The 114,463-nt window shown below is 72.7% G+C and carries 98 protein-coding genes, 2 tRNA genes and 2 pseudogenes (2 of these 102 only partly in view); 66 read left to right on the forward strand and 36 right to left on the reverse strand.

The window, feature by feature from the left end; all coding sequences use genetic code 11:
• Nucleotides 1-175 carry the 5' portion of a dihydropteroate synthase gene (gene folP, locus IO29_RS11605; RefSeq protein WP_030381027.1) on the reverse strand. 686 nt of this gene lie to the left of the window's left edge, so the window shows 175 of its 861 coding nt (coding positions 1-175); it begins with the start codon at nt 173-175; its stop codon lies off the left edge, out of view.
• A 172-nt stretch (nt 176-347) separates the two neighbouring features.
• Between folP and IO29_RS11610 the strand changes: the two genes are divergently transcribed.
• Both IO29_RS11610 and IO29_RS11615 read left to right on the forward strand, forming a co-directional pair.
• Entirely contained in the window at nt 348-698 is a 351-nt protein-coding gene (locus IO29_RS11610) for a DivIVA domain-containing protein (protein WP_030381026.1), read from the forward strand.
• Nucleotides 695-1,276, forward strand: coding sequence for a DNA-3-methyladenine glycosylase I (locus tag IO29_RS11615; protein WP_030381025.1), 582 nt, complete (start codon nt 695-697; stop codon nt 1,274-1,276). The genes IO29_RS11610 and IO29_RS11615 overlap by 4 nt, the downstream gene beginning before the upstream one ends.
• A gap of 99 nt (nt 1,277-1,375) precedes the next feature.
• Here the strand turns inward: IO29_RS11615 and IO29_RS11620 are convergent, their stop codons facing one another.
• Complete coding sequence (locus IO29_RS11620) at nt 1,376-2,179, reverse strand: 2-cyclohexenylcarbonyl CoA isomerase (protein ID WP_030381024.1); 804 nt, start codon at nt 2,177-2,179, stop codon at nt 1,376-1,378.
• A 406-nt stretch (nt 2,180-2,585) separates the two neighbouring features.
• On the opposite strand from IO29_RS11620, the gene IO29_RS36510 reads away from it, so the two are divergent.
• Entirely contained in the window at nt 2,586-2,753 is a 168-nt protein-coding gene (locus IO29_RS36510) for a DUF3117 domain-containing protein (protein ID WP_003966491.1), read from the forward strand.
• Between the two features lie 100 nt (nt 2,754-2,853).
• On the opposite strand, the pseudogene IO29_RS36515 reads toward IO29_RS36510, so the two are convergent.
• Nucleotides 2,854-3,413: pseudogene (locus IO29_RS36515) on the reverse strand (O-methyltransferase); the annotation flags it as partial.
• A gap of 228 nt (nt 3,414-3,641) precedes the next feature.
• Here IO29_RS36515 and sigE point away from each other — a divergent pair.
• From sigE to IO29_RS11645, 5 genes are all read left to right on the forward strand, one after another.
• Complete coding sequence (gene sigE, locus IO29_RS11625; protein ID WP_199806879.1) at nt 3,642-4,418, forward strand: RNA polymerase sigma factor SigE; 777 nt, start codon at nt 3,642-3,644, stop codon at nt 4,416-4,418.
• A complete protein-coding gene (locus IO29_RS11630) occupies nt 4,415-5,347 on the forward strand; it encodes an anti-sigma factor family protein (protein WP_030381022.1) in 933 nt (310 codons plus the stop codon). Before sigE ends, IO29_RS11630 begins: the two co-directional genes overlap by 4 nt.
• A 68-nt stretch (nt 5,348-5,415) precedes the next feature.
• Nucleotides 5,416-6,381 (forward strand): S1C family serine protease, encoded by a 966-nt coding sequence (locus IO29_RS11635; protein WP_078853530.1) that lies wholly within the window; start codon nt 5,416-5,418, stop codon nt 6,379-6,381.
• 232 nt (nt 6,382-6,613) lie between these two features.
• On the forward strand, nt 6,614-7,057 hold the full coding sequence (locus IO29_RS11640) for a sec-independent translocase (RefSeq protein ID WP_030382409.1): 444 nt from the start codon (nt 6,614-6,616) through the stop codon (nt 7,055-7,057).
• A gap of 277 nt (nt 7,058-7,334) precedes the next feature.
• Nucleotides 7,335-7,991 carry a hypothetical protein gene (locus tag IO29_RS11645; RefSeq protein ID WP_030382410.1) on the forward strand — a complete coding sequence of 219 codons (657 nt, stop codon included), beginning with the start codon at nt 7,335-7,337 and terminating at the stop codon, nt 7,989-7,991.
• Nucleotides 7,992-8,185: 194 nt separating this feature from the next.
• Here IO29_RS11645 and IO29_RS11650 read toward each other — a convergent pair whose 3' ends face one another.
• Genes IO29_RS11650 through IO29_RS11660 form a run of 3 tightly spaced genes read right to left on the reverse strand, consistent with a single transcriptional unit; the run spans nt 8,186 to nt 11,271 of the window.
• Nucleotides 8,186-9,319: an Mrp/NBP35 family ATP-binding protein gene (locus IO29_RS11650; RefSeq protein ID WP_030382411.1), complete on the reverse strand. Its 1,134-nt coding sequence runs from the start codon at nt 9,317-9,319 to the stop codon at nt 8,186-8,188.
• Between the two features lie 43 nt (nt 9,320-9,362).
• On the reverse strand, nt 9,363-10,001 hold the full coding sequence (locus IO29_RS11655) for a DUF1003 domain-containing protein (RefSeq protein WP_030382412.1): 639 nt from the start codon (nt 9,999-10,001) through the stop codon (nt 9,363-9,365).
• Complete coding sequence (locus IO29_RS11660) at nt 9,991-11,271, reverse strand: magnesium transporter MgtE N-terminal domain-containing protein (RefSeq protein ID WP_030382413.1); 1,281 nt, start codon at nt 11,269-11,271, stop codon at nt 9,991-9,993. Before IO29_RS11660 ends, IO29_RS11655 begins: the two co-directional genes overlap by 11 nt.
• Before the next feature lie 233 nt (nt 11,272-11,504).
• Between IO29_RS11660 and IO29_RS11665 the strand changes: the two genes are divergently transcribed.
• Nucleotides 11,505-12,257 (forward strand): hypothetical protein, encoded by a 753-nt coding sequence (locus tag IO29_RS11665; RefSeq protein WP_030382414.1) that lies wholly within the window; start codon nt 11,505-11,507, stop codon nt 12,255-12,257.
• Nucleotides 12,258-12,820: 563 nt separating this feature from the next.
• On the opposite strand, the gene IO29_RS11670 is transcribed toward IO29_RS11665, so the two are convergent.
• Together IO29_RS11670 and IO29_RS11675 are read right to left on the reverse strand one after the other, a co-directional pair.
• Nucleotides 12,821-13,375, reverse strand: a complete 555-nt coding sequence (locus IO29_RS11670) for a hypothetical protein (protein ID WP_030382415.1) — start codon at nt 13,373-13,375, stop codon at nt 12,821-12,823.
• A 22-nt stretch (nt 13,376-13,397) separates the two neighbouring features.
• Entirely contained in the window at nt 13,398-14,513 is a 1,116-nt protein-coding gene (locus tag IO29_RS11675) for a magnesium and cobalt transport protein CorA (protein ID WP_030382416.1), read from the reverse strand.
• A gap of 564 nt (nt 14,514-15,077) precedes the next feature.
• Here IO29_RS11675 and IO29_RS11680 point away from each other — a divergent pair.
• The gene (locus IO29_RS11680) at nt 15,078-15,662 is read left to right on the forward strand and encodes a suppressor of fused domain protein (protein ID WP_030382417.1); all 585 of its coding nucleotides are present in this window, start codon (nt 15,078-15,080) and stop codon (nt 15,660-15,662) included.
• A gap of 30 nt (nt 15,663-15,692) precedes the next feature.
• Here the strand turns inward: IO29_RS11680 and IO29_RS11685 are convergent, their stop codons facing one another.
• The gene (locus IO29_RS11685) at nt 15,693-16,946 is read right to left on the reverse strand and encodes an MFS transporter (RefSeq protein ID WP_030382418.1); all 1,254 of its coding nucleotides are present in this window, start codon (nt 16,944-16,946) and stop codon (nt 15,693-15,695) included.
• A 210-nt stretch (nt 16,947-17,156) separates the two neighbouring features.
• Between IO29_RS11685 and IO29_RS11690 the strand changes: the two genes are divergently transcribed.
• From IO29_RS11690 to IO29_RS11700, 3 genes are all read left to right on the forward strand, one after another.
• Nucleotides 17,157-17,798, forward strand: a complete 642-nt coding sequence (locus IO29_RS11690; RefSeq protein WP_030382419.1) for a DUF6758 family protein — start codon at nt 17,157-17,159, stop codon at nt 17,796-17,798.
• Between the two features lie 330 nt (nt 17,799-18,128).
• Nucleotides 18,129-18,986 carry a PHP domain-containing protein gene (locus IO29_RS11695; protein WP_030382420.1) on the forward strand — a complete coding sequence of 286 codons (858 nt, stop codon included), beginning with the start codon at nt 18,129-18,131 and terminating at the stop codon, nt 18,984-18,986.
• Nucleotides 18,987-20,048: 1,062 nt separating this feature from the next.
• Complete coding sequence (locus IO29_RS11700; protein ID WP_030382421.1) at nt 20,049-20,654, forward strand: MarC family protein; 606 nt, start codon at nt 20,049-20,051, stop codon at nt 20,652-20,654.
• Nucleotides 20,655-20,737: 83 nt separating this feature from the next.
• On the opposite strand, the gene IO29_RS38880 is transcribed toward IO29_RS11700, so the two are convergent.
• Nucleotides 20,738-20,890, reverse strand: a complete 153-nt coding sequence (locus IO29_RS38880; protein ID WP_199806878.1) for a hypothetical protein — start codon at nt 20,888-20,890, stop codon at nt 20,738-20,740.
• 269 nt (nt 20,891-21,159) lie between these two features.
• Between IO29_RS38880 and IO29_RS11705 the strand changes: the two genes are divergently transcribed.
• Complete coding sequence (locus IO29_RS11705; RefSeq protein ID WP_030382422.1) at nt 21,160-22,059, forward strand: NYN domain-containing protein; 900 nt, start codon at nt 21,160-21,162, stop codon at nt 22,057-22,059.
• Between the two features lie 37 nt (nt 22,060-22,096).
• Here IO29_RS11705 and IO29_RS11710 read toward each other — a convergent pair whose 3' ends face one another.
• Together IO29_RS11710 and IO29_RS11715 are read right to left on the reverse strand one after the other, a co-directional pair.
• Complete coding sequence (locus IO29_RS11710; protein WP_030382423.1) at nt 22,097-22,993, reverse strand: alpha/beta fold hydrolase; 897 nt, start codon at nt 22,991-22,993, stop codon at nt 22,097-22,099.
• A 662-nt stretch (nt 22,994-23,655) separates the two neighbouring features.
• Nucleotides 23,656-26,001, reverse strand: a complete 2,346-nt coding sequence (locus IO29_RS11715; protein WP_030382424.1) for a DEAD/DEAH box helicase — start codon at nt 25,999-26,001, stop codon at nt 23,656-23,658.
• 506 nt (nt 26,002-26,507) lie between these two features.
• Here IO29_RS11715 and IO29_RS11720 point away from each other — a divergent pair.
• Entirely contained in the window at nt 26,508-27,266 is a 759-nt protein-coding gene (locus IO29_RS11720) for a ferritin-like fold-containing protein (protein WP_030382425.1), read from the forward strand.
• A 149-nt stretch (nt 27,267-27,415) separates the two neighbouring features.
• On the opposite strand, the gene IO29_RS11725 is transcribed toward IO29_RS11720, so the two are convergent.
• From IO29_RS11725 to IO29_RS11740, 4 genes are all read right to left on the reverse strand, one after another.
• Nucleotides 27,416-27,691 carry a hypothetical protein gene (locus IO29_RS11725; protein WP_030382426.1) on the reverse strand — a complete coding sequence of 92 codons (276 nt, stop codon included), beginning with the start codon at nt 27,689-27,691 and terminating at the stop codon, nt 27,416-27,418.
• A gap of 177 nt (nt 27,692-27,868) precedes the next feature.
• Nucleotides 27,869-28,096: a DUF3107 domain-containing protein gene (locus IO29_RS11730; RefSeq protein WP_030382427.1), complete on the reverse strand. Its 228-nt coding sequence runs from the start codon at nt 28,094-28,096 to the stop codon at nt 27,869-27,871.
• Nucleotides 28,097-28,247: 151 nt separating this feature from the next.
• A complete protein-coding gene (locus IO29_RS11735; protein WP_051707534.1) occupies nt 28,248-28,928 on the reverse strand; it encodes a TetR/AcrR family transcriptional regulator in 681 nt (226 codons plus the stop codon).
• Nucleotides 28,929-29,220: 292 nt separating this feature from the next.
• Nucleotides 29,221-29,448, reverse strand: a complete 228-nt coding sequence (locus IO29_RS11740) for a hypothetical protein (protein ID WP_030382429.1) — start codon at nt 29,446-29,448, stop codon at nt 29,221-29,223.
• Between the two features lie 115 nt (nt 29,449-29,563).
• Between IO29_RS11740 and IO29_RS11745 the strand changes: the two genes are divergently transcribed.
• The 12 genes from IO29_RS11745 to moeZ all read left to right on the forward strand — a co-directional run bounded on the left by IO29_RS11745 (nt 29,564) and on the right by moeZ (nt 44,981).
• A complete protein-coding gene (locus IO29_RS11745) occupies nt 29,564-30,601 on the forward strand; it encodes an alpha/beta fold hydrolase (protein WP_030382430.1) in 1,038 nt (345 codons plus the stop codon).
• 8 nt (nt 30,602-30,609) lie between these two features.
• Nucleotides 30,610-32,340, forward strand: coding sequence for a DUF3152 domain-containing protein (locus tag IO29_RS40345; RefSeq protein ID WP_078618489.1), 1,731 nt, complete (start codon nt 30,610-30,612; stop codon nt 32,338-32,340).
• 91 nt (nt 32,341-32,431) lie between these two features.
• On the forward strand, nt 32,432-32,524 hold the full coding sequence (locus tag IO29_RS40200) for an Ms4533A family Cys-rich leader peptide (protein ID WP_310592027.1): 93 nt from the start codon (nt 32,432-32,434) through the stop codon (nt 32,522-32,524).
• Between the two features lie 247 nt (nt 32,525-32,771).
• Entirely contained in the window at nt 32,772-34,502 is a 1,731-nt protein-coding gene (locus IO29_RS11755) for an ABC transporter substrate-binding protein (protein WP_030382432.1), read from the forward strand.
• Between the two features lie 172 nt (nt 34,503-34,674).
• Nucleotides 34,675-35,673, forward strand: a complete 999-nt coding sequence (locus IO29_RS11760; RefSeq protein ID WP_420705365.1) for an ABC transporter permease — start codon at nt 34,675-34,677, stop codon at nt 35,671-35,673.
• Nucleotides 35,670-36,668, forward strand: a complete 999-nt coding sequence (locus tag IO29_RS11765) for an ABC transporter permease (RefSeq protein WP_030382434.1) — start codon at nt 35,670-35,672, stop codon at nt 36,666-36,668. Before IO29_RS11760 ends, IO29_RS11765 begins: the two co-directional genes overlap by 4 nt.
• Before the next feature lie 131 nt (nt 36,669-36,799).
• Nucleotides 36,800-38,629 carry a dipeptide ABC transporter ATP-binding protein gene (locus IO29_RS11770; protein WP_051707538.1) on the forward strand — a complete coding sequence of 610 codons (1,830 nt, stop codon included), beginning with the start codon at nt 36,800-36,802 and terminating at the stop codon, nt 38,627-38,629.
• Between the two features lie 188 nt (nt 38,630-38,817).
• Entirely contained in the window at nt 38,818-40,752 is a 1,935-nt protein-coding gene (locus tag IO29_RS11775) for a DUF3492 domain-containing protein (RefSeq protein ID WP_063738126.1), read from the forward strand.
• Nucleotides 40,753-40,869: 117 nt separating this feature from the next.
• The gene (locus IO29_RS11780) at nt 40,870-41,901 is read left to right on the forward strand and encodes a hypothetical protein (RefSeq protein WP_037840537.1); all 1,032 of its coding nucleotides are present in this window, start codon (nt 40,870-40,872) and stop codon (nt 41,899-41,901) included.
• Nucleotides 41,902-42,042: 141 nt separating this feature from the next.
• Nucleotides 42,043-43,002 carry an NAD-dependent epimerase/dehydratase family protein gene (locus IO29_RS11785; RefSeq protein ID WP_030379325.1) on the forward strand — a complete coding sequence of 320 codons (960 nt, stop codon included), beginning with the start codon at nt 42,043-42,045 and terminating at the stop codon, nt 43,000-43,002.
• Nucleotides 42,990-43,739, forward strand: a complete 750-nt coding sequence (locus IO29_RS11790) for a spherulation-specific family 4 protein (RefSeq protein WP_030379326.1) — start codon at nt 42,990-42,992, stop codon at nt 43,737-43,739. Before IO29_RS11785 ends, IO29_RS11790 begins: the two co-directional genes overlap by 13 nt.
• A gap of 63 nt (nt 43,740-43,802) precedes the next feature.
• Nucleotides 43,803-44,981 (forward strand): adenylyltransferase/sulfurtransferase MoeZ, encoded by a 1,179-nt coding sequence (moeZ, locus tag IO29_RS11795; protein WP_030379327.1) that lies wholly within the window; start codon nt 43,803-43,805, stop codon nt 44,979-44,981.
• A gap of 98 nt (nt 44,982-45,079) precedes the next feature.
• Here the strand turns inward: moeZ and IO29_RS11800 are convergent, their stop codons facing one another.
• The gene (locus IO29_RS11800; protein WP_030379328.1) at nt 45,080-46,615 is read right to left on the reverse strand and encodes an alpha/beta fold hydrolase; all 1,536 of its coding nucleotides are present in this window, start codon (nt 46,613-46,615) and stop codon (nt 45,080-45,082) included.
• Between the two features lie 159 nt (nt 46,616-46,774).
• The gene (locus IO29_RS11805; protein WP_030379329.1) at nt 46,775-49,576 is read right to left on the reverse strand and encodes a lysylphosphatidylglycerol synthase transmembrane domain-containing protein; all 2,802 of its coding nucleotides are present in this window, start codon (nt 49,574-49,576) and stop codon (nt 46,775-46,777) included.
• Between the two features lie 185 nt (nt 49,577-49,761).
• On the opposite strand from IO29_RS11805, the gene IO29_RS11810 reads away from it, so the two are divergent.
• From IO29_RS11810 to nudC, 5 genes are all read left to right on the forward strand, one after another.
• Nucleotides 49,762-50,127 carry an MGMT family protein gene (locus tag IO29_RS11810; RefSeq protein WP_030379330.1) on the forward strand — a complete coding sequence of 122 codons (366 nt, stop codon included), beginning with the start codon at nt 49,762-49,764 and terminating at the stop codon, nt 50,125-50,127.
• A gap of 266 nt (nt 50,128-50,393) precedes the next feature.
• Nucleotides 50,394-53,741, forward strand: coding sequence for an ATP-dependent helicase (locus tag IO29_RS11815; protein ID WP_078618226.1), 3,348 nt, complete (start codon nt 50,394-50,396; stop codon nt 53,739-53,741).
• 111 nt (nt 53,742-53,852) lie between these two features.
• The gene (locus IO29_RS11820) at nt 53,853-57,554 is read left to right on the forward strand and encodes an ATP-dependent helicase (RefSeq protein ID WP_030379332.1); all 3,702 of its coding nucleotides are present in this window, start codon (nt 53,853-53,855) and stop codon (nt 57,552-57,554) included.
• A 10-nt stretch (nt 57,555-57,564) separates the two neighbouring features.
• A complete protein-coding gene (locus IO29_RS11825) occupies nt 57,565-58,968 on the forward strand; it encodes a dipeptidase (protein WP_030379333.1) in 1,404 nt (467 codons plus the stop codon).
• A gap of 164 nt (nt 58,969-59,132) precedes the next feature.
• Nucleotides 59,133-60,080 carry an NAD(+) diphosphatase gene (gene nudC, locus IO29_RS11830; protein WP_030379334.1) on the forward strand — a complete coding sequence of 316 codons (948 nt, stop codon included), beginning with the start codon at nt 59,133-59,135 and terminating at the stop codon, nt 60,078-60,080.
• An 80-nt stretch (nt 60,081-60,160) separates the two neighbouring features.
• Here nudC and IO29_RS11835 read toward each other — a convergent pair whose 3' ends face one another.
• Nucleotides 60,161-60,415, reverse strand: coding sequence for a mycoredoxin (locus IO29_RS11835; protein ID WP_030379335.1), 255 nt, complete (start codon nt 60,413-60,415; stop codon nt 60,161-60,163).
• A gap of 199 nt (nt 60,416-60,614) precedes the next feature.
• Between IO29_RS11835 and IO29_RS11840 the strand changes: the two genes are divergently transcribed.
• The 4 genes from IO29_RS11840 (at nt 60,615) to IO29_RS11850 (ending at nt 64,182) form a co-directional block, all read left to right on the forward strand.
• The gene (locus tag IO29_RS11840; protein WP_078618233.1) at nt 60,615-62,834 is read left to right on the forward strand and encodes an ATP-dependent DNA helicase UvrD2; all 2,220 of its coding nucleotides are present in this window, start codon (nt 60,615-60,617) and stop codon (nt 62,832-62,834) included.
• Between the two features lie 166 nt (nt 62,835-63,000).
• The gene (locus IO29_RS36525; RefSeq protein ID WP_078618228.1) at nt 63,001-63,321 is read left to right on the forward strand and encodes a hypothetical protein; all 321 of its coding nucleotides are present in this window, start codon (nt 63,001-63,003) and stop codon (nt 63,319-63,321) included.
• Nucleotides 63,322-63,493: 172 nt separating this feature from the next.
• Nucleotides 63,494-63,862 (forward strand): WhiB family transcriptional regulator, encoded by a 369-nt coding sequence (locus IO29_RS11845; RefSeq protein WP_030379337.1) that lies wholly within the window; start codon nt 63,494-63,496, stop codon nt 63,860-63,862.
• Nucleotides 63,859-64,182, forward strand: a complete 324-nt coding sequence (locus IO29_RS11850; RefSeq protein ID WP_030379338.1) for a hypothetical protein — start codon at nt 63,859-63,861, stop codon at nt 64,180-64,182. Before IO29_RS11845 ends, IO29_RS11850 begins: the two co-directional genes overlap by 4 nt.
• A 173-nt stretch (nt 64,183-64,355) precedes the next feature.
• Here the strand turns inward: IO29_RS11850 and IO29_RS11855 are convergent, their stop codons facing one another.
• Both IO29_RS11855 and IO29_RS11860 read right to left on the reverse strand, forming a co-directional pair.
• A complete protein-coding gene (locus tag IO29_RS11855) occupies nt 64,356-65,879 on the reverse strand; it encodes an ABC1 kinase family protein (RefSeq protein WP_051707536.1) in 1,524 nt (507 codons plus the stop codon).
• Nucleotides 65,872-67,116, reverse strand: coding sequence for a TOMM precursor leader peptide-binding protein (locus IO29_RS11860; protein ID WP_030379340.1), 1,245 nt, complete (start codon nt 67,114-67,116; stop codon nt 65,872-65,874). The genes IO29_RS11855 and IO29_RS11860 overlap by 8 nt, the downstream gene beginning before the upstream one ends.
• 210 nt (nt 67,117-67,326) lie before the next feature.
• On the opposite strand from IO29_RS11860, the gene IO29_RS11865 reads away from it, so the two are divergent.
• From IO29_RS11865 to IO29_RS11880, 4 genes are all read left to right on the forward strand, one after another.
• On the forward strand, nt 67,327-67,923 hold the full coding sequence (locus IO29_RS11865; RefSeq protein WP_030379341.1) for a M48 metallopeptidase family protein: 597 nt from the start codon (nt 67,327-67,329) through the stop codon (nt 67,921-67,923).
• A 148-nt stretch (nt 67,924-68,071) separates the two neighbouring features.
• Nucleotides 68,072-69,820 (forward strand): TerD family protein, encoded by a 1,749-nt coding sequence (locus IO29_RS11870; protein ID WP_030379342.1) that lies wholly within the window; start codon nt 68,072-68,074, stop codon nt 69,818-69,820.
• An 11-nt stretch (nt 69,821-69,831) separates the two neighbouring features.
• Nucleotides 69,832-70,512 (forward strand): AIM24 family protein, encoded by a 681-nt coding sequence (locus IO29_RS11875; protein WP_030379343.1) that lies wholly within the window; start codon nt 69,832-69,834, stop codon nt 70,510-70,512.
• Between the two features lie 18 nt (nt 70,513-70,530).
• Nucleotides 70,531-71,286 carry an AIM24 family protein gene (locus IO29_RS11880; RefSeq protein ID WP_030379344.1) on the forward strand — a complete coding sequence of 252 codons (756 nt, stop codon included), beginning with the start codon at nt 70,531-70,533 and terminating at the stop codon, nt 71,284-71,286.
• 88 nt (nt 71,287-71,374) lie between these two features.
• Here IO29_RS11880 and IO29_RS11885 read toward each other — a convergent pair whose 3' ends face one another.
• Together IO29_RS11885 and IO29_RS11890 are read right to left on the reverse strand one after the other, a co-directional pair.
• On the reverse strand, nt 71,375-71,902 hold the full coding sequence (locus IO29_RS11885) for an NUDIX hydrolase (RefSeq protein WP_030379345.1): 528 nt from the start codon (nt 71,900-71,902) through the stop codon (nt 71,375-71,377).
• On the reverse strand, nt 71,899-73,395 hold the full coding sequence (locus tag IO29_RS11890) for a zinc-dependent metalloprotease (RefSeq protein WP_030379346.1): 1,497 nt from the start codon (nt 73,393-73,395) through the stop codon (nt 71,899-71,901). Before IO29_RS11890 ends, IO29_RS11885 begins: the two co-directional genes overlap by 4 nt.
• A gap of 207 nt (nt 73,396-73,602) precedes the next feature.
• Here IO29_RS11890 and IO29_RS11895 point away from each other — a divergent pair, with 207 nt between their 5' ends.
• The 4 genes from IO29_RS11895 (at nt 73,603) to IO29_RS11905 (ending at nt 76,878) form a co-directional block, all read left to right on the forward strand.
• Nucleotides 73,603-74,712 (forward strand): SDR family oxidoreductase, encoded by a 1,110-nt coding sequence (locus tag IO29_RS11895; RefSeq protein ID WP_030379347.1) that lies wholly within the window; start codon nt 73,603-73,605, stop codon nt 74,710-74,712.
• Between the two features lie 137 nt (nt 74,713-74,849).
• Complete coding sequence (locus IO29_RS11900) at nt 74,850-75,317, forward strand: molybdenum cofactor biosynthesis protein MoaE (RefSeq protein WP_030379348.1); 468 nt, start codon at nt 74,850-74,852, stop codon at nt 75,315-75,317.
• A 154-nt stretch (nt 75,318-75,471) separates the two neighbouring features.
• Nucleotides 75,472-75,636 carry a hypothetical protein gene (locus tag IO29_RS38885; protein WP_199806872.1) on the forward strand — a complete coding sequence of 55 codons (165 nt, stop codon included), beginning with the start codon at nt 75,472-75,474 and terminating at the stop codon, nt 75,634-75,636.
• A 144-nt stretch (nt 75,637-75,780) separates the two neighbouring features.
• Complete coding sequence (locus IO29_RS11905) at nt 75,781-76,878, forward strand: YlbL family protein (protein WP_030379349.1); 1,098 nt, start codon at nt 75,781-75,783, stop codon at nt 76,876-76,878.
• A 79-nt stretch (nt 76,879-76,957) separates the two neighbouring features.
• Here the strand turns inward: IO29_RS11905 and IO29_RS11910 are convergent, their stop codons facing one another.
• The gene (locus tag IO29_RS11910) at nt 76,958-77,503 is read right to left on the reverse strand and encodes a PPA1309 family protein (RefSeq protein WP_030379350.1); all 546 of its coding nucleotides are present in this window, start codon (nt 77,501-77,503) and stop codon (nt 76,958-76,960) included.
• 184 nt (nt 77,504-77,687) lie between these two features.
• Between IO29_RS11910 and IO29_RS11915 the strand changes: the two genes are divergently transcribed.
• The 4 genes from IO29_RS11915 to IO29_RS11930 all read left to right on the forward strand — a co-directional run bounded on the left by IO29_RS11915 (nt 77,688) and on the right by IO29_RS11930 (nt 83,229).
• Nucleotides 77,688-80,711: a UPF0182 family membrane protein gene (locus tag IO29_RS11915; protein WP_078618229.1), complete on the forward strand. Its 3,024-nt coding sequence runs from the start codon at nt 77,688-77,690 to the stop codon at nt 80,709-80,711.
• A 41-nt stretch (nt 80,712-80,752) separates the two neighbouring features.
• Nucleotides 80,753-80,826 (forward strand) — tRNA-Met (locus tag IO29_RS11920).
• 295 nt (nt 80,827-81,121) lie between these two features.
• Nucleotides 81,122-83,065, forward strand: coding sequence for a tetratricopeptide repeat protein (locus IO29_RS11925; RefSeq protein WP_030379352.1), 1,944 nt, complete (start codon nt 81,122-81,124; stop codon nt 83,063-83,065).
• A gap of 90 nt (nt 83,066-83,155) precedes the next feature.
• Nucleotides 83,156-83,229, forward strand: a tRNA-Met gene (locus IO29_RS11930).
• Nucleotides 83,230-83,387: 158 nt separating this feature from the next.
• On the opposite strand, the gene IO29_RS11935 is transcribed toward IO29_RS11930, so the two are convergent.
• Nucleotides 83,388-83,807: a Fur family transcriptional regulator gene (locus tag IO29_RS11935; protein WP_030379353.1), complete on the reverse strand. Its 420-nt coding sequence runs from the start codon at nt 83,805-83,807 to the stop codon at nt 83,388-83,390.
• Nucleotides 83,808-83,976: 169 nt separating this feature from the next.
• Between IO29_RS11935 and IO29_RS11940 the strand changes: the two genes are divergently transcribed.
• Nucleotides 83,977-85,428 (forward strand): catalase, encoded by a 1,452-nt coding sequence (locus IO29_RS11940; protein ID WP_030379354.1) that lies wholly within the window; start codon nt 83,977-83,979, stop codon nt 85,426-85,428.
• 54 nt (nt 85,429-85,482) lie between these two features.
• Here IO29_RS11940 and IO29_RS11945 read toward each other — a convergent pair whose 3' ends face one another.
• Both IO29_RS11945 and hisN read right to left on the reverse strand, forming a co-directional pair.
• Nucleotides 85,483-85,878 (reverse strand): CBS domain-containing protein, encoded by a 396-nt coding sequence (locus IO29_RS11945; protein WP_030379355.1) that lies wholly within the window; start codon nt 85,876-85,878, stop codon nt 85,483-85,485.
• 227 nt (nt 85,879-86,105) lie between these two features.
• Nucleotides 86,106-86,906, reverse strand: coding sequence for a histidinol-phosphatase (hisN, locus tag IO29_RS11950; protein WP_030379356.1), 801 nt, complete (start codon nt 86,904-86,906; stop codon nt 86,106-86,108).
• A 191-nt stretch (nt 86,907-87,097) separates the two neighbouring features.
• Here hisN and IO29_RS11955 point away from each other — a divergent pair, with 191 nt between their 5' ends.
• Nucleotides 87,098-87,733 carry a TetR/AcrR family transcriptional regulator gene (locus IO29_RS11955; protein WP_030379357.1) on the forward strand — a complete coding sequence of 212 codons (636 nt, stop codon included), beginning with the start codon at nt 87,098-87,100 and terminating at the stop codon, nt 87,731-87,733.
• A gap of 48 nt (nt 87,734-87,781) precedes the next feature.
• Here the strand turns inward: IO29_RS11955 and IO29_RS11960 are convergent, their stop codons facing one another.
• From IO29_RS11960 to IO29_RS11975, 4 genes are all read right to left on the reverse strand, one after another.
• Nucleotides 87,782-88,105, reverse strand: a complete 324-nt coding sequence (locus tag IO29_RS11960) for a DMT family transporter (RefSeq protein ID WP_030379358.1) — start codon at nt 88,103-88,105, stop codon at nt 87,782-87,784.
• A gap of 198 nt (nt 88,106-88,303) precedes the next feature.
• Nucleotides 88,304-89,314, reverse strand: coding sequence for a ribosome small subunit-dependent GTPase A (gene rsgA / locus IO29_RS11965; RefSeq protein WP_030379359.1), 1,011 nt, complete (start codon nt 89,312-89,314; stop codon nt 88,304-88,306).
• Between the two features lie 16 nt (nt 89,315-89,330).
• Entirely contained in the window at nt 89,331-90,701 is a 1,371-nt protein-coding gene (aroA, locus tag IO29_RS11970) for a 3-phosphoshikimate 1-carboxyvinyltransferase (protein ID WP_030379360.1), read from the reverse strand.
• An 89-nt stretch (nt 90,702-90,790) separates the two neighbouring features.
• Complete coding sequence (locus IO29_RS11975; protein ID WP_030379361.1) at nt 90,791-91,513, reverse strand: M50 family metallopeptidase; 723 nt, start codon at nt 91,511-91,513, stop codon at nt 90,791-90,793.
• Between the two features lie 93 nt (nt 91,514-91,606).
• Between IO29_RS11975 and IO29_RS11980 the strand changes: the two genes are divergently transcribed.
• From IO29_RS11980 to IO29_RS12015, 8 genes are all read left to right on the forward strand, one after another.
• Nucleotides 91,607-92,494, forward strand: a complete 888-nt coding sequence (locus tag IO29_RS11980) for an SOS response-associated peptidase (RefSeq protein ID WP_030379362.1) — start codon at nt 91,607-91,609, stop codon at nt 92,492-92,494.
• A gap of 99 nt (nt 92,495-92,593) precedes the next feature.
• Nucleotides 92,594-93,253, forward strand: a complete 660-nt coding sequence (locus tag IO29_RS11985) for an alpha/beta hydrolase family protein (RefSeq protein WP_030379363.1) — start codon at nt 92,594-92,596, stop codon at nt 93,251-93,253.
• A 328-nt stretch (nt 93,254-93,581) separates the two neighbouring features.
• Complete coding sequence (gene sigR, locus IO29_RS11990) at nt 93,582-94,289, forward strand: RNA polymerase sigma factor SigR (protein WP_030379364.1); 708 nt, start codon at nt 93,582-93,584, stop codon at nt 94,287-94,289.
• Nucleotides 94,286-94,588 carry a mycothiol system anti-sigma-R factor gene (gene rsrA / locus IO29_RS11995; protein ID WP_030379365.1) on the forward strand — a complete coding sequence of 101 codons (303 nt, stop codon included), beginning with the start codon at nt 94,286-94,288 and terminating at the stop codon, nt 94,586-94,588. The genes sigR and rsrA overlap by 4 nt, the downstream gene beginning before the upstream one ends.
• Nucleotides 94,589-94,950: 362 nt before the next feature.
• A complete protein-coding gene (locus IO29_RS12000; protein WP_030379366.1) occupies nt 94,951-95,931 on the forward strand; it encodes a tetratricopeptide repeat protein in 981 nt (326 codons plus the stop codon).
• A 204-nt stretch (nt 95,932-96,135) separates the two neighbouring features.
• Nucleotides 96,136-96,786: a peptide deformylase gene (gene def / locus IO29_RS12005; protein ID WP_030379367.1), complete on the forward strand. Its 651-nt coding sequence runs from the start codon at nt 96,136-96,138 to the stop codon at nt 96,784-96,786.
• Between the two features lie 327 nt (nt 96,787-97,113).
• Nucleotides 97,114-98,199, forward strand: coding sequence for an epi-isozizaene synthase (gene cyc1 / locus IO29_RS12010; RefSeq protein WP_030379368.1), 1,086 nt, complete (start codon nt 97,114-97,116; stop codon nt 98,197-98,199).
• On the forward strand, nt 98,196-99,578 hold the full coding sequence (locus IO29_RS12015) for a bifunctional albaflavenone monooxygenase/terpene synthase (RefSeq protein ID WP_030379369.1): 1,383 nt from the start codon (nt 98,196-98,198) through the stop codon (nt 99,576-99,578). Before cyc1 ends, IO29_RS12015 begins: the two co-directional genes overlap by 4 nt.
• Nucleotides 99,579-99,660: 82 nt before the next feature.
• Here the strand turns inward: IO29_RS12015 and IO29_RS12020 are convergent, their stop codons facing one another.
• The 5 genes and pseudogenes from IO29_RS12020 to IO29_RS12040 form a co-directional block, all read right to left on the reverse strand.
• Nucleotides 99,661-100,680, reverse strand: coding sequence for a helix-turn-helix domain-containing protein (locus IO29_RS12020; protein ID WP_030379370.1), 1,020 nt, complete (start codon nt 100,678-100,680; stop codon nt 99,661-99,663).
• Nucleotides 100,681-100,935: 255 nt separating this feature from the next.
• Nucleotides 100,936-101,040 (reverse strand): annotated as a pseudogene (locus tag IO29_RS40205) (ribonucleoside-diphosphate reductase); the annotation flags it as partial.
• 288 nt (nt 101,041-101,328) lie between these two features.
• Nucleotides 101,329-102,939 carry a monocarboxylate uptake permease MctP gene (gene mctP / locus IO29_RS12030; protein ID WP_030379372.1) on the reverse strand — a complete coding sequence of 537 codons (1,611 nt, stop codon included), beginning with the start codon at nt 102,937-102,939 and terminating at the stop codon, nt 101,329-101,331.
• Nucleotides 102,936-103,229, reverse strand: a complete 294-nt coding sequence (locus tag IO29_RS12035) for a DUF3311 domain-containing protein (protein WP_030379373.1) — start codon at nt 103,227-103,229, stop codon at nt 102,936-102,938. The genes mctP and IO29_RS12035 overlap by 4 nt, the downstream gene beginning before the upstream one ends.
• A gap of 157 nt (nt 103,230-103,386) precedes the next feature.
• Nucleotides 103,387-104,151: a GntR family transcriptional regulator gene (locus IO29_RS12040; RefSeq protein ID WP_030379374.1), complete on the reverse strand. Its 765-nt coding sequence runs from the start codon at nt 104,149-104,151 to the stop codon at nt 103,387-103,389.
• Nucleotides 104,152-104,635: 484 nt separating this feature from the next.
• Here IO29_RS12040 and IO29_RS12045 point away from each other — a divergent pair, with 484 nt between their 5' ends.
• The 8 genes from IO29_RS12045 to IO29_RS12080 form a co-directional block, all read left to right on the forward strand.
• The gene (locus IO29_RS12045) at nt 104,636-105,916 is read left to right on the forward strand and encodes an extracellular solute-binding protein (RefSeq protein ID WP_030379375.1); all 1,281 of its coding nucleotides are present in this window, start codon (nt 104,636-104,638) and stop codon (nt 105,914-105,916) included.
• Nucleotides 105,917-106,337: 421 nt separating this feature from the next.
• Nucleotides 106,338-107,327, forward strand: coding sequence for a carbohydrate ABC transporter permease (locus tag IO29_RS12050; RefSeq protein WP_030379376.1), 990 nt, complete (start codon nt 106,338-106,340; stop codon nt 107,325-107,327).
• Nucleotides 107,324-108,232, forward strand: a complete 909-nt coding sequence (locus IO29_RS12055) for a carbohydrate ABC transporter permease (RefSeq protein ID WP_030379377.1) — start codon at nt 107,324-107,326, stop codon at nt 108,230-108,232. The genes IO29_RS12050 and IO29_RS12055 overlap by 4 nt, the downstream gene beginning before the upstream one ends.
• Before the next feature lie 9 nt (nt 108,233-108,241).
• A complete protein-coding gene (locus tag IO29_RS12060) occupies nt 108,242-109,732 on the forward strand; it encodes a glycoside hydrolase family 3 protein (protein ID WP_030379378.1) in 1,491 nt (496 codons plus the stop codon).
• A 277-nt stretch (nt 109,733-110,009) separates the two neighbouring features.
• The gene (locus IO29_RS12065) at nt 110,010-110,939 is read left to right on the forward strand and encodes a sugar phosphate isomerase/epimerase family protein (protein WP_234307490.1); all 930 of its coding nucleotides are present in this window, start codon (nt 110,010-110,012) and stop codon (nt 110,937-110,939) included.
• Nucleotides 110,940-111,135: 196 nt separating this feature from the next.
• Complete coding sequence (locus tag IO29_RS12070; RefSeq protein ID WP_030379380.1) at nt 111,136-112,842, forward strand: dihydroxyacetone kinase family protein; 1,707 nt, start codon at nt 111,136-111,138, stop codon at nt 112,840-112,842.
• Nucleotides 112,843-112,949: 107 nt separating this feature from the next.
• Nucleotides 112,950-113,477, forward strand: coding sequence for a ribose-5-phosphate isomerase (locus IO29_RS12075; RefSeq protein ID WP_030379381.1), 528 nt, complete (start codon nt 112,950-112,952; stop codon nt 113,475-113,477).
• Between the two features lie 271 nt (nt 113,478-113,748).
• Nucleotides 113,749-114,463: the 5' portion of a GntT/GntP/DsdX family permease gene (locus tag IO29_RS12080; protein ID WP_030379382.1), read on the forward strand. Its footprint extends 668 nt past the window's final position; 715 of the gene's 1,383 nt are visible here — the first part of the coding sequence; the start codon lies at nt 113,749-113,751; its stop codon lies beyond the right edge, outside the window.

Genomic DNA, 114,463 nt, shown 5'->3' on the forward strand with positions numbered 1-114,463 from the left:
CCCCGCCGATGTCGACGATGGCGGCGCCCTCCGACACCGCCTGCTCCACGCGCGCGAGGGCCGGCTCGTCGCGGAACGTCGCTCCCTGGTCGTAGAAGGAGTCCGGGGTCCGGTTGACGATCGCCATGATCACCGGCTCGTGCTCGCCGAATTCACGCCCGCCCAGCCTGAGCATCCCCTGTGACCTCTTCCCGTACGTCCGCTTTGTTGACCGCCTGCGACCCTAACTGTCGGACCCGCATGGCACGATCGGACGCGAGCAGTTCCCAGACCCTCGGGACAGCAGTTCTCGGACCTTCGAGACAGCAGTTCCCAGACCTCACGAACCGAGAGCGTGGACCCCGGCGATGTTGATGTTTCTGTTCCTGGTCGTCGCGCTCGCCGTCGTGGTCGCCGCGGTGACACTGGCCGTGGTGGGCGGCGGCGAGAGCGCGGCCCTGCCCGAGGCGGCGCCGGAGCGGCTGATGGACCCGCTGCCCCCGGACCGGCCGGTGAACAGGGCGGACGTGGAGGGCCTGCGCTTCCCGCTCGCCGCCCGCGGCTACCGCATGGCCGACGTCGACGACGCGCTCGGCCGCCTCGGCGCCGAGCTCGCCGAGCGGGACGCCCGCATCGCCGACCTGGAGTCCGCGCTGGCCGGTGCGCGTACGGCCGGTCCGGTGCCGCTGGACAAGCCCGACGAGGAGGGCCGGCGGTGACCGCCGGCGAGGCCCTGGCGGGCGCGGACGGCCGCTTGCGCTGCCCGTGGGCGCTGTCCACCGAGGACTACGTGAAGTACCACGACGAGGAATGGGGCCGGCCCGTCCACGGCGACGACGCGCTGTACGAGCGGCTCAGCCTGGAGGCGTTCCAGTCGGGGCTGTCCTGGATCACGATCCTGCGCCGCCGCGAGGGGTTCCGGGCGGCGTTCGCCGACTTCAAGATCGCGGCGGTGGCGGAGTTCACGGAGGCGGACGCGGAGCGGCTGCTGGGGGATGCGGGGATCATCCGGAACCGGCTGAAGATCGATGCGACGCTCGCGAACGCGCGGGTGCTGGCGGAATGGGCGCCGGGGGAGCTGGACGGGCTGATCTGGTCGTACGCGCCGCGGGGGGAGGGACGGGCGGTGCCGGAGACGCTCGCCGACGTGCCGGCGGTGACACCGGAGTCGACGGCGCTGTCGAAGGCGTTGAAGAAGCGGGGGCTGCGGTTCGTGGGCCCCACGACGGCGTACGCGCTGATGCAGGCGTGCGGCCTGGTCAACGACCACCTGGCCCGGTGCGCGTCCCGCGGGTGACCCCGCGTCCCCCCAGGGGCGCGGGGCCGAGCCGCATGAAGGGGCGGGAAGGGCAAGCGCGGCGGGGGCGAGAAGAAACCCGGGGGAGCCCCCCTCTCCTCACCGCCCCATGAACTTCGGCTCGCGCTTCGCCGTGAACGCCCGGACCGCCGCCGCATGGTCCTCCGACGAGCCCGCCCGGGTCTGGAGTTCGTCCTCCTTCTCCAGTGCCTCCGACAGCGAGTGCGACAACCCGAACGCCACCGACTCCTTCAGCGCCGCGTACGCCAGCGTCGGCCCCTCGGCCAGCCCCCGCGCCACCGCCGCCGCCTCCGCCCGCAGCTCCGCCCCCGGCACCACCCGGTTCGCGATCCCCAGCTCGTACGCCTCCTGCGCCCGCACCTTCCGCGGGAACATCAGCAGGTCCATCGCCCGCCCGGGCCCCACCACCCGCGGCAGCGTCCAGGAGATCCCGGAGTCCGCGGTCAGCGCGACCGCCGCGAACGACGTGTTGAACGACGCCGTGTCCGCCACGATCCGGTAGTCCGCCGCCAGCGCGAACCCGAAGCCCGCCCCCGCCGCGACCCCGTTCACCGCGGCGACCACCGGCTTCGGCGCCCCCGCGAGCGCCCGCACGATCGGGTTGTAGTGCTCCCGCACGGTGGACATCGTCCGGTCGTCCCCGCTCTCCCGGTCCGCGGCGAGGAGGTCCTCGTGCTCCTTGAGGTCCTGGCCCACGCAGAACGCCCGCTCCCCGGCCGCGGTGAGCAGAATCGCCCGGACGGCCGAGTCCGCGGCCGCCGAGCGCGCCGCGTCCCGCAGTGCCTCCTTGGCGACGACGTTCAGCGCGTTCATCGCCTCCGGGCGGTTCAGCACGATCGTCGCGAGCCCGTCGTTCACCTCGTACAGCACGGTGTCGGCCATGGCGTCCCCTCGATGCAGGTCGTAGTGCGGTCCGGTGCGGCAGCACGACGTACCCGCCGGTATGTCCGGCCCGTACGTCCGCTCCGAAGGACAGCATGGCGGAGTTCTCCCGCGTCCGACCGGCGGGCGCATGTGACCTGCGTCAAAGAACCGGGCGGCGGGTCCGGCACCGAAACGGGCCGCCGGGCGGCGAAGTATCGCAGCAGCATCGCCGAATTGAGTGGTTTTGCTCGCGCGCGTTGCCCAAGCGATGCCGACTGATGTTGGTCATCGGGTCCTGAGATGCGGGATAATGGCCAGGAAGCAATGTGTTCGATGCCGGTGTCGTGTGTCCTTCGAGGGACCGCGTGCCCTTTCGCGGGGGCCGTCGGCTGACGATGACCTGGTTTCAGGAAGGGGTACGAGCATGGCGGCCATGAAGCCGCGGACGGGTGATGGCCCGCTCGAGGTGACCAAGGAGGGGCGGGGCATCGTCATGCGCGTTCCGCTCGAAGGCGGCGGCCGGCTCGTCGTCGAGCTGACCCCGGACGAGGCCGACGCGCTCGGCGACGCCCTCAAGAAGGTCGTCGGCTGACGCGCGAGCGGCCCTTATCCCCTTCAGCGGCCCAGGCATCGACACGACGACGCCTGGGTCGCTCCCTTTCCCCGTCCCGCTCCCGGTTCCTTTCCGGGCCGGCTGCGGGCAGGCCGTCGCCCACCGGCAGCAGCGACGGCACCAGGTCCTGGCTCTCCCGCACCGCCCGCAGCAGCTCCCGCAGCCGGACCACCTCGGCCGGCTGCGGACCGGAGTCGATGGTGCGGCCGTCGGCGAAGACGCCCTCGAAGACGACGAGCCCGCCGGGCCGCAGCAGGCGCAACGATTCAGCGAGAGCCGGGGCAGCACGTCCAGGGCGCGGCCGGGGATGAACCGGGCCCGGTTGCTGGCGAAGCCGGCCGCGCGGAAGGCCTGCCGGGCGAACTGCTGGCGCTCCGGCTCCGGGTCCACCGTGGTCAGCACGCCGTCCGGGCGCATGCCGTGCAGCAGATGGATGCCCGACACGCCGGTGCCGGTGCCGATCTCCGCCACGGCCTTGGCGTCCACGGTGGCCGCGAGCAACCGCAGGGCCGCACCCGCGCCGGGCGACACCGAGCGCAGCCCTGCCTCCCGGGCCCGCTCCCGGGCCCAGTGCAGCGCGTCGTCCTCGGCGACAAAGGCGTCGGCGAACGCCCAGCTCGTCTGCCGGTTGGCGGTAATGACCCTCTCCTGTCCCCGTTGTTGCCTCGGCGTGACTGTATCCGTTGGCGTCGGGAACCCGCAGATGGGACCGGGCGTTAAAAGGGGCGAGGAAGACGACGGGGGAGTGAGCGGGGGCAGGAGATGACGAAGTGCGCCGAGCAAGTGCTGACGCAGCCGTATGAGCCGGATCAGCGCGTATCAAATTCTCGTAAAACCGCTTATCCGGAGCTAACGGGCGGGGTGGCTATGGTAGGGGCTCCACTGGACACCACCAGAGCCGACAGGGGAGGTGCGGCCGCGCCCGAGGAACGGGGAGGAGCGTTTCGACGACTCCTCGGCTCGGCGGGCAGGCCGAAATCCGTGACCAACACCGCTGACCGCATCCAGGCTGCCGACTCCGCTCAGACAGCGACCTTCTCCTCTGAAGCGGACTCGCAGGCGTGGACTCCGCCCACCTGGGAGGAGATCGTCAGCACGCACAGTGGCCGTGTCTACCGGCTCGCCTACCGCCTGACGGGCAACCAGCACGACGCCGAGGACCTCACCCAGGAGGTCTTCGTCCGCGTCTTCCGCTCCCTGTCGACATACACGCCCGGCACCTTCGAGGGCTGGCTGCACCGCATCACCACCAACCTGTTCCTCGACATGGTCCGCCGCAAGCAGCGCATCCGCTTCGACGCCCTCGGGGACGACGCGGCCGAGCGGCTGCCCAGCCGCGAGCCCACCCCCCAGCAGGTCTTCAACGACGCGCACTTCGACGCGGACGTGCAGCAGGCGCTCGACACCCTCGCGCCCGAGTTCCGCGCGGCCGTCGTCCTGTGCGACATCGAGGGCCTCTCCTACGAGGAGATCGCCGCCACGCTCGGCGTCAAGCTCGGCACGGTCCGCTCCCGGATCCACCGCGGCCGCTCCCAGCTGCGCAAGGCGCTCGCCCACCGGTCGCCGGAGGCGCGTGCCGAGAAGCGACGCGGGTTCGCCTTCCCGGGAGTGCCCGCGCTGGGAGGAGGGGGCGCGACCGCGTGAGTGGATCACGTCGTCCCACACCGGCCGAGCAGCATCTGGGCGACCGGCTCTCCGCCCTGGTGGACGGAGAGCTCGGTCATGAGTCGCGTGAGCGCGTCCTGGCGCACCTCGCCACCTGTGCGAAGTGCAAGGCCGAGGCGGACGCCCAGCGGCAGCTGAAGAGCGTCTTCGCGCAGGCCGCGCCGCCGCCGCCCTCCGAGAGCTTCCTGGCCCGCCTCCAGGGCCTGCCCGCCGGGGGCGACCCCGGCGACGGCGGCTCGCCGTTCGGCGCCACGGGTCCCGGCGGGGCCGGGGGCGCGCGCGGTAGCCGTCCGGGGCGGGTCTCCCCGGAGACCGGGCTGTTCGGCGTCTCCGCCGACCCTTTCCGCTACGTCCCCTCGGGCGCCCACGCGACCGCGCTGTCCCCCTCCGAGGGCCACGCGCTGTCCGGGGACCCCGGCGGTGACCGCGGCTTCCGCATCGCCCATGTGGGCCGGCCCGAGGAGCGGCCGGCCTCGCGCGGGCTGCGGTTCGCGTTCGTCGCGGCCGGGGCGGTGTCGCTGGCCGCGATCGCCCTCGGCGGGGTGACCGCGGGGAGTCCCGCGGACACGGCGTCGGAGGCGCGGGGCGGGGCGGGAGCCGGCAGCAACGTCAGCCCCGCGCAAACGGCGGGTGCGACGGCGGCGACGTCCGAGGGGCGCCGGCGGCGCACCGGGCCGCTGCTCGCGCAGGGCAGGCGGATGCCGGAGGGGTCGGCTGCGGTGTCCGTGGACGCGCCGTTGTTGCCGGGAGCCGGGGGCGCTCAGGCGCAGGGGGTGTCCCAGGTGCTGACGGCGCCGGTGGAGGCGGTCGCCGTTTCCCCGCTGATCCGTCCCCTGGCGGCGACGCCGCCGTTTCCGCTCGGGACCTGGCCCACGACGCCGGTCCTGACGCCACCGCCGCTGCCCTGACGGGGGTGAGGAAAGGTTCGGAGGGCGACCCTGGTTGAATCCGGTCGCGCCCTTCGATGGAGGACACCATGAACCAGGACGGCGACCTCGAACCGGACCTCCCCCAGCCGGCCGTCACCACCACCCCCGCCCCACAGCCCTGGCACCGCTACGACCCCTGGTCCCCCACCCCCTTCCAGCACGCCCCCGCACCCCCGCCCAGCCGCCCGCAGCCACAACGCCGCACACTCGTCGCCACCACCCTCGCCGTCCTCCTCCTCTCCGGCACCGCCGGCCTCGCCACCGGCGCCTACCTGGAGCACGAGAACCTCCGCGCCACGCTCCCGGAGACCGGAGGGGACACCCCGGCCCGCCCCGCCCGCAGCGTCACCGACATCGCCGCCCACGCCCTCCCCGGCGTCGTCACCCTCCACGTCAGCGGCGTCGGCGAACAGGACACCGGCACCGGCTTCGTCTTCGACACCCACGGCCGCATCCTGACCAACAACCACGTCGTCGCCCCCGGCGACTCCGACGGCGGCGAGATATCCGTGACGTTCACCGACGGCCGCACCGCCCGCGCCACCGTCGTCGGCCGGGACGCCCACTCCGACCTGGCCGTCGTCGAGGTCGAGAACGCCCAGGGCCTCACCCCGCTCGCCCTCGGCGACTCCGACGACGTCCGCGTCGGCGACCCGGTCGTGGCGATCGGCGCCCCCTTCGACCTGCCGGGCACCGTCACCTCCGGCATCGTCAGCGCCACGAAGCGCTCCGTCACGGCGGACGGCGAGAAGGGCGAGGACGCCGACGTGTCGTACACCGACGCGCTTCAGACCGACGCCCCGATCAACCCCGGCAACTCCGGCGGCCCCCTCCTCGACGGCCGCGCCCGCGTCATCGGCATCAACTCCGCCATCCGCGCCGCCGACGGCGACTCGGGCGCCGAGGAGGGCCGCAGCGGCTCGATAGGGCTCGGCTTCGCCATTCCCGTCAACCACGCCCGGCAGGTCGCCGAGAAACTGATCGCCGAGGACCGCGCCGGGGGCGCCGGCTGAGCGCCGCCGAAACCGCACAGGACGCGCAGAACGCACAGGAACGGGGCGAATGCCCCGCCCCACAAGGGGCACAGCAGGGCGAACGCGGCGTGTACATGCGGTACAGCGGCCCGGGCAGTACCGGTGTCCGGGTGTCGCCGGGTACCGTGGACCCGGCCCGGACCACGGAGGACGCGACCAGAAGGCCGCTGACGGACTGCCCGAGGGCCGCGGACATCGCGAGGAGCTTCAGGTGTTCAATGACATAGGACCGTTCGAGCTGGTGACGATCGTCGTCCTTGCTGTGCTCGTCTTCGGTCCGGACAAGCTCCCGAAGGTCATCCAGGACACGATGCGGACGATCCGCAAGATCCGCGAGTTCTCGGAGAGCGCCAAGCAGGACATCCGCAACGAGCTCGGCCCGGAGTTCAAGGACTTCGAGTTCGAGGACCTCAACCCCAAGACGTTCATCCGCAAGCAGCTGGAGAACGACGAGCTGGGGCTGAAGGAGATCCGCAACGGCTTCGACCTGAAGAAGGAGATGGCCGAGGTCGCGGACGCCGTGCACAGCGAGCCCGAGGCGGCGGGCGCCGGCGCGGGGGCCTCCGGTGGCAGCGTCGACATGCGGAAGAAGCCGGAGCTCACGAAGAAGGCCACGCCGGAGGAACGGCCGCCCTTCGACGCGGACGCGACCTGACGGCGGTCCGGCCGTCGCCGGTGACCATGGCGCGGCCGGCGTGTCCGTCGCCCGGCCCGCGTACGCCGTGCGCCCCGCGTGCGCCCCGGCCCGCGTGTCGGGCCCCCGGCCGGCGCCCGTACGACGTGCACGAGGCCGTACGCGCCGGGTGTTTCCCGGCCGCCCGGAGAGCTGTGGCTATGCTGCCCAGTTGTTGTGCGGACCAGAAATGAGCGAGGACGCCCGTGGGGGGCGGGCCGCTCGGGTCCCGCCAGGAACTGAGGAGGCGTCCGGGTACATGGAGACGACGAGTCGGGTGGGCGCGCAGGCGCCGGCCGCGGAGGACGGACAACAGGTCCCCTCCGCCCGGCGTACGGTCGACGGCTACCTGCGCGCGCCCTTCCCTTGGTACGGCCTCGACGAGGCGTTCACGGGCCCGCGCTGGCTGATGCAGGTGGGTACCGCCGCGGACGGCGCGGTGGAGCACGGTTCGATCGGGCACGGCGACGAGCCGTCCATCCGTCATGAGACGACGGAGGACGAGAAGGAACGGTTCGCGGTCGTGGTGACGGTCGCCGCGCACCCGGGCCGGCGCAGCCCGGACGGCACCGGGCAGCTGGAGGCCACGTCCGTGTCCTCCGCGGCCTGGCTCGCGGGCGCGGGGCTGCTGACCTGCACCTGGCCCGGACAGCTGGACCACACGCTGCGGGACGACTGGCTGGAGCAGCAGACCGAGACGGCGTGGATCCTCGCGGACGATCTCGACGGGCCTGAGTGGTCCTCGCTGTCCCTGCCGGTGGACGGCGTGCCGACGCCGTTCCACTACCGGGAGTCCGAGTACGGCTGGGTGCTGGCCGGCTCCACGGAGCAGGGGGTGCACGTGGGGGCGTACGGGCGCGGGATGAGCGCGTACGGGTTGGGCTTCGCCGTCGCGGACATCGGCGCGTACGCCTAGCGGTGAGATGCGGCGGTAGCGGGGACGCGCCCTCCCGCCGTGGGGGCTGTGCGGCAGTGCGCCTGCGGGCCGGATTGGGTCGCTCGCGCAGTTCCCCGCGCCCCTTTGGGGCGCGGGTGTCGCCGCATGGGATCAGCGCGCCCCCTGGCGCAGTCGCCGTAAGGCGCGCAAGGGGGCTTGCCCTCTGCTGAGCCCTAGAACTTGTTCTTCGGGGTGATGCCCAGCGTCATGCCGGCCAGGCCGCGCTGGCGGCCGCCCAGCTTGCCGGCGATGGCGCGGAGCGCGGCGCCGGCGGGGGAGTCGGGGTCGCTGAGGACCACCGGCCTGCCCTCGTCGCCGCCCTCGCGCAGGCGGACGTCGATCGGGATGGAGCCGAGGACGGGGACCGTGGCGCCGGTGGTGCGGGTGAGGCCGTCGGCGACCGTCTGGCCGCCGCCCGTGCCGAACACGTCGACCATCTCGCCGCAGTGCGGGCACGGCAGGCCCGACATGTTCTCGACCACGCCGACGATCTTCTGATGGGTCTGCACGGCGATGGAACCGGCCCGCTCGGCCACCTCCGCCGCCGCCTGCTGGGGCGTCGTCACGACGAGGATCTCGGCGTTCGGCACCAGCTGGGCCACGGAGATGGCGATGTCGCCGGTGCCGGGCGGGAGGTCGAGCAGGAGGACGTCCAGGTCGCCCCAGTAGACGTCCGCCAGGAACTGCTGGAGGGCGCGGTGCAGCATCGGGCCGCGCCAGACGACGGGGGCGTTGCCCGGGGTGAACATGCCGATGGAGATGACCTTCACGCCGTTGGCGGAGGGCGGCATGATCATGTTCTCGACCTGGGTGGGACGGCCGTCCGCGCCCAGCATGCGCGGCACGCTGTGGCCGTAGATGTCGGCGTCGACGACGCCCACCTTCAGCCCGTCGGCCGCCATGGCCGCCGCCAGGTTGACCGTGACGGAGGACTTGCCGACGCCGCCCTTGCCGGAGGCCACCGCGTAGACGCGGGTGAGGGAGCCGGGCTTGGCGAAGGGGACCTCGCGCTCGGCCTGGCCGCCGCGCAGGGCGGACGCCAGCTCCTTGCGCTGCTCGTCGCTCATCACGTCCAGCGTGACGTCGACCCGGGTGACGCCCTCCACGCGGGAGACCGCCTCGGTCACGCCCCGGGTGATCGTGTCGCGCATCGGACAGCCGGAGACCGTCAGGTACACGGTCACGGCGACCGCGCCGTCCGCGCCGATCTCCACCGATTTGACCATCCCCAGCTCGGTGATGGGGCGATGGATCTCGGGGTCGTTCACCGTCGCCAGTGCCTCGCGCACCGCGTCTTCCGTAACCATGTCCACGATGGTACGGCGCCGTACGGGGCCCTCGGGCGGTGCGTCAGCGGTCTTCTGCGTCACGTCCGCGCCCGGGGGCGGGCGGGAGCCGGTCAGGCGCCTGCGGGAGGCCCCGGTGACCGCCTGCGGGGCCCTCGGCGTGGTGCGCCGGATGGCCGTCGCGGCGGTCCTCCAGTTCCTTGACGAGGTCCTGGAGTTCGGAGCGGATCCAGTCGCGGGTCGCCACCTCGCCGAGCCCGATGCGCAGCGCGGCGATCTCGCGCGTCAGGTACTCGGTGTCGGCGATCGAGCGCTCGTTCTGCTTGCGGTCCTGTTCGAGATTGACCCGGTCGCGGTCGTCCTGCCGGTTCTGCGCGAGCAGGATCAGCGGGGCGGCGTACGAGGCTTGGAGGGACAGCGCCAGGGTCAGGAAGATGAACGGATACTCGTCGAACCGCAGGGAGGTGGGCGCGGCGACGTTCCAGACCACCCACAGGATGATGACGACCGTCATCCAGACGATGAACCGCCCGGTGCCCAGAAAGCGCGCGATGCGTTCGGACAGGCGTCCGAACGCATCCGGGTCCCATTCCGGCAGCAGCCGGCGGCGCGGCGGGCGCGGCTGGTCCAGCCGGTTGCGCGGACGGGTGCTCGCGGTGGCGCCCACGGGAGTGCGCTCACGTGCCTCGCGGTCAGGAGTCACCGGGCGCCCCCTCCCCGAGGTGGAACTCCGTCTCGCGCCAGTCCTCGGGCAGCATGTGGTCCAGGACGTCGTCCACCGTCACCGCGCCGAGGAGCGAGCCGGACTCGTCGACGACGGGCGCGGCCACCATGTCGTACGCGGCGAAGAACCCGGCGACCACGGGCAGCGCGTCGTCCGGGGCAAGCGACTGGAGATCGTCGTCGATGATCGAACTGACGAGCGTGTACGGGGGGTCGCGCAGCAGCCGCTGGAAGTGGACGGTGCCGAGGTACTTGCCGGTCGGGGTGTCGTCCGGCGGCCGGCATACGTACACCTGTGCGGCGAGTGCGGGGGAGAGGTCCCGGTTCCGGACCCGGGCGAGCGCGTCGGCGACGGTGTCGTCGGGCCTCAGAATGATCGGCTCCGTCGTCATCAGACCGCCGGCCGTGTGCTCCTCGTATGACATCAGCCGGCGCATGTCGGCCGCGTCTCCGGGCGCCATCAGGCTCAGCAGCCGCTCCTGGTCGTCCTCGGGAAGCTCGGCGAGCAGGTCGGCGGCGTCGTCGGGGTCCATCGCCTCCAGGACGTCCGCGGCGCGCTCCTCCTTCAGCTTGCCGAGGATCTCGATCTGGTCGTCCTCGGGCAGCTCCTCCAGGACGTCGGCGAGGCGGTCGTCGTCCAGGGCGGCGGCGACCTCGGCGCGGCGCTTGGCGGAGAGGTGGTGCAGGACGTTGGCGAGGTCGGCGGGGCGCAGCTGTTCGAAGGTGGCGAGCAGGTTCTCGGCGCCCTGCCCGTGCTCCTCAAGGGAGAACCCGGTGACGGCGGACCACTCGACGGTGAGGGTCTCGCCCCGGTTGCGGCGGAAGGCGCCGCTCCGGCCGCGCTTGCGGACGAAGACACGGTCGATCTCCCAGTCCCGGCGGGCGGGGAGCTGCTGCACCGACAGGTCCAGGACGGTGACGTCCTCGCCGCCCTCGACCAGCGTCACCCGGCGGTCGAGCAACTCGCCGAAGACCAGCCGCTCGGTGGGGCGCTGTTCGAAACGGCGCACGTTGAGCACGCCGGTGGAGATGACCTGACCGGACTCGATGCTCGTCACACGGGTCATGGGCAGGAAGATACGGCGCCGGGTCGACAGCTCGACGACCAGCCCGAGCAGCCGCGGGGGGAGCCGGCCGACCCGGAACATGACGACCAGATCGCGGACGCGGCCCACCTGGTCACCGGTCGGGTCGAAGACGGCGACGCCGGCGAGGTGCGAGACGAAGATCCGGGGGGCGCTTGCCGCCATTCGCGCGCCTCCTTCTCGTGCTGTGCGTCCTGTGCGTGCCGTGTGCGCCGTGCGCACTGTGCGCTTCTCGGCCTGTCCTGTTCCCGACTGCCCGCTGAGACCGGGTTCAGGCTAGCCGGTACCGGTACGGAACGCCCTGGTGAGGGGTCCGGACGGACTGGCTCCGGTACGGGCCCGGCGCACCGGTACGCTGCGGTACGCCGATGGCGGATCACACGAGAGGCACCCCACCTGTGACTGCAACTCCCCTGGGCCGTAACCGCAGAACCGCGCTCGCGGGCGCGCTGTGTGCCGGACTGGTGGTGACGGGGACGGGGCTCACGGGGTGCAGCGAGGACCCGGACGCGGGCACCAACGGGGTGGGCAAGCTGCCGGCGGAGCAGATCCACAAGCGGACGCTCGCGGCGGCGGAGGCGGCGGACACGGTGCGGCTGTCGGGCGCGGTGGTGAGCGGGAAGACGACGTACAAGCTCGACATAAAGCTGTCGGACGACGGTGCCTCGGGGGCCGTGACGGCCGAGAACGCGACGTTCCAGTTGCTGCGGGTGGGGGAGCAGCTCTATCTGAAGGCCGACGCGGCGTTCTGGGAGCAGGAGGACGGCGGGAGCAAGGGCTCGACGGGGACGGCGGCGGAGAAGCTGGAGGGCAAGTACGTGAAGGTGCCGGACGAGGACCCGGCGTACAAGCGGTTCAGTGGGTTCACCGACAAGGACACGCTGCTGACGGGGCTGCTCGCGTTGCACGGGGGGTTGTCCACGGACGGGCGGCACGAGGTGGACGGGGTACGGACGGTGCGGGTCGCCGGGGGCGACGGGTCCGGGGGTGCGCTGGACGTCTCCCTCGAAGGCAAGCCGTACCCTCTCCGGCTCTCCCGCGCCGGGAACGCGGGCGCGCTCACCCTCACCGACTGGAACAAACCCTTCACCCCCAAACCACCCCCCACCGACGAAACCGTCGACTACGGCACCGACCTCCCCACGACGTAAGCACCCGGCTGCCTCTTCTGCGCGGCTCCGCCGGGGGGCGCCCCGTAAGGGGCGCGGGGCTGTGTTGTCTGCGCGGCTGCGCCGCGGGTGCGCGGGCAACTGTGCGCCTCGCAAGGGGCGCGGGGAACTGCGCGCCCAGCCCCCTCGCACTCGCACCCGCCCCACACCCCCCACCCCACGAGCTCTTGGGCGCTCAGCCCCCGGGGTCGAAGGGGCGGAGCCCCTGGGGGACGGGAATGGGTAGGGGCGGCGGGGGCGAAACAACTGAACCGTCAGCCGACCGCGGACCGCACCCCGGGCCAAAGCTCTCAACTTCGTTCGAGCAGGGGGGACCCCCGTCGCCCACCCGTGCCGCCCCTAGCGGCACGCATGCCCGCAGCTGGGCGTGCCCCGCAGCGAACCGTCGGCGGCCCGAGCCGCCCACGGCGAGCCGCGCCCGACACCGAACCGCAGCCCGGGCGAACCGCCCGCAGGCTGGGCGTGCCGCGCGGCGAGCCGCAAGCCGGGCGAGCCGCAAGCCGGGCGAGCCGCCCGCAGCGTCGCGCGCCGGGCGAGCCGGCTGCTCAGCGGATGCGGCCGGCGCGGCGTCGGCGCCGCAGGAGCCGGGGGAGCGCCGCCGGCATCGGCATGCGCGTCGTCACCGGCGCCTCCACCGGCACCGCCGCCAGCGACCCCGACGGCAACCCCCCGGGCTCACCCGCCGGCTCCAGCCGCAGCACCCGGCACTCCCGCGCCCACCTGCCCGGCATCGCTTCCCCGTCCACCGCGTTCAGCCGCTTCCCCTTGAGCTCCGCCACCGCGGCCTCCCACGCCGCGGACCCCGCCGCCAGCTCCACCACCCGCGCCGGCCAGCTCACAAGCCGCCCGCCCTTGTCCTTGCTGCGCACCGTCACCACCGCGTCGCCCCCGTCGACGAGCCCCGGCAGCGGCTGCTCCCCGGGCCCGTCGCCGACGACGCACACCGCGCCCTCGTGCCAGACGTGCCACAGCGCACGCGTCGGACCGGGCACCGCCTCGTCCCCGCCGTCCGCCGCGAGCACACCGCCGCGCACCCAGATCAGCCCGGACTTCTTCGTGGCCTCCTCTACGAGGGCCCGCGCGAGCAGCTCATTCGTCATGCGCTTAGGGTATAGCGGCCGTTCACAGCCACCCGTTCCGCTTCAGCGTGCGGTGGATGGTCAGACACAGGGCGACCGTGACGCACATGACGACCGGGTAGCCGTAGCGCCAGTGCAGTTCGGGCATGTGCTTGAAGTTCATGCCGTACACCCCGCAGACCATCGTCGGCACGGCGATGATCGCCGCCCAGGACGTGATCTTGCGCATGTCCTCGTTCTGCGCGACGGACGCCTGCGCGAGGTTGGCCTGGAGGATGGAGTTCAGCAGCTCGTCGAAGCCGACGACCTGCTCGTGCACCCGGGCCAGGTGGTCGGCGACGTCACGGAAGTACTTCTGGATGTCCGGGTCGATCAGCCGCATCGGCCGCTCGCTGAGCAGCTGCATCGGCCGCAGCAGCGGCGAGACCGCCCGCTTGAACTCCAGCACCTCGCGCTTGAGCTGGTAGATGCGCCCGGCGTCGGTGCCCCGCGGGGTGCCCTTGCGGCCCGGCGAGAAGACCTCCGTCTCCACCTCGTCGATGTCGTCCTGCATGGCGTCCGCGACCGCGATGTAGCCGTCGACGACGTGGTCGGCGATCGAGTGCAGCACCGCCGAGGGGCCCTTGGCGAGCAGCTCCGGGTCGTGCTGGAGCCGGTTGCGCAGCGCCCGCAGCGAGCCCTGCCCGCCGTGCCGGACGGTGATGAAGAAGTCCCGGCCGGTGAAGCACATGACCTCGCCGGTCTCCACGACCTCGCTGTTGGCGGTGAGCCGGTCGTGCTCGACGTAGTGGATGGTCTTGAAGACGGTGAACAGCGTGTCGTCGTACCGCTCCAGCTTGGGCCGCTGGTGGGCGGTGACCGCGTCCTCCACGGCCAGCGGGTGCAGCCCGAACTCGCTCGCGAGCGCGGCGAATTCGGCGCCGGTCGGCTCGTGCAGACCGATCCACGCGAAGCCGCCGTCACGCCGTACGAGGCGCATCGCCTCCTGCGGGGTCAGCCGGCCCGGCGTCTCGACACGGGCGCCGTCGCGGTAGACGGCGCAGTCGACGACGGCGGACGGCGTGGCGGGGTCGCGGGTGGTGTCGTAGGTGCCGTTGTCCTTACGGCCGGCCGGGCGGGACGGGCGGACCACGGCACGCAGGTCACGGATCATCGACATGGCAGGCTCCTTCGCGGGGCGGGCAACGAAAGGCCGCTACGAGGGGTGGAACTGCCCGGAATGAGGACGTTCTGACGTGAGGGGTTTCGGCACGTCCACAAAGCGGGGAGCACCGCGCCGTCGCGGTGGCGAGCTTCGCTGCTGATACAGGTCAGATGCGATCAGGCAAACCAGGCAGACCAGGCAGACCAGGCAGATCGGGCAGGTCCGACAGATCAAGCAGGGCGAAACGCACGTGCTCTTCCGTGGTGCGCGCAGCGTCGAGGTGACAGCCGGCCGCGAGAATGTGGAGTGGCCGGGAGGACCGCGTCAGCGGCGGGAAGAGCGGGTGGTACTGCACGGTCGACTTCGGTCCATGCCAGCCCCACCTCCTCCGGCCGGTCCCCCGTGGGGGACGATCCATTTCCCTTGTTTAAGGGTGCCCCGTGTAGGGGAGTTTCATGGGCGTCGGGGCCTGAGCGCCACGCTTCTGCGTGCTGCCCCGAACGACCGGCTCAGCGTATCAGCCGACCGGCATGTCAAGGCGCCGCTTTGCCCTGTACTGGCGAGTTCTATGCTCGCCGCATGGCAGATGTTCTCCCTCTGGTCGAGGCCCGGCTGCACACCGCGCTGGGCGAACCGGACGCGCGCGCCGCGGTCACCTTCCTCGGCACGGACCGCGTCGAGGTGCTGCGTTTCACCGACGGGGACGTCGTCCGCTACGCCACGCTCGGCATGTCCGCGCAGCCGATGAGCGACCCCACCGCGGCCCTCGCCGACCCGGTGAAGGGACCGCGCGCGGAGCTGGTCCTCTCCGTCCGCGCCGGGCGGGCCGACACCGACAAGGCGCTCCGCCCGCTCGCCGTACTGGCGGCGTCCCCGCAGGTGGAGGGCGTGGTGGTGGCCCCCGGCGGCTCGCTCGACGTGGGCGAGCCGCTGTGGCCGGGCGCGCCCTTCACCTCCGTACTGGTCGCGGAGCCGGGCGGGCTGGTCGAGGATTTGGAGCTGGACGAGCCGCTGGACCCCGTACGGTTCCTGCCGCTGCTGCCCATGACGCCGAACGAGGCCGCGTGGAAGCGCGTGCACGGAGCGGGCGCCCTCCAGGAACGCTGGCTGACGCACGGGACGGACCTGCGGGACCCCGCCCGCGGGTCCGTCCCGCTCACGTGACCGATCTCACCAACGGTCCGGCCGCACCGCTCAGTTGGCGAAAACGGTGACCCCGTCCTCGGTGGCGTGCCGCGGCTCCAGCTCCTCCGCTTCGTGGGACAGTGCTCGACGCCGTACGACGACGACCAGCGCGCCCACCACGGCCGTGACGGCGGCGACGACGAAGGGGACGTGGACGTCGGTCCACTCCTCGATCTTCGGCGCGAAGTAGGGCGCGGCCGCCGCGGCGAACCAGCGCACGAAGTTGTACCCGGCGCTCGCCACCGGGCGCGGCGCGTCCGACACGCCCAGCGCCAGCTCGGTGTAGACGGTGTTGTTCACGCCGATGAAGGCACCGGACAGGATCGTGCACACGACGGCCGTGGTGTGGTCGCCGTAGCCGAGGACCAGGACGTCGGCCGCGAGCAGCACCAGGGAACCCCCGAGCACCTTCAGCGAGCCGAACCGCTTCTGCATGCGCGGCGCCACGATCACCGAGAAGACGGCGAGCAGCACGCCCCAGGCGAAGAACACGGCACCGGACTTGTACGGCGTCATGTTCAGCACGAACGGGGTGAAGGCCAGCACGGTGAAGAACGTGTAGTTGTAGAAGAACGCCGAGACGGCCGCCGACGCCAGACCGCCGTGCCCGAGCGCCTTGAGCGGGTCGAGCAGTGAGGTCCTGCGGGCCGGCTTGGGCTGCTCCTTCAGGAACGCCGTGATGCACAGGAAGCCCACCGCCATCAGGAAGGCGGTGCCGAAGAAGGGGTAGCGCCAGCTGGCGTCGCCGAGCAGCGCGCCGAGGAGGGGGCCGCAGGCCATGCCGAGACCGAGGGCGGACTCGTAGAGCAGGATCGCCGCCGCACTGCCGCCGGCCGCGGCGCCGACGATGACGGCGAGCGCCGTCGACACGAACAGGGCATTGCCGAGCCCCCACCCGGCCCGGAAACCGACCAGCTCCCCGACCGAGCCCGAGGTGCCGGCGAGCCCGGCGAAGACGATCACGAACGCCAGTCCGACGAGCAGCGTCCGGCGCCCGCCGATCCGGCTGGAGACGAACCCGGTCACCAGCATCGCCACGGCGGTGATCAGGAAGTAGGAGGTGAACAGGAGCGAGACCTGGCTCGCCGTGGCGTCCAGGCCCTTGGCGATGGACGGCAGGATCGGGTCGACGAGTCCGATGCCCATGAAGGCGACGACGGAGGCGCCGGCCGTCGCCCAGACGGCCTTCGGCTGCCGCAGGAGGCCACCGGCTCCCGCGTCGAACGGGTCCTCCTGGGCGGGACCCCGGGTACTGCTGCGCATGCGCTGCGCTCCTTCCCGACGTGGGACGACGACCGGGGCGGGGACCCCGGAACGGGCCGAACAGATGGTTGGCAATTACACACAATAACTTAGCTGTGCTAATTAGTGCAATATGCATCTAGTCACGCCCGTCGAGGGCGGCCCTTCCGTGCCGCCCGGACGGGTGATCGTCCTTGACGCGGCGCGGCACGGGGAGGACCGTTGGGCCTTATGAGGGGCGAACCCAGTTGCCCGAAGTGCGGTGGCCGGGTCAGGGCTCCCGGACTCTTCGCCGACTCCTGGCAGTGCGACGTGCACGGGACGGTGCATCCGCTTCAGCCCGTGATACCGCCCAGCGTCGAGGCCCTCGGTGTCGTGGTGCACCGGGCCCGGGTCCCGGTGTGGATGCCGTGGCCGCTGCCGGTCGGCTGGCTGTTCACGGGCGTCGCCTGCGCCGGCGACGACCGCAGCGGCGGCCGCGCGACGGCCGTGGCGTGCTCCGGACCCGGACCACTGGGCGGAGTCGGCGAGATGATCCTGGTCGCCGAGGAACTCGGCGTCGGCCTCGGCGCGCGCTACGCGGGCATCGACGGCCCCGACCCCGGCCCCTATCTGAACGTGGAGAAACCCCCGCAGGCCAAGGTCCTGGCGGCGGGCCGCCCCACCCCCCTCTGGCATGTCACCGGCACCCCCGAAGACCGCGCGGTCTTCGCGGGCGAGGCGCGCGGACTGTGGCTCTGGGCGGTCGTCTGGCCCGAGCAGACGGGGCTGCTCATGTACGACGAGCTGGTCCTGACGGACCTGCGCGACGCGGGCGCGGAGGTCGACCTGCTGCCGTGCGGGGCGCTGTCGCCGCGGCTGCTGGAGCCGTAGGGGGCGCGAGCGGGGCCGCGCCCCGGGGCTGTGGGGCGCCGGGCCCCGCGTGGCGAGAGGGCGCCCGTCCGGGGCCGCGTGCGGTGGGGGCGGTCTGTGGTGGGGTCGGGCCGGTGGCGGGGACGGCTTGTGGCGGGGACGGCTTGTGGCGGGGTCGGTCTGCGGTGGGGACGGTCTGCGGTGGGGGTGCCCTGTGGCGGGACGGCTAGTGGTGGGGACGGCCTGCGGTGGCGTCGGCCTGCGGTGGGGACGGCTCCCCCGGAGGGGAGGTGGTCCCGTCCCGTTATCCTTGAGCGTCCCAGCCGTCCCGTCCGCCCGGAGCAGCACCTCGTGCGCATCGACCTGCACACCCACTCCACCGCCTCCGACGGCACGGACACCCCCGCCGCACTCGTCCGCAACGCGGCCGCCGCCGGACTGGACGTCGTCGCACTCACCGACCACGACACCACCCGCGGCCACGCCGAGGCGCTCGCCGCCCTGCCGAGCGGCCTCACCCTCGTGACTGGCGCGGAGCTCTCCTGCCGCCTCGGCGGCGTCAGCATGCACATGCTGGCCTACCTCTTCGACCCGGAGGAGCCCGCGCTGCTCGCCGAGCGCGAACTCGTGCGCGACGACCGTGTCCCCCGCGCCAAGGCCATGGTCGCCAGGCTCAACGACCTCGGTGTCCCCGTCACCTGGGACCAGGTCGCCCGCATCGCCGGCGACGGCTCCGTCGGCCGCCCCCACCTCGCCTCCGCGCTCGTCGAACTCGGCGTCGTCCCGACCGTCGATGACGCGTTCACCCAGGACTGGCTGGCCGACGGCGGCCGCGCCCACGTGGAGAAGCACGAGACCGACCCCTTCGAGGCGATCCGCCTCGTCAAGGCGGCCGGCGGCGTCACCGTCTTCGCGCACCCGGCCGCGAGCAAGCGCGGGCGCACCGTCCCGGAGTCCGCGATCGCGGAGATGGCCGCGGCGGGACTGGACGGCATCGAGGTCGACCACATGGACCACGACCCCGACACCCGCGCCCGGCTGCGCGGCCTGGCCAAGGAGCTGGGCCTGCTGTGCACGGGGTCCAGCGACTACCACGGCACCCGCAAGACCGTCGCCCTCGGGGAGTACGCGACGGATCCCGAGGTCTACGGCGAGATCACCCGCCGCGCCACGGGGGCGTTCCCCGTCCCGGGCGCGGGCGGATCGTGACACGCCGGGATCCGCGCCGGGGGCTCGTGCTTCGGTAGCCGACCGGCTCCGGCCGGTCGGGGCCGCGCCCCGACCCGACGGCGTCGGCCCCGGGGCCGGGTTGCGGAGACCGGGGCCGGTTCCGTTCCGGCCGGGGGCGTCTCCGCTCCGACCGGGACCGGCCCTTTCGGCCGGGGGTTGCTCCGTTCCGACGGGGGCCGGTCGCGTTCCGACCGGGCTCGGCTCCGTTCAGATCGCGGTCGGATCGGGTTCCGACCAGGACTGGACCGGTTCGGCCGAGGTGGGATCGGTTCCGGCGGGGGCCATACCGGTTCCGGCCGGGCCGGGTCGTGACTTGAACCCGGTCGAGCCCGAGCCCTGATTCCCGGCCCGCGCCCGCGCCCGCGTCCGCGTCTCGATTCGGCCCTGGTTCACGTCGCGTCTTGGCGGGGGTCTGGCTCACGTCGTGGCTTGGCTTGGGACTGGCTCGCGTTGCGGCCTGGTTCGGGCTCGGCCTCGGCCCGCGATCTGGTCCGCGTTCCGGCTCGGGTCCGGTCGCGTGTCCTGATCGGGGCTCCGGTTGTGTCCGCTCCCGCAGCGGGGTCGGTCACCCGGGTGGCGACGTGGATCCGGCTCGTTGCCGAGCCAGCGTGCGCGGTCCCGCGTCAACGCGCTCGGCCGGGGGCCCCAACGTGGGTTCGACCGGCGGCCGGGCGCGCCCTGCGCGGTGCGCTCGATTCGGGTTCCCGCGTGGTCCGGGGCCGTTCCGGGCCGCGCCGGGCACCGGGTCGCGACGTGAGCCCTCCGGTTCGGTGCGGACCGGGCTCGGCGCGAGCCGACTGCGGACCGGCTCCCGGGCCCGGAACCCGGCGCGGGCCGGGTCCCACGCACCGACCGGCGGGCCGGGAACCGGTGCAGCCCCGATAGTCCACCCCGCCGCGCGGCCACCGCGCGGGCCCCACCCCGCCGAACCCACGTCACTCCGACAGGCCCCGGCGGCCGGCCGCCACCACTCCGCACTCACCACCCACCCACTGCTCCATCCACCCACCCAGTTCCTCACTCACTGCAAGGCCTATCCCCATGTTCGACCTCGCCGTCTTCGGCTCCCTCTTTCTGACCCTCTTCGTCATCATGGATCCCCCGGGGATCACCCCGATCTTCCTCGCTCTCACCGCGGGCCGACCCGGCAAGGTGCAGCGCCGGATGGCGTTCCAGGCCGTGTGCGTGGCCGGCGGCGTCATCGCCGTGTTCGGCGTGCTGGGCCACCAGATCCTCGACTACCTGCACGTCTCCGTCCCGGCGCTGATGATCGCCGGCGGTCTGCTGCTGCTCCTCATCGCGCTGGACCTGCTCACCGGCAAGACCGACGAGCCGAAGCAGACGAAGGACGTCAACGTCGCCCTCGTCCCGCTCGGGATGCCGCTGCTGGCGGGGCCCGGCGCGATCGTGTCGGTGATCCTCGCCGTGCAGCGCGCCGACGGCGTGAGCGCGCAGGTGTCGGTGTGGGCGGCGATCCTCGCGATCCACGTCGTGCTGTGGCTGGTGATGCGCTACTCGCTGCTGATCATCAGGGTGATCAAGGACGGCGGCGTCGTCCTGGTGACCCGCCTGGCCGGGATGATGCTCTCCGCGATCGCCGTCCAGCAGATCATCAACGGCGTCACACAGGTGATCAAGGGAGCCTGACACCGACTCCACTCGGCGCACGACAAAGCCCCTGTACGGCATCGTGCCGTACAGGGGCTGCATACGTTGTGTCGGGTACGTCGTTACGAGGCGGGCGTGTCGGCCGGGCGGATCCACAGGCGCTGCCCAATCGCGGCGGCCTGTTGCACGATCTGATTGACGGAGGCGGCGTCCACGACGGTGGTGTCCACGGGCCTGCCGTCGACGTCGTCGAGGTGCATGATTTCGAAGCGCAAGGGCTTCTCCCTTCGTCTGGTCATCCTCCAGGGGAGAACTACTGGTGAGTGTGAGGGGCGGGGCGACGGTGCGTCCCGTCCGCGTATCTATGCAACGGCATGCTTCCAACAAACATTCCCTACGCTAAAGAAAATTTTCGAGCGTCTAATTACCAGCGGGTACAGGGGCGGCTGGGACTGCCCTCATGGGCGTATCGTCCGATCATTTCCTCGCACAACTCATCGGGACCGGTTGTGTTCGCTGCGTGACGGCCGGGACAATGGACGCGATGAACGACGACGACCTCACGGCGCTCGGCGCCCGCATCGACCGTACGAACGAGCTGCTTCAGCGCATGCTCGCCGAGGTGGCGAAGACGCCCTCGACCCACGCGATCTTCGTCGACGCCGGCTACCTCTACGCGGCGGCGGGGCGACTGGTCGCCGGCACCGAGGACCGGCGGTCGTTCGACGTCGACGCCGAGGGACTGATCGAGGCGCTCATCGACAAGGCCCGCACGATCTTCGCCGACAGCCGGCTGCTCCGCGTCTACTGGTACGACGGAGCCCGGCGCCGCATCCACACCGCCGAGCAGCAGTCCATCGCCGAGCTGCCCGACGTGAAGGTCAGGCTGGGCAACCTCAACGCCAACAACCAGCAGAAGGGCGTCGACTCCCTCATCAGATCCGACCTGGAGTCCCTCGCCCGGCACCGCGCCATCAGCGACGCGGCACTGCTCGGCGGCGACGAGGACCTGGTCTCGGCGGTCGAGGCCGCGCAGGGCTACGGCGCCCGGGTCCATCTGTGGGGTATCGAGGCACCGGAGGGCCGCAACCAGGCCGAGCCCCTGCTCTGGGAGGTCGACAGTCAGCGCACGCTCGACCTGGACTTCTTCAAGCCGTACGTGTCCCGGCGGACCGCGGCGACGTACGAGGCGTCGCCCGCGGTCCGGCCCACGCGGGAGGACGTGCGGTTCGTGGGGGCGCAGATCGCGGCGAAGTGGCTGGCGGCGCGGGGCCGCGACTCACTGCGGGAGCTGCTGCCCGGCCACCCCTATCTGCCGGGCTCGGTCGACCAGGACCTGCTGGTGGAGGCGGAGGGGCTGCTCCAGTACTCGCTGCGCGGCCAGGCGGACCTGCGCCGGGCGCTGCGGGAGGGCTTCTGGGAGCACTTGCAGGCGCAGTACTGAGCCGGGCGCCCCTTTTCCTTCCTCCGGTCTCCCCTCTTCAGCTGATCGTGCCGTCCCAGAAGTCGACGAGCGCGCGGGCGGTTTCCAGGGGGCGGTCGGTGTTGGGGGAGTGGTCGGCGTCGGCGACGATCGTGCGGCGGGCGTCGAGCCGGACGGCCATCTCGTCCAGCAGCGGGACGGGCCAGGCGTCGTCGTGGTCGCCGGAGACGACGTGCTTGGGCAGCGGGACGGCGGCGAGTTCGGCGACGCGGTCGGGTTCGGTGCACAGTTGCCGGCCGGTGGCGAGGAGCTGGGCCGGGCTGCCGGCGAGCCAGCGGCGGCGGAGGTCGTCACGGTCGTCGGGTCCGGAGTCGAGGGCGCCGGTGTCCGGGTGCTCGGGGCCCCTGGGGTGCTCGCGGTCCTCGGGGGTCTCCATCAGCTGGATGGCGTTCCACACCTGGGCCATGTCCATCACCGAGAGCGCGTCGCGCAGCAGCTTGACGCGCTGCTGCTGGGACGCGGAGATCTGTGCGGGGCCGGAGGACATAAGGGTGAGCGAACGGAACGGGGTCGGGTCGAGCAGGACGGCGGCGCGGGCGATCTGGCCGCCGAGGGAATGGCCGAGGAGATGGACGGGGCCGGTGGCGCCCAGGGCGGTGGCCTGGGCGAGGACGTCGCGGGCCAACTCGCTCTGGGCGTACGGGGCTTCGTCGTCCCGGGGGCCGGGGGTGCCGTACTGGCCGCGGCCGTCCACGGCGACGGCGCGGTAGCCGGCGGTGGTGAGGTGGGGAAGGAGGTCGATGAAGTCCTCCTTGCTGCCGGTGAAGCCGGGGAGGAGGAGGGCGGTGCCGTGGGCGGGGGTGCCGGCGTCGAGGACGGCGAAGGGGCCGCGAGGAGTGGGGAGGAGGTGGGAGCGGGTACCGGGGGGCGGGACGAAGCTCGACGGACGGCTCATGCGCCCGAGGCTATCGCCCCTCACCCCCGGCCCACCCCGGCCACCCAGGCGCGCGGGAACCGCGCGACCAACCACAGCCGCACCCGCACCGCTGCCCCCGCTCCGTCCGCGTCCGAGCTGCCCGCGTCCGAGGGCTCGCCTCCAGCCCTCCGGCCCACCCCGGCCACCCCAGGGGCGCGGGGAACTGCGCGAGCAACCACGACCCCACCCGCACCCGCCAACGCACCGCCGCCCCCGCTCCGTCCGCGTCCGAGCCGTCCGCGTCCGGGGGCTGGCCTCCAGCCCTCCGGCCCACCCCGGCCAACCCAGGGGCGCGGGGAACTGCGCGAGCAACCACGACCCCACCCGCACCCGCCAACGCACCGCCGCCCCCGAGCCGTCCGCGTCCGGGAGCTGGCCTCCAGCCCTCCGGCTCACCCCGGCCACCCCAGGGGCGCGGGGAACTGCGCGAGCAACCACAGCCGCACCCGCACTCGCCGACGCACCCGTCCGCGTCCGAGCCGTCCGCGTCCGGGGGCTCGCCTCCAGCCCTCCGGCTCACCCCGGCCACCCCAGGGGCGCGGGGAACTGCGCGAGCAACCACAGCCGCACCCGCACTCGCCGACGTCACGATCACGCGATCATGAACCGGGCCGACTTCTGGCCATGGGTGCCGCGGGGGCTCAGCCCTCCGCCGACTCCGTGGACGCCGCCGCCTTCTTCCGCGTACGGCGCGGCTTCACCGGCTCCTCGGCAGCCTGGGCCGGGATGTCCGGCTCGGCAGCCGCGGCCTTGCGCGTACGCCGACGCGGCTTGGCCCCTGCGGCCTCGGCCTCGGCCTCGGCCTCGGCCGCGACCTCGGGCTCGCCCACGTCCGAAGCCGCGACGGCCTTCTTCCGCGTCCGGCGAGGCTTGACCTCGCCGCCCTCCACGGCCGCCACCGCCTTGCGCGTCCGCCGTGCCTTCGGCGCCTCGGCCGACTCCGTCGCCTCGGCGGTCCCGACGGCCGCCTCCGCGGCCTTACGGGTCCGTCGGCGCGGTTTCTCCGCCGGCTCCGACTCCTCCGCGGCCTGCGCGGGAATCACCGCGGCCTCGGCGGTCCCGACCGCCGCTTCCGCCGTCTTCCGCGTCGTCCGCCGACGGGGCTTCGCCTCGACGGCCTCCGCCGTGTCCAGTGCCGTCTCCGCGGCCTCCGCCGACGCCGCGGCCTTGCGCGTACGGCGACGGGGCGCGGCCGGAGCCTCGGTGCCCGCCTCCGGGGCGGCCTCCGCGGCCTCGGCGGTCCCGACCGCCGCTTCCGCAGCCTTCCGCGTCGTCCGCCGGCGCGGCTTCGCCTCGACGGCCTCGGCCGTGTCGACCGCCGCCTCGGCCGCCTCGGCCTGCTTCCGCGTCCGCCGACGACGCGGCGCCGTCACGGCATCCGCGTCCGCCGACGGAGCCGTCACCTCGGCCGCCTCGACAACGACAGGCGCCTCAGCAACGACGGGCGCCTCGACAACCGGCGCCTCGGTGACCTCGGTCACCGCCTCCGGCACCACCGCTTCCGCCGACGCCCCGGACCGCGTCCGCCGGCGCCGCCGCGGCGCACGCCCGGCGACGGCAGGCTCCGCCCGCTCCGTGCCCTCCGCGCTGCCCGCACCGTCCGCGCTGCCCGCACCGTCCGTCGGCGCAACCGTCCGCTGCGCCGCCTCCGCGTCGAGCGGCGCACCACCGCGCGTACGCCGGCGCCGACGCGGCGTCCGCGCCGAGCTCTCGCGCTCGCGGTCACGCTCCCGCTCCCGCTCCACCGTGTCACGCCCCCCGCGCGCGCCCCGGCCGCCGCGCGCCCCGCGGCCGCCGGTCTCGCCCAGGTCCTCGATCTCCTCCGCCGCCAGCCCGGCGCGCGTGCGCTCCGAGCGCGGCAGCACACCCTTCGTGCCCTCGGGGATGGAGAGGTCGGAGAAGAGGTGCGGGGACGTCGAGTACGTCTCCACCGGGTCGTGGTAGTCCAGACCCAGCGCCTTGTTGATCAGCTGCCAGCGCGGGATGTCGTCCCAGTCGACGAACGTGATCGCCGTACCCGACGCGCCCGCGCGGCCCGTACGGCCGGTGCGGTGCAGATACGTCTTCTCGTCCTCGGGGGACTGGTAGTTGATGACGTGCGTGACGCCCTCGACGTCGATGCCGCGCGCGGCCACGTCCGTGCAGACCAGCACGTCGACCTTGCCGTTGCGGAACGCGCGCAGCGCCTGCTCGCGCGCGCCCTGGCCGAGGTCGCCGTGGACCGCGCCGGAGGCGAACCCGCGGTGCTGGAGCTGCTCGGCGATGTCGGCGGCCGTCCGCTTGGTCCGGCAGAAGATCATCGCGAGCCTGCGGCCCTCGGCCTGCAGTATCCGCGCGACCATCTCCGGCTTGTCCATGGAGTGCGCGCGGTAGACGAACTGCTTGATGTTGGCCAGCGTCACGCCCTCGTCGTCCGGCGCGGCGGCGCGGATGTGCGTGGGCTGCGACATGTACCGGCGGGCCAGGCCGATGACCGCGCCGGGCATGGTCGCGGAGAACAGCATGGTCTGCCGGCGCTGCGGCAGCATGGCGATGATCTTCTCGACGTCGGGCAGGAAGCCGAGGTCGAGCATCTCGTCGGCCTCGTCGAGGACGAGACACTTGACGTGCTTGAGGTTCAGCTTCTTCTGGCCGGCCAGGTCGAGCAGCCGCCCGGGCGTGCCGACGACCACGTCGACGCCCTTCTTCAGGGCCTCGACCTGCGGCTCGTAGGCGCGCCCGCCGTAGATCGCGGTGACGCGCACATTGCGCACCTTGCCGGCGGTCAACAGGTCGTTGGTGACCTGGACGCACAGCTCGCGGGTGGGCACCACGACAAGTGCCTGCGGGGTGTCGGTGACGTCCTCGGGGCGGGCGCGGCCCGCTTCGACGTCGGCGGGGACGCTCACGCGCTCCAGGAGCGGGAGCCCGAAGCCGAGCGTCTTGCCGGTGCCGGTCTTGGCCTGGCCGATGACGTCGGTGCCGGAGAGGGCGACGGGGAGCGTCATCTCCTGGATGGGGAAGGGAGTGATGATGCCGACGGCCTCCAGGGCCTCGGCCGTCTCGGGAAGGATTCCGAGCTCTCGGAAAGTCGTAGTCAGGGTGCTGCCTCTTCTGTGTGCGCGGCGCGAGGCGAGCGTGGGGGTCGTGACGTCCGACCGTGCCGGGGACGACGGCCGGCCTTCGAAGGCCGGGCCGGGTGGCACGGGACGGGACCACAGCCGACGCTCTCGGACCTGTCCGGCAGGCCCAGCGCTCGTACCGCTGAGGGACCCTCCCGAATGGCGTACATACAATGCCGTACGACCGAGGAGGGCTGTCGGGTCGGAGCCGATCGGGCCACCGACCGGGCATCCTCATTCGTGCGGCCCGTCGCATACTTGGCGGGCCAATACCACCATACCCCGGATTCCCGCACATGCCAGGGCCGGTTCCGTGACGTAGTCGTCGTCACACCGACCGACCGGGCTGACCAGGGCTTCCCCCGGGGGGTGAGCGGACTATTGTGCGCTCCATGACGACCTCTGACAACGCCTCCGACACCGCGGCGCCCACCGCCGAAGGCACTCCCGCGCCGACCGGCATCGCCGCACGCGACTGGGCCGACGCCTCCGCCGACCCCCAGTACCGGGCCGCGGTGGCGGACCTGCTGGGCGCGCTGGCGTACGGGGAGCTGGCGGCGTTCGAGCGGCTGGCGGAGGACGCCAAGCTGGCGCCCACGCTCTCCGACAAGGCGGAGCTGGCCAAGATGGCGTCGGCGGAGTTCCACCACTTCGAGCAGTTGCGCGACCGGCTCGGCGAGATCGGCGTGGAGCCGACGGAGGCGATGGAGCCGTTCGTCGCCGCGCTCGACGGCTTCCACCGGCAGACGGCGCCCTCGGACTGGCTGGAGGGGCTGGTCAAGGCGTACGTCGGCGACTCGATCGCCAGCGACTTCTACCGAGAGGTCGCGGCGCGGCTCGACACGGACACGCGTGAACTGGTGCTCGCCGTCCTCGACGACACGGGGCACGCGGGCTTCGCCGTGGAGAAGGTGCGCGCCGCGATCGACGCCGAGCCGCGCGTCGGCGGCCGGCTCGCGCTGTGGGCGCGGCGGCTGATGGGGGAGGCGCTGTCGCAGTCGCAGCGGGTGGTGGCGGACCGCGACGCACTGTCGACGATGCTGGTGGGCGGCGTCGCGGACGGTTTCGACCTCGCGGAGGTCGGCCGGATGTTCTCCCGCATCACGGAGGCGCACACGAAGCGGATGGCCGCGCTGGGCCTGGCCGCCTGACGGCTGCGGCCGCTACAAGGGGCGCTGCCCCTTGGCCCCCGGGCGCCTGACGGCTCGGGGGCGCTTGTTGTCCGGCGACTGCGCGGGAGGGGACGTCTCGCGCGGTTCCCCGCGCCCCCGAAAACGGGGCGGCGGGGCCGAGGGAGCGCCTATGCCGTCGTCGCCGAGTGGCCGCGGCGGAACCGCTTCTCGGGACGCAGCAGCAGCGACACGGACGCCGCCGCGACCACCGCCGCCCCCAGCAGGCTCACCAGCGCATGCCCCGCCCCCACCGCACTGTGCGCGAGGAACGCCCCGAACAACCCCCCGGCCACCCCCGTCGGCAGCACGAGACGGCGCCCGGGAAGCCGGTGCGGCAGGCGATAGGCGGCGGCCCAGGCAAGGGCGAAACCGAGCAACGCCGAGCCCAGCGCTTCCAAGATCATGGTCGGGTTCCCTCCCGCACGGCCGGGTGCAAATCGGTCGTAGCCGGTCTACCCCGGGGCCACGGACGACAACCCTCCTCTGTGGCGGAGATGTGTGCCCGCTGTGTGGACGCGCGCATGCGGAGGGGCCCGGAACGGTGTACGTTCCGGGCCCCTCCGCGCGTCCTGCGGCGCGCCCTACAGCGCGCTGAACCCCACCCGACGGGCGGTCGGCTCACCGATCTCCACGTACGCCAGGCGGTCGGCCGGGACGAGGACCTTGCGGCCGTGCTCGTCCACGAGGCTCAGCAGCTGCGACTTCCCGGCCAGTGCCTCGGCCACGGCGCGCTCGACCTCCTCGGCACTCTGACCGCTCTCCAGAACGATCTCGCGGGGCGCGTGCTGCACGCCGATCTTGACCTCCACGGCTATAACCCTCCGACGGTCAGTGAAGTGCGCGATCTCCCGCGCCGTACCCCGCACACATTAGCCCGGTGAGGGGACGGACACGCTCCGCCGGGCAACGCCAGGAGCGAACAGCGGACGGGAACAAACGCGCGCGGACGCTCCCGCACCCTCAGCGAGACTGCTCGTGCCCCTGCTCGTGACCCTGTTCGTGTCCCTGGTCGCTCCCGTGCAGCGGGAAGCCGGCGATGCCGCGCCAGGCCAGCGAGGTCAGGAGCTGCACCGCCTGGTCGCGCGGCACGCTGCGGTCGCTGTGCAGCCAGGAGCGGGCCACCACCTGGGCGAGTCCGCCGAGGCCCGAGGCGAGCAGCATCGACTCGGCCCGGGAGAGCCCGGTGTCCTCGGCGATGACGTCGCAGATCGCCTCGGCGCACTCGTTCGTCACCTTGTCGACGCGCTCGCGCACGGCCGGCTCGTTCGTCAGGTCCGACTCGAACACCAGCCGGAAGGCGCCGCCGTCGTCCTCGACGTAGGCGAAGTAGGCGTCCATGGTCGCCCGGACGCGCTGTTTGTTGTCCGTCGTCGAGGCCAGCGCGTGGCGCACGGACTGGATCAGGGACTCGCAGTGCTGGTCGAGGAGGGCGAGGTAGAGGTCCAGCTTGCCCGGGAAGTGCTGGTAGAGGACCGGCTTGCTGACGCCGGCGCGCTCGGCGATGTCGTCCATCGCGGCCGAGTGGTAGCCCTGCGCCACGAAGACTTCCTGGGCGGCGCCCAGCAGCTGGTTCCGTCGGGCACGGCGCGGCAGCCGCGTACCCCGCGGGCGTGCCGCCTCTGTCTGCTCGATGGCTGTCACGCCGCCTCCCACTTTCGTCCACGTGCGGTGTACACCGCGCCGCCATCGTACTTTTGGGTAACCGCGGTGTGCGCGGTGCGAGCGCAGAATTTCACGGACCGGACAGCGCCGGGAGCGGCGCGGATCCGCCCGCTACGGGGCGTACGGGGGCGAACCGGCGCCCGGGGGCCGCGCCGGTCCGCGCCCCCGCCCGCGGTCGCCCGCCCCCGCCTGCGGTCGCCCGCCGGCGGACGCGCCCACGGACGCCGTCGCCCGGCGGCGGTCGTCCGGACGCGCCTTGGGGCATCGCCGCTCAGCGGTAGTCGTCCTCGTCGAGTTCCACGACGCGCGCCTGTTCCGCCAGGTCCGCCTCGTCGGCGCGGTCCGCGTCCTCCCCGCTCGGCACGTCGTCCCGCCGCGGGGCGACGTCCGCGAGCTGTTCGGCGGCGTCGCCCTCCGGCGCCTCCACATCGATCTCGGTGGTGCCGGTGTCGCCGTCCTCGTCCTCGAAGGTGTCGGGATCGGTGGGGTCGACGGTCATGGGGGGCTCCCTTCCAGTGACCGGAATGCGGCGTGGTCCGTATCCGTCGCCAGGTACCCGAACCTGTGAGGGCGAACACATGAGCCCCCGCGTGATCGTCTCGTAACATTGCCGCATGTCTTCGACCGAGCTGCCGGCCGCACCGGCCACGACCACTGTTCTGCCGAAGGTCGCGCCCGTCAGGGTCGCGGAGGGCGAGGAGCTCAGGTCGGTGTCACTGCCCGGGGTCACCCTGACGGTGCGGTCGAGACAGCCGGCCCGCGAGGGGCTGCCGCCCGCGCTGTACGTGCACGGGCTCGGCGGTTCCTCGCAGAACTGGTCGGCGCTGATGCCGCTGCTCGACGACGTCGTCGACAGCGAGGCCGTCGACCTGCCGGGCTTCGGCGACTCCCCGCCGCCGGACGACGGCAACTACTCGATCACCGCGCACGCCCGCGCGGTGATCCGCTTCCTCGACGCCTCCGGGCGCGGCCCCGTGCACCTGTTCGGCAACTCGATGGGCGGCGCGATCGTCACCCGGGTGGCCGCCGCCCGTCCCGACCTCGTCCGTACGCTCACGCTCGTCTCGCCCGCGCTCCCCGAACTGCGGGTGCAGCGCAGCGCGGTCCCCACCGGACTGCTCGCCGTGCCCGGCGTCGCGGCCCTGTTCACCCGCTACACCCGGCAGTGGACGGCCGAGCAGCGGGTCCGCGGCGTGATGGCGCTCTGCTACGGCGATCCCGCCCGCGTCACCCAGGACGGGTTCCGACACGCGGTGGAGGAAATGGAACGGCGGATGCGGCTGCCGTACATGTGGGACGCGATGGCCCGCTCGGCGCGCGGTCTGGTGAACGCCTACACGCTGGGCGGACAGCACGGGCTGTGGCGGCAGGCCGAACGTGTGCTCGCCCCGACGCTCCTCGTCTACGGCGGCCGGGACCAGCTCGTCGGCTTCCGCATGGCCGCGCGCGCCGCCCGCGCCTTCCGCGACTCCCGTATGTTGACCCTGCCGGAGGCGGGACACGTGGCGATGATGGAGTACCCGGAACGGGTGGCGGTCGCCTTCCGCGACCTGCTGAGGGACACGGAGGCGGAGGCGTCCGCAGTGGAGTCCGTGTCCGCGGGTGCGGGACCGGTGCCCGGTGTGACCGATACGACCGATGCGGGGAGCTGAGGCGCGGCGTGGGACGACACAGCCGCAAGCGAGGGAACGACAAGGCCACCCGTAAGGGTGGCAACCGGGACGCGGGCGAAGCGGCGGGCCCGGCGGCGACGGCGAGGCCGTCGGGGCCGTCGGGCCCGGGAGGCCCGGCGGAGCCGGTCGCGCAGGCCGGTCTGCCGCGCCGGCCTCCCGCACGCGACGGTGCGGGGGTCGCCGGCCCGGGTCCGGCCCGCACTCCGGGCGGGCCGGGACGCCAGGGAGGGCCGGGCGGCCCGGGCGCCGCACGGTTCCCGGACGGTACGCCCGCCCAGGGCGTCCCGCGTTTTCCCGACGGCACCCCTGCGCACGGTGTCCCCCGTTTCTCCGACGGCACCCCGGCGAGGGGTGTCCCGAGGCTGCCCGACGGCACCCCGGCGAGGGGTGTCCCGAGGCTGCCCGACGGTACGCCCGCGCAGGGCTTCGCACGGCTGCCCGACGGCACGCCGGCCGGTGGGGTGCCTCGGCCGGGGGGCGGGACCCCCGCCCACGGTGTCCCGCGTGTGCCGGGCGGGACCCCCGCGCAGGGCGGCCCCCGGACGCCCGCTCACGGCGTCCCGCAAGTACGCGGCGGGCACCCCGAGCAGCGGGAGCCCGGCGGTGGATGGGGACGGGTCGGCGCGGTGTCCGCGCGGGGTGCGGCCCCGGCGGCCGGGAGCCCGGCCGGTGCCGCGCCCGCACCCGCCGCGCGGTCCTCGCGCGGCCCCCGGCAGGAGTACCTCGACGCCTTCGGCGAGAACGCCGACGGGCGCCGTGACACCGACAGCCGTCGTGACACCGACGGGCGCCGTGAGAGCGACGGGCGCCGTGAGAGCGACGGGCGCCGTGAGAGCGAAGACGGCACCGGCACCAGCACCAGCCCCCGTACTCCCACCGCACCCGACGTCGTCGTCCCCGCGCGCCGGTCCGCCGGCAAGGGCCGTGCCTTCACCGGTGTCGCGGCCGCCGCCGTCACCACCGTGCTGGCCGTCGTCGTCGCGGGCCAGGTCACTGACGGGCGCGGAGAGGGCTCCGCACGCGCCCAGTCCGCCACCGGCCGCGCCCGCGACATCCGGGGTGCGGGCGGCGCCGGAGCCGCCGCGTCGCCCTCCGCCTCCCCGAGCGCCGCACCGCTGACGTACGCACAGAAGATGGCCAAGGTCTACCCGCTCGCGGCCGACACCAAGGGCTCCGGGAAGTTCGCCGCCGTCCCCGGCACCGCCAAGGCGCCGGGGCCCGGGCGGACGTACACCTACCGGGTGGACGTCGAGAAGGGGCTCGGTCTGGACGCCGCCCTGTTCGCCAAGGCCGTGCAGACGACCCTCAACGACGACCGCAGCTGGGCCCACGGCGGCGACCTCGCCTTCGAGCGTGTCTCCTCCGGCAAGCCCGACTTCGTCATCACGCTGGCCAGTTCCGGCACGACCGCCGACTGGTGCGCCAAGTCCGGCCTCGACACCACCGAGGACAACGTCTCGTGCGACTCGGCCGCCACCGAGCGCGTGATGATCAACGCCTACCGCTGGGCCCAGGGCTCGAAGACGTACGGCGACGACCACATCTACGCCTACCGGCAGATGCTGATCAACCACGAGGTCGGCCACCGGCTCGGCCGCGGGCACGTCAACTGCGAGAAGGACGGCGAGCTCGCGCCGGTCATGCAGCAGCAGACCAAGTTCCTCGACCACGACGGCATTCACTGCCTGGCCAACCCCTGGCCGTACCCGAAGGGTTGAGGCACCGCCGGGCGGAGGGGCGGCGCGCGGAGCGGTGCGCACGGCTGATGTCAGATTGACATAAGGCGTGCACCCGTTCTAATTTCGGCGCATGTCGTCCCGCCGTCCCGCCCCCCGCGCCGCCATCGAACTGGCGCTCATCGGTGTGACCGCACTCTGCGTGGCCGACATTCACTGTCGCTGACGCCCGCCCCGGCGCGCGTCGGCAGTCTCCTCCGTCGTGTCCGTCGTCCGTCCGTGTCCACCGCCGTGACCCGTCCTGTTCCGGTCACGTCCGTCGGCACGGTCCCCTCGGCCCGACGGTCTTCTCGACGACGTACGACGACCCGTCGCCAGGGCAGACGCCTGCTGCTCCTCGTCTCACTTCTCGTACCAGCCGTCTCGCGATCCGGGACGGCGGGCGAGAACTCCCCTGAGAGGTCGTCATTCCGATGCGCCAACCGTCCCGCACCCGCACTCCGCGCCGCCTGGCAGCGGCGTCCCTCGGCCTGGTCGTGGCAGCGGGTGTCGCCGCCTGCGGTCCGGAGGACAACGATGCCAAGGGCGCCGGCGGCGACTCCACGCCCCACAAGGGCGGCACCCTGACGGTGCTCAACTCCCAGCCGCAGACCGACTTCGACCCGGCCCGGCTCTACACCTCCGGCGGCGGCAACGTCCCCTCCCTGGTCTTCCGCACCCTCACCACCCGCAACCGCGAGAACGGCGCCGCCGGTGCCAAGGTCGTCCCCGACCTCGCCACCGACACCGGCCGCCCGAACAAGGATGCGACCGTGTGGACGTACACCCTCAAGAAGGGGCTGAAGTACGAGGACGGCACCCCGATCACCGCCGCCGACATCAAGTACGGCATCGAACGCTCCTTCGCCCCCGAGCTCTCCGGCGGCGCCCCCTACCTGCGGGACTGGCTGGTCGGCGCGGCCGACTACCAGGGCCCCTACAAGGACAAGGGCAAGGACGGGCTCGACGCGATCGAGACGCCGGACGAGCGGACCCTCGTCTTCCACCTCAACAAGCCCGAGGGCGAGTTCCCCTACCTCGCCACGCAGACCCAGTTCGCGCCCGTCCCGAAGGCCAAGGACACCGGCACGAAGTACGAGGAGCACCCGGTCTCGTCCGGCCCGTACAGGGTCGTCAAGAACGAGAACGACGGCGAGCGGCTCACCCTGGAGCGCAACACGCACTGGTCCGCCGCCACCGACGCCGAGCGCAAGGCGTACCCGGACAAGATCGACGTACGCTCCGGGCTGGACTCCTCCGTGATCAACCAGCGGCTGTCCGCGTCCCAAGGAGCGGACGCGGCGGCCGTCACCACGGACACCAACCTCGGTCCGGCCGAGCTCGCCAAGGTCAGCGGCGACAGGAAGCTCGCCGCACGCGTCGGCACGGGCCACTTCGGCTACACCAACTACCTGGCGTTCAACCCGAAGGTGAAGCCCTTCGACGACCCCAAGGTGCGCCAGGCCGTCGCCTACGCCGTCGACCGGTCCTCCGTCGTCAACGCGGCCGGCGGCTCCGCGCTCGCCGAGCCCGCGACCACCTTCCTGCCCGACCAGAAGTCCTTCGGCTACACGCCCTACGACCTCTTCCCGGCCGGGAAGTCCGGCAACGCGGCCAAGGCCAAGGAGCTGCTGAAGGAGGCCGGGCACCCGAACGGGCTGACGATCACGCTCACCCACTCCAACGCCAAGGACTTCGAGACCAGCCCGGAGATCGCCACCGCCGTCCAGGACGCCCTGAAGAAGGCCGGGTTCACCGTCCGGCTCCAGGGTCTGGAGACCAACGACTACAGCGACCGGACCCAGGACACCAAGACCGAGCCCGGCCTCTTCCTCGCCCACTGGGGCGCCGACTGGCCCTCCGGCGGTCCCTTCCTCGCCCCCATCTTCGACGGGCGGCAGATCGTGAAGGACGGCGCCAACTTCAACTCCGGCTTCCTCGACGACACCGCCGTCAACACCGAGATCGACGCCATCAACAAGCTCACCGACCTCGACGCGGCCGCGAAGCGGTGGGGCGCGCTGGACAAGAAGATCGCCGAGCAGGCCCTCGTCGTGCCGCTGTTCCACCCCGTCTACAAGCGGCTCTACGGCGAGGACGTCAGGAACGTCGTGATCAGCGACTGGACCGGCGTCCTCGACATCTCCCAGGTCGCGGTGAAGTGACGCCGTGAGTGAGGCATTTCTCGTCACCGAGGCCGCCGAGGCCGCCGAGGCCGCCGAGGCCGCCGAGGGCCCCGGCGGCTCCGGCCGCTCCGGGGCCTCCGGGACCGGGCCGGCGCCGGGTGCGCCCGCCCCCGTCCCGGCGGCCTCGGGGGCCCGGCAGTTCTGGCGGCGGCTGCGCACACAGCGCGCCGCCCTCGTCGCGGGCGGCGTCGTCGCCCTGCTCGTCCTGGTCGCGCTCGCCGCGCCGCTGCTCACCGCCCTCGAGGGCCAGGACCCGACCACCTATCACCCCTCCCTGGTGGACTCCGCGCGCGGCGGCGTCCCCGTCGGACCGCTGGGCGGCATCGGCGGCGACCACTGGCTCGGCATCGAACCGCAGACCGGACGCGACCTGTTCGCCCGGCTCGTGTACGGGGCCCGGGTCTCGCTGGGCGTCGCCCTGGCCGCGACCGTCGTCCAGGTCGCCATCGGCGTCCTGATCGGCGTCGCCGCCGCGCTCGGCAACCGCTGGCTCGACCAGGTGCTGAGCCGGGCCACCGACATCATCATCGCCATGCCGCTGATGATCATGGCCCTGGCGCTGCTGGCGATCGTCCCGGACGACTTCCCGCGGCCCGTGCTGGTCTCGCTGGTCATCGGGTTCGTGGCCTGGGGCGGCATCGCCAAGATCGCCCGGGCCCAGACGCTCACCCTCAAGCAGCTCGACCATGTCGCGGCGGCCCGGCTGAGCGGCTGGGGCACCTGGCGCGTCGCCCGCCGCGAGCTGTTGCCGGGGCTGGCCGCGCCCGTCATCACCTACGCGGCGCTCATGGTGCCGAGCAACATCACCATCGAGGCCGCCCTGTCCTTCCTCGGCGTGGGCGTACGGCCGCCGACGCCGTCCTGGGGGGAGATGCTGACCTCGGCCAACGTCTGGTACGCGGCGGCGCCGCAGTACCTGCTGCTGCCGGCGGGCGCGCTGTTCGTGACGGTACTGGCGCTCACCGTCCTCGGCGACGGCGTCCGCACGGCCCTCGACCCCCGCGCGGCGTCCCGGCTGCGGGTGGGGACGGGGCGGCGGCGGGAGAAGCGGGCGGCCGGGGCGTCCCCGGCCGAGGCGTCCCCGGCCGAGGACGCCGCCACGGCGGCCCGGACCGGCGGCGGCGACCAGCGGAAGGAGGGTGCCGCATGACCGGATTCGGTGGGTTCGCGCTGCGGCGTGCCGTCGGGGCCGTCGTCACGCTGATCGCCATCTCGGCGATCATCTACGTCGTCTTCTACGCCACCCCCGGCAACGTCGCCCAGATCACCTGCGGCCCGCGCTGCTCGCCCGCCCAGGTGCACCAGGTCGCCGAGCAGCTCCGCCTCGACGATCCGCTCTACCTGCGCTACTGGCACTTCCTCCAGGGCATCGTCGTCGGCCAGGACTACTCCACCGGCACCTCCGTCGAGCACTGTTCGGCGCCCTGCCTCGGACTGTCGTACCGCAGCGACCAGCAGGTCACGCAGATCATCCTGGCCAAGCTGCCCGTCAGCCTGTCGCTGGTGGCCGGTGCCATGGTGCTGTGGCTGCTGCTCGGCGTCGGCACCGGCGTGCTCTCCGCCTGGCGGCGCGGCCGGTTCACCGAGCGCGCGCTGACCGGAGTCACCCTGGCCGGCATAGCCACGCCCGTCTTCGTCATCGGCCTCGTGCTGATGATCGTCGTCTGCGGGCAGTGGGAGCTGCTGCCGTTCCCGCAGTACGTGGCCTTCACCGAGGATCCCGAGCAGTGGGCGTGGAACCTGCTGCTGCCCTGGCTGACCCTCGCGCTCGGCGAGGCGGCGTTCTTCGCCCGGATGACCCGGGCGGCCGTGCTGGAGACCCTCGCGGAGGACCACATCCGCACCTTCCGCGCCTACGGCGTCGGCGAGCGGGCGATCGTCGGCCGGCACGCGCTGCGCGGGGCGCTCGCGCCCGTGATCGCGCTCAACGCCAATGACTTCGGCTCGGCCGTCGGCGGTGCCGTGTTGGTCGAAACGTTGTTCGGGCTGCCTGGCATCGGACAGGAACTGGTGCACGCCGTGGACGTCGTCGACCTGCCGGTCGTGGTCGGGATGGTCCTGGTCATCGGCTTCTTCGTGGTGCTGGCCAACGCCGTCGCGGACGTGCTGTACGCGGTGGCCGACCGACGGGTGGTGCTGTCATGAGTCCGGTGGACGGGGTGCCTGACACGCACCCGGTGGACGGGGCGTCCGAGACGCACCCGGTGGATGGGGCGCCCGGCGTGCAGTCGGTGGATGGGGTGCCCGGCGTGCAGCCGGTGGATGGGGTGCCTGACGTGCAGCCGGTGGATGGGGTGCCCGACACGCACCCCGCGGACCTGGTGGTCGTGGACGGGCTGACCGTCGGCTTCGGCGGGCTTCGGGCCGTCGACGGGCTCTCCTTCACGCTGGCCGAGGGTGCCGCCCTCGGACTGGTCGGCGAGTCCGGCTCCGGCAAGTCGACGGTCGCCTCGGCGCTGCTCGGGCTGCACCGCGGCACGGGTGCCGTCGTCGGCGGTTCGGTGCGGGTGGCGGGCGTCGACCCCGCGCGGGCCTCCGACGAGGAACTGCGGCGGCTGCGGGGCGGCACGGCGGCGATGGTCTTCCAGGACCCGCTGTCCTCCCTCGACCCGTACTACGCGATCGGCGACCAGATCGCCGAGGTCTACCGCGTCCACACACGTGCCTCCCGGCGCGCGGCACGAGCGCGTGCCGTCGAGGTCCTGGACCGGGTCGGCATCCCAGACGCCGTACGGCGCTCCCGGGCGCGGCCGCACGAGTTCAGCGGCGGCATGCGGCAGCGGGCGCTCATCGCCATGGCGCTGGCCTGCGAACCACGGCTGCTGATCGCCGACGAGCCGACGACCGCGCTCGACGTCACCGTCCAGGCCCAGATCCTCGATCTGCTGCACACCCTGCGGCAGGAGACGGGGATGGGGCTGCTCCTGGTCACCCACGACGTGGGCGTCGCCGCCGAGAGCGTCGACGAGGTGCTGGTCATGCGGCACGGGCGGGCGGTCGAACACGGTCCGGCCGGCGAGGTGCTGGCGGCGCCCGCGCAGGCGTACACCCGGGAGTTGCTGGCAGCGGTGCCGCGGGTGGACGCGCCGCGGGCTCGGCCCGGTGCGGACGGAGACGGGGACGGGCGCGGCCAAGGGGCCGGGGCCGTGGCCGGTGAGGTCGTACTGGAAGCGGTGGGACTGCGGCGGGAGTTCGGGCGCGGCAGGCGCGCGGTCACCGCCGTGGACGACGTGTCGCTGACGGTGCGCCGGGGCGAGACCCTCGGTGTGGTGGGGGAGAGCGGCAGTGGGAAGACCACGCTCGGCCGAATGCTGGTCGGGCTGCTGGAGCCGACGGCCGGCGAGGTGCGGTACGAGGGCCGGCCGCACACGGGCGTCCGGCCCGCCGTCCAGATGGTGTTCCAGGACCCCGTCTCCTCCCTCAATCCCCGCCGCAGCGTGGGCGAGTCGATAGCGGACCCGCTCAGGGCGCGGGCGGCGCGGGGCAGCCGTGGGGCAGGCGAGACGGGGAAGGCTGGTGAGTCGGCGAAGGCTGGTGAGGTCCGGAAGGCCGATGGGGCGCCGGAGACCCGTGAGGCGCCGGAGACCGGTGAGGCGTCGGAGACCCGTGAGGCGCGGGAGGCGCGCATTCAGGGGCGTGTGCGTAACCTGCTGGCGCGCGTAGGGCTCGACCCGGCGCACTACGACCGCTACCCGCACGAGTTCAGCGGCGGTCAGCGCCAGCGCATCGGCATCGCCCGCGCGCTGGCCGCCGACCCCGAGGTCATCGTCTGCGACGAGCCCGTCTCCGCGCTGGACGTCACCACACAGGCCCAAGTCGTCGCCCTGCTCGGCGAGTTGCAACGCGAACTGGGCCTGGCGCTCGTGTTCGTCGCGCACGACCTGGCCGTCGTACGGCAGGTCAGCGACCGGGTCGCGGTGATGCGGCGCGGCCGGCTCGTCGAGTACGGCCCGGCCGATCAGGTGTACGACGCCCCCGCCGATCCGTACACCAGGGAGCTGCTGGCCGCTGTCCCGGCGCTCGACCCGGCGGTCGCGGCACGCCGGCGCGCGGTGCGGAGGGAGAGCGAGCCGGAAGCGGCGGCCGAGGAATCGGCGGTCGTATGACAAAACCGCACGTCGTGATCGCCTAGCGCGGCCAACGCGGCCCGTCCGGGAAAGTTACGACGGTTCACCCCTTTCGGTGGCGCGATGGACAACCGTCCATCGCGCCACCGGCATGTCCGCATACGTTCTTCCCGCTGCGAGCCGCCGGACAACGGCGGCTCCCCACACGGGAGATCGGGGATGCACTCGTGCGCATCGGACTGCTGACGGAGGGTGGTTATCCGTACGTGAGCGGTGACGCCAGGCTCTGGTGCGACCGGCTCGTGCGCGGGCTCGCGCGGCACGAGTTCCACGTCTACGCGCTCAGCCGCAGCCGGCGGCAGGAGGACGAGGGCTGGATCCCGCTGCCGCCCCAGGTCACCCGGGTGCGCACCGCCCCGCTGTGGACCGTCGCGGACGACAACGCCACCCACGGCCGCGATCTGCGCGGCCGCCGTGCCCTGCGCCGCTTCACCGAGGCGTACGCCGACCTCGCCCGCGCGGTCTGCGAAGGCGGCCGTGCGGACGGCCGCTCGGGTGCCCGGGCGAGCGGCTGCTCGTGTGTCCGGGCGGGCGACCGCGAGGACGCTTGCGTGAGCGATTGCCCGAGCGGTTGCGTGGGTGATTGCCCGGACGGTGGTCCGGGTGACGGTCCGCACGGCTGTGCGGGCGACTGTCAGGCGGACCGTTTCGGCAACGCGCTGTACGTCCTCGCCGACCTCGCCCGCGAGGAGGGCGGACTGGGGAGCGCGCTGCGCTCGGAGGGCGCGTTGCGCATCTGGGAGCGCGCCTGCCGCGCGCCCGGAGCGGCGCGCACGGCGCACGGAGCGCGCGTGGCCGAACTCCTCACCGTGGCACGGCACGTCGAACGCGCCCTGCGCCCCCTCTCCCTGGACTGGTACGAGGACGCCGGGCTCGGTGCGGTCGACCTGTGCCACGCCACGGCGGGCGGCCCCGCAGCCCTGCCCGCACTGCTCGCCCGGCACTTCTCCGGGGTGCCCCTCGTGGTCACCGAGTACGGCGTCCCGATCCGGGCGCACTACCTCGCCACCGCCGACGCGCCCCCCGCCGTACGCGCGCTGCTCGCCTCCTTCCACGGCCTGCTCGCCGCCGAGGTGTACCGGCGGGCCGCCCGCATCACCCCCGGCAACGCCCACGTCCGCCGCTGGCAGGAACGCCTCGGCGCCGACCGGGCCAGGCTGCGCACGGTCTACCCCGGCATGGAGGCGTCCCGCTTCGCCGAGGCGGCCGGTGCCGGTGAGGGGAGCGAGACGTCCGGTTCCGACGACGGAAGCCAGGCGGCTGGTTCCGGCAAGGGGAGCGAGGCGGCCGGTTCCGGCAAAGGGAGCGAGACGGACACGCTGGTCTGGGTGGGGCGCGTCGACCCCGCCAAGGACCTGGTCTCCCTGCTCCACGCCTTCGCCGAGGTCCGCACCCGCGTGCCGACGGCCCGCCTGCGCATCGTCGGCGCCGCCGCGGGCGCCGAGGGCCTGGCCTACCTCGACCACTGCCGGGCCCTGGCCGCCCGGCTCTTCCCGGACGACGGCCCCGAGGGCGCCCACGCCCCCGACGACCGCCCGGTCTCCTTCGAGGAGGCCGGTGGACCGCACGCCCCCGACCTCGCGACGGTGTACGCCGCCGGAGCGGTCGTCGTCCTCTCCAGCGTCGTCGAGGGCTTCCCCGTCAGCCTGGTCGAAGCCATGTTCTGCGCCCGTGCCACGGTCTCCACCGACGTGGGCGCCGTGGCGGAGGTCATCGGCGGCACGGGCCTGGTCGTACCCCCGCGCGAACCGGGGGCGCTCGCGCAGGCGTGCGTGGCGCTGCTGCGCGACCCCGAACGGCGCTCGCGCCTGGGCGCCGCCGCCCGCGCACGCGCCCTCGAACTGTTCACCGTGGAGCAGAACGTCATGGCATTCGACGGCATTTACCTCGACGTCGTCTCGCACTCCCCGCGTCGCCGGGTGTTCGTCGACGACAGGGGCGCGCCGCTTCCCTTCGGCACCCCCGCCGAGGCCCACCTCCCCGGCAACTGGACCGGCCCCCGCCGCCCGCCCCGGCGCGCCCCCCAGTGGGCCTCGGACACCACCCCGCCCGCCGCCTTCGCCCAGCGGCCGGTACCGGCGGGAGAGGGCGCCACCCGATGAGCGACCTGCGCACCGACCACGAGACGCCCGGAACCTGGACCGGGCCGGGCCCCGGGGCGGGGGGGGGGGCCCCCGCCCCCCCGCCGGCCCGGCACCGCCGACCCGGTCAAGGCCCTGATGCACCGGCACCACGACCTCTGCGCCCGGGCCGTCGACCCCCTCGAGATCGCCGCCGGTCTCGAGGCGCACGGAGTGACCGACCGCACCGCCGCCCGCTTCCGGCACCGTGACGTCTTCTCACTCGCCGAGGAGATGCACGCCCGCTTCCCCCGGGACCCCGACGACACGGCCCCGGGCCTTCCCCCCGCCCCCCGCCCCCCCCCCCACCCCGCCCCGGCCCTGCTCGCCCTGCTGCCGGGTCTGCTGTGCGCGGCGACCGTCGTCGGGGCGCGCCTCACCGACGGCCGGCCCCGTTTCGCCGTGGCCGTCGCGGGCGCCCTGTTCGTGGCGCTTGCCCTGCGCGCCGCCCTCCGCCGGGGCCCCCTGGCCGGCCCGTACCCCACCTCCTCCGGCACGCAGACCTGGACCGTCTGGCTGCTGGCGTACGCCCTCCTCGGCGACGGCCTGCTCGGTCAGGGCCTGACCGGCGGCCCCGACGGCCCCTGGTCCCCCGCCACCGCCCCCTTCCTCGCCCTCACCCTCGCCTGCGCCCCCGCCGTGTGGTGCGCCCGGCTATTCACCGCGCTGGCCGGGCGCCGCCTCGGCACCAGCCGTGCCCTGGACGACTTCGCGGCCTCCGCCCGCCCCCTCCTCCTCGGCGCGTTCACCCTCTTCCTGGGCGCCCTCCTCGCCCTCCTCGCTCTGTGCGGCGCGCTGCTCGGCGCGCACCCCGCGTACGCCGGCGCGGGTGCCCTCGGCGCGCTCCTCCTGCTCGCCCGGCTGCTCACCGCGCACGGCTTCACCCATGCCCCGGCGGCCGCACTCGCCACCGCCGGTGCCACCGAGGGCCTGGCCCTGGCCACCGTCTTCGCCGCGCGTCTGCCCGGCTGCGCCCTCCTCTCCGTCCCGGTACAGACCCTCACCGACGCCTGGGGACCGGGCGCCGTCCCCGCGCTGGCCTGCGGCACCACCGCCACCGCCCTGCTGGTCCATGCCGCCCGCACGCTGACCCGGGCCTCGGCCCACGCCGCACCGTATGAGCCCCGCTGACGCCACCCCCCGCCCCACCCGCGGCCGGGCCCGCGCACCGCGCCTGGGCCATCCGCACCCGCACAACCCCCTTGAAGGAGAAACCCAGATGATCACCTCCCGACCCGGAACACCCGGTGAGTCCGTCCCGGGAGGCGCCCGATGAGGGTCCTGCTGATCGGAGCCAACGGATACCTCGGCCGCTTCGTCGCCGACCGTCTGCTCGCCGACCCCGCCGTGCAGCTCACCGCGCTCGGCCGCGGCGACGACGCCGACGTACGGTTCGACCTCGCCACCGGCAGCCCCGGCGCGCTCACCCGTTTTCTGGACGCCGTCCACCCCGGAGTCGTCATCAACTGCGCCGGCGCCACCCGCGGCGGCGCCCGCGAGCTCACCCGCCACAACACCGTCGCCGTCGCCACCGTCTGCGAGGCCCTGCGCCGCAGCGGCTGCGGTGCCCGGCTGGTGCAGATCGGCTGCGGTGCCGAGTACGGCCCGAGCCAGCCCGGCTCCTCCACCGCCGAGGACTCGGTGCCCCGGCCCGGAGGCCCGTACGGCGTCAGCAAACTCGCCGCCACCGAACTCGTCCTCGGCTCCGGTCTGGATGCCGTCGTCCTGCGTGTCTTCTCCCCGGCCGGACCCGGCACCCCCGCCGGGTCACCGCTCGGACGGCTCGCCGAGGCCATGCGCCGGGCCATGCAGTCCGGCGACGGCGAACTCAAACTCGGCGGCCTCGGCATCCAGCGCGACTTCATCGACGTCCGCGACGTGGCCCGCGCCGTCCACGCGGCCTCCCTCTCCGCCGCCCAGGGCGTCATCAACATCGGCTCCGGCCGTGCCGTGCGGCTGCGCGACGCGGCGGCCGTCCTCGCCCGCGTGGCCGGCTTCGGCGGCGCGCTGCACGAGATCGACGCCCCGCCCGGCCCCGTCCGCGCCGTCATCGGCCACCCCCGCGGCGAGTCGGACCACGCCGGCCCGGCCGCCCTGCCGTACCCGGACGGCTGCGGCAGCTGGCAGCAGGCCGACGTGCGCACCGCCCGCGACCGGCTCGGCTGGCGCCCCCGCATCAACCTCGAGGAGTCCCTCGCCGACATCTGGATGGAGGCCGCGTGCCGTATCTGACCTCCACCGCCACCGGCACCAGACGCACCCACGTGGGCCCCGGTGTCGGTGTCCCCGGCTACGCGCATCCCCTCCTCGCCCCCGACCAGTGGAACGCCCTCGCCCGCCCCGGCGCGCCCCTCCACTGGGCCGTCCTCAACGTGCACGACGGCCCCGGCGTCTGCCCCGACCCACGCTGTCTGGAGGCGGCCGGCCGGCTCCGCAACGCGGGCGTCCGCGTCCTCGGCCGGCTCGACGCCGCCTACGGCAGACGTCCCTCCGGCGAGCTGCTGTACGATGCCCGGCGCTACCTCGACTGGTACCGCGTCGACGGTTTCCTGCTGCGCCGCTGCCCCGCGCACCGCGAGGCCCTTCCCGGAATTCGGCGCACGACCGCCGCGCTCCGCGCCCTCCGTGACGAGTGCCACCTCGTCCTCGGCCACGGCACCCACCCGCACCCCGGCTACGCCTGCCTCGCCGACCAACTGGTCACCTTCCAGGGCCCCTGGAGCGAGTACCGCTGGTCGCAGGTGGCCGAGTGGACCGCCGAGCATCCGCCGGAGCGCTTCTGCCACTTCGTGCACGGACTGCCCCGCGGCCACCTCGACGAGGCCCTGCGTATCGCCCGCTGGCACGGCGCGGACACCGTCTACTTCACCGACCGCACGGACCGCGGCGGCCGAGCGGACCCCTGGGAGGCAGTGCCCGGCTACTGGGACGAGATCGTCTCGCGCCTCGGAACGGGTGTCTCGGAATGAAGAAGGGCGTGGCAGTGTTGCAGGGAGAACAACCGTAGTGATTGACCGACCAACGGAGTCCCCGTGTCGCTGCCACCCCTGGTCGAGCCGGCCGACGAGCTCACCGTAGACGAGGTTCGCAGGTACTCCCGCCACCTGATCATCCCCGACGTCGGGATGGACGGGCAGAAGCGGTTGAAGAACGCCAAGGTGCTCTTTGTGGGCGCCGGTGGCCTTGGCTCGCCCGGTCTGATGTACCTGGCGGCCGCGGGCGTGGGCACGCTCGGCATCGTGGAGTTCGACGAGGTCGACGAGTCGAACCTGCAACGTCAGGTCATCCACAGCCAGGCCGACATCGGTCGCCCCAAGGCCGAGTCCGCCCGCGACAGCATCAAGGGCATCAACCCGTTCGTGAACGTGGTCCTGCATCAGGAGCGGCTCGAGGCCGACAACGTGATGGACCTGTTCAGCCAGTACGACCTGATCATCGACGGCACGGACAACTTCGCGACCCGCTACCTGGTCAACGACGCCTGCGTGCTGCTGAACAAGCCGTACGTCTGGGGTTCGATCTACCGCTTCGACGGCCAGGCCTCGGTCTTCTGGTCCGAGCACGGCCCCTGCTACCGCTGCCTCTACCCGGAGCCCCCGCCCCCCGGCATGGTTCCCTCCTGCGCTGAGGGCGGCGTCCTCGGCGTGCTGTGCGCGTCCATCGGCTCCATCCAGGCCAACGAGGCCATCAAGCTCCTCGCGGGCATCGGCGAGCCGCTGGTCGGCCGTCTGATGATCTACGACGCCCTGGAGATGCAGTACCGCCAGGTCAAGGTCCGCAAGGACCCCGACTGCGCGATCTGCGGCGACAACCCGACCGTCACCGAGCTCATCGACTACGAGGCCTTCTGCGGCGTCGTGTCCGAGGAGGCCCAGGCGGCGGCCGCCGACTCCACGATCACTCCCAAGCAGCTCAAGGAGTGGCTCGACGACGGCGAGAACCTCGAGCTCATCGACGTGCGTGAGCCGAACGAGTTCGAGATCGTCTCCATCCCGGGTGCCCGTCTGATCCCGAAGAACGAGTTCATCATGGGCAACGCCCTGGAGAGCCTTCCGCAGGACAAGAAGATCGTCTTGAACTGCAAGACGGGTGTCCGCAGTGCGGAAGTCCTCGCGATCCTGAAGTCCGCCGGCTTCTCCGACGCCGTGCATGTCGGCGGCGGGGTCGTCGGCTGGGTCAACCAGATCGAGCCGGACAAGCCGGTCTACTAGACCGCGCCGCATCTCCCTGCCGTGGCCTTCACGGGCCGCGTGACCTTCCGGGCGGCGGGGGTGCCGGACACCGCTGGTGTGCGGCACCCCCGCCGTCGTCATGAGCAGACCTTGCCGTCCTTCGGCACCGTCCCGTTCAGCAGGTAGGAGTCCACCGTCGCGTCCACGCAGTCGCTGCCGCTGCCGTACGCCCCATGGCCCTCGCCCTTCCAGGTGAGCTCCACCCCGACGCCCTTGCCCAGCTCGTCGGCCATCCGTCGGGCACCCTCGTAGGGCGTGGCCGGGTCCCCGGTGTTGCCCACCAGCAGGATCGGGTCGGCTCCCGGCGCACTGACCTCCGGAGTGTCGTACTGCCCGGCCACCGGCCAGTCGTGGCACCAGCCGGCCGTGTCCCAGCCCAGGAAGTCGCCGAACACGGGCGAGATCTCCTCGAACCGGGCGAGCCGCTTCCGCGTCTCGGCGGGCGTCGGCCGCTGCTTGTCGTCCAGACACGATATGGCCCGTTGGGCGTGGCTCGACGTGCCGTAGTGCCCCGAGGCGTCCCGCTCGTTGTAGCCGTCGGCCAGGGCCAGCAGCGCCGAGCCGTCGCCGTTCTCGGCGGACTTCAGGGCGGTGGTGAGCGTGGGCCAGCCGTCCTCGCTGTACAGCGGGAGCACGATGCCGGTCAGCGCGAGGGTCTCGGTCAGTTCACGGCCGGACGAGGTCGGCAGCGGCTTCGCGTCGAGCCGGTCGAGCAGGTCGGCGATCTTCCGTGTTCCCTCCTTCGGGTCCTGCCCGGTGGACTTCAGGTAGTCGTTGAGCGCCCGCTGGAAGCCCTGGGTCTGGTTGAGCGCGTGTCCGACGGTGTCCGCCGTCGGGTCCACGACCGCGTCGAGGACCACGCGCCCCACGTTCTTGGGGAAGAGGTGCGCGTACACACCGCCCAGTTCGGTGCCGTAGGAGATGCCGAAGTAGTGCATCGAGTCGTCGCCGAGCACCTGGCGCATCAGGTCCATGTCGCGTGCGGTGTCGGTCGTGGACACATGGGACAGCAGCGAACCGGCGGACTTCTCGCAGTCCTGGCCGAAGTCGGCCGCGTCGTCGAGGAACGCCTTCTCCTCGGCGGCGTCGTCCGGGGTGGCGTCGACCTTCTCGGCCGCCTGGATCTCCTTGTCGTCGCGGCAGCGGACGCCCTCGCTGGCGCCCGTACCGCGTGGGTCCCAGCTGACCAGGTCGTAGCGCTCATGGAGCCGGTCGACCGTGCTGCCGTACGAGGGCAGCGTGGACACCCCGGAGCCGCCGGGCCCGCCGAAGTTGAACAGCAGCGAGCCGAGCCGCTTGCCGTTGCCGCCGGTGGCCTTTGAACGGATCAGCGCGAGCCCTGTCGTTCTGCCGTCCGGTTTCGCGTAGTCCAGCGGCACCTTGATCGTCGCGCACTGCCATCCGTCGCCCGGCGCGGGGGAGTCGGTGGTGCCCTTGCAGCGGCCCCAGTCCGGATCCTGGCCGGTCAGCGAGGCCGGCAGCCCCGAGGACGCCCCGCCCGACCGCTTGCCGCCCGTGTCCTCCTTCCCAGTGTCGGACGAGCCCGAGTTGCAGCCCCCCGCCAGCAGGGCGGCGGCGGCCGCCAGAGCCGTCCACCGTGCGTAACGCGCCATGTGCCCTTCCCCCTCACAAGCCGTCCGCATCGGTTGCACGGACCGCGGTCAGGCCATAGTAGGCGCACCGCGCCGAAGTCGTGCGGGCCTGTGGATAACCCTCTGACCTGCGGCTTTCCGGGATTGAGGTAGCGGGAACCGGGACGGTCCCGGCCTTTCCTACAGCGCTTCCCGGCGGGTGAGGTGGTTGAAGAACAGCCAGCCCGGCAGCACCGGCAGCCACAGCGTCAGCAGCCGGTAGAGCAGCACCGCGGGGGCCGCGACCTCCTTCGGCAGGCCGACGGCGATCAGGCCGACCGTCAGCGTCGCCTCCACCGCGCCCACACCGCCCGGGGTCGGCGCGGCGGAGCCCAGCGCATTGCCGGCGAGGAAGACGACCGCGACGCTGGCGATGCTCAGCGAGGTCGAACCGTCGCCGAACGCGCGGATCGACGCGTCCAGGCACATCACGAAGCAGGCGGTCAGCAGCAGCATCCCGCCGATGCCCGTGATCAGCTTCTGCGGCCGCTGCAACACGTCCAGCATGCGCGGCACGACGCCCGCGAACAGCGACCGCACCCGCGTGACCACGAACTTCCGCAGGAACGGCACCGACGTGACCACGAGCACCAGCACCGCGACCGTCAGCAGGCCCGCGATGACGGTCCGGGACGGGGAGAGCGACGGCGTCTTCTCGGTGCCGGTGAGATACCCGAACGACAGCAGCATCAGGATGTGGCAGCCCAGCCCGAACAGCTGGGAGGCGCCCACACTGGCCACCGCCAACCCCGGCCGCACCCCCGCCCGCTGCAAGAACCGGGTGTTGAGCGCGACACCGCCGACCGCGGCCGGTGCGACGATCTTGACGAAGGAGCCGGCCACCTGCGCGGCCACGGTCCGCGGGAACGGCACCCGCTCCGGCACGAACCCCAGCAGGCTCATCGCGGCGGCGACATAGCTCAGCGCCGAGAAGCCCACGGCAGCGGCGACCCAGCCCCACTGCGCGCTCTCGAACAGTGTGTCGAACTCGATGTGGGTGAGCTGCGTGAGCAGGAAGTACGCGCCGATGGCGCCCGCGATGAAGCTGATGAGCGTGCGCGGCCGCACCCGCTCCAGGCGGACCGGCTCCACCGGGGCCTGCGGGCGGATCCGCAGCACCTGATGGCGGATCTGGCTGAGTAGATCCTCCTCGCGCACCTCCTCCAGGGCGTCGTCGATCGCCCGTTTCTGCGCCCGCTGCTCGGCCCGCACGGCCTTCTTGTCGGGCCGCTCGCCCTTGTCCAGCCGGACGGCGGTGCTGCCGGTCCGTTCGGCGGCCTCCCCGGCCGGCGGCTCGGGGTGCTCGTCCCGGGCGGGCCTGGACTGCCGGTACGCCTCCAGGACGGCCTCACGCTCGCGTTCCGCCCGCTCCCGGCCGAGTCTGCGCAGCGTCGCGCGCGTGGCGCGGGTCAGCGCGATCGGCTGGAGCATCGGCAGACAGTCGGCGACCGCGTCGGGGCCGAGAACCTCCACGGCCGCGGCGACCGCGCGCTCCGCGCCGACCCGCAGCCCGAACGTGGTCAGCAGCTGCGCGATGTCCATGCGCAGCACCAGGTCGCCGGCCGCGATCTCCCCGCCGCGCAGATCGGTCAGGATGACCGTGCCGGAGCGGTCGACCAGGACGGCGTCGCCCGCCAGTCTGCGGTGCGCGATCCGGCGCGACTGCAAGGAACGCACCTGCTGCCAGGTGTCGTGCATCAGTCCGTCGGTGATCCGGGGGTCGTCCAGCGAGTCCAGGGTGCGGCCGCCGGTGTGCTCGTAGACCAGCATCACGGCGTCGGGACCCAGCTCGGAGGTGGCGATCAGCTTCGGCGCGTTGGCTCCGGCCGCGATGGCCGCATAGGCCAGCAGGGCCTCCTGCTCCAGCGCCTGGCGCAGCGACTGCAGACTGCTCCGGGTGGTGATGCCGCGCAGCGTCAGCCGCCGCCAGGCCCGGTAGAAGAACCCCTGGGCCTGCTGCTCCCGGTCGACGACCGTGACGTCGAGCGGCGGGCCGTCCTCCAGGGTGACGAAGTAACGCCGGCCGCGGTCGCTGTTCTCCGGGCTGTCCGGGAAATCCTCGCGGGCCGCCGTCAGCGGATGGAACCCGACCGTGCGCAGCCCCGCCATCAGCGTCCGGCCGGTGGGACGCACGTTCGGGGAGCCGACGGCGTACAGCGTGCCGTAGGCGACGCTCCAGCCGATCAGCACCGTCAGGATGATCGAGAAGGGGGTGGTGTAGCCCGTGACGAGCATCGAGAACGCGTCCAGGAGCAGCACCACCCACAGCACGGCCCGCCAGCGAGGCCTGCGGGACATCCCGACGGCCGTCATATAGGCGATGACGGGGGCGAGGTAGCCGTGCACCGGGTCGGTCAGGGCGTGCGTGTCACTGGGGGAGGGCTGGGTGAGCGCCTCCTGGATGGAGTGGGGGGCCGCCTGGGCGACCCACAGGTCGGTGGCGAGCGTCACCCCGTGCGCGAGGACGGCGGCCAGCACGCCGTCGGCGATACGCAGCCCGTCGCGTTTGATCAGCCGTTCGATCGCGAAGGCGACCGGGACCAGCAGGATCGCGATGCTCGACGCCAGGCCGGCGAGCTTGATCAGCAGGTCGGGGGCCTGTCCGGTGCCCTTGTTGATGTCCTGTTCGAGCCCCGAGGTGGTGCCGTGCGCGAAGGCCGCGATCATCAGCAGGACGACGACCGCGAGGAGCCCCACCCCCAGCCGCATGAGGTCCGAGGGACGGTGCACGCGCGCGGGGAGCAGCGGTTCGTCGCCCTCCACCTCGTCGTTGTAGATCTCTTCGGCCGGTTCCGGTCCCGCGCCGGACGCCTCGGGGGCGTCCGTCTCGTGGTCGTGCTCGCCGTTGTCCGGCCCGCTGTCGTCCGGCGCGGCGGTGTCCGGGCGCGACGACGCCTCAGAGGTGCCCTCCGCGCTCTCGGAATGCACACCCTGCTGTCTCATCGTCTCTTCTTGGTCTCGTATCACCTGTCACCGCCCGCACGATGGTGGCATGCCCGTCCGACATACGGGGTCATCAGGGTGCACATGCGGGAGCGCACAGTCTGCCCGACGCTCCCCTCGGGAGCGAGGGACGGCCCCGGCCGCCCCGTCTCCCATTGTCGGTGGCGTCGTGCAGGATGGGACGGATGAGCGAGGAGAGCCTTCCGGCGGGTGCCGTGCCGGAGTACGCGGAGCGGGTCCTCGAGGTCGCCGAGCTGATCCCGCCGGGGCGCGTGATGACGTACGGGGACGTCGCGGAGTGGCTCGAGGACGGCGGGCCGCGCCAGGTCGGCCGGGTGATGGCCCTGTACGGGGGCGCGGTCCCCTGGTGGCGAGTCGTGCGCGCCGACGGCGTGCTGCTGCCGGGAAGCGAGCTGAGAGCCCTCGGCCACTACCGGGAGGAGGGCACGCCCCTGAAGGAGGCCGGCCGGGCCGCCGAGGGGCATGTGCCCCGCCTCGACATGGCCCGGGCGCGCTGGGACGGCACCGGGCACGCACCGGGGCGGGCCTGATGCCCGCCGGCGCCGGCCGAGGCGGCGTGCGACCCGTGCCCCGTACGGGGGACAGAGGGCACTTGCGGGACATGACGTACGTTCGTGCGGTGAGGAACGCATGCGGTCCCTGTGCCCGCGGAGGCGGCCGGGAACGACCGGAAGGCGTTCTTCCGGCGGTGTCACCGGCGTAGCGTCGGCGGCACGCGCCGCCCTCACCCCACGGCCCCCGCCCGCCACGCGCGGCACCCCGCCCACTCGTACCAGCACCAGGACCGGCGAACCACGTGAGCTCCTCTTCCTCCACCAGGCGCCTGCCGCACCCCCCGGCGCGGCAGGGGAACCGTGGCGCTTACCGACTGGTCCGTACCCCGCCGGCCCGGCCGGCTCCCCCTCGTCTGGACGCCGGTCAGCGTGCCGTGGTTGACCACGGCGCCGGCCCCCTCCTCGTCCTCGCGGGCCCCGGCACCGGCAAGACGACCACGCTGGTGGAGTCCGTGGCCGCCCGGATCGCCCGCGGCACGGACCCGGAGCGCATTCTGGTGCTGACGTTCAGCCGCAAGGCGGCCGTCGAACTGCGCGACCGCATGGCGCTGCGGATCGGCGCGGAACGGGCGCCCCGGGCCACCACGTTCCACTCCTTCGGCTACGCCCTGGTCCGCGCCCACCAGGACAGCGGCCTGTTCGTGGAACCGCTGCGGCTGCTGTCCGGCCCCGAACAGGACGTCACCGTGCGCGAGCTGCTGGCCGGCCAGCCCGGCCTGGAAAAGCTCGGCCTCGCCCATGTGCGCTGGCCCGACGACCTGCGCGCCTGCCTCACCACCAGGGGGTTCGCCGACGAGGTCCGCGCGGTCCTGGCCCGCAGCCGCGAGCTCGGCCTCGACCCCGCCGCCCTGGAGGCGTTCGCCCGCCGCATCGGCCGCCCCGACTGGCTGGCCGCCTCCGCCTTCCTCGCCGAGTACCTGGACGTCCTCGACCTCCAGGGCGTCGTCGACTACGCGGAACTCGTCCACCGCGCGGTGCTCCTCGCCCGCCGCCCCGAGGTCGCCGAGCAGCTCGCCGCCCAGTACGACGCCGTCTACGTGGACGAGTACCAGGACACCGACCCGGCCCAGGTACGGCTCCTGCACGCGCTCGCCGGCGGCGGCCGCACCCTGGTGGCGTTCGGCGACCCGGATCAGTCGATCTACGCCTTCCGGGGCGCCGATGTGGGCGGCATCCTTCAGTTCCCCGACGCCTTCGCGCGCGCGGACGGCGCCCCGGCCCCGGTCCGGGTCCTGACGACGTCCCGCAGGTCCGGCGCGGCCCTGCTCGCCGCCACCCGCCTGCTCACCCGGCGGATGCCCCTGACCCGTCTCCCGGCCGAGAAGGTGCGCGCCCACCGGGAACTGACGGCGGCGCGCGAGGGCGGCCGCGTCGAGGTCCGCACCTACCCCACGGCCGGCACGGAGCTGGACAACATCGCCGACATCCTGCGCCGCGCCCACCTGGAGGACGGCGTCCCGTGGGGCGAGATGGCCGTCCTGGTCCGCGCCGGCGCCCGCAGTGTCCCGGGCGTCCGCCGCGCCCTCACCGCCGCCGGAGTCCCCCTCGACGTCGACGGCGACGACCTCCCGCTGCGCCACGAGCCCGCGGTGGCCCCCCTGCTGACGGCCCTCAGGGCGGTCGCCCGCGCGGAGGCGGCGGACGGTGACGGGGCGGACGAAACGGACGCGGAAGGCGCCGAGAACGAGCAGGACGCCGCGGCCGGCTGCTGGCTCGACACCGAGACCGCGCTCACTCTGCTCGCCTCGCCTCTGGCCGGCATGGACGCCGCCGACCTGCGCCGCCTCGGCCGCGCGCTGCGCGAGGAGGAGCGCGCCGCCGGCAGCCCCGTGCCACCGCCGTCCGACGACCTGCTCACACGGGCCCTGGCCGAGCCGGAGCGCCTGGTGGCGCACGACCCGGCGTACGCGCGCGGGGCGCAGCGCCTGGGCGCGCTGCTGCGGCGGACCCGTGAGCGCCTCGCGGGCGGGGGGACCGCCGAGGAAGCCCTCTGGGAGCTGTGGAACGGCACCCCCTGGCCGCAACGCCTGGAGCGGTCCTCGCGGCGCGGCGGCGCGGCCGGCCGCAACGCCGACCGCGACCTGGACGCTGTGTGCGCCCTGTTCGCGACCGCCGCGCGCGCGGAGGAGCGCGTCGGCGGACGCGGCGCCCTGAACTTCCTGGAGGAGATCGAGGCCCAGGACATCGCCGCCGACACGCTCACCCGCAGGGCGGTGCGCCCCGACGCCGTCCGCCTGATGACCGCTCACCGCTCCAAGGGCCTGGAATGGCACCTGGTGGTCGTCGCCGGCGTCCAGGAGGGGCTGTGGCCCGACCTGCGCCGCCGCGGCTCCCTGCTGGAGGCCGACCGCATCGGCCGCGACGGGCTCGCCGAACCGCTCAGTCAGGGCGCGCTCCTCGCGGAGGAGCGACGGCTGTTCTACGTGGCCGCCACGCGCGCGAAGGAGCGCCTCGTCGTCACCGCCGTGAAGGCGCCCGCCGACGACGGTGACCAGCCCTCCCGCTTCCTCGCCGAGCTCGGCGTCGAGCCCCGGGACGTCACCGGCCGCCCCCGCCGCCCGCTGTCGGTCTCCGCGCTCGTCGCCGAACTGCGCGCCACCACCGTCGACCCCGAGACCTCCCCGGCGCTGCGGGAGGCCGCCGCCCGGCGCCTGGCCCGGCTCGCCGCGCTCACCGACGAGGACGGCCGCCCGCTGGTCCCCTCCGCGCATCCCTACCGCTGGTGGGGCATGTTCGAGCCGACCGAGAGCAAGGTGCCGCTGCGCGACCGGGACAAGCCCGTCGCGCTCTCCGGGAGCGCCCTTGACCAGCTCGCCCGCACCTGCGCCCTCCAGTGGTTCCTGGGCCGCGAGGTGAAGGCCGACGCGCCCGCCACCGCCGCCCAGGGCTTCGGCAACGTGGTGCACGTCCTCGCCGACGAGGTCGCCTCCGGCCGCACCCCCGCCGACCTGGAGGTGCTGATGGAACGGCTGGACTCGGTGTGGAACGCGCTCGCCTTCGACGCCCCCTGGAAGTCGGACCAGGAGAAGGCCCACGCGCGCGTGGCGCTCGAACGCTTCCTGACGTGGCACATCGACTCGGGCGGAGTGCGGGCCGGCCGGACCGCGGTCGCCAGCGAACAGGACTTCGACGTCACCCTGGAGGCCGGTGACTACGAGGTGCGCATCCGCGGCAGCATGGACCGCGTCGAGACGGACGGCGAGGGCCGCGCCTACGTCGTCGACTTCAAGACCGGCAAACAGGCGCCCAGCGCCGCCGAGGTCGCCCGCCACCCCCAGCTCGCCGTCTACCAGCTCGCCGTCCGCGAGGGCGCGGTCGACGACGTGTTCGACGGCACCCGCCCGGAGCCGGGTGGCGCCGAACTCGTCCACCTCCGCCAGGGCGCCGCCAGGAAGGACGGCGGCGAGACCCTGCCCAAGGTGCAGTCCCAGGAGCCCCTGGAAGGGCAGTGGGTCGGCGAGCTGCTGGCCACCGCCGCCGGCAAGGTCCTCGACGAACGGTTCTCGCCGACGGCCGGGCAGCACTGCGCGCACTGCGCCTTCCGGGCCTCGTGCAGCGCCCGCCCGGAGGGACGGCACGTGGTGGAGTGAGGCCCCGGTTGCCTGCGTGACGGACGGCACCACCCGTGCCGACCTGCGCTTCTGCCGCCCCGAGGGCCGGCCGCGGCCTTCGTTGTCAGTGGCCGCCGTTAGCCTCGTTCCATGCCCGCCCCTCTCACCGACCCCGAGCAGCTCAAGGAGCTCCTCGGCATCCCGTTCACCCCGGAGCAGACGGCCTGCATCACCGCACCGCCCGCCCCGCAGGTGATCGTGGCCGGAGCCGGCTCGGGCAAGACCACGGTGATGGCCGCCCGCGTGGTGTGGCTGGTCGGTACCGGCCAGGTCGCCCCCGAACAGGTGCTCGGGCTGACGTTCACCAACAAGGCCGCGGGCGAACTCGCCGAACGCGTCCGCAAGGCCCTGGTCAGGGCCGGCGTCACCGACCCCGACGCGATCGACCCGGACAACCCGCCCGGCGAACCGCTGATCTCCACGTACCACGCCTTCGCCGGCCGGCTGCTCACCGACCACGGGCTGCGCATCGGCCTGGAACCGACCTCCCGCCTGCTCGCCGACGCCACCCGCTACCAGCTCGCCGCCCGCGTGCTCCGCGAGGCGCCCGGCCCCTACCCCGCCCTGACCCGGTCCTTCCCCGACCTGGTCGGCGATCTCCTCGCGCTGGACTCCGAACTCGCCGAGCACCTGGTGCGGCCCGAGGACGTCCAGGCGTACGACACCGGGCTGCTGGACACCCTGGAGGGCGTCCGGCTCGGCAACGCCGATCTGCGCAAGGTCCCCGAGGCGGCCGCCGCCCGCCGCTCCCTGGCCGGACTGGTCGCCCGCTACCGCGCCGCCAAACGCGAGCGGGACCTGCTCGACTTCGGCGACCAGATCGCCCTCTCCGCCGCCCTGGCCGGCCTGCCCGAGGTCGGCCGGATCCTGCGGGACGAGTTCCGCGTGGTGCTCCTCGACGAGTACCAGGACACCTCCGTCGCCCAGCGGGTCCTGCTCTCCGGGCTCTTCGGCGGCGGCACCGGCCACCCCGTCACCGCCGTCGGCGACCCCTGCCAGGCGATCTACGGCTGGCGCGGCGCCTCCGTCGCCAACCTGGACGACTTCCCCGAGCACTTCCCGCGTGCCGACGGCCGCCCCGCCACGCGCCAGGCGCTCAGCGAGAACCGGCGCAGCGGCGGCCGCCTCCTCGACCTCGCCAACGGCCTCGCCGCGCCCCTGCGGGCCATGCACGCGGGCGTGCAGGCGCTGCGCCCGGCACCGGGCGCCGAACGCGACGGCCAGGTCCGCTGCGCCCTGCTGCGCACCCACGCCGAGGAGATCGACTGGATCGCCGACGCGATCGCCCACCTGGTGCGCACCGGCAAGGAACCCGGCGAGATCGCGGTCCTGTGCCGCACGGCCGGCGACTTCGCCGAGATCCAGGCCGCCCTCGTCGCCCGTGACGTGCCCGTGGAGGTGGTCGGCCTGTCCGGGCTGCTGCACCTGCCCGAGGTCGCCGACCTGGTCGCCGTCTGCGAGGTGCTCCAGGACCCGGGCGCCAACGCCTCCCTGGTCCGCCTGCTCACCGGCCCGCGCTGGCGCATCGGCCCGCGCGACCTGGCCCTGCTGGGGCGGCGCGCCCGCCTTCTCGTGTCCCACGCGCGCGTGGCCGACGACGACCCCGATGTGCGCCTGGCCGCAGCGGTCGAGGGCGTCGACCCCACCGAGGTGATCTCGCTCGCGGACGCCCTCGACACCTTTCTGGAGCTGCCCCTGGAGGCGGAGCACGAGGACGACGGACTGCCGTTCTCGTCCGACGCCCGCGTACGGTTCGCGCGGCTCGCCGCCGAACTGCGCGACCTGCGCCGCTCGCTCGCCGACCCGCTGATGGACGTGCTGCACCGCGTGCTCGCCGTCACCGGCCTGGAAGTCGAGCTGTCCGCCTCCCCGCACGCGCTGGCCGCCCGCCGCCGCGAGACCCTGGCCAACTTCCTGGACGTCGCCGCCTCCTTCGCCGCCAACGAACCCGAGGCGAGCCTGCTGGCCTTCCTGGGGTTCCTGCGCACCGCCGCCCAGTACGAGAAGGGCCTGGACAACGCGCTGCCCGGCGGCGAGAACACCGTCAAGGTGCTCACCGCCCACAAGTCCAAGGGCCTGGAGTGGGACGTCGTGGCCGTCCCCGGACTGGTCACCGGCACTTTCCCGAGCACCCAGGGGCGTGAGAAGTGGACCGCCCAGGGCAAGGTGCTGCCGCATCCGCTGCGCGGCGACGCCGACACGCTCCCCGAGGTCGGCTCGTGGGACTCCCGGGGGCTGCGCGCCTTCCACGAGGCGATGAAGGAGCACCAGCACACCGAGGAACTGCGCCTCGGCTACGTCACCTTCACCCGCCCCCGGTCGCTGCTGCTCGGCTCCGGTCACTGGTGGGGCCCGTCCCAGAAGAAGCCCCGCGGGCCCTCGGACTTCCTCACGGCCCTGTACGAGCACTGCGCCGCCGGGCACGGCGAGATCGAGGCCTGGGCGGAACCGCCGGCCGAGGACGAGGAGAACCCCGCCCTGCTCGCGGCCGCCGCCGACCAGGCCTGGCCGCTCCCGCTGGACGAGGCGGCGCTGGCCCGCCGCCGGGCCGCCGCCGAGACCGTACTGGCACACCTGGACCGCGCGCTCACGCACCCCGAGGCAGCGGCCGCCCGCCCCGGGGCCGCGCACGCGCCTTCCCCGTCCCCCTCGTCCTACGAGGACCCGGACTGGCCGCCGCCGGACGACGAGCCGCCCTACGATCCGCCGGACGACGAGCCGCCCTACGACCCGCCGGACGACGAGCCCCCTTACGAGCCGCCCTACGACGAGCCGATCCCCGAGGAGGGCACCGGCCCCGACACCTCCGACTGGGACGCGTGGACGGCCGACCGTCCCGTCGTGCCGCACCAGGCACCGGCCCCCGAGTCGTCGGCGGACCCGGAGCGGGTGCCCCGGTCCCGTCCGGGCGACGCCGCCGGTGGTGATCCGCTGACCCCCGAGGAGGTCCGCACGCTCGCCTCCTGGGACCGCGACCTCGACGCGCTCACCGGGGAGCTGCTGCGGTCCCGCGCGCGCGTCACCGAGGTCGTCCTCCCGGCCACGCTCAGCGCCTCACAGCTGATGAGACTGGCCGCCGACCCGGACGGTCTCGCGCAGGAACTCGCCCGACCCATGCCCCGCCCCCCGCAGCCGGCCGCCCGCCGGGGCACCCGGTTCCACGCCTGGATCGAAACCCGGTTCGAGGCCCTGCGACTGCCGATGCTGGAACCCGAGGAGCTGCCCGGCACCGAGGCGGAGATCGCCGACGAGCGCGACCTGGAGGCCCTCAAGGACGCCTTCGCGCGCACGCCCTACGCCCACCGCACCCCGTACCGCGTGGAGGCCCCCTTCCAGCTGGGCATCGCCGGACGTGTCGTACGGGGCCGCATCGACGCCGTCTACCGCGACGGCGAGGGCGACGCGGCGACGTACGAGATCGTCGACTGGAAGACCAACCGGGCGCCCACCGCCGACCCGTTGCAGCTGGCCGTGTACCGGGTGGCCTGGGCCGAGCAGCAGGGCGTGCCCCTGGAGCGGGTCACGGCCGCGTTCGTGTACGTGCGCGGCGGCGAGGTCGTACGGCCGCGGAATCTGCCCGGCCGTGCCGAACTGGAGCGGCTCCTCGGCGCCGAAGAGGCCGACGAACGGGCCGGCGGACGGACCGACGCGGAGCCCTCGCCGTCGGCCGGGGACGACGGGTCGTTCGACGGCGGCACCGCAATGATCATCGGCGAACCCGAAACGATCACCGATGGTGTCCCGCCGCCCACCGGCGAACCGCCGGGAGGGGATGTCGGTCCAGGCCGATAGGCTCGTGGGTATGAGCACCACCCCGGACAGCGCCGTCCGCACGTACATCGACCGTCACCGCGCCGCCTTCCTCGACGACCTCGTCGAGTGGCTGCGCATCCCGTCGGTGTCCGCGCAGCCCGAGCACGCCCCGGACGTACGGCGCAGTGCCGAGTGGCTCGCCGCCCGGCTGGCGGAGACCGGCTTCCCGACCGCCGAGGTGTGGCCCACCCCCGGCGCCCCCGCCGTCTTCGCCGAGTGGCCCTGTGAGGACCCGCGGGCGCCCACCGTGCTCGTCTACGGCCATCACGACGTGCAGCCCGCCGCCCGTGAGGACGGCTGGGACGGCGACCCCTTCGCGCCGGAGATCCGCGGCGACCGCCTGTACGCGCGCGGAGCTGCCGACGACAAGGGGCAGGTGTTCTTCCACACACTGGGCGTCCGCGCGCACCTGGCCGCCACCGGGCGGGAAACCCCCGCCGTCCACCTCAAACTGCTGATCGAGGGCGAGGAGGAATCCGGCTCCCCGCACTTCCGCGCCCTCGTGGAGAAGAACGCCGGCCGGCTCGCCGCCGACGCCGTGATCATTTCCGACACCGGCATGTGGTCCGAGGACACCCCCACGGTCTGCACGGGCATGCGCGGCCTCGCCGAGTGCGAGATCGTCCTGCACGGCCCCGACCAGGACATCCACTCCGGCTCGTTCGGCGGCGCGGTCCCCAATCCGGCCACCGCCGTCGCCCGCCTGGTCGCCGCGCTGCACGACGAGCACGCGCGCGTGGCGGTCCCCGGCTTCTACGACGGTGTGGCCGGACTCACCGACCGCGAGCGCGCCCTCTTCGCCGATCTGCCCTTCGACGAGGAGCGGTGGCTGCGCACCGCGAGATCCACGGCCACCCACGGAGAGGCCGGCTACACCACCCTGGAGCGCGTCTGGGCCCGCCCCACCGCCGAGGTCAACGGCATCGGCGGGGGCTACCAGGGCCCCGGGAGCAAGACCGTCGTCCCCTCCTCTGCGCGGGTCAAGCTGTCGTTCCGGCTGGTCGCCGGGCAGGACCCCGACCACATCGAGAAGGCGGTGCGCGCCTGGGCCGCCGACCAGGTGCCCGCCGGGATCCGCTGCGAGATCACCTTCGGCCCCGCCACCCGCCCGTGCCTGACCCCACTGGACCACCCGGCGCTCCAGTCGGTCGTACGGGCGATGGGCCGGGCCTTCGGCCGGCCGGTCCGGTACACCCGGGAGGGCGGCTCCGGCCCCGCCGCCGACCTCCAGGAGGTGCTCGGCGCCCCGGTGCTGTTCCTCGGCATCTCCGTGCCCTCCGACGGCTGGCACGCACCGAACGAGAAGGTCGAGCTGGACCTGCTCCTCAAGGGCGCCGAGACCGGCGCCCACCTGTGGAGCGACCTCGGGGAGAACTGGCGCCATGAGCGCTGAGCGTCCCGCAGGGCGGACCGGCCGCCGCCCCCGCCCACGGGCGCGGCACACTGGAGGAACCGCCCCGGACACCCCGAACCCGCCGGATCCGGTCGCCTCCCGCCGTACGTCCCGTTGAACCGCCCACCGAATCCACCGCTGCACTGGGGGAGTTGGAAGCACCTGTGACCACCTGGACCGACCACACCGCCGACCGCGACCGGCCCGTCTCGCTCACCGCCCCGAGCGGCGTCGACCGGGCCGCCCACCACCGGCTCGACGAGGCATGGCTCGCGGCGGCCTGGAGCCACCCCTCGACGCGCTGCTTCGTGGTCTCCGGCGGCCAGGTCCTCATCGACGAGACGGAGGACGGCAGGACCGAACTGGTCATGACGCCGTCCTTCGAGGCCCCGCTGACCGAGGCGCACCGCTACTTCCTCGGCACGGACGACGACGGGGTGAGCTACTTCGCCCTCCAGAAGGACGCGCTGCCGGGCCGCTTCGACCAGTCCGCACGCCCCGCCGGGCTGCGCGAGGCCGGGCTGCTGCTGTCCCCGCGCGACGCGGGCCTGATGGTGCACGCGGTCGCCCTGGAGAACTGGCAGCGTCTGCACCGCTACTGCTCCCGCTGCGGCGAACGCACGGTGATCGCGGCGGCCGGCCACATCCGCCGCTGCCCCGCGTGCGGTGCCGAGCACTACCCGCGCACCGACCCCGCCGTGATCATGGCGGTCACGGACGACCAGGACCGCATCCTGCTCGGCCGCCAGGTGCACTGGCCCGAGGGACGCTTCTCCACGCTCGCCGGATTCGTCGAGCCGGGGGAGTCCATCGAGCAGTCCGTGCGCCGGGAGGTCTTCGAGGAGGCCGGCATCACCGTCGGCGAGGTCCAGTACGTCGCCAGCCAGCCCTGGCCCTTCCCCTCCAGCCTCATGCTCGGGTTCATGGCCCAGGCCACCGACACCGACATCAACGTCGACGGCGATGAGATCCACGAGGCGCGCTGGTTCTCCCGCGAGGACCTGCGGGCCGGCTTCGAGTCCGGCGAGGTCCTTCCGCCGTACGGCATCTCGATCGCGGCCCGCCTGATCGAACTCTGGTACGGCAAGCCGCTGCCGACCAGGGCCGTCTGAGGCGGGAGACCGCGACCGGACGACGACGTGCGAAGGCCCCCGCACCTGCGGGGGCCTTCGTGTGAAAAGGGGGGCGGGCGTCAGGCGGCCATGGCCTGCTTGACCTGGGCCAGGGACGGGTTGGTCATCACGGTCTCGGAGCCGGAGGGGGAGACGACCAGGACGGTCGGAACCGTCTGATTGCCGTCGTTCACCTTCTCCACGAACGCCGCGGACCGCGGGTCCTGCTCGATGTTGATCTCGTCGTACGAGATGCCTTCACGGTCCATCTGGCTCTTCAGCCGACGGCAGTAGCCGCACCACGTGGTGCTGTACATCGTCACAGTGCCCGACATGTCGGTCCGTGCTCCTTCTCTCGTCAATGAGCGGGATGCGTGATCACTGACCTCTTGAACGCATGTCAAGGTTCCGTCATTCCCCGGGCGCGGCCGCTTGCGCCGCCGACGCGAGAACGGACGGTATTAGTACGACTACAGGTGCCTCCCTGTGGACAACCCGCCGCATCCGTCCCCGCCGACCTGGCAGCATGGCGGGGTGACAGCAGCAACGCATTCCCCCCTCTTCCCACGGGTACCGGACTCCCCGGACGCCGTGCTCGACGGGCTCGACCCCGAGCAGCGCGCCGTGGCCACGGCCCTGCACGGCCCGGTGTGCGTGCTGGCCGGGGCCGGGACGGGCAAGACGCGGGCGATCACCCACCGCATCGCCTACGGGGTGCGCGCCGGCATCCTCCAGCCCTCCAGCGTGCTCGCCGTCACCTTCACCAACCGCGCCGCGGGCGAGATGCGCGGCCGGCTGCGCCAGCTCGGCGCCGCAGGCGTCCAGGCCCGCACGTTCCACTCCGCGGCCCTGCGCCAGTTGCAGTACTTCTGGCCGAAGGCGGTCGGCGGCCCCCTGCCCCGGATCGTCGACCGCAAGATCCAGCTCGTCGCGGACGCGGCCGCCGCCTCCCGCATCCGCCTCGACCGCAACGAGCTGCGGGACGTCACCGCCGAGATCGAGTGGTCCAAGGTCACCCAGACCGTCCCCGGCGACTACGCCGCGACGGCCGCCAAAGCCTCCCGCGCAACCCCCCGCGACCCCGCCGAGATCGCCAAGCTCTACGAGGCCTACGAGGAGATCAAGCGCGACCGCGCCGTCATCGACTTCGAGGACGTGCTGCTGCTCACCGTCGGCATCCTCCAGGACCGGCGGGACGTCGCCGAGCAGGTCCGCGCCCAGTACCAGCACTTCGTGGTCGACGAGTACCAGGACGTCAGCCCGCTCCAGCAGCGCCTGCTGGAACTGTGGCTCGGCGACCGCGACGACCTCTGCGTCGTCGGCGACGCCAGCCAGACGATCTACTCCTTCACCGGCGCCACCCCCGACCACCTGCTCGACTTCCGGGTCCGCCACCCCGGGGCCACCGTCGTCAAGCTGGTCCGCGACTACCGCTCCACACCCCAGGTGGTCCACCTCGCCAACGGACTGCTCTCCCAGGCCCGCGGCCGCGCCGCCGACCACCGCCTGGAGCTCGTCTCGCAACGCCCCGCGGGACCCGAGCCCTCCTACGCCGACTACGCCGACGAGCCCTCCGAGGCCGAGGGCGCCGCCCGTCACGTGCGCGCACTGCTGGACTCCGGGGTCCCCGCGGCGGAGATCGCGATCCTTTTCCGCACCAACTCCCAGTCCGAGACGTACGAACAGGCGCTGGCCGACGCAGGGATCCCCTACCAGCTGCGCGGCGCCGAGCGCTTCTTCGACCGGCCCGAGGTGCGCAGAGCGATCCACGCCCTGCGCGCCGCCGCCCGTTTCGGGGCCAACGACTCCCGGCTCGACGACGCGGACGACCTGCCCTCCCAGGTGCGGGCCGTGCTCTCCGGCGAGGGCTGGACCGGAGAACCACCGGCCGGCTCCGGCGCGGTCAGGGAACGCTGGGAGTCACTGGCCGCGCTGGTGCACCTCGCCCGTGACTTCGCCGCCGCCGGACCGGCCGTCACCCTCGCCGACCTCGTCGCCGAACTGGACGAACGGGCCGGCGCCCAGCACGCCCCCACGGTGCAGGGCGTCACCCTCGCCTCACTGCACTCCGCCAAGGGACTGGAGTGGGACGTCGTCTTCCTGGTCGGTGTCGCCGAGGGCATGATGCCGATCAGCTACGCCAGGACCGACGAGCAGGTGGAGGAGGAGCGCCGGCTTCTCTACGTCGGCGTCACCCGTGCGCGGGAACGTCTCTTCGTCTCCTGGGCGCTCTCCCGCTCGCCCGGCGGGCGCCCCAACCGCCGTCCCAGCCGGTTCCTCGACGGACTGCGCCCCGGCTCGACCGCGGCGGGAAGCAGGAGTGGCGGCGCGGGAGGCGCCGGGGGAGTGGAGCGCGGATTCGGGTCCGCCGCCCGCGGCGCCGCGCCGGGTGCCGTGCCCGCCGCCCGCCGCACCCGTCGGACGGTGGCTCGCTGCAAGGTCTGCGGACGCACCCTGACCGAGGCCGGAGAGATGAAGCTGATGCGCTGCGAGGACTGCCCCTCCGACATGGACCAGGGGCTGTACGAGCGGCTGCGGGAGTGGCGGGCCGTGCAGGCGGGGCGCAGCGGACAGCCGGCCTTCTGCGTCTTCACCGACAGGACGCTCATGGCGATCGCCGAGACCGTGCCCGAGGAGCCGGAGGAGCTGGCACGGATTCCCGGCGTCGGCATGCGGAAGTACAAGCGGTACGGAGCCGACGTGCTGGCCATCTGCGCAGGCCAGGAGGTTGGGGAGGGCGAGGGGGAAGTTTGAGGCCAACTCGTCGAAAAAATAGTTTGCGCATGCCCGGGGAATCCCCATAGGTTCTAAGCCACGGGGACGGCGGCCTTCTCCAAGGCCCTGATTCCGTGTTGTACTTGCACATCCGAACGGATCGGCTCACCGCCGGTCCCAGAGACGCCGAAGGGAGGCGAGTTCAGTGATCAGCATCAACAGCAGCTTCGTCAGCACCGCCAAAATGACCGATCGCTCGGCCGTCTCCGCGTGCACGCAGGGCGTCTCGAACCTGGGCACCGGTGTGTCCGGCATTCGTGCCGACCGTCCGGTGTCCTCCCTGCCTCTCTCGGGCCTTCCCGTCCGTGAGCGCGATGAGCGACCGACCAAGGCACTGGAAGCAGTAGTGGCACAGGCGCATGCCTATGCCTTTGCCGCCGCCGGTGCCGGATTCCGGAAGCAGACGACGCAGCACCACCTGATGTGGGCCTTCCGCGGGCCTGAACCCTGGAGTGATCCAGCCTGATCGCCGATCAGGCAGGCGCCTTCAGGGCCGCGGAACCCAACCGGGATCCGCGGCCCTTCTGTTTGTCCCGTACCGGGACCGGCAGCCGAAGGACCTCGGAACAAGAAAAGACCCGGTACCAGCCGCCACCCGGCCCCACAGGGCCGGACCGACCAGACGAGGAAGACGAACCGTGCAACTCGAAGCGCACGTCCCGTCCGTACCGCCTTCCGACACGATCCCCAAGCCCGTCCTTCCGGAGGACTCCACCTTGACTCCGCTCACCGCGCTCACCGCGCTCGACGACGCCATCGAGAACCTCGGTGTGCCCGTCCCCTGCCGCTCGTACGACCCGGAGGTCTTCTTCGCCGAGTCCCCGGCGGACGTCGAGTACGCCAAGTCGCTCTGCCGTACCTGCCCGCTCGTCGACGCCTGCCTCGCCGGCGCCAAGGAGCGCCGCGAGCCCTGGGGCGTCTGGGGTGGCGAACTGTTCGTCCAGGGCGTCGTCGTCGCCCGGAAGCGGCCGCGTGGCCGCCCGCGCAAGAACCCGGTCACGGCATGAACACCCCCGGCACGATCAACCGTCCCCTCACGCTCGACCCCACGAAGCAGGCCCCGATGAAGCCGTCCACCAGCGAGCCGACCGGCTCCGCGATCGAAGACGTCACCACCACCGGTGCGAACGACTCGCGCCAGAACAGGACCCGCGAGATGCAACTCATCCCAGAAGCCCTGGCTCGTGCGCATATGCACGACCGACTGCGCGAGGCCGAGCGGGAACGCCGGGCCGTGCGCCTGGCGGTGGCCCGCCGGATGCAGCGCCGGGCCGAGCGCGCGTCGCTGCGCGCCCGCCGCGCGCTGGCCATGGCCGTGATGCAGTGACCCACGACAGCCGCCGCCGACACCGACGTCGCCGACGGTGACTCCACCCGGGGGCCGGTCCACCAGGACCGGCCCCCGGTCCCGTTCCCGTACCCCGCACGCACCCCGCGCCCGCCGGGCGGACCGGCGGCACAGGCCTGACCGGACAGGCTTGACCGGTCGTGCCCGCCCGGTCAGGCCTGTGCCGCCGACCGTTCCCCGGAGCCGTCACCGAGTTCGTCCCCGGCCTTCTGCTGTCCGGGGAGCTGTACCGCCTCGCTCTCCTCGTCGTCCACGGCCTCGTCGGCCTCGTCGTCCACGGCTTCGTCGGCCTCCGTGAACTCTTCCGTGACTTCTTCCGGCTCCACCAGGTCGTCCGCGTCCTCCTCGATGGCGAAGCCCGGCAGCCACTGTTCCAGTTCCTCGCGCAGCCGTACCGTCGCGCCCAGCTGGCACAGCACGCCGATCGTGCTGAGGGTGACCCGGTGGATCAGCAGGTAGGACGGGGGCAGGTTGAGCTTCTTGCCCAGTTGGTAGGCGGGGGAGCGGGGGTCCGCCACCCGGGCCGCCTGACTGCGCATCCAGCCGCGGGTGAAGGTGAACTCCTCGACCCTGGCGGGTTCGATGATCGGCAGGAGGTAGTCCAGGACCGCGTCAGGGTCCAGATCGATGGACTCCCTGACGAAGCCTTCCTCCCGCAGATGCGTGTAGACGAAGTCGGCGTCGCCCTCGAGTGTCCTCCGCAGCGAGCGGCCTATCGGTGCCGGCAGGCCCCCGGGGAGCCGGTCGACCGTGCCGAAGTCCAGAACGCCGAGCCGCCAGTCGTCCTCGCCGTCCGGCCCGCCGGGCAGCAGCCGGAAGTTGCCCGGGTGCGGGTCGGCGTGGAGGAGACCGGTGCGGGCCGGTCCGGAGAAGAGGAAGCGGGCCAGCAGCTGGCCGGCGCGGTCGCGCTGCTCCTGGGTGCCGTTGGAGATGATCTCCGACAGCGGTGTCCCGTCCATCCACTCGGTCACCAGCACCTGCTCGCACTGGTGCACCACCGCCGGCACCACCACGTCCGGGTCGTCCGCGAACTCCTCCGCGTGCGCCTGCTGTGCCGCCGCCTCCAGGTCGTAGTCCAGTTCCTCGGAGACCCGGTCGCGCAATTCGGTGATCAGCGGCTTGATGTCCATGCCCGGGACCAGCGGACCGAGCAGCCGGGCGAACCGGCTGAGCTGGTTCAGATCGGAGAGCAGCGCGTCGCCCGCGCCCGGGTACTGCACCTTGACCGCCACCTCGCGGCCGTCGTGCCACACCGCCCGGTGCACCTGGCCGATGGACGCGGCCGCGGACGGCTTGTCCTCGAACTCCAGGAACAGTTCCTGCCAGCCCTCGCCCAGCCGTTCCGTCAGCACGGCGTGGACGGTGCGCGTCGGCATCGGAGGGGCCGCCTCCTGGAGCTTCGTGAGCGCGGCACGGTAGGGCCCGGCGACCTCCTCGGGCAGGGCCGACTCGAAGACGGACAGGGCCTGCCCGAACTTCATGGCGCCGCCCTTGAGCTCGCCGAGGACCTTGAACAGCTGGTCCGCGGTGCGCTGCTGGAGCTCACGGCCCACGAGCTCCGCCGACTCGCCGACGATCCGTTTGCCAAGTCCCCAGGTCGCCCGTCCGGCGAAGCCGAGCGGGAGCGCGGCGAGCTTGGCGGTCCGGGTGACCGCCTTGCGGGGAAGATCAGACATGCGCCCTCCAAGTCCTGGACAACCGTGTCGCGGGTGCCTTGCGGGACATCTCCGTCGACGGCTGCCGCACCGCCATTGTCGCGCGTGCTCCGCCGTCCTCCGCGGCCCGTGCCCTGTTACCTTTCTCCGCCGTCTCCCCGTCGCCCTTCCGCGCCGCGCCGCAGGGGCACTCGGGGTGACCCCACACCGGGCGCGCGTGCCAGTCGAGCCGCGGCACCGAGGCCTCCCAGCGGGCGCCGGCGCTCGCCGGGGACTGGCCGTCGAGGAAGGCCAGCGCGTGTCCGGCGGCGAGCGAGGCGACCGTGGCCGCCAGTGCCAGGTCGCATGCCTGCCCGGGACGCGGGCGTCCCGAGCGCCACTGGGCGACCAGCCGCGGCCAGGTCTCGTCCCGGTCGGACCGGTCCCGGTCCAGACAGCCCGCGCAGGCGGTCTCCCCGGGCAGGACCAGCGGTCCGACCACGCCCGTGCCCTCGACGACACCCGCGTACATATGAGGAGTCCCGGAGGCGAGCAGCGGCTCGGCGGCGGCCGGGTCCGGGGCGTGGACGGCGAGCCCGTCGCGCGGGGCGAGAACCACCAGGTGCAGACCGGGGTCGGCCGCACCGCCGGTGCCTGCGGCGGTGGGCCGGCGACCCCGGGGCCGGTCGGGCGCCGCCCGGCGCACCGCCCGCCGGGCCGCCTCGTCCCGGCGTTCGCCGACCGACTCTGCCGGCAGCCCGCCCGGCGCCACGTCCCACGGCTCGACCCGCCCGATGTCCCGCACCTCCACCTCACCCACCCCCGCGCCCGCCAGTAGCGAGGCCAGAACGACGCCGACCCGTCCGGCCCCTCTGACCTGCACCCGCAGCGACCGGCGGGCGGCGAGCCGGCTCAGCCCGGCGCCCGGCTCGCGGGCGACGAGCGACAGGGAGGCGAGGTCGGGCCGGAGCCGGTCCAGGACCTCCTTCTTCCCCCGCAGCTCGGCACCCTCCGGGCCGCCGCCCGTCGCGTCGTCCAGCAGGCCCGACGCCGAGAGCCGTGCCACGAGCGTGTCCACATGGCCGTCCGGCAGACCCATCCGCCGGCTCTCGTCCCGCAACAGGGGCAGCCCCCGGGTGCCGTCGAGCAGGCCGAGCAGACTGCCCGTCGCCGTGTCCACCGGTCCCACCACCATGGCGTGCGCGGGAGCCATCCCGAACTGCACGGTGTTCAGATCACGCCAGCCGCGCCGCAGCGCGGGCTTCACCATCGGATGCATCACAGTCCCCCGTAGTCGTGTCGTCGGGTGTTCATCGACGAGTGCCAGCATGCCGCGCCGGCGGCGGACCGTGCCCCGAGTTGTCCACAGGCGCGGGCATTCGTCGTACAGGTCCTATAAGTCGTACCGGTTGCGTGGGCGAGTCCGGGCCACTCGCCAACCGCGTCCGGAAGGAGGACTTCCTCCCCGCGCAGCGGGTAACGTCTGGGCGTGCCCGCCGATCCACCGCACCGCGCAGCCGAACCACCGCGCAGCACGACGAGCCCGCCGCTGGGCGGCCCGGCGACGAGCGCGATCGAGGTGCGCAGAAGCGCGCGACGGCGCCGAACGGTCTCCGCGTACCGCGAGGGCGATCGCACCGTCGTGCTCATCCCCGCCCGGATGTCCGAGGCGGAGGAACAGCGCTGGGTCACCGTCATGCTCGACAAACTGGCCGCCCAGGAGAGCAGGCGCAGACTGGGCGACGCCGAACTGGCCGAACGCGCCGAGCGGCTGTCGGTGCAGTACTTCGAGGGCCGGGCCCGGCCCACCAGCGTCCGCTGGGTCACCAACCAGAACACCCGCTGGGGCTCCTGCACCCCCGCCGAGGGCAGCATCCGCCTCTCGCACCGCCTGCGGGACATGCCCGAGTACGTCGTCGACTACGTCCTCCTGCACGAACTCGCGCATCTGCTGGTCCCCGGGCACGGGCCCCGTTTCTGGCGGCTCCTGGAGGCCTATCCGCGTACGGAGCGGGCCCGCGGCTACCTCGAGGGGGTCGCGGCCGCCGGACGGCTGCCGCACCAGCCCGAACCGCCGGGCGCATAGCCGCGCGGCGGTTCCGCGGCGTCCGGCGGACAGTTCCGGACCCGGGCCCGGTTGTGTACCGGGTCTGTACCGGCTTCCTCCGATGTCGGACTTTGCCGTTAGCCTGGCGCGACGCACTCGCACTCGGGATGGGGGACGGTCGTTACGCATGGCCAGGGAATTCCAACGCGGCCACAAGGCCAGGATCAGTGACCTCACCGCGGGAACGGATCTGTACGTGGGCGTGCAGATCGCCGGTCCCGGACTGACGTTCGACATCAGCTGCTTCGGGCTCGACGCCGACGAGCGGCTCTCGGACGATCGGTACTTCGTCTTCTTCAACCAGCCGAAGACGCCCGAGGAGTCCATTCAGCTGCTCGGCGCCCAGGCGGGCGACACGGAGTCCTTCCGGGTGACGCTGGACCGGATCCCGCCGCAGATCCAGAAACTGTCGTTCACCGCGACACTCGACGGCGGCGGCCAGATGTCGCAGATCGGCCCCGGCTATCTGCGCATCGTCGCGGGCGGCGAGGAGGTCGCCCGCTACCCGTTCAGCGGCTCCGAGTTCAGTACGGAGCGGGCCGTCATGCTCGGCGACTTCTACCTCAAGGACGTCTGGCGGTTCGCGGCCGTCGGCCAGGGCTTCGACGGCGGACTCGACGCGCTGCTGAAGAACTTCGGCGGCGAGGTGCTCGACGAGGAGGAGCCGGCCTCGCAGCAGCAGCAGCCGCAGTCCGGCGCCGCCCCCGGCTTCGCCCCGCCGCCCCAGGCCGCCGCACCCCCGGCCTTCGGCGCCCCCGCCGCCCCGGCGGCACCGCAGCCCCCAGCACCCGCACCGGCCCCCGTTCCGCCCCCGGCCCCCGCGCCGCAGCCCGTACCGCAGGGCTTCGCACCGCCCCAGGGCGGCGGCACGCCACCGCCCGCCCCGGCGCCCGCGCCCCCGGTGCACGCCGCGCCGACCATCGTCGCGCCGCTGAACACTCCGCCCGCCGGCACGGTGCCGCCTCCCGCCCCCGCCCCGTACGCGCAGCCGCCCGGTCCTCCCGGCCCGCCGCCCGGCTACGGTCAGCAGCCGCCCGCCCCGTCGGCCCCGATGCCGCCCGGCTACGGCCAGCAGGGCCCGCCCGCGCCCCCCGGCTACGGGCAGCCCCCGCAGGCGCCGCCCGGCTACGGCCAGATCCCCGGCCAGCCCGGAGCCCCGGGCGCCCCCGGCGCGCCCGCCCCCTACGGCATGCCCACGGGCGCCCCACAGGGCGGCGCGGGCGTCACCGCCGCGCTCCAGGCGTACCGCGAGGCCCCCACCGGTCAGCGCTGGACGCAGCAGAACAAGAAGCTCGTCCGCGTCGACCTCGGCGTCGGCGGCCAGCCCGTGCTCGCCCGCCAGGGCAGCATGGTGCTGTACCAGGGCAAGGTCGACTTCGGCTACAAGGGCGCGGGCTTCGCCGGCCGCATCGTGGGCAACGCCACCGGCCAGGAGATGCAGCTCATGCGCTGCACCGGCCAGGGCCAGGTGTTCCTAGCCGAGGGCGCCGCCCATCTGCACCCCGTCGAGCTCCAGGGCGACGCGATCTGCGTCTCCGCGGAGAACGTCCTCGCCTTCGACGAGTCCCTCCAGTACGAGGTCCGCCGCATCGAGGGCCACGGCATCCCCGGCGGCGCGCTGTTCACCATGCAGTTCCAGGGCACGGGCACCCTCGTCGTCAAGACGCACGGCACGCCGGTGGTGCTCCCGGTGACCCCGACCACGTTCGCCGACTGCAACGCGGTCGTCGCCTGGTCCGCCGCCTCCCAGGTGATCGTCTCCAGCCAGGTGCGGATGCGCCGCAACGCCTACCCCGGGGACACCGGCGAGAGCGTCAACCTGCAATTCCGCGGCGCGCCCGGCAACTTCATCGTCGTCCAGCCGTACGAGGTCTAGGGGAGCCCGTCATGAACCAGCCACTCGCGGGCTACGCCCCCGCACCCGTCACCGCCCGCATGGAGAACCACGGCAGCCACATGCTCAAGGTCGCCATGCAGAGCGGAAGCGACCTCCTCGCGCGCGTGGGCTCGATGGTCGCCTACGAGGGATTCATCCAGTACGAGCCCAACCCGCCGGCCGTCCGGCAGATCGCCCGCGACTGGGCCACCGGCGAGGGCGCGCCCCTGATGAAGTGCTCGGGCGACGGACTGCTCTACCTCGCCGACTACGGCGCGGACGTCGTCGTCATCAACCTCAACGGTGACGCGATCTCCGTCAACGCCACCAATCTGCTCGCCTTCGACGCACACCTGTCGTGGGGTGTCGAACGCGTCAAGGGGCTCGCCAAGTTCGCCGGGCAGGGCCTGTGGAACACCAAGATCTCCGGGCAGGGCTGGGTGGCGCTGACCTCCCGGGGCACCCCGATCGTCGTCGACTGCGGCGGCGGCGAGGACGAGACGTACGTCGACCCCGACGCGCTCGTCGCCTGGTCCCCGAACCTCAAGGTGAAGGGAAAGCGCAGCTTCAAGGCGTCCTCGCTGATCGGGCGGGGCAGCGGCGAGGCCTATCAGATGGCGTTCTCCGGGCAGGGCATCGTCGTGGTGCAGCCCAGCGAGGACAGCACCGACCGCCTCCGGATCCGGGGCTGAGGGGGAGCGACACACACCATGCAGAGTTCTCTTTTCGCCCACAACGACCAGCAGAGCCAGGAGCGCTACAGCCTGCAGAATGCGCAACTGCTGCGCGTCGTCCTGGAGGGGCACGACGACCTCCTGGCCCGCAAGGGCACGATGGTCGCCTACCAGGGGCTCGTCGAGTTCGACGCCGAGTACCAGCACGGCGGTCGGCGGCGCGCGCGTGCGCACACCGGCGAGGGCCTGGACCTGATGCGCTGCCACGGCCAGGGCACCGTCTACCTCGCCAACCTGGCCCAGTACGTGCACCTGGTGGACGTCGAGCAGGACGGCCTCACCGTCGACAGCGCCTACGTCCTCGCCATGGACTCCTCGCTGCACCACGAGGTCATCGCCGTCGACAGCCAGTACGGCATCTCCGGCTCCGGCAAGTACCAGCTCAACATCACCGGACACGGCAAGGTCGCCCTGATGACCTCCGGCGCCCCGCTGATGATGCAGGTCACGCCCGACAAGTACGTCAACTGCGACGCCGACGCCATCGTCGCCTGGTCCACCGGGCTGCGCGTGCAGATGCAGGCCCAGACGCACTCCTCGGGGGTGTGGCGGCGCCGCGGCAACACCGGTGAGGGCTGGGAGCTCAGCTTCATGGGCAGCGGCTACGCGCTCGTCCAGCCCAGCGAGCTGCTGCCGCCGCAGAACGCGGTGATCGGCCAGGGGCTCGCCGCTCAGTTCGGCATGGGCCAGCAGGGCGCGCGCGGGCAGAACCAGGGCAACGTCTGGAGCTGACCCCGGCAGACAGCGGTAAGGGGCGCCCGCCATGGCGGACGCCCCTTACTCGTGCCTGGTACTTGTGCCCGGTACTCGTGCCCGGCCGTCAGAGTCCGGCCCGCGTCGCCTCCAGCAGCCGGACGACCGAGTCGTCCGCCACGTCCGCCACCGCGTCGTACGGGAACCAGCGCAGGTCGAGCGACTCCTCGCTGATCGCCTCGACCGCCCCCTCGGGGGCGAGGGCCGCGTACTGCACGTCGAGGTGCCACGCGCACGGCGTGTGGTGCCGGTCCAGCCGCACCGGCCCGCCCGGCAGCAGCGTCAGCCCCGCGATACCGGACTCCTCCGTCGCCTCGCGCAGCGCGGACGCCGCCAGGGAGGCGTCCTCGGGCTCGCAGTGGCCGCCCATCTGCAACCAGATGCGCAGCTTCCGGTGCAGGGTCAGCAGGACCCGCCCGCGTGAGGGGTCGATCACCATGGCGCTCGCCGTGAGATGCCCGTCCCGGCAGGCCTTCCACATGCCGTCCGGATGAGCCGCGAGGTGGTCCAGGTAGAGCCGGCGCAGCGCGTCCTGCTCCGGGTCCCGGTCCTCGTAGCCCTTGAGGACCAGGACCGCGTCGTCGTGCAGGCTCACTCGGCGCCGTCGCCCTTGCTGTCGTTCTCGCCCTTGCCGTTGCCCTTGTCGCCCTTGTCGCCCTTGTCGTCGGTCGCGTCCGCGGAGCCGCCGTCGTCCTTGTTCAGGTCGGGCTTCGCGTCGGGCTTGTGCGCCGCCTCGCCGAGCATCTTGTCCAGCTCGGAGAAGTCCAGCTGCTCGTGGTGGACGAAACCATCCGGGTCGTCCAGGTCGGAGGCGTTCGGCAGCATGTCAGGGTGCGCCCACAGCGCGTCCCGGCCGTCCACGCCGCGTGCGTCGGTCAGCGACGCCCACAGCCGGGAGGCGTCCCGCAGCCGGCGCGGACGCAGCTGAAGACCGATCAGCGTGGCGAACGTCTGCTCGGCCGGGCCGCCCGAGGCGCGGCGCCTGCGCAGCGTCTCGCGCAGCGCGTCCGCCGACGACAGGCGAGGCTTGGCCGCCGCGTGCACCACCGCGTCCACCCAGCCCTCGACCAGCGCCAGCGCCGTCTCCAGGCGGGCCAGGGCGGCCTTCTGCTCCGGGGTGTCCTCCGGCTGGAACATGCCCTGCTGGAGCGCCTGCTGCAACTCCTCGGGGTTCTGCGGGTCGAACTGGCCGACCACGTCCTCCAGCTTCGCGGTGTCGACCTTGATCCCGCGCGCGTACCCCTCGACGGCACCGAAGAGGTGCGAGCGCAGCCACGGCACATGGGCGAAAAGGCGCTGGTGGGCGGCCTCGCGCAGGGCCAGGTACAGCCGCACCTCCTCCATCGGCACGCCCAGGTCCTTGCCGAAGCCCTCGATGTTGAGCGGCAGCAGCGCGGCTTTGCCGGCCGGGCCGAGCGGCAGGCCGATGTCGGTCGAGCCGACGACCTCGCCCGCGAGCACGCCGACGGCCTGCCCGATCTGCGTGCCGAACATGGCGCCGCCCATCGAGCGCATCATGCCGATGAGGGGACCGGCCATCGCCTGCATCTCCTCCGGCAGGACGTCGCCCATGGCCGCGCCGACGCGTTCGGCGACCGGGTCCACCAGGTCCTTCCACACCGGCAGCGTCGCCTCGACCCACTCCGCGCGGCTCCAGGCCACGGCGGTGCCCGCACCCGACGGCAGGGACGTCGCGTCGTCGAGCCACAGGTCGGCCAGCCGGACGGCCTCCTGGACCGCCGCACGCTCGGCGGGGCCCACGCTCGCGTCCTTGGTGCCGTTCGGTGCGCCCTGGGCGACCGTCTGGCGGGCGATCTGCTGGGCCATGTCCCAGTTCACCGGCCCGCCCTCGTAGGAGAGCATCTGGCCGAGCTGCTGGAACGCGGCCCCCAGATCGCTGGGGTTCAGGGAACCGAACATCGCTGCGAACGGGTTGTCGGCGCCGGCGCCGCCGGCTCCGGGCGACCCGAAACCGAACGGATTGGCCGGTCCCTGACCACCACCGCTCTGCTGGTCCTTCTTCTTGCCCTCGTCGCCGTCGTCCGGCTCCTCCGGCGGAAGGCCGAATCCGAATGGGGTGTCACTCACGGGGTTCCTCGGCTGGTTGGGCCACCGGCTCTCACTCCGGCGGCTGGCTGCCCGACAACACCACCCAGCGTAGACACCTGGACCGGTTCGGGCCTCGGTGCGTCGCCGACTCCTGGGCTGCGGCAGGATGGATGCCACCCGGTGCGCACGCGTCCACCGCCTGCGTACCGTCGCGCTCGTACTGAAGACAACCGCTGGAGACGCCCGGTGAGTTCCCCAGATCCACAGGTTCGCGCAGCGCGAAACCACACAACCGGCCCGGCCGGCCGCGGCCCCGTCGTCGCGGTCACCGGTGCCGCGACCGGGGTCGGAGCCCTGCTCACCGAGCGGCTCGCCGCCTCGGACGAGATCGGAGAGGTGATCGCGCTCGACGAGCGGCGCGGCGAGTGCGCCGCCGCCCAGTGGCACGTCCTCGACGTGCGCGACCCGGCCATCGCGGAGAAGCTGCGCGGCGCGGACGTCGTCGTCCACCTGGCGCTCGACCTGGATCTCGAGACCGACGCGGCCGCCCGTACGGCCTACAACGTCCGGGGGACGCAGACCGTGCTGACCGCCGCCGCGGCCGCCGGGGTGCACCGGGTGGTGCTGTGCACCTCCGCGATGGTCTACGGGGCGCTGCCGGACAACGAGCTGCCGCTCTCCGAGGACGCCGAGCTGCGGGCCACCGCGGAGGCGACCGGGGTGGGCGACCTGCTGGAGATCGAACGGCTCGCCCGGCGGGCCCCGCGCGCACACCCCGGGCTCAATGTGACCGTCGTCCGGCCCGCCGTCCTGGTCGGCGGCACGGACACCGCGCTGACCAGGTACTTCGAGTCGCCCCGGCTGCTCGTCGTCGCCGGGTCGCGGCCCGCCTGGCAGTTCTGCCACGTCGAGGACCTGTGCGGGGCGCTGGAGTACGCCGTCCTGGAGAAGGCCGACGGGGAACTCGCCGTCGGCTGCGACGGCTGGCTGGAGCAGGAGGAGGTCGAGGAACTCAGCGGCATCCGGCGCATGGAGCTGCCGTCGGCCGTGGCGCTGGGCGCGGCGGCGCGGCTGCACCGCATCGGGCTCACCCCGTCGCCCGCGGGCGACCTCGCCTACACGATGTACCCCTGGGTGGTGAGCGGGAGCCGGCTGCACGACGCGGGTTGGCGGCCGCGCTGGACCAACGAGGAGGTGCTCGCGGCGCTCCTGGAGGAGGTCTCCGGACGGCACACGGTGGCCGGACGGCGGCTGGGTCGCAAGGACGCGACGGCGGCGGGCGCGGCGGGGGCGACGGTGGCGCTGCTGGGCGCGGCGGCGGTCGTACGGCGGGCACGCAAGGCGCGACGGCGGTAGACGGCCCGGGGGCGCGCCGGACGCCGGGCGCCGGGTCGGCACGGTCGGCGTCCTGGCGCCGGGGGTGCGCGGCCGGTGGCCGGGTGATCCGGTCGTACGTTCCCTGGTTGTCGGTGCCGTGCGGCACGATGGGGGGCATGGCTGGTATCCAGGAGCACCCCGGTGAGCGCGCGGCCGGGGATCCCATCAAGTTGCTCGGCATCCGTGACACGCCGCTCTCCGTCGACGAGGTCTTCCGGGCCGTGGGGGACGACGCCGCCGGAGGCACCGCGCTGTTCGTCGGCACCGTGCGCGACCACGACGGCGGGGCCGACGTCGACGCCCTGTCGTACTCGAGCCATCCGAGCGCCGAGGCCGAGCTGCGGCGCGTGGCCGAGAAGGTCGTCGCCGACTACCCCGTGCGCGCGCTGGCCGCGGTCCACCGGGTGGGGGACCTGACCGTCGGCGACCTCGCCGTCGTCGTCGCCGTGGCCTGCCCGCACCGCGGCGAGGCGTTCGAGGCGTGCCGGAAGCTGATCGACGACCTCAAGCACGAGGTGCCCATCTGGAAGCACCAGACGTTCTCCGACGGGACGGAGGAGTGGGTGGGCGCCGACGCCTGCTGATCCGCCGCCCCGGCGCGCGTGCCCGCCGCTCCCGCGACACGCGCCGGCCGCCCGCTCCGGCCGCGTGACCCACCCCCTGGCGTGCGCGTTAGCATGCGGATGATTAATCTGTTGATCAGTCAGTCGCGGACGCTCAAGGGGTTGGGAGGTCGGCATGGCGGCGCTCGCCTGGTTGCTGATTCCGTTCGTTGCCGCGATCGGTGCCGGACTGTGGGGCGGATGGGCCGGCCGGAACCGCAAGACCATCGGTGACGGTTCCGAACTCGCCGGATACGCCCGCTTCCGCGAGGCCATGGAGAAGCCCCGCACCGGGGTCTGAGGCCCCGCGGCGCACGGCCGGGCCCGCCGGCGTCCTCAGGGGCGTCGGCGCCCCTCGCGCCCCGGAAAGGGAGCCGGCGCCCCTCTCGCCCCGGACGGACGGCCCCGACGGTGCGCCTACAGGTCCGTCCCGTACTGTCGTTCCATGCCACGCCGCACCGCGACGATGCTCGCCTCCACCTTGATGCTGATCGCACTCCTGTGCGCGGGGGTGTTCATCAAAGTGCCGTACGCGGAGATGTCCCCGGGGCCGACGGTGAACACGCTCGGCGACCACGACGGCGAGCCGGTGCTACAGATCTCCGGGCACAAGACCTACGGGACGAGCGGTCATCTCAACATGACCACCGTCCGGGTCACCAGTGCCGACTACAAGATGAACCTCGTGGAGGCCGTCTACGGGTGGCTCGCGCACGACGACAAGGTCGTCCCGCACGACACGCTCTACCCCGACGGCAAGACGGAGGAGCAGTCCACCCAGGAGAACGCCGAGGAGTTCAGCCAGTCCCAGGAGAGCGCCAAGGTGGCCGCCCTCAAGGAGCTCGGTGTCCCCGTCGAGTCCTGGGTGATCGTCTCGACCGTCCTCAAGGACTCCCCGGCCGAGGGCAGGCTGCACGCCGGTGACGTGATCAAGGCCGTCGACGGCACGGCGGTGAAGGCCCCCGACGACGTCGCCGACCTGGTCACCAAGCACAAGCCCGGCGAGAAGGTCTCCTTCACCATCGTCCCCGCCAAGGAGCAGGCCGCCGCCGAGAAGGAGCACCGGAAGGCGACGAAGACGGAGAAGGTGACGATCACCACCGCCGCGTCCGACGACACGGGCGCCGAGCGCGCCATCGTCGGGATCTCCGCCGGAACCGATCACACGTTCCCGTTCTCCATCGACATCAAGCTCGCCGACGTCGGCGGACCGAGCGCCGGTCTGATGTTCGCCCTCGGCATCTACGACAAGCTCACCCCCGGCAGCCTGACCGGCGGCACGTTCGTGGCGGGCACCGGGACGATCGACGACGCGGGCAAGGTGGGCCCCATCGGCGGCGTGGAGATGAAGACCGTCGGAGCGCGCGACAAGGGCGCCCGCTACTTCCTGACGCCCAAGGACAACTGCGCCGCCGCCGCGGAGGACACCCCCGACGGGCTCACGCTCGTCAGGGTGAACACCATCGGCGACGCCCTCGACGCCCTGAAGGACATCCGCGGCGGCCACACCGACGACCTGCCGAAGTGCACCACCAAGGGATGAGCGCCGGCGGACGGTGACGGCCGGCACGCGCGTGCGCACGCGCGTGCCGGGCGGGAACGCCTCCGGGGAAGACCGGGCGTCAGTCCTCGAACGTCGACGCCAGCGCCTCCGCGAGACCCGGCACCAGGTCCGCCCCGGTGAGCACCTCCGAGGGCGCGTCCTTCTCGCGCAGCCGCAGCGCGGACTCACGGGTGCCGTCCCGCAGCACGGCGACCGTCATGCGCACCTCCTGCCGGTCCGGGTGCTCGGCGACCCACTGGTTCAGCCGGGCCTCGTCCAGATCGCCGGGGACCGCGGCCTCGGCCGACGGCGGCAGCATCAGGCGCTCCACCGTGAGCGCGCAGCCGGCCACCGCGTCGGGCCAGGCGATGGTGCCGAGGAACTCGTCCAGCGGCCGGTCCGCGGAGATCTCCTCCTGTTCGATGGGGGTGAGAGCGGTGGTGGCCGCGAGTTCGTCGTCCAGGCCGAGCTGGGCCGCGAGGGAGGGTTCCTGGGCCCGCAGCCGGGCGGTGTCGACGAGGGCGAAGAGGCGAGCGGGCTGGTCCCAGCCGAGGCCCGAGGCGTACTCGTCGATCTCGAGTACGGCCCGGGTGAGGGGGTTCGCTGCCATGGGAGTGTTGGACATGGTCACAATCCTCTCTCGTTAATCCCCGGATCCGGGAACCGGTTAAAGCATGAGTAAGTTGCATAGGTGAGGCCCCGCGATCTCGGGAGACGACCGGGGCCGGCCGACGGGGGTCCGCGCGCACGACAGAGGCGGGGGCCGACCGACCAACAGCGACTTCGAGGTGCACACCTTGGCTTTCCAGATGCCGGACCGCGGCGGAGGCCCGACGGGGCCACGGATCAGAGTGGGCCGCCCGTCCCGGCGTGTCCGGACCCTGCTGATGACGCTCGGCGTCCTGGCCGTCCTCGGCATGGCGTTCACCATGTTCGCCGGGTTCTGGACGGACTGGCTGTGGTACCGGTCGGTGCACTACTCGTCGGTGTTCACCACCACGCTGTGGACCAAGATCGGCCTCTTCTTCGTCTTCGGCCTCCTGATGGCGATCGCGGTCGGCGTCAACATCTGGCTCGCCCACCGGCTCCGCCCGCCGCTGAGCGCCATGTCGGCGGAGCAGCAGAGCCTGGACCGCTACCGCATGGGCATCGCCCCGTACAAGAAGTGGCTGCTGCTCGGCATCACCGCCCTGGTCGGCCTGATCGCCGGCGCCTCCGCGGCCGGCCAGTGGCGCACCTGGCTGATGTGGGTCAACGGCGTGCCGTTCCACCAGAAGGACCCCCAGTTCCATCTGGACGTCTCCTTCTACGCCTTCGACCTGCCCTGGTACCGCTTCCTGCTCGGCTTCGGCTTCGCCGCCGCCGTGCTCTCCCTGATCGCCGCCGCGCTCACCCACTACCTCTACGGCGGCCTGCGGGTCACCAGCCCCGGGGCGCACGCCACGGCCGCCGCGACCGGCCACCTCTCGGTGCTGCTCGGCGTCTTCGTGGCCCTCAAGGCGGTCGCCTACTGGCTCGACCGGTACGGCCTCGCGGTCAAGTCCAGTGACTTCAAGGCCACCGGCAACTGGACCGGCCTGAGGTACGTCGACGCCAACGCCTATCTGCCGGCCAAGACGATCCTGTTCTGCATCGCCGTCATCTGCGCGCTGCTGTTCTTCGCCACCCTGTGGCGGCGCACCTGGCAGCTGCCCGTCATCGGCTTCGGCCTGATGGTGCTCTCCGCCATCCTCATCGGCGGCCTCTACCCGGCGATCGTGCAGAAGTTCCAGGTCCAGCCGAACGAGCAGGCCAAGGAAGCGCCCTACGTCGCCAAGAACATCAAGGCGACGCGTGAGGCGTACGGCATCGACGACGCCGAGGTCTCCGAGTACGCGGGCAAGGGCAAGAACAGTGACGGCGACCAGCTCCGCGAGGACGCCGACGCCGCCGCGAGCCTGCGGGTGCTGGACCCCAACATCGTCTCGCCGACGTTCCAGCAGATGCAGCAGGTCAAGAACTACTACGCCTTCCCGACCAACCTGGACGTCGACCGCTACACCGGCAAGGACGGCAAGGAACAGGACACGGTCGTCGGTCTGCGGGAGCTGAACCTCGACGGCATCCCGAAGAACAACTGGATCAACGACCACTTCCGTTACACCCACGGCTACGGCGTGGTCGCCGCCAAGGGCACGACCGCCGACAGCAACGGCCAGCCGGTGTACACCGAGTCCGGCCTGCCCTCCACCGGTGACCTGCCGACGCACGAACAGCGGGTCTACTACGGCGAGAAGACCACCACGTACTCGATCGTCGGCGGTCCCCAGAAGGAGATCGACTACTCCGACGACAAGGGCGAGAAGGCCTACACCTACAAGGGCGACAGCGGCGTCAGCCTCTCCAACCCGATCAACCGGGCCGCGTACGCGGTGGCGTTCAGCGAACCGCAGATGCTGTACTCCGGGGCCATCGGCGACGGCTCGCGCATCCTGTACAACCGCACGCCCAAGGAACGCGTCGAGGCCGTGGCCCCCTGGCTGACGATCGACGGCGACGCCTACCCGGCGGTGGTCGACGGCAAGATCCAGTGGATCGTCGACGCCTACACCACCACCAACGGCTATCCGTACGCCTCCCGCACCACTCTGGGCGACACGACGGCGGACTCGCTCACCGCGGCCAACAACCAGCGGGCGGTGGTGGCCCAGCAGAACCGGGTCAACTACATCCGCAACTCGGTCAAGGCGACGGTCGACGCGTACAGCGGCGAGGTCAAGCTCTACCAGTGGGACACGAAGGACCCCGTCCTCAAGACGTGGATGAAGGCCTTCCCGAACACGGTGCAGCCGAAGAAGGAGATCTCCTCCGACCTGATGGCCCATCTCCGCTACCCGCAGGACCTGTTCAAGGTCCAGCGGGAACTGCTCACCCGCTACCACGTGAAGGACGCCCAGACGTTCCTCAGCGGCAGCGAGGTGTGGCAGGTGCCGAACGACCCGACCAACAAGTCGGGCGACGCGGTGCCGCCGTACTACCTGAGCATGAAGATGCCGGACCAGCAGTCGCAGGCGTTCTCGCTGACGACGACGTTCACGCCCAACGGGCGGGACAACCTCAGCGCCTTCATGGCGGTCGACTCCGAAGCAGGGACGAAGGACTACGGCAGGATCAGAATCCTGCAACTGACGAGTGCGACGGCCGACGGCCCCAAACAGGTGCAGAGCCAGTTCAACTCGAACTCCCAGGAGAACATCACCGAGTTCATCAGACAGGTGAGAAACGGTGACTCGGAGATCGAGTACGGCAACCTCCTGACGGTCCCGCTCGACGGGGGACTGCTCTACGTGGAGCCGGTCTACGTACGCGGTGGCGGACTGAAGCTGCCACTGCTGCGCAAGGTGCTGATGACCTACAACGGCAGAACGGCCTTCGAGAACACGCTGGACGAGGCGCTGGACAAACTCTTCGCCACCGACGGCTCGACGACCAAGCCGCCGGACTCCGACCAGGACACCACCACACCACCAGCGACCAGCAACCCGACGGTCAAGGAAGCGCTCAGCGACGCCCAGAAGGCCTTCACCGCCGGCCAGGAAGCCCTCAAGAAGGGCGACTGGGAGGCGTACGGCAAGGCGCAGCAGGACCTCCAGGACGCGCTGAAGAAGGCGGAGGACGCGCAGTCCGCGGCCGCCAAGAGCGGCTCGGGCGGCAGCAAGAGCAGTGCCGGCAAGAGCGGTGACAGCAAGAACGGCGACAACGGCGACACCAAGGAGAGCGACAAGAGCAGCAGCGACAGCAAGGACGGCGACGGCGCGAGCAGCGACAAGAGCGCGAGCTCGGCCGACGGCTGATCCGACGCCCCCCGCGCCGTGATACTGTGAACTCACAACGGCGCGGGGTGGAGCAGCTCGGTAGCTCGCTGGGCTCATAACCCAGAGGTCGCAGGTTCAAATCCTGTCCCCGCTACTGATGACGAAGGCCCGGATCCTCAAGGATCCGGGCCTTCGTGTGCGTTGACCGCATTCCCGCGCCTCGGCGCGGCCGTCACCTCTGACCTGCGGAACGCCACCTTCCGGTGAGTGTGGTTCCTCTCCTCTGACACCTGCGAACGCGTGTGCCGACGTGCGCAGCAGCCGTGCTGTGCCGGGGAGTTGGGCGCGCTGTGTTTGACTTGTCTCTCTGTGGGCATGTCGACAAAACGCTGTAGTGACCTCACTGGCTGCGGTATACCAGGTGTACCCAGGTTGCAGGTGGTGCGACGATGGACGTTATGGGGGACAAGGCAACTCTGTTCGAGACAGGGCGGTTTGGGCGGCCTTCCGGGGCTTTCGGGGCTTCCGAGGTTTCTGACGTCTCCGGACGGGACGAGACCACGGAGGTCGCCGAGGAGTTGGCGGAGGAGGCGCGCAGGCGCGCGGCGGCGGAGGCCGGCGACGTCGAGGCGATGAGCGTCCTCGGCAGCATGCTGCTGCGCCGCGGTGATCTCGACGGAGCCGAGCCCCAGCTGCGTGCCGCCACCGCCGCCGGTGACCGGGCCGCAGCCAACAACCTCGGGGTCCTGCTCCACCAGCGGGGCTACCCCGACGAGGCCGCAGGCTGGTGGCGCATCGCCGCCGTCGCCGGCTCCACCGCCGCCGCGCACGCGCTCGGACGGCACCACCGCGAGCGCGGTGACGAACCGGCGGCCGAGTACTGGCTGCGCCAGTCCGCCGAACAGGGACACATGCTCGGCGCCTACGCCCTCGCCGACCTGCTGGAACACCGCGGCGACCCGGGCAGCGAGCACTGGATGCGCGTCGCCGCGCAGCGCGGCCACCGGGAGGCCGCCTACCGGCTGGCCCGGGCGCTGGACCGGGGCGCGGACGCGGCCGGGGACGGCCTGGGCATCGCGCCGAACGCCGGGGGCAGAGGGGGCGCGAGAGGCGCACCACCGGGCCCGCGGGGTACGGACGCACGCGCGGCGCGGACCAAGGGCGCCGACGGCGCCGGACCGGCGCCGCTCGACGAGGCCGAACAGTGGTACCGGCAGGCCGCCGCACGCGGCCACCGGCGGGCCGCGCTGCACCTCGGCGCGATCCTGGAGAAGCGCGGTCAGCTCAAGGAGGCGGGCCGCTGGTATCTGACGTCCGCCAAGGACGGCGAGGCGCGTGCCGCCTGCGCGCTCGGCTTCCTGCTGCGCGACGCCGGGGACACCGAGAGCGCCGCCGTGTGGTGGCTGCGGGCCGCCCAGGAGGGCGACGGCAACGCGGCCAACGCGCTGGGCGCGCTGCACGCCGAGCGCGGGGAGACGCAGACCGCCGAGCGGTGGTACCGGGCCGCCATGGACGCCGGTGACGTCAACGGCGCGTACAACCTGGGGCTGCTCTGCGCCGAGCAGGGGCGGACCGGGCCGGCCGAGCAGTGGTACCGGAGGGCCGCGTACGCCGGGCACCGGGAGGCGGCGAACGCGCTCGCCGTGCTGCTGCTCCAGGGCGGTGACGCGGCCGGGGCCGAGCCCTGGTTCTCCAAGGCGGCGGAGTCGGGCAGCGTGGACGCCGCGTTCAACCTGGGGATCCTCTACGCGGGGCGCGGCCAGGAGCGGGCCGCGCTCGGCTGGTACGAGCGGGCGGCGGCCGCCGGGCACACCGAGGCGGCGTTGCAGGTCGGGATGGCGCGGCTGCGGGACGGGGAGGAGCAGGAGGCCGAGCGGCATCTGCGCTGCGCCGCGGGGGGCGGCAGCGCGGAGGCGGCGTACCGGCTCGCCACGGTGCTCGACGCGCGCCGGCCGCCCGCGCCCGCGCACGAGCTGGGGGAGCCGGCGCGGGAGAAGAGCGAGTGCGAGGAGTGGTACGAGCGGGCCGCGTCCCAGGGGCACCGGCGCGCGCAGGTGCGGGTGGGGATGCTCGCGGCCGGGCGGGGCGAGGTCGTGGAGGCGGCGCGCTGGTACCGGCTCGCGGCGGAGGCCGGCTCGCGCAACGGCGCCTTCAACCTCGGCCTGCTGCTCGCCCGCGAGGGGAGCGAGCCGGAGGCGGCCCTGTGGTGGACGCGCGCCGCCGACGCGGGGCACGGACGCGCGGCGCTGCGGCTCGCGCTGGTGTACGCGCGGCGGGGCGAGCTGGCGGAGGGGCAGCGCTGGGCGGACCGGGCGGTGGAGCTGGGGCCGGGCGAGGTCGCGGAGCGGGCGGCGCGGTTGCGGGACGCGTTGCGGGAGGAGCTCTCGGCGTAGGGTCCGCCCCCTGGATTCCGCACGGCCGGGCCCCGGAAGGGGAGCGATTTGCTTCTGCTTTCCCTCGTGACGTAACGTTGTGTTCGTCGACGCGGGGTGGAGCAGCTCGGTAGCTCGCTGGGCTCATAACCCAGAGGTCGCAGGTTCAAATCCTGTCCCCGCTACTGAAGGCCGAAGGCCGGAATCCGTAAGGGTTCCGGCCTTCGGTGTGTTCAGGACCTTCGGTCTGTTCAAGTGTCCCGCCTGCGGAGTGTTCAGGTGGCCTGCGGAGTGTTCAGAAGGCCTGGCGGGCGTCCCGGCCTTGGCTCAGGCCGTCGTCGGCTCAGGCCTTCGTCGCGCAGTTCGGGCAGAGGCCGCGGTAGGTGACCTCGACGTCCGACACGGTGAAGCCGAACCGCTCCGAGTCGGGGAGGTCGGCCAGCGGATTGCCCGACGGGTGGACGTCGCGGATCGAGCCGCAGCCCGCGCACACCAGGTGGTGGTGGGGGCGGTGCGCGTTCGGGTCGTACCGCTTGGCGCGCTTGTCCGTGGCGACCTCGAGCACCTCGCCCAGCGAGACCAGCTCGCCGAGGGTGTTGTAGACCGTCGCCCGGGAGATCTCCGGCAGCTTCACCGCGGCACGCGCGTGCACCTCGTCGGCCGTCAGATGGACGTGCTCGCCGTCGAGGACCTCGGCCACCACGCGCCGCTGCGCGGTCATGCGCCATCCGCGTCCACGCAGACGTTCCAGTAGGTCACTCATGGTTTCCAGCCTAACAGCAAGGGTCCCAGATCCTGAACAGGTGTGATTCTGGAGCTCAACTTGACTTGGACTAAGTCCAACGTAGGATCGATTACGGAAGCGGCCGCGGGGCATCCCGGACATACCGGCCGGAGACCCCCTTTCGCAAGGCTTGACGCAGGAGGCGCACGTGACGCAGGGACCGCTGACCACCGAGGCCGGTGCCCCGGTCGCCGACAACCAGAACAGCGAGACGGCGGGCGTCGGCGGCCCTGTGCTCGTCCAGGACCAGCTCCTGCTGGAGAAGCTGGCCCACTTCAACCGGGAGCGCATTCCGGAGCGCGTGGTGCACGCCCGCGGCGCCGGCGCGTACGGAACCTTCACGGTGACCGCCGACGTCACGCAGTACACGCGTGCCGCGTTCCTCTCCGAGGTCGGCAAGCAGACCGAGACGTTCCTGCGCTTCTCGACCGTGGCCGGCAACCTCGGCGCCGCGGACGCCGTCCGCGACCCGCGCGGCTTCGCGCTGAAGTTCTACACCGAGGAGGGCAACTACGACCTCGTCGGCAACAACACCCCGGTGTTCTTCATCCGGGACGCCCTCAAGTTCCCCGACTTCATCCACACCCAGAAGCGCGACCCGTACACCGGTTCGACCGAGATGGACAACGTGTGGGACTTCTGGGGGCTGTCCCCGGAGTCCACGCACCAGGTGACCTGGGTCTTCGGCGACCGCGGCATCCCGGCGTCCTACCGCCACATGGACGGCTTCGGTTCGCACACCTACCAGTGGAACAACGAGGCCGGCGAGGTCTTCTGGGTCAAGTACCACTTCAAGACCGATCAGGGGATCAAGTGCCTCACCCAGGAGGAGGCCAACCGGCTCGCCGGTGAGGACCCCGACTCCCACCAGCGGGACCTGCGTCAGGCGATCGAGCGCGGCGACTTCCCGTCCTGGACCGTCGGCGTGCAGATCATGCCCGCCGCCGAGGCCGCCACGTACCGCTTCAACCCGTTCGACGTGACCAAGGTCTGGCCGCACGCGGACTACCCGGTCATCGAGATCGGCAAGCTGGAGCTCAACCGCAACCCGGAGAACGTCTTCGCCGAGGTCGAGCAGTCGATCTTCTCCCCGGCGCACTTCGTGCCCGGCATCGGTCCCTCCCCGGACAAGATGCTCCAGGGCCGGCTGTTCGCCTACGGCGACGCGCACCGCTACCGCGTCGGCATCAACGCCGACCACCTGCCGGTGAACCGCCCGCACGCCACCGACGCGCGCACCAACTCCCGGGACGGCCACCTCTACGACGGCCGCCACAAGGGCGCGAAGAACTACGAGCCGAACAGCTTCGGCGGACCGTTCCAGACCGACCGTCCGCTGTGGCAGCCGATCCCGGTCACCGGCGCGACCGGTGACGCCGCGGCGCCGCTGCACGCCGAGGACGACGACTTCGTCCAGGCCGGCAACCTCTACCGGCTGATGACGGAGGAGGAGAAGGGTCGCCTGATCGGCAACCTGGCCGGCGCCCTCTCCCAGGTCTCGCGCGAGGACATCGTCGAGCGCGCGATCGGCAACTTCCGCAACGCCGACCCCGACTTCGGCAAGCGACTGGAGGCCGCGGTCCAGGCCCTGCGTGGCTGACCAGGAGACGCGCGGTGCCCGTGCGGGGTTCGCCCGCACGGGCACCGACGCGTGTCAGGCCGTCGGCACCGGCTGCCGGGCCGGGGACCAGCAGCGCAGGATGTCGCGGACCGAGACGATGCCGGCGGGCTCGTCGCGGTCCATGACGATCAGGTGCCGGAAGCCGCCGTGGGTCATGGCGCGGGCCGCGTCCTCCAGGGTCCACGAGGGTGCGGCGAAGACGACGTCGGTGGTGGTGTGGGCGTGGGCCGGCTCGGCGTCGGGGCTCAGGCCCCGGCCGACGGCGTCGAGGATGTCGCGCTCGGTGAGGATGCCGAGGCCGCCGGCGTCCGGGTCGAGGACGACGGCCGCGCCGACGCGCCGGGCGGACATCAGTGCGGCTGCCTGCCGCAGGGTGTGTGCGGGGCCGATGGTGAGGACGACCGTGCTCATGGCGTTGCGGACGAGCATGGCGTGAGCCACCTCCTACGAGTTCCGGATCGGTCCACCCCCGCGCGCCGGGGGACGGCGGCGATCGCCCGTGAAGGGATTCACAAGTTCACAAGTGGGGGGATTCTCAGAGTCGCAGGCAAGGGGCGGGTCAACAAGAGGGCGCGTGCGGCGAATTCGGGCGCGTGGGCGAAGAGGGAGCGCGGGCGCGTGCGGCCAACGGGGGGCGCTCGGCGCACCGCCCCGCTTCAGTACCGCTCGTTCAGGTGATCCAGCAGCTCGTCGTGGAGCAGGCCGTTCGATGCGGCGGCGTTGCCGCTGTGCGGGCCCGGGCGGCCGTCGAGCCCCGTGAAGCTGCCGCCCGCCTCGGTCACGATGATCGCGTTCGCCGCCATGTCCCACAGCGACAGCTCCGGCTCCGCGCACAGGTCGACCGAGCCCTCGGCGACCATCATGTACGGCCAGAAGTCGCCGTACGCGCGCGTGCGCCACACCTTGCGGGTCAGGTCCAGGAAGCCGTCCAGCCGGCCGCGCTCCTCCCAGCCGCCGAGCGAGGAGTACGCGAAGGAGGCGTCGGACAGCCGCGAGACGCCCGAGACGCGCAGCCGGGACGCCGAGGACAGGCTGCGCCCGGTGAACGCGCCGTGGCCCTTCGCCGCCCACCAGCGGCGGCCGAGCGCGGGGGCGGAGACCAGGCCGACGACCGGCTGGAAGCCCCCCTCGTCCGCCTCCGTCAGCGCGATCAGCGTCGCCCAGACGGGCACCCCGCGCACATAGTTCTTGGTGCCGTCGATCGGGTCGACGACCCAGCGGCGCGGACCCGTGCCCTCGACGCCGTACTCCTCGCCGAGGACCGCGTCCCGCGGCCGGGCCCGCTGGAGCTGACCGCGGATCAACTCCTCGGCCGACTTGTCGGCCTCGCTCACCGGCGTCATGTCCGGCTTGGTCTCGACCTTGAGGTCGAGCGCCTTGAACCGGTCCATCGTCGCGGCATCGGCGGCATCCGCGAGGACGTGGGCGAGACGCAGGTCATCGAGATAGTCGGCCATGACTGCACGGTATCTTCCACGCTCCCGCCGGGGCCAGCAGGGCGGCCGGGGCGGCGGCGTCACCGGGGCTGCGGGGCCGGGCCGCCGCGCGTCGAAGGCGCCTGTCCGCTCCCGCCCGCCCTGAGGCCTTGACAGTACGTGCGGGGGCGTCAACTGTGGGCGACAGGAGTGGCTCTATCCGGGAGGCGACGATGCCGGCAGCGCGGGAGTCCCTGCTCGACGCTGCCTTCTCGGCGCTCGCGAGCCGGCCGTGGGCCGGCGTGCGCATGGTGGACGTGGCCGCCGCGGCGGGCGTCTCCCGGCAGACGCTCTACAACGAGTTCGGCAGCAAGGAGGGGCTCTCCCGCGCCCTGGTGCGGCGCGAGGCCGACGCCTATCTCGCCGGTGTCGAACGCGTCCTCGCCGCGCCCGCCGAGGGCCGCGAACGGCTCGCCGCGCCCGCCGAGGGCCGTGAACGGCTCGCCGCGCTCGCCGAGTGGACGCTGTCCGCCGCCCGCGGCAACCCCCTCGTACGCGCCATGCTCACCGGCTGCTGGGGCGAGCGGCTTCCCGCGCCGACGCTGTCGGCGGTGCCGTCGTCCTCCGCGGTGCCCGCGCAGCGGCGGGCCGACGGGCCGCTGCCCTCGCCCTCCGACTTCGTGACGCTGGTCCGCGACCGCACCGTGGCCGCGCTCTCCGGGCCCGGCGTCACGAAACCGGAGCTCCTGGAGATCGCCCGGTCCGCCGAGCTCGTGGTGCGGCTCTCGCTGTCGTGCGTCGCGGCGCCACCGGGCGACGGCTCGGTCGCCGATCTCGTCCGCACCGCGCTGCCGCGCCAGTCGAGGTGAGGCGTCGGCCGGCCGGGGTCCGTCGGTGCGCGCGGCCCGCGGGCCGCCTCAGTGCGCGGAGCCCGAGAGCTGGAGCCCGATCACACCGATGATCACAAAACTGATCGACACGATCTTGAGCGTGGAGACCAGGTCGCCCAGGAACACCATGCCGTAGATCGCCGTGCCCGCCGCGCCGATGCCCGTCCACACCGCGTACGCCGGGCCCACGTCGAGCTTGCGCAGCGACAGGGTCAGCAGGCCGAAGCTGCCGAGGGCGAAGCAGCAGAAGGCGATGGTCGGCCAGAGCCGGGTGAAACCGTGGGACAGCTTGAGGCACACGGCGAAGCCGGTCTCCAGGATCCCGGCCACGATGACCAGCAGCCACGCCATGTGCTGTCCCTCCGTAACGCCGCGCGCCGCGCCGCCGACCCCGCGCCCGCGCCGCTCCACACGCCCTGTGACTGCTTCGTTCGGTTCGCCCGGCCGTGTCCGGCCGGTGCGATTATGCCTTTACCGGCCGCGTACGGGTGCAAACACGATTTCGGTCATGCGCCGCGCACGCCGGGGGAGACAGTTGTGCGAGGCGGGTCAGTCGCCCTCCGCGCGCTCCCGGGTCGACAGCAGCCGGCGCAGCGAGTACAGCCGGGCCGGGTCGGCGTGGCCCTGGGCCACCCAGTCGTCCAGCGCGCAGTCCGGCTCGTCGTGGCTGCACGCGCGCGGGCACCCCTCCGTACCCCGCTCCAGGTCGGGGAAGGCGTGGATGACCCGCGACGGGTCGATGTGCGCGAGCCCGAACGACCGTACGCCCGGGGTGTCGACCACCCAGCCGCGGCCGCCCTCCAGCGGGAGCGCCAGCGCGGAGGTGGTGGTGTGCCGGCCGCGGCCCGTCACCGCGTTGACATGGCCCGTCGTACGCCGCCGCTCCACGGGCACCAGCGCGTTGACCAGCGTGGTCTTGCCCACCCCGGAGTGGCCGACGAACGCCGTCACCCTGCCGTCCAGTTCGGCCCGTACGCGGTCGGCGGCGTCGCCGTTCTCCAGCTCCTCGCGGCTGGTGACGACGTACGGGATGTCCAGATCGCCGTAGAGCTCGAGGAGTTGGTCGGGCGACGCCAGGTCGGACTTGGTCAGGACGAGGAACGGCGTGAGGCCGCCGTCGTACGCGGCGACCAGGCAGCGGTCGATCAGCCGGGGGCGCGGCTCGGGGTCGGCGAGGGCGGTGACGATGGCGAGCTGGTCGGCGTTGGCGACGACCACGCGCTCGTAGGGGTCGTCGTCGTCGGCCGTGCGGCGCAGCACCGAGGTGCGCTCCTCGATGCGGACGATGCGGGCGAGGGTGTCCTTGGCGCCGGACAGGTCCCCGACCAGGGCCACCCGGTCGCCGACGACCGCGGCCTTGCGGCCCAGTTCCCGGGCCTTCATCGCCATCACGGTCCGGTCCTCGACCAGGCAGGTCAGCCGGCCCCGGTCGACGGTGAGGACCAGGCCCTCGGCCGCGTCCTCGTGCTTGGGCCTGATGTGGGTGCGCGGCCGGTTGCCCCTGCGGTTGGGGCGGCTGCGGATGTCGTCCTCGTCGGTGTGCTTGCCGTAACGGCGCATGGTCCCGGTCCGCCCGTCAGTTCCCGAGCATTCCGGCCCACAGTTCGGGGAAGTCCGGCAGGGTCTTGGCCGTCGTCGCCACGTTCTCGATCTCCACGCCCTCGACCGCCAGGCCGATGATCGCACCGGCCGTGGCCATGCGGTGGTCGTCGTAGGTGTGGAAGATCCCGCCGTGCAGCGGGCGCGGGCGGATGTGCAGCCCGTCGGCGGTCTCGGTGACGTCCCCGCCGAGTTCGTTGATCTCCTTGGTGAGCGCGGCCAGCCGGTCCGTCTCGTGCAGCCGCAGATGGGCGACGCCGCGCAGGGTCGACGGGGAGTCGGCGAGGGCGGCGACGGCCGCGATGCCGGGGGTCAGCTCGCCGACCTCGCCGAGGTCCACCTCGATGCCGTGCACGGCACCCGAACCGGTGAACTCCAGACCGCGCTCGGTCAGTTCGCAGGAGCCGCCCATCTCGGTGAAGATCTCCCGCAGTCGGTCGCCGGGCTGGGTGGTGTGCTCGGGCCAGTCGGGGATGACGACCGTGCCGCCGGTGATCAGGGCGGCGGCGAGGAACGGCTGCGCGTTCGACAGGTCCGGCTCGATGGTCAGATCCCGGCCGAGCAGCGCGCCGGGCGTCACCCGCCACACGTTGGGCTCGCCGCCCGACTCCGGGGTGTCCACCTGCGCGCCGACCGCGCGGAGCATGTCCACCGTCATCCGGATGTGCGGCAGGGACGGCAGCGAGGAGCCGGTGTGGCGGACCTCGACGCCCTGGTTGAAGCGCGGCCCGGAGAGCAGCAGCGCCGAGACGAACTGGGACGAGGAGGAGGCGTCGATCTCCACCGGGCCGCCGTCCAGGGCGCCGCCGCCGTGCACGGTGAGGGGGAGCGCGCCGCGGCCCTCGTCGTCGATGCGGGCGCCGAGGGCGCGCAGGGCGTCGATCACGCCGTGCAGGGGGCGTTCGTACGAGCGGGGGTCGCCGTCGAAGCGGACGGGGCCGTCGACGAGGGTGGCGACGGGGGGGAGGAAGCGCATGACCGTGCCGGCGTTGCCGACGTCCACCGTGGCGGGGCCGTGGAGGGTGGAGGGGATGACGCGCCAGGCCTCGCCGGGGCCGGTGGCCGTGCCCGCGCCCGTGCCTGCGGCGGAGTCCGCGTGCGTGGTCGCGGAGTTCGACGACACCGTTTCCTCGATGCCGACGCCCATCGCGCGCAGGGCGCCGGCCATGAGGAGGGTGTCGCGGGAGCGGAGGGGGCGGCGGAGCCAGCCGGGTTCGGAGGCGAGGGCGGCGAGGACGAGAGCGCGGTTGGTGACCGACTTGGACCCCGGTACGTGGACCGTCGCGTCGACGGCTCCGCGCGCGTGGGGGGCGGGCCAGAGGGCGGTGTGGGCGGGGGTTGCGGTCATGGGGCGCAGTCTAGTGGCTGGGGGTGGGGGCGGATCTTGATCGCGAGAGGGTGATTCGCCCCCGCCGCGGACCCCCGAGGGGTGGGCGGTCAGATCTCCAGCAGCCAGCGCGTGCCGCCCACCAGCGCGCACAGGGAGACCGCGTGGAAGAGGAACAGCCAGAGGGCCGGGGGGACGTTCGTGAGGCGGGAGAGTTGGTCGGCGTCGGAGTCGCCGGCGTTGCCGCGGCGGCGCTTGGCCTGGAGTTCGAAGGCCGGGCGTACGCCGCCGAGGAGCAGGAACCACACCACCGCGTAGGCGAACGCCGCCTGTACCTGGGCACCGGTCAGCCACGACACCGCCAGGAACAGGCCGCCGGTGACGACCACCGTCAGGACGCCGTACGCGTTGCGGATCATCACGAGCATCACCAGCAGCAGCGCCGTCGCCAGCCACAGCAGTGCTGTGATGTGCCCGGCCGCGAGCAGCGCGGCGCCGCCGAGGCCCAGCAGCGGGGGAGCGGTGTAGCCCGCGGCGGCGGTGAGGATCATGCCGATCCCGTGCGGCTTGCCCCGGCTCACCGTGAGGCCGCTGGTGTCCGAGTGCAGGCGTATGCCCGTCAGCGTGCGCCCGCTGAGCAGCGCCACCAGGCCGTGGCCGCCCTCGTGGGCGATGGTGATGGCGTTGCGCGAGACCCGCCAGACGCCGTGCGGGACGACGGCCGCGAGCGCGGCGGCCAGCGTGACCAGCACCACCCACAGATCCGGGTCGGGCTGGACACCGAAGAGCCGGTCCCAGAGCTCCGGCAGCGAGGGGATGGCTTGGCTGTTCATGATCGGTGAGGGCTCCGGGAGGTCGGGCCGGGCGGGGACGGCGCCCGGCGTCGTCGTTGAGGGGCGGCGGGCCGGCCTGGCAGTGTGGCACGTATGTGCGGACGGTATGCGGCGAGTCGTGGACCCGAGGATCTCGCAGAAATCTTTGAGATAGAGAAGTGGGAGCCCCAGGAGGTCCAGGAGGCCCAGAGGGCTCAGGAGTCTCACGAGGCCCGCAATCCCCAGGAGCCCCAGGAGCCCACCGGGTCCCTCGTGCCCGACTACAACGTGGCCCCCACCAAAGAGGTCCTCGTCGTCCTCGACCGCCCCCTGAAGGACGCCTCCTCGCCGCGTCCGGTTCGCCAGCTACGCCGGCTGCGGTGGGGGCTCGTGCCGGCCTGGGCGAAGTCGCCCGAGGGCGCGGCCCGGATGATCAACGCGCGGGCCGAGACGGTGCACGAGAAGCCCGCCTACCGCCAGGCCTTCGCCACCCGGCGCTGCATCCTCCCCGCCGACGGCTACTACGAGTGGGTCACCGGGAAGGAGGAGCGGGACCTGGAGGTGGAGGGGAAGCGGAAGCGGGCGCGCAAGCAGCCCTACTTCGTGACGCCCGCCGATGGGTCGGTGTTCGCGATGGCCGGACTGTACGAGTTCTGGCGCGACCGTACGCTCCCGGACGGGCACCCCCGGGCCTGGTGGGTGACGTGCTCCGTGATCACCACGGAGGCCGAGACCGCACCGCTCGCCGTGCCGCCGCAGGAGGGCCCCAAGGCGCTCGCCGACATCCACCCCCGCATGCCGCTGATGCTGACGCCGGACCGGTGGGACGCCTGGCTGGACCCGCGCCGCACCGACACCGCCGAGCTGCGCGAACTGCTCGCACCGTCGCCGGAGGGGCTCATGCGGGCGTACCCGGTCGGCACCGCGGTGAGCAATGTCCGCAACAACGGCCCCGAACTGCTGAAGGAACTGTCGGGGCCGGAGGAGGGCACGCTTTTCTGACCCACTTTTCTGACCCGCTCCTCCGACCCGCTCCTCCGACCCCGCCGTCTCCCCTCCCCTCCCCTCCGCTCCCTCCGTCGGCGCACCCGAGGCGGCACCATGGGGCAGGTGACCACCCCCGCGACAGCCACCACGGAAACCGTCGACACCCCGGCCGGACCCGCCCGTCTCACCTGGCACCCCGCCCGCACCACCCCCCGCCTCGTCCTCGCCGTCGGCCACGGCGCGGGCGGCGGCGTCGAGGCACGCGATCTGCGGGCGCTCGCCGCCGAACTGCCCCGCCACGGGGTGAGCGTGGCCCTCGTCGAGCAGCCCTGGCGGGTCGCCGGCAAGAAGGTGGCGCCGGCGCCGAAGACCCTGGACACCGCATGGCGCGCCCTGTGGCCCGCGCTGACCGCCCCCGGCCTGCCCGTGATCGCCGCGGGCCGCAGCGCGGGCGCCCGCGTCGCGTGCCGCACCGCCGGGGAGCTCGGCGCGCACGCCGTCCTCGCCCTGAGCTTCCCGCTGCACCCGCCGGGCCGCCCCGAGAAGTCCCGCGCCGCGGAACTGCTCGGTGTCCGGGTCCCCAGCCTCGTCGTCCAGGGCGGCAGGGACCCCTTCGGCCGGCCCGAGGAGTTCCCCGAAGGGCGTCACGAGCTCGTCGAGGTGCCGCACGCCGATCACGGTTTCGCCGTGCCCAAACGGGCGGAACTCGGCCAGGAGGAAGCCCTGGAGATCCTCACGGCGGCCGTCGTGCGGTGGGCCGCGTCACTCGGATGACGCCCGGGAATGCCGGGCACGCGCCCCGCGTTGTGCGGATCGGACGGCGCCGACGGCGACCGGCCGGCGTGGCGGAAAGCGCGCCCGCCGCCGGTACCGGACAGGAGCCACCACACGGCACGGCGGGACCGTGCCGACCGTCCGAGGAGAGGAAGTCCGCCGCATGGGTTCGACCATCTGCCCGAGCCGTCGCAGCAGCGCCGACCTGGATTGGACGGTTCTGCACGCGACGAAGACCGCCCCTGTCCGGGCGGCGGGCGGGCCGGATCGTCGTCTATCCTCCGATTCGAGTGGGACCGCTCTCGGTCCCGCACCGACACTCGAGGAGGTGGGTCCGGTCACCGGTACCGACGCAGGGACCGAAAACGGCCAGGCGGAGCAGCCCGAGGGCCGGGGCACGAGCACGGGTCCGGCCGGGGCGCCGGCCGCCGAGTCGACCGCGGAGCGCAGCGCGCGCTTCGAGCGGGACGCGCTCGAATTCCTCGACCAGATGTACTCGGCCGCGCTGCGCATGACGCGCAACCCGGCCGACGCCGAGGACCTGGTGCAGGAGACGTACGCGAAGGCGTACGCGTCCTTCCACCAGTTCCGCGAGGGCACCAACCTCAAGGCCTGGCTCTACCGGATCCTCACCAACACGTTCATCAACTCGTACCGCAAGAAGCAGCGCGAGCCCCAGCGCAGCGCGGCCGAGGAGATCGAGGACTGGCAGCTCGCCCGCGCCGAGTCGCACATGTCGACGGGTCTGCGCTCCGCGGAGTCGCAGGCGCTCGACCACCTGCCCGACTCGGACGTGAAGTCGGCGCTACAGGCGATCCCCGAGGAGTTCCGCATCGCCGTCTATCTCGCCGATGTAGAGGGCTTTGCCTACAAGGAGATCGCGGACATCATGGGGACACCCATCGGTACGGTGATGTCCCGGCTGCACCGGGGCCGCCGTCAACTGCGCGGCATGCTCGAGGACTACGCCCGTGAGCGCGGACTGGTCCCGGCCGGCGCCGGAGAGTCGAACGAAGCGAAAGGCTCGGGCTCATGAGCTGCGGAGAGCCGCACGAGACGGATTGCAGCGAGATCCTCGACCATCTCTACGAGTTCCTCGACCGTGAGATGCCCGATTCGGACTGCACCAAGTTCGAGCACCACTTCGAGGAGTGCTCGCCGTGCCTGGAGAAGTACGGCCTGGAGCAGGCCGTGAAGAAGCTGGTCAAGCGCTGCTGCGGCCATGACGACGTGCCGACCGATCTGCGGTCCAAGGTCATGGGGCGGATCGACCTGATCCGCTCCGGCCAGACCGTGCCGGAGCACGACGTGGCGACGGGCCCCCAGGAGAGCTGAGTCCCGGCCCGCGGAACGCGTGAGGGGCGGCCCCGTGCCGTAGTACGGGGTCCCGCGCCCCTCGCCCTGCTTCCGCCCCTCCCCGTACGACCCACGCACCGCCCCTCGCGCCGCCGCGCGCCCGGCGCGCACGCTCTCGCGCCGCTCCCCCCGCTCGCGCGGCACTCCCCTCCATCACGGGCCTTACCGTGCCCGTCGATGGGTAACCCATGGGTAATGAGCGCCCGTCCGGCGGTACGTGGTTGGATGCGAGCAGGGCCATGTGCGGGGCCGTACGGGACCGCGCAGGACGGCGGCACCGTGGCCACGCGGACGTCAGGGAAGCGACAGGCGGGAAGCGCAAGGACTGGCAGGCGGGAATCGTGAGGATCTTCGGCAAGGGACGGCACCGGCCCTCCGCCTCCTGGCGGCAGGCCACCGACCGCGCGTTCACGCTGATCGGGGACGGTCGTTACGAGGACGCGGGCGCGCTGCTGACCCGCGCCGCGGACCTGGAACCCTGGCTGTCGGAGTCGTGGTTCAACCTGGCCCTGCTGCACAAGTTCCGGCACGACTGGGAGCAGGCGAGAGCGGCCGGGCTGCGGGCCGTGGCGCTGCTGGACCGCGAGGCGGGCGCTCCCGACTGGTGGAACGTGGGCATCGCGGCCACCGCTCTCCAGGACTGGCCGCTGGCCCGCCGCGCCTGGCAGGCCTACGGGCTGCACGTACCCGGCGGTGCGAGCGTCGCCGGTGAGCCGGCCGGGATGGATCTGGGCAGCGCGGCCGTACGGCTGTCGCCCGAGGGCGAGGCCGAGGTGGTGTGGGGGCGTCGGCTCGACCCCGCGCGGATGGAGGTGCTCTCCATCCCGCTGCCGTCCTCCGGGCGCCGCTGGGGCGAGGTCGTGCTGCACGACGGGGTGCCCCACGGGGAGCGGACGACCGCCGCCGGGCACGCCTTTCCCGTCTTCGACGAGATCGAGCTGTGGGCGCCCTCGCCGGTGCCGACGTGGGTGGTGCTCCTGGAGGCGGACACCGAGGCGGACCGCGACGCCCTGGAGCGGCTCGCGGCCGACGCCGGGTACGCGGCCGAGGACTGGTCGTCGTCGGTGCGGCTGCTGTGCCGGCTGTGCTCGGAGTCCCGGATGCCCTCCGACGAGGGCGACGGCGAGCACCTCGATCCGCACGACCACAGCGAGCCCGGCCATCCCGGGCCGCTCGGCCACCGTACGGACGGCCAGCTCTGGGTGCCCGAACGCGAGTGCGGACTCGCGGCGCCCGCCGCGCTGGTGCGCGGACTGCTCGACGGCTGGGTCGCGGACTCCCCGGACTCGCGCGGCTGGCGGGATCTCGAAGAGGTCTGCTGAACGCGCTCCCCGAGCGGCCCGCCGGCGCCGTCCGGCGAGCGGCAGCGGTCCGTCGAGCGCTCCCGGCAGGCCGGGCGGCCGCTCCCCGCAGGCCGGGCGGCCGCTCCCCGTAGGCTATGCGGGACAACTCGGCGGTTCCCCCGCGGTTCCTCCGAGTGGACACAGTCCCCGAGAAGACACAGTGCAGGAAGGCGTACGTCGGCCATGGCCCAGCAGGACACCGATCAGCAGCAGGCGGGCGTGCTCCCCGTCGACGACGAGGGGTACGTCATCGACACGGAGGACTGTGAGGAGCGTGAGGCCGCCTACCGCGAGCGCGGCACCTCCCGGCCGATCACCGTCGTCGGCAACCCGGTGCTGCACAAGGAGTGCAGGGACGTCACGGAGTTCGACGACGAGCTGGCGAAGCTGGTCGACGACATGTTCGCCAGCCAGCGCACCGCCGAGGGCGTGGGCCTGGCCGCCAACCAGGTCGGCGTCGACCTGAAGGTGTTCGTGTACGACTGCCCGGACGACGAGGGCGTGCGGCACGTGGGCGTGGTCTGCAACCCCAAGCTCGTCGAACTCCCCGCGGAGCGGCGCCGGCTGGACGACAACAACGAGGGCTGCCTCTCCGTGCCGACCGCCTATGTCTCGCTGGCCCGCCCCGACTACGCCGAGGTGACCGGGCAGGACGAGAAGGGCAATCCGATCCGGGTGCGCGGTACGGGCTACTTCGCGCGCTGCCTCCAGCACGAGACGGACCACCTGTACGGCTATCTGTACATCGACCGGCTGTCCAAGCGCGACCGCAAGGACGCGCTGCGGCAGATGGCCGAGAACGAGCCGCGCTACCCGATCGTGGCGAACGACTGACCCGTACACGACCGAAGCGGACCGAATACGACCGATTGTGATCGGAATCAGCTCGAACGAAGGCCAAAAGAAACCGTAATTGGCTGAATGCCGCAGAGCTCATGGGGAGTTCATGCGGAGTCCCTGACGCCCGGCCGGGAGATCCCTCCCCGGCCGGGCGTTGTTCGTCTGTCTGTTCACATGCCACTCGTGAAATGAACGCGGCAAATCCATTCCCAAAATGGTCAGTTGTGTAGCTGAATGGAAAGCGCGGGGATACGCAAGGGCGCGCGCCCGGGCACGGGGGGAGCGGTGCGACGCCATCCGGCTGCTGAGAGGGGTTTGTTCGTGCCAGCTTTCCCACACAGCACTTCACTCACCACCACCGCGGTCACGGTTCCACCGGCGCTCGCGCTGCCGGTGATCGAGGCCGCGTTTCCCCGGCAACTGCACCCGTATTGGCCCCGGCTCCAGGAGAACACCCGTTCCTGGTTGCGGGAAAGGCGGCTCATGCCGGCGGAGAAGGTGCGCGAATATGCCGATGGTCTGTGCTACACGGATCTGATGGCCGGCTACTACCTCGGCGCCCCCGACGACGTCCTCCAGGCGATAGGGGACTACAGCGCCTGGTTCTTCGTCTGGGACGACCGCCACGACCGCGACGTGGTCCACCGCAGGCCCGCCGCCTGGCGCCGGCTGCGGATCCGGCTGCACACGGCACTGGACTCACCCACGTCCCATCTGCACCACGAGGACCCGCTGGTCGCGGCGTTCGCGGACAGCGTGCTCCGGCTGTACGCGTTCTGCGGGCGGAACTGGAACGCCCGCTTCGCCCGGCACTTCCACGCCGTGATCGAGGCCTACGACCGGGAGTTCCGCAACCGCCTCCGGGGCCGGGTCCCCACGGTCGAGGAATACCTCGAACTGCGCCGGCTCACCTTCGCCCACTGGATCTGGACCGACCTCCTGGAGCCGAGCGCGGGCCGGGAATTACCGGACGCCGTACGGAAACACCCCGCATACCGGCGGGCGGCACTGCTCAGTCAGGAATTCGCCGCCTGGTACAACGATCTGTGTTCCCTCCCGAAGGAAATCGCCGGGAACGAGGTGCACAATCTCGGCATCAGCCTCGTACGGCACCGGAAAATGACACTCCCCGAAGCCGTCGGAGAACTCCGGCGGCGGATCACGGACTGCATCGACGAATTTCTGGTCGCCGAACGGGAGGCGCTGCACTTCGCCGACACGCTCGACGACGGCACCGTCCCCGGAAAAGAACTCAGCATCGCCGTGAAGTCCTGCGTCACCAATATGCGGAACTGGTTCAGCACCGTCTACTGGTTCCACCACGAATCCGGCCGGTACCGCGTCGACAGCTGGGAGGACCGCGCCACACCCCCGTACGTCACGAACGAAGCGGAAGGTGAGAAATGACCCTCGAATCGAGCATCCAGCCGGCCACACCCGAGCCCCGCACCGCCGCCCCGCTGCCCGACCCGCCGCTCGCGGGCGGCGCCGTCCCGCTCCTCGGCCACGGCTGGAAACTGGTCCGCGACCCCCTCGGTTTCCTCTCCCGGCTGCGCGCCGACGGCGACGTCGTACGGCTCAAACTCGGCCCGAAGACCGTGTACGCCGTCACCACCCCCGCGCTCACCGGCGCCGTCGCCCTCAGTCACGACTACAAGATCGGCGGCCCGCTCTGGGAGTCCCTGGAGGGCCTGCTCGGCAAGGAGGGCGTCGCCACCGCCAACGGGCCGACCCACCGGCGCCAGCGGCGCACCATCCAGCCCGCCTTCCGGCTCGACGTGATCCCCGAGTACGGGCCGATCATGGAGGAGGAGGCGCACGCCCTCACGACGCGCTGGCGCCCCGGCGAGACCGTCGACTGCACCTCCGAGTCCTTCCGCATCGCCGTGCGCATCGCCGCCCGCTGTCTGCTGCGCGGCGAGTACATGGACGAGCGCGCCGAACGGCTGTGCGTCGCCTTGGCCACCGTCTTCCGCGGCATGTACCGGCGCATGGTGATACCCGCCGGACCGCTGTACCGGCTGCCCCTCCCGGCCAACCGCGCATTCGACCGGGCACTGGCCGATCTGCACCTCCTGGTCGACGAGATCGTCGCCGAACGCCGGGCATCCGGTCAAAAGCCGGACGATTTGCTGACCGCATTGCTGGCGGCGAAGGACGGGAATGGCGAGCCCATCGGGGAACAGGAGATCCACGACCAGGTCGTCGCGATACTCACCCCCGGCAGCGAAACCGTGGCCTCCACGATCATGTGGCTGCTCCAGGTTCTCGCGGCCCACCCGGAACAGGCCGAAAAGGTCTGCGCGGAAGTCGAATCCGTCACCGGCGGCAGGCCCGTCGCATTCGCGGACGTACGCAGCCTCACGCACACGAACAATGTCGTCGTCGAGGCGATGCGGCTGCGCCCCGCCGTATGGATTCTCACCCGCCGGGCGGTGACCGACACCGAACTCGGTGGCTGTCGCATTCCGGCAGGGGCCGACATCGTCTACAGCCCGTACGCGATCCAGCGCGATCCGAAGTCCTACGACCGGAACCTGGAGTTCGACCCCGACCGGTGGCTTCCGGAACGCGCCGGAAGCGTTCCCAAGCACGCCATGAGCCCATTCAGCACGGGCAACCGCAAATGCCCCAGCGACCACTTCTCCATGGCACAACTGACGCTGATCACGGCCACGGTGGCGCGCACCTGGCACCTGGAGCAGGTGGCCGGGTCGAACGACGCGACCCGGGTGGGCATCACCCTGCGCCCGCACCGGCTGCTGCTGAGGCCCGTGAGGAGGTGAGCCCGGGGCGCGTACGGAGGTGAGGCGCCCGGCGGGGGCGTGCGGGACGGGTCAACACCCGGCGCGCACGCCCCCGCCCGCTTCAGGCCGCCGTCCCCGGGTCCTCGGCCCCGGCCACCGGTTCCAGCCCTGGTCCCGGGCCCGGCCCCGGACCCCGGAACGTCCGCCGGTACGCCTGCGGGGTCGTCCCCAGCGCGCGTACGAACTGGTGCCGCAGCGCGGCCGCGTTGCCGAACCCGGTGCGGCCCGCGATCGCGTCCGTCGTCTCGTCCGTGCCCTCCAGCAGCCGCTGCGCCAGCAGCACCCGCTGGCGCAGGATCCAGCGGTACGGCGTCGTGCCCGTCTCCTGCTGGAAGCGACGGGCGAAGGTGCGCGGCGACATGTGGGCGCGGGCGGCGAGCTGTTCGACGGTGACCTCCTCGTCCAGATGCCGCTCCATCCACACCAGCACCTCGCCCACGGTGTCGCACGGGGTGCGGGGCAGCGGGCGCTCGATGAACTGGGCCTGCCCGCCGTCCCGGTGCGGCGGCACCACCATCCGCCGGGCGATCCGGTTCGCCACCTCCGGACCCTGCTCCTTGCGCACCAGATGCAGACAGGCGTCGATCCCGGCCGCCGTGCCGGCCGAGGTGATCACCGGGTCCTCGTCCACGTACAGCACGTCCGGCTCGACCCGCGCCCGCGGATACCGCCGGGCGAGCGTGTCCGCGTGCCGCCAGTGCGCCGAACAGCGCCGCCCGTCGAGCAGCCCGGCCGCGCCCAGCACGAAGACGCCGGAGCAGACGCTGAGCACCCGGGCGCCCCGTTCGGTGGCGTCGCGCAGCGCCCGGAGCAGCTCGGGCGGATAGGCACGGGTCTCGAAGCCGTTCCCGGCGGGCACGGCGATCAGATCGGCCTCCGCCAGCCGCTCCAGGCCGTACGGCGTCGAGAACGTCAGCCCCGGTACATGGGTGCCGAGCCGCGGGCCCTCGGCGGAGACCACCGCGAAGTCGTACACGGGCAGCCCCTCGTCGCTCCGGTCGATGCCGAAGACCTCGCAGACGACGGCCAGTTCGAAGGGGTGGACGCCGTCCAGCATGACGGCGGCGACGTTGCGCAGCATGCGGACCAGTGTGCCCCGGCGATGGCAGGAAATCGAGGGTGTGCGGCAGTCCTGCCACTGACGCGGAGGAGGCCGCGGCGCGAAGGTGGAGGACATGGACACGACGCACGCACAAGCACTCATCGGAATGGTGGCCGTCCTCGGCCTCCTGGCCCTCGTCACCCTGCCCGCCCTGATCGGCGTCGTCCACGACTGGCGTGTGGACCGGCAGCTCAGGGCGGCGCGGGAACGGCAGGAGGCCGAGCGGGAGAACGGTCAGAAGTCCTCGTCGAAGCCGACCGAGCCCTCCACCGCGACCTGGTACGCCGACGCCCGCCGCTCGAAGAAGTTGGTCAACTCCTGAACGCCCTGGAGCTCCATATGTGCATGGTCTCGTCCCGGAACACCCAGTTGGTGCCGGTGGCCAGGCCGTGCAGTTCGGCCTCGTCGGCGTGGGCGGAGCGGCCGCGCAGGGCCGCGGCGGCGACCCGGCCGGGGCGGCGTCGGGGAGGTCGGCGGCCAGCGCGGTGAGGGTCCGCAGCAGGGCGGCGCCGGGGCCCACGAAGGCCGGAAGGCGGCCCACGCACGAAGGCCGCGACCGCTCCCGAGGAGCGGCCGCGGCCTTCCGCGCACGTATCGCGTATCGCCTCTCGCGTATCGCGACGGGGCCTAGTGCGACGTCCCCGCCGTCGCCGGCGGCAGCTCCGGCTCGACGCCCGCGTCGCCGACGTCCACCGTGTAGTCGTCCGCCGTCGTCTCGTCGACGCCCTCCGGCGCCTTCACCGCCCGCAGGACGAACGTCAGCACCACCGTCACCACCACGTTCAGCACGAACGCGGTCAGACCGATGTAGCCGATCTCCCCGATGCCGGGGATCTCGTCCGAGGACCCGCCGAAGTGCGCCTGCGTCGGCGAGGCCACCCCGTACGCGGCCACCGTGCCGTACACCATGCCGACCGCCCAGCCGGCCAGCAGCGCCCACCGGTGGAACCAGCGGGTGAACAGGCCGCCCACCAGCGCGGGGAACGTCTGGAGGATCCAGATGCCGCCGAGCAGCTGGAAGTTGATCGCCACCGTCTTGTCCATCGTCAGGACGAAGATCAGCGCGCCCACCTTGACCAGCAGCGAGACGAACTTGGAGACCTGGGCCTCCTGCTTCGGCGTCGCGTCCGGCTTGATGAAGTCCTTGTAGATGTTGCGGGTGAAGAGGTTCGCCGCCGCGATCGACATGATCGCCGCCGGCACCAGCGCGCCGATCCCGATGGCCGCGAAGGCCACACCCGCGAACCAGTCGGGGAACATGTTCTCGAACAGCTGCGGGATGGCCAGCTGGCCGTTCTTCACGCTGATCCCGTCCGCGATCGCCATGAAGCCCAGCAGCGCCAGCAGACCCAGCATCAGCGAGTACAGCGGCAGGATCGTGGTGTTGCGCCGGATCACCTCACGGCTGCGCGAGGACAGCGTCGCCGTGATCGAGTGCGGGTACATGAACAGCGCCAGCGCCGAGCCGAGCGCGAGCGTGGCGTACGTCCACTGTCCGCCCGCGGCCGGGATCACCCCGCCCGCCCCCGCCTTCGCGAACTTCTCGCCCGCCGAGGCGAAGATGTCGTCGAAGCCGCCGAGCTTGATCGGGATGTAGATGATCGCGACCGCGATGACGATGTAGATGAGCGCGTCCTTGACGAACGCGATCAGCGCGGGGGCCCGCAGTCCGGAGGAGTACGTGTACGCGGCCAGGACGCCGAAGGCGATCAGCAGCGGCAGGTCCTTCACGAACCAGTTGGTGTTCTCGCCGCCGCCCACGCCCATCACGTCCAGCACCGCCTGGATGCCGACGAGCTGGAGCGCGATGTACGGCATCGTCGCCAGGATGCCGGTCACGGCCACCGCGAGCGAGAGTCCCTTGGAGCCGAACCGCCCGCGCACGAAGTCGGAGGTGGTGACGTACCCGTGCCGGTGGCTGACCGACCACAGACGCGGCAGGAAGGTGAAGACCAGCGGGTACACCAGGATCGTGTACGGCACGGCGAAGAACCCGGAGGCGCCCGCCGCGTAGATCGCGGCCGGGACGGCCACGAAGGTGTACGCGGTGTAGAGGTCGCCGCCCAGCAGGAACCAGGTGATCCAGGTGCCGAACGACCGTCCGCCCAGGCCCCATTCGTCCAGGCTGTGCTCGTTCTCGGCCTTGCGCCAGCGGGCCGCGAGGAAGCCCACCGCGGTGACCAGTACGAAGAAGAAGATGAAGACGCCGAGCGCGACGCCGTTCACGCCGTCCTTCATTCCGCCGCACCTCCCTTCGAGGAGGCCGACGAGGCCGCGGCCGCGTCACGGGAGGCCCGCCCGCGCTGGTCGAACTGCCACAGCTTGTAGGCGGTCACCGTCAGCACGGTCGAGAGGAGCACCCACAGCATCTGGTACCAGTAGAAGAACGGGATGCCGATGAACGTCGGGTCGGTCTTGGCGTATGAACCGACCCACAGCATCGCCACGAACGGCGCGACGAGGCAGAGGCCGATGGCGACCCGCAAGGGCGTCACCACCCCTCTGCCGACTCCTGGGGCATCTGACATGTGCGGCTCCGTCCCCTCGCTGGTCAACCGGGCAATGCGGAGGGAAAATCTAGGTCACCGCGTCCAGGGAACGGAACCCTTGTCCGCATAACGGTTGGGGAAGGCAACGAAAGGGGGACAGGTGGTGACGGTAGGTGACGCCCCCCCGTCGGCCCGCTCAGTCCAGCGGTCGCTTGAGCCGGGCCACGAACTTGTACCGGTCGCCCCGGTACACCGATCGCACCCACTCCACCGGCCGGCCCTCCTTGTCCAGGGAGTGCCGGGAGAGCATCAGCATCGGCAGCCCCACGTCCGTGCCGAGCAGCCCGGCCTCGCGCGGCGTGGCCAGCGACGTCTCGATCGTCTCCTCGGCCTCCGCGAGGTGGATGCCGTAGACCTCGGCCAGCGCGGTGTAGAGCGAGGTGTACTTCACCAGCGAGCGGCGCAGCGCCGGGAAGCGCTTGGCCGACAGATGGGTCGTCTCTATGGCCATCGGCTCGGCGTTGGCCATGCGCAGCCGTTCGATGCGCAGCACCCGGCCGCCGGCGGTGATGTCGAGCAGCTCCGCGAGCCGGTCGTCGGCGGTGATGTAGCCGATGTCCAGGAGCTGGGAGGTGGGCTCCAGGCCCTGTGCGCGCATGTCCTCGGTGTACGAGGTCAGTTGCAGCGCCTGTGACACCTTCGGCTTGGCCACGAACGTGCCCTTGCCCTGGATGCGCTCGAGCCGTCCCTCGACGACGAGCTCCTGAAGGGCCTGGCGCACGGTGGTGCGCGAGGTGTCGAACTCCGAGGCCAGTGTGCGCTCGGGCGGGACGGGGGTGCCGGGCGGCAGCGTGCGGGTCATGTCCAGCAGGTGCTTCTTCAGGCGGTAGTACTTCGGCACGCGCGCCGTACGGACGGGTGCTCCGCCCTCGCTCTCCGCACTGCTGACGTCGGTGCTCATGCTCCGCCTTCCCGGCTCGGTGCCGCGGGGGCCGACGATTCCCGCCGGTCACGGCTCACATCGTGGCACGGCTTCGTGTGGGTGACTCCACACGTTCCGTGAGGGGATCCCGCGCACGCGTGCCGGGGACCTCCTCTGTATACCGTCAGCCGCCCACGGTGGTCTAGTCCACCGTCCGCCCTGTGGGCCGCCCTGTGGTCCACCCAGTGGTACACCCGCCGGAACCGCTGCCGACCTGGCCTTTTCGCATCCTTCCTACGTAAAGGTTCTTGCATATGTAGGTCCCATAACGGACGCCTCGCGCGGGCTCCGACGCCCTTGACACTCCTATTGGTCCGGGCCAAGCTCCCCCTACTGGTCTACACCACTGGACCAGGTCCCGGCCCCACGGGCAACGCACGTACGCGGCACGTCGCCGCGCAGCACTTCGTCGCGGCACGCCGAGGGGGACAGGGGGGTTCGTGGCATCCCTGAGGAGGGTGGCGTGAAGCGCAAGCTGACAGCCGCGATCGGTATCGCGGGCATGATGGTCTCCATCGCGGCGTGCGGGGGCAGTGACGACGGGGACTCGGCCAAGGGCGCGGACGCCAAGGAGCTGACCGTCTGGCTCACGGTGGACGCGCAGAACAACTGGCCGGCGCTGGTCAAGGCCGCCGACAAGGCGGTGCAGAAGAAGCACCCCGGCATCAAGATCAAGCACGAGTACTACGGCTGGCCCGACAAGAACACCAAGCTCGACGCCGTCCTCGCCACCGACAAGGCGCCGGACGTGGTCGAGATGGGCAACACCGAGATGCTCGGCTACATGGTCAAGGGCGCCTTCGCCCCCGTCGACGCGGCGAAGTTCGACAACTCCGACGCCTGGCTGGACGGTCTGAAGGCCTCCGTCACCTACGAGGGCAAGACCTACGGCGTGCCGTACTACGCCGGCGGCCGTGTCGCCAACTGGCGCAAGGACGTGGCGGCTTCGGTCGGTGTCAAGACGCCCCCGAAGACGTACAAGGAGCTGACCGCCGCCCTCGACAAGATCCAGAAGAAGGAGGGCTCGAAGTTCAGCGCCTGGTACCAGCCCACCCGTGACTGGTACGCGGCCATGTCCTTCGTCTACGACGCGGGCGGCTCCATCGCCAAGGAGGACGGCGGCACCTGGAAGGCCAACCTCTCCTCGCCCGAGTCCCTCAAGGGCCTGGGCGAGTTCAAGAACGTCGTCGACACGTACATGCACGGCGACAAGACGAAGGACGAGTCCGACCGTTACATCGTCTACGGCCAGGGCAAGTCGGCGATGATCTTCGGAGCGGCGTGGGAGGGCGCGACCTCGGCCGACCCGAAGAACGACAAGACCGGCAAGCTCAAGGACAACCTCGAGAACTTCGTGATGCCGGGTCCGTCCGGCAAGAACATGCCCGTCTTCCTGGGCGGTTCGGACCTCGCGATCCCGGTGAAGTCCAAGGCGCAGGGCGTCGCCGCCGAGTGGATCAACGCGTTCACCGGCAAGGACGGCCAGAAGGGTCTGATCGCCAAGGGCAACCTGCCCAACAACAAGACCGACCTCGCGACCCTGAAGGACGACCCGGCCACCGCGGTCCCGGCCACCGCGGCCGAGTCCAACTGGTTCGTGCCGATGGCGCCCGGCTGGGGTCAGGTCGAGAAGGCGCAGGTGCTTCAGACGATGCTCCAGAACATCGGCACCGGCAAGAAGTCCGTCGAGGCCGCCGCCAAGGAGGCGGACACCGCGATCGACAAGGTCATCAACACGAAGTGACCCGGCAGGGCCCCGTCGACGGCGACGGGGCCCCGCCCGGCGTGCGCGGCAGGCCCCGCGCGCCGGGCGGGCGGCGAGGGGCGACCGCCGAGCGCCGGGCACCCCGGGCGGCCGTACGGCACGGGGGTCCGTACGGCCGCGGGGGCGCCCCCGCGGGGCGGACGGCGGACCGGCACCAGTGCTGGCGAGGGGGGGCGCCGCCCGCGCTGCCGACCGGGGCCGCCGGGAGCGGCCCGCCCGGCTCCGGCCGGAGCCTCGCGAGGGCTTCGCCCGGGCCGTGGGCCGCTGGAGGACCCTGTGCGGCCGTACCGCCACCGCAGGACCCCGTGCGGCCGTACCGCCCCCGCAGGACCGCCCGGCCCCGTCGGGGCCGTACCCCGCACGACCCCGTACGACCTGAGGGACCGCTGAGGAGCGCGCGATGAGTGCCGCCAACACCACCACCCCTGCCAAGGTGCCGCCCCCGCGGCAGGCGCCACCACCACCGGACGTCCCGGGCCGTCCCCGCAAGCCGCGTGCGGCGGCCGGGGCCGCCGTGCCCTGGGGACTGCTCGCGCCCTGTCTGCTGGTCCTCGTCGTCGTCCTCGGCTATCCGCTGGTCCGTCTGGTCACGCTCTCCTTCCAGAAGTTCGGCCAGTCGCAGCTGTGGGGCTTCCAGCCGGCCGAGTCCGTCGGCTTCGACAACTTCGCCACCGTGCTCGGCGACAGCGAGTTCTGGGCGGTCGTCGTCCGCACCATCGTCTTCGCCGGCGGCAGCGTGATCTTCACGATGGTCGTCGGCATGCTGATCGCCCTGCTGCTCCAGCGGGTCTCCGGCTGGGTGAAGACGCTGGTCAACATCGCCCTCGTGGCCAGCTGGGGCATGCCCGTCATCGTGGCCACCACCGTCTTCAAGTGGCTGTTCGACTCCGACTACGGCGTCTTCAACGCACTGCTGAGCAGGCTCCCCGGCGTCGACCTGGTCGGCCACAACTGGTTCGCCAGCGGACCGCAGGGCCTCGCCGTGATCATGCTGCTCGTGGTGTGGGGCGCGGTGCCGTTCGTCGTCATCACCCTCGGCGCCGGACTCACCCAGGTGCCCAAGGAGATGGAGGAGGCGGCCCGCCTGGACGGCGCCGGCGCGTGGGGCGTCTTCCGTTACGTCACGCTGCCGATCCTCAAGCCGATCATCGTGATGCTGACGACCCTCTCCGTCATCTGGGACATGGGCGTCTTCCCCCAGGTGTTCGTCATGCGCAACGGCCACCCGGAGGCCGAGTTCCAGGTCCTCACCACGTACTCCTACGACAAGGCGTTCGTGGTCAACGACTACGGCCAGGGCTCCGCGATCGCCCTGGTCACCGTGGTGCTGCTGCTCGGCGTCGTCGCCGTCTACATGCGCCAGATGCTGAAGATCGGAGAGGTCGAATGAGTGCGACCGCCCTGCCCTCGAAGACCACCGCCGGTCCGGGAGCCACCGGGCCCAAAGCCGCCGGACGGCCCGCCGCGCCCCGGCGCGCGCGGCGCGCCAAGGCCGGCTGGAACGTCCTCGGGCTGCTGGTCTTCGTGATCGTCGGCTTCCCGGTCTACTGGATGCTCAACACGGCGGTGAAGCCCGCCAAGGACGCCATCGACCCCGACCCCAGCCTGCTGCCGACCGGGCTGACCCTGTCCAACTTCCGCCGCGCGCTGGACATCGCCGACTTCTGGGGACCGGTCGGCCGCAGCCTGATCGTCTCCCTGACCGTGGTGCTCATCGGCATCGCCGTCGGCATGCTGGCCGCGCTCGCCATCTCCCGGTTCGCCTTCCGCGGCCGCAAGGTGGTCATCGTCGCGATCCTGGCGGTGCAGATGATCCCGCTGGTCGCCATGATCATCCCGGTCTTCCTGCTCCTCAACGACCTTGACCAGTACGACAAGCTGTCCGGTCTGATCCTCACGTATCTGACCTTCATCCTCCCGTTCACGGTCTGGACCCTGCGCGGCTTCATCGTCAACATCCCGCGCGAACTGGAGGAGGCGGCCATGGTCGACGGCTGCTCCCGCACCGGCGCGTTCGTCCGCGTGGTCTTCCCGCTGCTCGCGCCCGGGCTGGTCGCCACCTCCGTCTACGGCTTCATCCAGGCGTGGAACGAGTACCTCTACGCCCTGATGCTGATGAGCCAGCAGAAGCAGACCGCGACCGTCTGGCTCGCCAACTTCACCACCAAGCACGGCACGGAATACGCCCCCATGATGGCCGGAGCCACCATGATGGCCATACCGATCGTCGTGCTCTTCCTCCTCGTCCAGCGCAAGATGGCCGCGGGTCTCACCGCGGGCGCCGTGAAGGGATAACGCCACCCGATGACGACTTTCGCCAGCGGCACCGACACTCTCACGCGCGACGCCCTCACGGTCCTGCAACCCGGGTTCACCGGGACGACCGCCCCCGACTGGCTGCTGCGCCGGCTCGGCGAGGGGCTCGCCTCGGTCGGCCTCTTCGGCCGCAACATCGCCTCGCCCGCACAGCTGGCCGCCCTCACCGCCCAGCTGCGCGCCGAGCGCGACGACGTCCTTGTCGCGATCGACGAGGAGGGCGGTGACGTGACCCGCCTGGAGGTCCGCACCGGTTCCTCCTTCCCCGGCAACCACGCCCTCGGCGCCGTCGACGACGTCGAACTGACGACCGAGGTGGCGCGCGAACTCGGCCGCCGGCTGGCCGCCTGCGGCGTCAACCTCAACTGGGCGCCCTCCGCGGACGTCAACTCCAACCCCGCCAACCCTGTCATCGGCGTCCGCTCCTTCGGCGCCGACCCGGAGCTGGTGGCCCGGCACACCGCCGCGTACGTCACCGGGTTGCAGTCCGCCGGGGTCGCCGCCTGCACCAAGCACTTCCCCGGGCACGGCGACACCGCGGTCGACTCCCACCTCGCGCTGCCGCGCATCGACGCGGACCCGACGGTCCTGCGGGAGCGCGAACTCGCCCCGTTCCGGGCCGCGATCGGCGCGGGCACGAAGGCCGTGATGAGCGCCCACATCCTGGTCCCGGCCCTGGACGCGCAGCGCCCGGCGACCCTGTCCGGCGGCATCCTGACCGACCTGCTGCGCAAGGAACTCGGCTACGAGGGCCTGATCGTCACCGACGGCATGGAGATGCGGGCGATCGCCGCGACGTACGGCATCGAACGGGGCAGCGCCCTCGCGATCGCGGCCGGCGCGGACGCCATCTGCGTGGGCGGGGGGCTCGCCGACGACGAGACGGTACGGCGGCTGCGGGACGCCCTGGTGGACGCGGTGCGCACCGGCGCGCTCGCCGAGTCCCGGCTGGCGGACGCGGCCCGGAGGGTGCGGGAGCTGGCGGGGTGGACGGCGGGGGCGGCGGCTCCCGCCGCGGAGGACTCCGGCGCGGACATCGGCCTGGTCGCCGCCCGCCGCGCGCTCACCGTCACCCGGTCACCGGACTTCGCCCCGCTGACCGAGGCCCCGTACGTCGCCGCGTTCACGCCCGTCGCCAACATCGCGGTGGGCGACGAGACGCCGTGGGGTGTGGCGGCGGAGCTGGCCCGGCTGCTGCCGGGCACGGAGACGGGGACGTTCGCGGGGGAGACGGCGGGAGCGGACGCGCTGGCGGCGGCGGGTGGACGGCGCGTGGTCGCAGTGGTCCGCGACGAGCACCGGTATCCGTGGATGGGGGAGGCGGTACGGACGCTGCTGGCCGCCCGCCCGGACACGGCGGTGGTCGAGATGGGCGTCCCCCAGGCCGCCCCCCGCGCCACGCTCCACATCGCGACACACGGTGCGGCAAGGGTCTGCGGCATCGCCGCGGCGGAAGCCCTCCTGGCTCCGTCGGCCTGATCGAGGGCAGGAGAACCACGGGGGCACGGGCGGAGCAGCGCCCGCGCGCGCCCGACCGCCGGCCCCGTCCTGCACGCCCCGTCCTATACGCCCCGCCGGGCCGCGCCCCGGCGGGGCGCAGACGTGCTCCCGCGCCCCGCACGGCCCGCGGCGTGGCGCTCACCGACCATGTCCCGGCGCTGGTTCCCGAACTGATGTCCCAACTGGTCCCGCACAGACCGTTGACTGGTACATCCAACGCCTGCATCCTATAGGAAATAGGAAAGGCGGATGCACCTTGTACAGCGCGGACACCTGGCCGATCGCCGCGGCCCTGCTCCAGTTCCCCCATCACCTCCCCGACGGGCGCACCACACACGACCAGACCACCGAGGAATGGGCCCGGACCCTGCGCGAGGTGGCCGGCGCCGGTTTCTCCGAGGTGGATCTGACCGACAGCTGGGTGCGACCCGGTGACCTGGACCGCGCCCGGCTGGCGGAGCTGAAGGGCGCACTGGCCGCGGCGGGGCTCGTCGCGCCGGCGATCTCGGCGATCAGGTGCAGCGTCATCGACCCGGTCGACGGCGACGACAACCTCGCCTACTCGCACCGCACCATCGACGCGGCGGCCGAACTCGGCGTACCGGTGGTCTCCTTCGGCCTGCATCGGCCGCTCACCCCCGAGCAGCGGCGGGTGCTGTGGTTCTGGACCGTGCCCGGGCCCAAGGACCCGGAGGGCGACCGCGACACCTGGCAGAAGGCGGTGACCCGGCTGCGCGAACTGGCCGACCACGCCGCCGGGGTGAACGTCGCCCTGACGCTGGAGATGTACGAGGACACCTACCTCGGCACCGCCGACTCCGCCGTCGCCCTGCTCACCGACATCGCCCGCGACAACGTCGGCCTCAACCCCGACCTGGGCAATCTGCTGCGCATGCAGCGGCCCGTCGAGTCGTGGGAGTCGATGGTCGAGAAGACCCTGCCGCACGCCAACTACTGGCACGTCAAGAACTACTACCGCAGCGAGGACCCGGCCTCCGGCACGGTCCTGACCGCGCCCGCGCCACTGGAGTCGGGCTTCATGAACTACCGCAAGGCCGTGCGGTTCGCGCTGGAGAACGGCTACACCGGCGCGTTCTGCGTGGAGCACTACGGCGGTGACGGCCTGAGCGTCTCGGCCACCAACCGGGACTATCTGCGCCGCGTCATCGCGGCCGCGGCCGTCTGACCGACAGGGCGACGCGTTCGGCGCGGCCGGTTCCGGCGCGGCCGTGCCCCTGCTCGTCGCCGTGCCTCCCGCCCGAGCGGCCCCGCCCCGGCACGTCCTGACCGCGAGCGCGGTGCGGGCCGGCGCCCGGTCCCGGCCCCCTCACGCCCGGTTCCGCCCGCAGGCGGACACCCACGACGAAGTGGAGACCCTCTCGATGACTCAACTGTTCGGAGACCCTGAGCAGTTCGGCGAGGACGCGTTGCGCGGCTTCGTCGCCGCCCACCCCGACCACGTCACCCCGGTCGACGGAGGCGTCGTGCGCAGCCGGCCGCAGGCCGGGGGACGGGTGGCCGTCGTGGTGGGGGGAGGCTGCGGCCACTACCCGGCGTTCCACGGGCTGGTCGGTCCGGGGCTGGCCGCGGGCGCGGTGGTGGGCAACGTGTTCACCTCGCCCTCGGCCCGGCAGGCCGAGCGGGTGGCGCGGGCCGCGGACAGCGGCGGCGGCGTCCTGTTCAGCTTCGGCAACTACGCCGGCGACCGGCTCAACTTCGGCATGGCACAGGAACGGCTGCGCCACGCCGGGCTCGACGTGCGCACCGTCGTCGTCACCGACGACATCGCCAGCGCCCCGGCCGAGCGGCGTACCGAACGCCGGGGCATAGCGGGCGACTTCACCGTCTTCAAGGTGGCCGGCGCGGCCGCCGAGGAGGGGCTGGACCTGGACGGTGTGGAGGAGGCCGCCCGGCGCGCCAACGACCGCACCTTCTCCTTCGGCGTCGCCCTCTCCGGCTGTACGCTCCCGGGCGCCGACCGGCCCCTGTTCACCGTCCCGGACGGCATGATGGCGGTCGGCCTGGGCATCCACGGCGAGCCGGGCATCGAGGACCGCCCGCGCACCGACGCCGCCACGCTGGCCCGCACCCTCGTCACCCGGCTGCTGGAGGAGCGCCCCGCGGACTCGGGCGACCGGGTCGCCGCCATCCTCAACGGCCTCGGCGCCACCAAGTACGAGGAACTGTTCCTGCTGTGGGGCCAGGTCGAGGCGGAGCTGCGCGCGGCCGGCCTGACCGTCGTACGCCCCGAGGTGGGCGAGCTGGTGACCAGCCTCGACATGGCGGCCGTCTCGCTCACCCTGACCTGGCTGGACGAGGATCTGGAGCGCTGGTGGTGCGCCCCGTGCGACACCCCCGGCTACAAGCGCAACCCCGCCCGGCCCGCCGGGGCGCCGCCCACGCTCGCACCCGCCGACGGTGCCGGTGCCGACGCCGTGCTGCCGGCCGCGGACGACGCCTCCCGCCGGGCGGCCGCGCGGGTGCTGCACGTCCTGCGTACCGTGCGGCAGGCCCTGCACGACAACGCCGACGACCTCGGCCGCATCGACGCGGTCGCCGGGGACGGCGACCACGGGCGGGGCATGTGCAAGGGCATCGACGCCGCCGTCCGGGCGGCCGCCCGCGTCGCGGAGCGCGGCGCGGGCGCCGGCACGACCCTGACCGCCGCGGCGGACGCCTGGGCCGACGAGGCGGGCGGCACCTCCGGGGTGCTGTGGGGGGCGGGGCTGCGGGCCCTGGCCGACGCGCTCGGCGACACCGGCGCGGTCGACGGCGAGCGGGTGGCCGCCGGGGTGCGCGCGGCGCTGGACGCGGTGACCCGGCTGGGCGGTGCCCGGCCCGGCGACAAGACCCTCGTCGACGCCCTGGTTCCACTAGCCGAGCAGCTCGGCGCGGGGGTGGCCGAGGGCCTCTCCCTGGCGAAGGCGTCCGGCCGTGCCGCCGAGGCCGCCACCCGGGCCGCCGAGGAGACGGCGTCGCTGCGTCCGCGCACCGGCCGGGCGGCTCCGCTCGCCGAGCGCAGCCTCGGCACCCCGGACGCCGGCGCGACCTCCCTGGCCCTGTGCGCCCGGACGGCCGCCGGGGCCTGAGGAAACGTCACTCCACCGTTCACGCACACCGTTCACGCACACCGTCCGCGCCCGCCGTCCGCACGAAGTACGGAGCGCGCACAGGACAGAAAGGGAGTACGACCACCATGACGGACGATGCCTCTGCGGCCCCCGAGCGGCTGCGTATCGTCGTCGGCTGCGACGACGCCGGCTTCGCCTACAAGGAGACGCTCAAGGCGGACCTGGAGCAGGACCCGCGGGTCGCGACCGTCACCGACGTCGGTGTCGGCGCGGACGAGCACACCGCCTACCCGCACATCGGTGTGGCGGCCGCCCGGCTGATCGCGGCGGGGGAGGCCGACCGGGCCCTCCTGGTGTGCGGCACCGGCCTGGGCGTGGCCATCAGCGCCAACAAGGTGCCCGGGGTCCGGGCCGTCACCGCGCACGACAGCTTCTCCGTGGAGCGCTCGGTGCTGAGCAACAACGCCCAGGTGCTGACGATGGGCCAGCGTGTCATCGGCCTCGAACTGGCCCGTCGCCTGGTCCACGAGTGGCTCGGCTACCGCTTCGACCCCGCCTCGCCGTCGGGCGAGAAGGTCGCCGCCCTGGACCGTTACGACCGCGGTGCCGAGGCGGACGGTGCCACCCCGCTCGACACCGACGCCTCCTGCTGACCGAGGCCGGCGCCCGCCTCCTTCGGCCGGGCTCCTCCCGCCCCCCACCGCCCGGCCCGGTCCCTCTCCTTCGTTCCCGCCCCGCCCGACCCTTCCCCGCCCGCCCCGTACGGCCTCCCCGTACGCGATCGTCCGCACGCCCTCATCCCGTCCGGCCCGCTCCCGGCGGGCGGCCCGGCTGCCCGGGTCCGCCCCGGCGTCCATGGGGCCCGGTGACAAGGAATCGCCAACGATGTCGTTCTCAAGACCCACCACAGCCGCCCACTCCGTGATGGCCGCCGCGCAGTCCGCGGACTGGAGCGGACACGACACGCTGCTGCTCGTCATGGTCGGCGTGGCCATCGTCGTGATCGTCACGCTGATCAGCGTCCTCGACTTCCACCCCTTCGTCGCGCTCATCGCCGGCTCGCTGGTGCTCGGCATCGGCGCCGGCCTGGATCTCGACAAGGTGGTCGGATCCTTCGGTGACGGCATGGGCAGCACGCTCGGCGGCACCGGCGCGCTCATCGCACTCGGGGCCATCCTCGGCAAACTCCTCGCCGACTCCGGCGCGGTGAACAGCATCGTCGACGCCTTCACCGCCCGTGCGGGCGCCCGCTCGCTGCCCTGGCGCATGGCACTGATCGCGGTCGTCATCGGACTGCCGATGTTCTTCGAGGTCGGACTCGTCCTGCTGGTGCCGCTCATCGTCGTGATGTCCAAGCGCACGGCCACCCCGCTGGTCCGCATCGCGGTTCCCGCGCTCGCCGGTCTCGGCGCGCTGCACGCCTTCGTGCCGCCGCACCCCGGCCCGCTCGTCGCGGTGGACGCCCTCCACGCCGACGTCGGCATCACCCTGGGGCTCGGCCTGATAGCGGCGATCCCGTCGGTGATCATCGCCGGACCCCTCTACGGCAACTTCATCGCCAAGCGGGTCCACGCCGAGCCGCCGGCGGCGCTGGTGGAGTCGCTGGTGGTGAACGAGGAGAGCGAGAACGGCCGCCGGA

Origin of the sequence: Streptomyces sp. NRRL F-6676, assembly GCF_000725625.1 — a bacterium.
Classification (GTDB): Bacteria; Actinomycetota; Actinomycetes; order Streptomycetales; family Streptomycetaceae; genus Streptomyces.

What these genes read in the sequence shown, in the direction of transcription:
- IO29_RS11980 (WP_030379362.1), top strand. Translation starts at nt 91,607, where the DNA reads ATGTGCGGACGGTATGCGGCGAGTCGTGGACCCGAGGATCTCGCAGAA.
- IO29_RS36510 (WP_003966491.1), top strand. Translation starts at nt 2,586, where the DNA reads ATGGCGGCCATGAAGCCGCGGACGGGTGATGGCCCGCTCGAGGTGACC.
- IO29_RS11810 (WP_030379330.1), top strand. Translation starts at nt 49,762, where the DNA reads ATGAGCGAGGAGAGCCTTCCGGCGGGTGCCGTGCCGGAGTACGCGGAG.
- IO29_RS11710 (WP_030382423.1), bottom strand. Translation starts at nt 22,993, where the DNA reads ATGAGCCGTCCGTCGAGCTTCGTCCCGCCCCCCGGTACCCGCTCCCAC.
- IO29_RS11835 (WP_030379335.1), bottom strand. Translation starts at nt 60,415, where the DNA reads ATGTCGGGCACTGTGACGATGTACAGCACCACGTGGTGCGGCTACTGC.
- IO29_RS11870 (WP_030379342.1), top strand. Translation starts at nt 68,072, where the DNA reads ATGGCCAGGGAATTCCAACGCGGCCACAAGGCCAGGATCAGTGACCTC.
- IO29_RS11915 (WP_078618229.1), top strand. Translation starts at nt 77,688, where the DNA reads ATGCCGGACCGCGGCGGAGGCCCGACGGGGCCACGGATCAGAGTGGGC.
- IO29_RS38885 (WP_199806872.1), top strand. Translation starts at nt 75,472, where the DNA reads ATGGCGGCGCTCGCCTGGTTGCTGATTCCGTTCGTTGCCGCGATCGGT.
- IO29_RS11910 (WP_030379350.1), bottom strand. Translation starts at nt 77,503, where the DNA reads ATGTCCAACACTCCCATGGCAGCGAACCCCCTCACCCGGGCCGTACTC.
- IO29_RS12040 (WP_030379374.1), bottom strand. Translation starts at nt 104,151, where the DNA reads ATGAGCACCGACGTCAGCAGTGCGGAGAGCGAGGGCGGAGCACCCGTC.
- IO29_RS11755 (WP_030382432.1), top strand. Translation starts at nt 32,772, where the DNA reads ATGCGCCAACCGTCCCGCACCCGCACTCCGCGCCGCCTGGCAGCGGCG.
- IO29_RS11725 (WP_030382426.1), bottom strand. Translation starts at nt 27,691, where the DNA reads ATGATCTTGGAAGCGCTGGGCTCGGCGTTGCTCGGTTTCGCCCTTGCC.
- IO29_RS11645 (WP_030382410.1), top strand. Translation starts at nt 7,335, where the DNA reads ATGGAGACGACGAGTCGGGTGGGCGCGCAGGCGCCGGCCGCGGAGGAC.
- IO29_RS11765 (WP_030382434.1), top strand. Translation starts at nt 35,670, where the DNA reads ATGACCGGATTCGGTGGGTTCGCGCTGCGGCGTGCCGTCGGGGCCGTC.
- aroA (WP_030379360.1), bottom strand. Translation starts at nt 90,701, where the DNA reads ATGACCGCAACCCCCGCCCACACCGCCCTCTGGCCCGCCCCCCACGCG.
- IO29_RS11860 (WP_030379340.1), bottom strand. Translation starts at nt 67,116, where the DNA reads ATGCATCCGATGGTGAAGCCCGCGCTGCGGCGCGGCTGGCGTGATCTG.
- mctP (WP_030379372.1), bottom strand. Translation starts at nt 102,939, where the DNA reads ATGAAGGACGGCGTGAACGGCGTCGCGCTCGGCGTCTTCATCTTCTTC.
- IO29_RS11635 (WP_078853530.1), top strand. Translation starts at nt 5,416, where the DNA reads ATGAACCAGGACGGCGACCTCGAACCGGACCTCCCCCAGCCGGCCGTC.
- IO29_RS11780 (WP_037840537.1), top strand. Translation starts at nt 40,870, where the DNA reads ATGCACCGGCACCACGACCTCTGCGCCCGGGCCGTCGACCCCCTCGAG.
- IO29_RS12060 (WP_030379378.1), top strand. Translation starts at nt 108,242, where the DNA reads ATGACGACTTTCGCCAGCGGCACCGACACTCTCACGCGCGACGCCCTC.
- def (WP_030379367.1), top strand. Translation starts at nt 96,136, where the DNA reads ATGGCCCAGCAGGACACCGATCAGCAGCAGGCGGGCGTGCTCCCCGTC.
- IO29_RS11680 (WP_030382417.1), top strand. Translation starts at nt 15,078, where the DNA reads ATGGCAGATGTTCTCCCTCTGGTCGAGGCCCGGCTGCACACCGCGCTG.
- IO29_RS11785 (WP_030379325.1), top strand. Translation starts at nt 42,043, where the DNA reads ATGAGGGTCCTGCTGATCGGAGCCAACGGATACCTCGGCCGCTTCGTC.
- IO29_RS11700 (WP_030382421.1), top strand. Translation starts at nt 20,049, where the DNA reads ATGTTCGACCTCGCCGTCTTCGGCTCCCTCTTTCTGACCCTCTTCGTC.
- IO29_RS12050 (WP_030379376.1), top strand. Translation starts at nt 106,338, where the DNA reads ATGAGTGCCGCCAACACCACCACCCCTGCCAAGGTGCCGCCCCCGCGG.
- IO29_RS11960 (WP_030379358.1), bottom strand. Translation starts at nt 88,105, where the DNA reads ATGGCGTGGCTGCTGGTCATCGTGGCCGGGATCCTGGAGACCGGCTTC.
- IO29_RS11715 (WP_030382424.1), bottom strand. Translation starts at nt 26,001, where the DNA reads ATGACGCTCCCCGTCGCCCTCTCCGGCACCGACGTCATCGGCCAGGCC.
- IO29_RS11610 (WP_030381026.1), top strand. Translation starts at nt 348, where the DNA reads ATGTTGATGTTTCTGTTCCTGGTCGTCGCGCTCGCCGTCGTGGTCGCC.
- IO29_RS11975 (WP_030379361.1), bottom strand. Translation starts at nt 91,513, where the DNA reads ATGAACAGCCAAGCCATCCCCTCGCTGCCGGAGCTCTGGGACCGGCTC.
- IO29_RS11850 (WP_030379338.1), top strand. Translation starts at nt 63,859, where the DNA reads ATGAACACCCCCGGCACGATCAACCGTCCCCTCACGCTCGACCCCACG.
- IO29_RS12075 (WP_030379381.1), top strand. Translation starts at nt 112,950, where the DNA reads ATGACGGACGATGCCTCTGCGGCCCCCGAGCGGCTGCGTATCGTCGTC.
- IO29_RS11985 (WP_030379363.1), top strand. Translation starts at nt 92,594, where the DNA reads ATGGGGCAGGTGACCACCCCCGCGACAGCCACCACGGAAACCGTCGAC.
- IO29_RS11675 (WP_030382416.1), bottom strand. Translation starts at nt 14,513, where the DNA reads ATGTCGATGATCCGTGACCTGCGTGCCGTGGTCCGCCCGTCCCGCCCG.
- IO29_RS40200 (WP_310592027.1), top strand. Translation starts at nt 32,432, where the DNA reads ATGTCGTCCCGCCGTCCCGCCCCCCGCGCCGCCATCGAACTGGCGCTC.
- IO29_RS12035 (WP_030379373.1), bottom strand. Translation starts at nt 103,229, where the DNA reads ATGTCAGATGCCCCAGGAGTCGGCAGAGGGGTGGTGACGCCCTTGCGG.
- IO29_RS11650 (WP_030382411.1), bottom strand. Translation starts at nt 9,319, where the DNA reads ATGGTTACGGAAGACGCGGTGCGCGAGGCACTGGCGACGGTGAACGAC.
- IO29_RS11670 (WP_030382415.1), bottom strand. Translation starts at nt 13,375, where the DNA reads ATGACGAATGAGCTGCTCGCGCGGGCCCTCGTAGAGGAGGCCACGAAG.
- IO29_RS11825 (WP_030379333.1), top strand. Translation starts at nt 57,565, where the DNA reads ATGAGCACCACCCCGGACAGCGCCGTCCGCACGTACATCGACCGTCAC.
- IO29_RS11800 (WP_030379328.1), bottom strand. Translation starts at nt 46,615, where the DNA reads ATGGCGCGTTACGCACGGTGGACGGCTCTGGCGGCCGCCGCCGCCCTG.
- IO29_RS11745 (WP_030382430.1), top strand. Translation starts at nt 29,564, where the DNA reads ATGTCTTCGACCGAGCTGCCGGCCGCACCGGCCACGACCACTGTTCTG.
- IO29_RS11805 (WP_030379329.1), bottom strand. Translation starts at nt 49,576, where the DNA reads ATGAGACAGCAGGGTGTGCATTCCGAGAGCGCGGAGGGCACCTCTGAG.
- IO29_RS11935 (WP_030379353.1), bottom strand. Translation starts at nt 83,807, where the DNA reads ATGAGTGACCTACTGGAACGTCTGCGTGGACGCGGATGGCGCATGACC.
- IO29_RS11905 (WP_030379349.1), top strand. Translation starts at nt 75,781, where the DNA reads ATGCCACGCCGCACCGCGACGATGCTCGCCTCCACCTTGATGCTGATC.
- IO29_RS11880 (WP_030379344.1), top strand. Translation starts at nt 70,531, where the DNA reads ATGCAGAGTTCTCTTTTCGCCCACAACGACCAGCAGAGCCAGGAGCGC.
- rsrA (WP_030379365.1), top strand. Translation starts at nt 94,286, where the DNA reads ATGAGCTGCGGAGAGCCGCACGAGACGGATTGCAGCGAGATCCTCGAC.
- IO29_RS12055 (WP_030379377.1), top strand. Translation starts at nt 107,324, where the DNA reads ATGAGTGCGACCGCCCTGCCCTCGAAGACCACCGCCGGTCCGGGAGCC.
- IO29_RS12020 (WP_030379370.1), bottom strand. Translation starts at nt 100,680, where the DNA reads ATGCTGCGCAACGTCGCCGCCGTCATGCTGGACGGCGTCCACCCCTTC.
- IO29_RS11875 (WP_030379343.1), top strand. Translation starts at nt 69,832, where the DNA reads ATGAACCAGCCACTCGCGGGCTACGCCCCCGCACCCGTCACCGCCCGC.
- IO29_RS11705 (WP_030382422.1), top strand. Translation starts at nt 21,160, where the DNA reads ATGAACGACGACGACCTCACGGCGCTCGGCGCCCGCATCGACCGTACG.
- IO29_RS11660 (WP_030382413.1), bottom strand. Translation starts at nt 11,271, where the DNA reads ATGGCGGCAAGCGCCCCCCGGATCTTCGTCTCGCACCTCGCCGGCGTC.
- IO29_RS12015 (WP_030379369.1), top strand. Translation starts at nt 98,196, where the DNA reads ATGACCCTCGAATCGAGCATCCAGCCGGCCACACCCGAGCCCCGCACC.
- sigE (WP_199806879.1), top strand. Translation starts at nt 3,642, where the DNA reads ATGGTAGGGGCTCCACTGGACACCACCAGAGCCGACAGGGGAGGTGCG.
- IO29_RS12070 (WP_030379380.1), top strand. Translation starts at nt 111,136, where the DNA reads ATGACTCAACTGTTCGGAGACCCTGAGCAGTTCGGCGAGGACGCGTTG.
- IO29_RS11685 (WP_030382418.1), bottom strand. Translation starts at nt 16,946, where the DNA reads ATGCGCAGCAGTACCCGGGGTCCCGCCCAGGAGGACCCGTTCGACGCG.
- IO29_RS11945 (WP_030379355.1), bottom strand. Translation starts at nt 85,878, where the DNA reads ATGCTCGTCCGCAACGCCATGAGCACGGTCGTCCTCACCATCGGCCCC.
- IO29_RS11740 (WP_030382429.1), bottom strand. Translation starts at nt 29,448, where the DNA reads ATGACCGTCGACCCCACCGATCCCGACACCTTCGAGGACGAGGACGGC.
- IO29_RS11820 (WP_030379332.1), top strand. Translation starts at nt 53,853, where the DNA reads ATGCCCGCCCCTCTCACCGACCCCGAGCAGCTCAAGGAGCTCCTCGGC.
- rsgA (WP_030379359.1), bottom strand. Translation starts at nt 89,314, where the DNA reads ATGCGCCGTTACGGCAAGCACACCGACGAGGACGACATCCGCAGCCGC.
- IO29_RS11720 (WP_030382425.1), top strand. Translation starts at nt 26,508, where the DNA reads ATGACGACCTCTGACAACGCCTCCGACACCGCGGCGCCCACCGCCGAA.
- hisN (WP_030379356.1), bottom strand. Translation starts at nt 86,906, where the DNA reads ATGGCCGACTATCTCGATGACCTGCGTCTCGCCCACGTCCTCGCGGAT.
- IO29_RS11900 (WP_030379348.1), top strand. Translation starts at nt 74,850, where the DNA reads ATGGCTGGTATCCAGGAGCACCCCGGTGAGCGCGCGGCCGGGGATCCC.
- IO29_RS11855 (WP_051707536.1), bottom strand. Translation starts at nt 65,879, where the DNA reads ATGTCTGATCTTCCCCGCAAGGCGGTCACCCGGACCGCCAAGCTCGCC.
- IO29_RS11925 (WP_030379352.1), top strand. Translation starts at nt 81,122, where the DNA reads ATGGACGTTATGGGGGACAAGGCAACTCTGTTCGAGACAGGGCGGTTT.
- IO29_RS11690 (WP_030382419.1), top strand. Translation starts at nt 17,157, where the DNA reads ATGAGGGGCGAACCCAGTTGCCCGAAGTGCGGTGGCCGGGTCAGGGCT.
- IO29_RS11955 (WP_030379357.1), top strand. Translation starts at nt 87,098, where the DNA reads ATGCCGGCAGCGCGGGAGTCCCTGCTCGACGCTGCCTTCTCGGCGCTC.
- IO29_RS11620 (WP_030381024.1), bottom strand. Translation starts at nt 2,179, where the DNA reads ATGGCCGACACCGTGCTGTACGAGGTGAACGACGGGCTCGCGACGATC.